Raw genomic sequence first — 115,343 nt, forward strand, 5'->3', positions numbered from 1 at the left:
TGTGTTCTGTATAAAAGGAAAAATAAGGCAAATAAAAACGTAAAACCTGTCAGCATCAAGATATAGCCAATCGACTTCAAGGCTCTTTCCAAAATTGCAGTTCCTGTGCTGATTGATTTTTTAGCCGTATCGTTCAGATATTCAAGCTGGTCTTTTCTTCTGACCCCAAACGTTTTGGAAATCCAGCTTTGCAAATCATCCGTCAAAGTAATAAACTGCTTCTGAAACTGAGGCCAGTCATTGGACAATTTCGCAACTTGCATCGAGATTCCATAAATCACACTTCCAATAATTGCCAACGCCAAAAGACTCGCCAAAATAGATGACAGACTTCTGGGGAATCTCAATCGTTTTTCCATAAAACGGGAAAGTGGTGTCAGCAAAATTGCCACGAGCAATCCCAAAATCATCGGAACAAAAATCTGCTCGCCAATAATGGCAAGAAAACCTAAAACCACAATACTGATAAGTATGCTAGACAGTTTGAGATAAAAGGGATAAGTTTGATTCATATTGTTAGAGGTTAGAAGTTAGGTTTTAGAAATTAGATTAAGTTCTAACTTCTTCATTGTTTATTTTCCGATTAGAAAAACAGCAGGAATCTTATGTAATTCCGGTTTTTCTTTTTTCCAATCGTTAATAGTTTTTGTTTTGATAAATTCAGTTTCCGGGTCATTGATATTAGCTGCGATACAGAGTTTTGTATTCGGATTGAGAAACCTGGTCAAATCTTCGAATAATGGATTATTCCTGTAAGGTGTTTCCATAAAAATTTGCGTAAATCCAGTTTTCTCAACCAAATTTTCCAGATGTTGAATTTCCTTTTTCTTCTTGTCTTTTTCGATGGCCAAATAACCATTGAACGAAAACTGCTGTCCATTAAATCCACTTGCAATCAAAGCTAAAACGAAAGAACTAGGTCCATTTACAGGAATCACTTTGATGTTATTTTTGTGAGACCATCCTACGATGATATTTCCAGGGTCGCCAATACAAGGCAAACCTGCCTCTGACAACAATCCGAAATCTACACCTTCTTTCATCAGTTTTTGAGCTTCTTTCAAATCTGCCGTTTCAGAATATTTGTCTAGAAGATATAGTTTGAGTTCCGGTTGTTTTTTTTCGGGAGCAAAAAATTTGATGACTTTTCGGGCTGTCTTTTCGTTCTCCACAAAATAATAATCGACATTCATAATAATGTCTTTGATTGTAGGAGCAAAATAATCTTTTGGAGAATTTTCGGAAAGATAAGCTGGTAGAAGGTATAGCATTTTAAGTTTATTAATTATATTATGTTCTTTTGTGACTTCGTCGAACCACCTCGTTAGGTTTCTTGAAACAAAAGAACCAAAAATTCAAGACTGTGGAAACTCAGCTAAAATATTGAATAAATTACTAAAAAATCTAAACTTGCCGCCAATACTTTTTCAGCAACAGCTTCAAACAGTAGATTTTTCTTAACGCAATTTTTTCAATATTTCTTAACGCTTCCGTTTCCAATGTCATTTTTTGAGCGATGAATTGCACGCAGCCCGACTTGAGCGGAAATCCTTTTTTGCTTGCACTTCAAGTTCTAATCAATCTGAAATCTTCTGCAAAAAAGATTGGGAGCGGAAGGCGGAAATAGCTGCCCAAATCGACAAATTACAAATTTAGTTCAAAACTTCTCTTAATCGGTCTTTGTCCAGTCGATTTTCCCAATTGGAAACGACAACTGTGGCAACGGCATTTCCGATGACATTGGTCAAAGCACGGCATTCTGACATAAATTTATCAATCCCGAGAATCAAAGTCATTCCGGCAATCGGAACTTCGGGAACGACCGCCAAAGTCGCTGCCAACGTTATAAATCCTGCGCCTGTAACGCCAGCCGCACCTTTGGAACTCAGCATCGCCACCAAAAGCAATCCAATCTGATGCTCCAAAGTCAAATCGATATTACAAGCCTGCGCAATGAACAACGCCGCCAAAGTCATGTAAATGTTCGTTCCATCAAGATTGAAGGAATAACCTGTCGGAACCACCAAACCGACAACACCTTTATCGCAGCCGGCGTTCTCCATTTTTTTCATCAATCCAGGAAGTGCCGGTTCTGAAGAACTTGTTCCCAAAACCAGAAAAATTTCTTCTTTGATATACTTCAGAAATTTGAAAATATTGAATCCGTTATACCACGCTACACTTCCCAAAATCAAAATGACAAACAACGCCGAAGTCACATAAAATGTTCCGACGAGCATCGCCAGATTTTTGAGCGATTCCACACCGTATTTGCCAATCGTGAAAGCCATTGCCCCGAATGCTCCGATTGGCGCTAATTTCATCAAAATTTCTACAATTTTGAAAATCGGAATTGTTAAGGTTTGAAGAAAATCTTGAATTGGTTGACTTTTTTCTGACGTAACTGCCAAAGCAACTCCAAATAAAATTGCGACCAGCAAAACCTGCAGAATGTTATCGCCAGTTAGCGGACTGAATAAGGTTTCCGGAATAATATTGAAAATAAAACTGACCAAAGAATTATCGTGTGCCGCTTTTACATATTTTTCAACTTCTGCGCCGTTCAGTGTATTGGGGTCAATATTAAGACCTTTTCCCGGCTGAACAATATGACTGACAATCATCCCGATTATCAAGGCTAAAGTCGAAAACGTAAAAAAGTAAATGAAAGCTTTCCCAGCAACTCTTCCGACTTTTTTAAGGTCGCTCATTCCAGCGATTCCCGTGGAAACGGTAAGAAAAATGACTGGCGCAATAATCATTTTGACCAGCTTGATAAAACCTTCGCCAAGAGGTTTCATTTTTTCGCCCAAGTCGGGGTAAAAATAACCAAGGGAAACGCCGAAAATAATCGCTATCAAAACCTGAATGTAGAGATGCTGATAGAATTTTTTGGGCTTTATTGGTTTTTGTTCAATGTCGAAATTCATAAGAATGGCTTGTCTTACAAATTTAGAATTGTTTATGAATTATATTGTGTTGTTCCTGATTTTTTCTGCAATTATTTCGCAGGAATCATCGAGCATTTTGTAAACTTTATCAAAACCGTCAATTCCGCCAAAATACGGGTCCGGAACTTCGAGTTCATTCTCGAGAATCAATCTGACTTTATGTTTTTGGGAATCGTCTGCCAATTTCAGAACGTCTTTGTAATTGTTTTTGTCCATACAGAAAATCAAATCGAATTGGTCAAAATCCTTCTTCGTGATGGGTCTTGATTTTTGAGTGGAAATATCAATTCCGTATTTCTTGGCAGTTTTGATGGAACGTTCGTCGGGCTGACTTCCTTCGTGGTAATTGATGGTTCCGGCGCTGTCTATGAAATAACTGTCATCGAGTTTTGATTTTAAAATCCCCTCTGCTAAAGGACTTCTGCAAATATTTCCGAGACAAACCATTAGTATTTTCATTGTACAAAATTGTATTAAGTAAGATGTAAAAAGTATTATGATTTTAAAATTAGAAAAATAAAAATCATAAAAAAAAGGATTTAAAAACTTAAATCCTTGTATTGTTACTGAGCTATTTTCTCTTTCAGATCCTTGATGTATTTCTTCAATTCCTTATCGATTTTTGAAACATCTCGAATGGTGTCGCAGGCGTACATCACAGTTGAATGGTCTTTCCCGCCCATTTCTTCTCCGATTTTTGTAAAAGTTGCATTGGTATATTCCTTTGCGAAATACATTGCCAATTGTCTAGGCAAAGCAATTTCTCTTTTTCTGGTTTTAGACAACAATTGCTCTCTCTGAATCCCGAAATAATCGCAAACAATCTCTTGGATATAAGGAATATTGATGGTTTTCTTCTGAGTTGTCGCTAACTTGTTGATGGTGTCTTTTAATAAATCAAGGCTGAAATCAGACTTGTAAACTGTTGAGTAAGCGATTACTGCATTTACAACACCTATTAGTTCTCTTACTCCGTTGGTTTTAACTTCTGAAGCTAAATAATCTAGCATATCGTCCGTTAATTCAATTCCATCTCGGCTTAATTTATCAACGATGATTTTTCTTCTTGTATCGAAGTTTGGAGATTTGATTTCTGCAGAAAGTCCCCATTTGAAACGGGAAATAATTCTTTCCTGCGTATCCAAAATATCAGCAGGTGCTTTATCAGAAGTTAAGATAATCTGTTTCCCATTCTGATGCAAATAATCAAAAATATGAAAGAAACTATCCTGTGTCGCTGCTTTACCTGACAAGAATTGAATATCATCGATAATCAAAACATCAATCATCTGATAATAATGCTGGAAATCTGTTTTATTTTGAGACTTCGCTGCCTTCACAAAATCCTGAATGAATTTTTCTGAAGATTGATAAAGAACTACTTTCTCTGGAAAAGAAGCTTTTACCTCAAGTCCAATAGCCTGCGCCAAGTGCGTTTTTCCAACGCCATATCCACCATAAACAAACAATGGATTGAAAGCTGTAGAACCTGGTCTTTTTGCAATAGACCTTGCTACTGTAGAAGCAAACTTATTACTTTCTCCTTCTATAAAATTATCAAAAGATTGATCAGCTTTCAAGTTAGAATCAATATTGATTTTTTTGATTCCCGGAACCGCAAAAGCATTCACATTGTTATCTTTAAGGACCGGTCTGGCCTCCTGAATTTTTGGAGCCTGAGTGGAAATTCCTTTTACGTTCATCGTAATTGGCTTTTCTTTTCCTGCAGGTTTGTTCTCCATTACAGAATACCACAATTTCACACCTTTACCAATATTTTTCTTAAGTGCAGCAGACAGTAAAGACAAGTAATTGTCCTCGATGTATTCTTTGTAAAAATCACTAGGAACCAGCAACGTCAGATTATTGTTCACCAAAGAAATTGGCTGAACTTTATCAAACAATAAGTCGAAAGAATTTTCTAACTTTTTGAGGTCTGTATTATCCTCCGCTGCGTTTAGATTATCCCGCATAAACTGGATGCATCTATCCCAGATTAACTCTAAATTTTCATTCATTTTTCTGCTGCTATTTCCGGTGGGATTTTAGTTTTTTAAGAAGACAACAAATATCTAATTATTAATTTTCATAAAAAAATTTTTTCACTATTGATTATTTAAAAATATATTTGTATGAATTATTAACGACTTAAAATGATACACACAACCAACTCAATACGAGTGCGTTACGGAGAAACAGACCCAATGAAATATGTCTATTATGGCAACTATGCAGAATATTTTGAAGTAGCCAGAGTTGAGCTTTTTCGTACGCTCGGGATATCCTATGATGAGATTGAAAAACGAGGAATTTTCTTACCTGTTTCCGAATATAAAATTAAGTATTTGAAACCAGGACTTTATGACCAACTTTTGGAAATCCATACTTACGTTAAAAAAATTCCGGGCGTTAAAATTGAATTCGATTATGAAATTTATAATGAAGATAAAGTAAAAATTACCGAGGCTTCTACTACTCTATTTTTTCTGGATGCTGAAACTAATAAAATTGTAAGATGTCCGGATTTTCTATTGGACTTGATTAAAGAAAATTGGAAGGAATAAATTGTCTTTCCTTAAATTTTCAATATATTCGGAATTAAAATAAATCGTAAAATGAAAAAATTACTGTCAATAGTTTCGTTATCTATTGTATCATTATTTTCAGCTCAGCAAAAAACGTACTGTAATCCTATTAATATAGATTATGGTTATACGCCGTTCGAAGTTTTCTCCAAACAAGGAAAACACCGCGCAACTGCTGACCCGGTGATTGTAAACTTTCAGAAAAAGCTTTTCCTATTTTCTACCAATCAGGAAGGCTATTGGTATTCTGACAATATGTTAGATTGGAAATTCGTTCACAGAAAATTTCTTCTTGATAACAAATACACGCACGATCTAAATGCACCAGCAGTTTGGGCAATGAAAGATACATTATATGTTTTCGGCTCAACCTGGGAACAGGATTTCCCGATTTGGAAAAGCACCAATCCTACAAAAGACGATTGGAAAATCGCTGTCGATACTTTGAAAGTTGGCGCTTGGGACCCCGCTTTTCATTATGATGAGGACAAAAATAAACTTTATCTTTATTGGGGTTCCAGCAACGAATGGCCACTTCTTGGAACCGAAGTCAAAACCAAAACTCTGCAGTCTGAAGGTTTTGTAAAGCCCGTCATCAGACTAAAACCAGAAGACCACGGCTGGGAAAGGTTTGGGGAATATAATGACAATGTTTTTCTTCAACCTTTCGTGGAAGGCGCTTGGATGACCAAATATAAAGACAAATATTATCTTCAATATGGTGCGCCTGCAACGGAATTCAGTGGTTATTCAGATGGTGTTTATGTTTCTAAAAATCCTTTAGAAGGTTTTGAATATCAGCAACACAATCCTTTTTCTTATAAACCAGGTGGTTTTGCACGAGGCGCTGGTCACGGTGCAACTTTTCAGGATAATTACAATAACTGGTGGCACGTTTCAACGATTTTTATTTCAACCAAAAATAATTTTGAGAGAAGATTGGGAATCTGGCCAACTGGATTTGACAAAGACGATGTAATGTATACCAATACGGCTTACGGCGATTACCCAACTCTTTTGCCACAATATGCACAAGGAAAAGATTTTTCAAAAGGATTATTTCCTGGCTGGATGTTACTAAATTACAATAAACCCGTTCAGGTCTCCTCAACTTTAGGTGGTTATCAACCGAATCTTGCTGTTGATGAAGATATAAAAACCTATTGGAGTGCAAAAACCGGAAATTCTGGTGAATGGTTTCAGACAGATTTGGGAGAAGTTTCTACAATCAATGCAATTCAAATTAATTATGCCGACCAAGATGTTGAGTTTATGGGGAAAACGCTTGGCAAAATGCATCAGTATAAAATCTATGGTTCTAATGACGGCAAAAACTGGAAAGTTATTGTTGATAAATCTAAAAACCAGACCGATGTTCCTCACGATTATGTAGAATTGGAAACGCCTGCAAAAGCAAGATTTCTTAAAATGGAAAATCTGAAAATGCCAACAGGAAAATTTGCTTTGAGTGGATTCCGAGTGTTTGGGAAAGGTGCCGGAACAAAACCTGCGAAAGTTCAAAACTTCGTTCCACTACGAGCTGACCCGAAAAAGTATGGCGAAAGAAGAAGCATTTGGTTCAAGTGGCAACAGAATTCTGACGCAGACGGTTACGTCATCTATTGGGGAAAATCGCCTGATAAATTATATGGAAGCATTATGGTTTATGGCAAAAACGAATATTTCTTTACTGGTGCAGACAGAACAGACGCTTATTATTTTCAAATTGAAGCATTTAACGCGAATGGAATTTCTGAAAGAACAGAGGTTGTAAAATCAGAATAAATTTTAAGTTTTTAATTATAAAAATTCAAGCTTTCGGAGTGATTCTTCGAAAGCTTTTTTATTATTTCTGATTATTATTTCGAAATATTAAATTTTCATTAATTCAATGATTTCAAAAATTAGATTAATATTCATTAATAAACTTAAATTTTAAAAGAAAAATACTCAACATTTTTTCATCAATTGAAATAATTTTATAAATTTATAAGAAATAAGAGAATTAAAAATAGAATGGAGTTTTTTCTGACATCAGAAGATAATGATGACCGACCAATTTTTATTACCGGAAATTTTAATAAGTGGAACCCCAGAGATTCAAAATTTGAGTTAGAAAAGTTGGATGATAACAATTATTACATCCAAATTTCTGATGAAAAACTGGCGGATATTATCGAATATAAATTCACGAAAGGTGGTTGGGAAAATGTTGAGATTGATAAATACGACAACATCACACCAAACAGAAAAACAAAAAAAGAGAAAAATAAAACGCAGGATTCTGTAGATAAATGGAGACTGAATTGGGGACCTTTTAAAAAAGAATTTTTCCCGATTACGGAGTTAGTTGATGACGAATTTTATATTCCTCAGCTCGATAAAACCAGAAAAGTCTGGGCGCTCTTGCCTTATGATTATTACAATTCGGAGAAAAGTTATCCTGTTTTGTATTTGCAGGATGCACAAAATTTATTTAATGATGGTTCAGAATTTGGAAATTGGGAAATCGATAAAAAACTGGCTCTTCTTGCAGAGTATGGACGAGGCGATTTGATTGTCATTGCAGTAGAACACGGCAATGATGACCGAATCAAAGAATATATCTTCGACAATGAGGATGTAACGAAAAATGCAGAAGGCAAAAAATATTTGAGGTTCATTACCGATACTTTGAAACCTTGGATTGATAAACATTACAGAACGAAGAAAGACAGAGAAAACACCGGGATAGGTGGAAGCTCTTTGGGCGGATTAATTAGTATTTATGGTGGATTTCTTTATCCGGAAGTTTATTCCAAACTGTTGATTTTTTCGCCATCGCTTTGGGTAGAGCCCGAAAATAATTTCCCGATGATAAGGTTTGATAATCCTTACAAACTAAAGGTTTATCTCTATGGCGGCAAGAAAGAAGGCTCCCGAATGGTTGGGAGAATCCGGTTATTTGAAAAAGCTTTGAAAAAATTGACGGTTCAGAAATCATTTGACTTTGAAGTCAGAACAAACATTAATGACCAGGGAACACATCAGGAATTTTTCTGGTCTCAGGAGTTTCCCCGAGCCGTAGAATGGCTTTTCATAGACAGTCTGGAAAGTCCAGTGAAAGCCAAAAATGAATTAGAAAAGAACGAAGCAAATGATTAAAATTAATAATAAAAAAGAAACAACAACTCAAAACATATATCTGTTCAGCGAAGACGATTGGGAACAGGAAAAATCGAACCATCCGAATGTTGAATTGTTTTTCAACGGCAAAAAGAATGAAGTTTTTATTAAAACAAATTCAGATGAAATTAGCTTTTTCATTGGAATTGGAAAAGACGCAATTGGTTTTGAAATTCAATCTATTGCTAATAAATTTTCGAATGATTATAAGAAAAATCTGCAAGCTGTTTCAACTTCTGTTATTTCAAAATTAGGATTAGATTCAATCGAAGAATTTGTAAAAGGTTTATTTTTAGGAACTTACCTCTACCCTTTCGAGAAATCGCATCCGTTTTGGCAGGAGAATTTTGAACTTTATTTTGAAAATATTTCTGATGACGAAGGAAAAAACTTGGCCTTAAAAACCGAAGCGCTTTGCAACGGTCAATTTGCCGGAATGGAGTGGCTGAACAAACCCGCCAATTACAAAAAAGTGAATCAGATTTCGGATTTTCTGAAATCAACAGCGGAAAAATATGGATTAAAATATAAAGTCTTCAACAAAGAAGAATCAATTAAGGAAGGTTTGGGTGCATTTGTGGCTGTGAATCAAGGAAGTTCGCAAGAAGCCGCTTTCACAATTTTAGAATACAATTGCGGAAAAGCTGATGCAAAAACTTTCGGATTAGTTGGAAAATGCGTGTTGTTCGACACTGGTGGAATTTCCATCAAACCGTCGGACAATATGCATTATATGAAAAGTGATATGGGCGGAGCAAGTGCAGTTATCGGAGCTTTGATTACTGCTTCAGAACTGAAATTACCTATTAATATCATTGCTATTCTTCCGATTACGGATAATGCAGTTTCGGAAAATGCGTATTTACCAAGCGATGTTGTGACAGCCTACAATGGAAAAACAATTGAAGTTCTGAACACTGATGCAGAAGGAAGAATGACTTTAGCAGACGGACTTTCTTACTTGTCAAAAAATTATAAAACTGATGTTCTGATAGATTTGGCAACGCTCACGGGAAGTTCGGTTAGGATGTTTGGCTACACTTGTGGTGCTTACTTTTCTAACAATGATGAGTTGAAAAAGAAATTAGAAAAAGCAGCAAATAAAACCAATCAACGTCTTTGGAATTTGCCACTTTGGGACATCTGGAAAGATGATTTCACTTCGGATGTTGCTGATTTTAAAAATATCTCGATGAAACCTTTTGGAGACTGCATCATCGCTGGGAAATTTTTGGAACAATTCATTGAAGGACACGAAAATTGGGCGCATCTGGACATTGCTGGCGTCGCATTTGGGAATGTTGGTTACGCTAAAGATAAAGCAGCGACAGGTTACGGTGTTCAGCTATTATTAGATTTAATTGAAAATTATTAGACTAAATTAAAGAAGTAAATCTTTGTACATTTTACTTTTTACATAATACAAATTTGAAAATGAATATGGAAAAAACGATTGTCTGCATATCTTGCTATTACAAAGGTTATGATTTTATGGATGAGTGTAAAAAACTCGGAAACAAAGTCATTTTGATTACTTCAGAAAACCTGAAAGAAAAAAATTGGCCTTGGCACGCCATAGACGAGATTTATTATATGCCGGAGCTCGAACCTTCGGTCTGGAATCTTGATCATTTGGTTCAGGGATTTGCTTATTTGATGAAAAATCATCAAATCGATGCTGTAATTGCTTTGGACGATTATGATGTAGAAAAAGCCGCAATGATTCGCGAAACTTATCGCATTCCTGGAATGGGTCAAACGACGCATCGTTATTTCCGAGACAAATTGGCAATGCGCCAACAAGCCAAAGACAACGGGATTTCTGTCCCAGAATTTTCTTCCATATTCAATGATGCAAAACTTCATCAATTTACACAAGATGTTCCTGGACCTTGGGTATTAAAACCTCGTTCAGAAGCTTCAGCAAGTGGAATTAAGAAAATCAATTCTGCGGATGAACTTTGGCCAGCTGTCGAAAATCTCGGTGATGAACGTTACAAATTCCTTCTAGAAGCCTTCAAACCAGGCGATGTTTATCACGTGGATTGTCTGGTTTATAATAAAGAAATTGTGTTTTCTTGCTTTTCAAAATACCTATCTCCTCCAATGAAGGTTTCCCACGAAGGTGGTGTTTTCAGAACCAAAACATTAGATAAAAATTCGGAAGAAGCAAAAGGCTTGGAACAAATCAACAGAGAAGTTCTGACAAAATTTGGAATTCAAAACGGAGCAACCCACAGTGAGTTTATCAGAGGAATTGACGGACAATATTACTTTTTAGAAACTTCATCAAGAGTTGGCGGCGCTCATATTCCTGACATGGTTGAAGCGGCAACAGGCGTAAATATTTGGAGAGAATGGGCAAGACTAGAAAATGCGTTGTTGGAGGGAACTAAATATTCGGTTGAGGAAACTCAGAAATTATTTTCAGGACTGATTGTGGCATTAGCAAAAGACAAACATCCAAATACTCAGAATTTACAAAGTGAAGAAGTGGAAAAATTCTTACCCATCGATTATCATATCGGGATTGTTTACAAGGCGACAACTGCGGATATCATCGAAGAAAGATTAGATCAGGCAGCAACTGTTGTCACAGAACAGATTCTAAATATTCTTCCTCCGAAAGATAAACCGACAAGTTAGATATGTCTTCGAGAACCTCAGACTGACATTTTTTAATTAATCATTATCAATTATCATTCATCAATTATAAAAAAGATGCCTCAAATAACACATACAGATTATTATTCACACATCCTTGGAATGAGCCTTCAGGTCGAAGTTACAGGACATTTCGGTTATCCGATTATTATGTTTCCGACTTCTCAGGGTTCATATACTCAGAATGCCGATTTTCACCTGAACGGAAGCATTTCACATTTCACCAATAACGGAATTTTGAAATTATTCAATGTTCAGACGATTGATAAATTCAGTTTTTATGACAAAGGAATTTCGCCTTACGAAAGAATCAGAAACTACGAAATGTTTGTCCAGTTTTTGGTTCAGGAGTTTATTCCTTATATACAAAGGACACATAATACGCATCGTGTAGGCGTTGCAGGCGCAAGTTTCGGCGGTTATCACGCAGCCAATTTTGCTTTTAGATTTCCGGATTTGGTTTCGCATCTTTTCTGCCTGTCAGGTGCTTTCAACATCAGAAGTTTTATGGATGGATATGATGACCAACTGATTTATTTCAATTGTCCTGACGAATTTGTAAAAAACGATGAAGCTTGGAAATACAAACATATGCACATTGTTCTCAGCACATCAGACCGTGATATTTGTCTGGAACCAACTAGAAAAATGGCAGGCATTTTAACATCAAAAGGAATCAATCATTGGTATGATGAGCAAAAATGGATAGACCACGACTGGGTGCTTTGGCGAATGGTTTTCCCAACTTTCATCGGAAGGTTTTTCGGGTAATCAATTATATATAAATTAATAAAATAAACTTATAAACTTCAGACATCCGACATCGGACTCCTGATAATAAAAACAAAACATTATGGCAAAAAAAATTGGAATTTTATTCGGAATGGAAGATACTTTTCCGTGGGCATTCATCGATAAAGTTAACGAACTCGGAAAAGGCGAATATATTGCAGAACCCGTTCAAATTGACAAACTGGAACAAGGCGCAGATTATGGCTATGCTGTGATTATCGACAGAATTTCTCAGGATGTCCCTTTTTACAGAGCTTATCTTAAAAACGCAGCGGTTAACGGAACTTATGTAATCAACAATCCTTTTTGGTGGAGTGCAGATGAGAAATTTTTCAACAATGCATTGATGTCAAAAATCGGTATTCCATTGCCGAAAACCGTTTTGTTGCCTTCTCACGAAAGACCAACCAACACATCAGAAACGTCTTTTAGAAATCTGAAATTTCCTCACGATTGGGAATATATTTTCAACTATATCGGATTCCCGGCTTATATGAAACCTCACGATGGTGGTGGCTGGAGAAATGTTTACCGTGTAGAAAGCCCGGAAGATATGTGGGCAAAACACTCTGAAACAGAGCAGTTGGTAATGATGGTCCAAGAAGAAATTGTCTTCGAAGATTATTACAGAGTTTACTGTTTGGGTAGAAAGTACGTTCACATTATGCCTTACGAACCAAGAAATCCACACCATTTGAGATATGCAACGACGCATCAAACGGAAGGAAAAGAACTCGAAAAGTTGTTAAAAACCATTACGGATTACACTATTAAAATGAATGAAGCTTTAGGCTACGATTTCAACACGGTGGAATTTGCCGTGAGAGACGGAATCCCCTACGCCATCGATTTCTGCAATCCAGCACCTGATGCGGACAGAAACTCTGTTGGTGAAGAAAACTTCCAATGGATTGTGGAACACGCGGCAAAATTAGCCATTGAAAAAGCTAAGGACTACAAGCGTGGAAAAATCAATATCGATTGGGGGAAATTTGTAACCAATCAGCTTTAAAAAAAATTCAAAACACTTCGACGGAGTTTATATTGAGCGAAGTCGAAATACTCACTATGACAATGTTAATTATTTTGAAATATCAATCTGAGGTTCTCGAAGACACTTTATATAGACTAACTTTAACACTTATAAACACAAAGAAAAAATATGCACAGATTCACAATTGGCGTTGAGGAAGAATATCAGATCATAGATGCAGAAAGCCGCGATTTGGTTTCTCACGTTTCCAAAATAATAGAAGGAGGAAAAGCAGTTCTCAGCGAAAATCTAAAACACGAGATGCACGAGTCGGTTGTTGAAATGGAAACAGGCATCTGTGAAAACATTCAGCAGGCTCGTCAGGAATTGACTGACCTCAGAAGACATCTTGTAAAAACCGCTCACGAACAGGGCTTAAGAGTTTCCGGAGGTGGAACACATCCATTCTCTCATTGGAAAGATAACATCATCACAAAAGATGCGCGTTATGACAAAATCGTTAGCGATATGGGCGATGTCGCAAGGTCGAATCTGATTTTCGGTCTGCATGTTCACATCGGGATTCCTGACCGTGAAGAGGGAATCAGAATCCAGAATGTGATGCGTTATTTTTTACCTCATGTTTATGCGCTCTCCACCAATTCGCCGTTTTGGGTTGGAAGATTAACTGGTTTTAAATCTTACAGACAGGAAGTTTTTGCTAAATTTCCAAGAACAGGATTACCAAGCTACTTCGGAAGCGTGGCAGAATTTGATGCCTATGTCAATCTTATGGTAAAAACCGGAACCATTGATAATGCTAAGAAAATATGGTGGGATTTGAGAGTTCATCCGTTCTACCCTACAATTGAGTTCAGGATTTGTGATATGCCTTTGACAATTGATGAAACTGTTTGTCTTGCAGCGATTATGCAGGCTTTGGTTGCAAAAGTTTATAAAATGCACCAACAAAATACCAGTTACAGAAGCTACAGAAGATTATTATTAACCGAAAATAAATGGCGTGCTTCCAAAGACGGAATCGACGCCCATTTGATAGATTTTGGGAAAGAAGCAAGTGTTCCTTACAAAGACCTTTTAGAAGAATTGCTATTATTTATAGATGATGTTGTGGACGATTTAGGTTGCAGAAAAGAAGTGGAGTATGCAAGAGAAATTGTTAAAAATGGAACCGGTGCGGATAGACAACTGAAAGTTTTCCACGAAAGTGGTGGCGATATGAAAAAAGTTGTGGATTATATGATTTATGAGACAGAGAAAGGACTTTTGTAATTATTAATTTTATTCTGTAATTTAATAAATCAGAGAATATTTTTCAATTTTGTAAATTTGCAAAAAGAATTGGTTATGAACATTGAAACAACCAAATTGGAACTAATGAGACTTCTTTTGAATACTCAGAAAGAAAGTGTCCTTGAAAAGATTAAAGATATTTTCCTGAAAGAATCCTCTCAAGATTGGTGGGAAGAAATGAATGAAGAAGTGCATCAAGACATCGAATTGGGACTAAAAGAAGCTGAAAATGGACAAGTTAAAAAACAATTGGATATCTAAATCAAATTGGACAAAAAAGGAAATCCTGCGATTGGAAGACAATATCCATCAATTAATTCATTGACCGAATCAAATTACAGCCAAATCTGTATCCTAAGACTGCTAGATTCAAACATCTGCATAAGGGAATGGTTGATGAAAATAACTATATCGTCTACAAAATAAATCCGATGAAGAAACAAATTGTAATAATTAATTTCAGAGACGGTAAACAAAAATCAATTTATTAAAGACAATTATGAATATGAGTAAAAATGATGTAAGAATTGCACTTCTTGATATGAATAATAATCATCCGAATCAAGGGATGAGAAACATAAAAGAACTTTCGAAAGCGTTTCAGGAGCAGTCGGAATACGAGGTTTCTATGGATATTTTTGATGTTCGTTATAAAAATGAAATGCCAAATGTCGAAGATTTTGACATCTTTATTTCTTCCGGAGGTCCAGGAAATCCTCATCGTGAAGGTTACGAATGGGAGCAAAAATTTGCTGATTTTTTGACGCAGATCTGGGAACACAACAAAAACAATGAGCAGAAAAAGTATTTGTTTTTGGTTTGCCATTCTTTCCAATTAGCGGTTATCCACTTCGGAATCGCGAATGTCTGCAAGAGAAAATCATATTCTTTTGGCGTGATGCCTATCCATAAATCGGAAGACGGCGAGAAAGAATTTCTGTTCGAAAATCTGCCAGACCCTTTCTACGGTGTAGATTCCAGAGCTTATCAATGTATTGAACCGAATCAGGAAAAACTGGACGAGCTGGGAATGAAAATCGTGGCTTTGGAGAAAATTCGTCCAACGGTACATCTGGAAAGAGCAATGATGGCAGTTCGTTTTTCTGACGAAATTTTCGGAACGCAGTTTCATCCGGAAGCTGACCCGCTTGGCTTCATCAAAAATCTGGAAGACGAGAAGAATAAAGCAGCGATGATCGAAACGTTCGGGATGGAAAAATACCTCGAAACGATTGACAGAATGGACGATGATGATAAAATAGTTTTGACGAGAGCCCAAATTATTCCAAGATTTTTGCAACTGGCTTCTGAACAAATTACCAAAAACTTGGCATTTGGTTAATTATAATTTATAACTAAAACCAAATACCTACAACCAAACACAAACTATGATTCCAAAATACAGAACTCAATTCAATGGAGAATTTTCTCAGGAAAAATATCAAAAAGTCAATGAATTAATAAAAGAGAAATGCGGTCGCGAAGCCGCGTTTCGACTTTCTGAAAGTCCGATTTTCCTTACCAAATATTTTTGGCAAAAACTGGATGATGCATCTCAGTCGATCATTTCTCAAATCAAGGAAATGTCTGATGAAGAACTAAGAAAAGCGATTCCCTCCAACTGTAATGTTCCGAGTGACGCTCAAAAACCACATTTTGTAGCGATAGATTTTGGTATTTGCCAGGATGAGAATGGAAATGTAATTCCGCAATTGATAGAATTACAGGCTTTTCCGAGCTTATTCGGATTTCAGAAGTTGTTTGAAGAAGTGATTACCGAAGTTTATCCTTTTCTGAATGAATTGAAAAACTCACTTCCGAAAGATAAATACATCAAAAAACTAAAACAGGTTATCGTCGGAAACGAAAATCCCGAAAATGTCATTCTTCTGGAAATCTATCCTGAAAAACAAAAAACTGAGATTGATTTCGTTCTTACTGAGCAATACCTCGGCATCAAGACGGTTTGCCTGACTAAAGTTAGGAAGCAAGGTAAAAAGTTATTTTACGAAAATAACGGAAAATTAGTTCCTATTAATCGAATTTACAATCGTGTGATTTTTGATGAACTGGATAAAATTGAAGGTCTGGAAACAGAATTTGATTTCCGAGAAGAAATTGATGTAGAATGGATTACGCATCCGAATTGGTTTTTCAAAATCTCAAAATACATCCTTCCAAAACTGAAACACGAATTTGTTCCGAAAAGTTATTTTCTATCCGACTTCCCTGAAACTGAGCAATTGGAAAATTTCGTTTTAAAGCCGCTTTTCTCATTCGCAGGAAGCGGCGTAAACCTAAATCCAACTCAGGAAATCATCAACTCAATTGAAGACAAAGCGAATTATATCCTTCAAAGAAAAGTGACTTACGCACCACTTTTTGAAGACATCAACGGGGAATTTTCGAAAGCTGAAATACGTTTGCTTTTTGCGTGGAATCCAGAAGATGAAAATCCTGAACTTCTCGTGAATCTTGTGAGAATGACCAAAGCGGCGATGGTGAATGTTGATTTTAATAAGAAAGATGCAATTTGGATTGGAAGTTCTATGGCGTTTTTTGAGAAGTAACAGAAATTTATTTTCTTAATTCTGGCGTATTTTTTGAACAAAGTCGTAAAAAACTATGTTCGATTTCAAGCAAATTCTATTAGGCTCCGAAGATTGGAATTTTCTTTTGGAAACGATTCTGCGAACAGGAATAATGTTCTTCGTTATTATTTTTGGACTTCGTCTTTTAGGTAAACGAGGTGTGAAGCAACTTTCTGTTTTTGAATTGGTTGTTATCATTGGACTTGGTTCCGCTGCCGGTGATCCGATGTTTTATAAAGATGTTGGGATAATGCCGGCCATTGTTGTTTTCACAATGATCATCAGCCTGTACACCGTTATCACCTACTTTATTGGGAAAAGTAAAAATTTTGAGAAACTAGTTGAAGGCAAACCTATTTGCTTAATTCAAGATGGTGTTTTTTGTATTGATGATTTCAGAAAAGAATCGCTAGGAGAAGATGAATTCTTTGCTGAGTTAAGACTGAAAGGTGTTTCGCAACTCGGTCAAGTTGAAAAGGCTATTGAGGAAATCTCTGGCGAAATCAGTGTTTTTTATTACGAGGATAAAGACATTAAATATGGTTTACCGATATTGCCCAATTCATTAGAAAACCCGTTGAAGACATTTAGTAAAGACACTCATTATTCCTGTACTTTTTGTGGCTACACACAGGAATTCAAATCCGGTGAACAAAGCAATTGTAAAATCTGCAAAAATGATGAATGGGTAGAATCTTCCAATAAAAAAAGAATCTCTTAGATCAATTCCAATTCTTCTACTTTCAGTTCATCAAAATGATGAATGACCAGATCTGCAGTTTCATAATTCTGATTTTTACTATTTACACTTTTATAACCGACACAAAAAATTTCGGCAGCATTTGCAGCCTGGATTCCGTTGGTGCTGTCTTCTATAATAATGCATTCAGATTTGGCCTTACCAGAAAGTCTTTGGGCTTCATTAAAAATCGCCGGATTGGGTTTTGATTCGGGGAAATCTTCGCCACTTACAAGATGTGAGAAGTAGGGAAATAAATTGAATCTTTTGAAAACCCTGTCAATTGTAGATTTGGCTGCTGAAGATGCTAATATCAATTGAAAATTGGCGGAATGGAGATTCTTGATCAATATTTCTACTCCATCTAATAATTTCAAAGCTGGGTCAGAATCGAACAGGTTATAAAATAAGGTTCTTTTTCTTTGGATTAATTCCTCAACATTAGTATCGATTCCGAAAATCTCTTTTATCATTTGATAGACATTTCGGGTCGATTTGCCTGTAAATCTTGAGAATAATTCTGCATCTATGCCGATATTTAGTTCTTTAAAATGCTGATAGTAAGCTTTTTTATGAAGTGGTTCTGTGTCTACGATCACGCCGTCCATATCAAAAATAACCGTATTTTTCATTTGCAAATTTTGCCTATTCCATTAATTCGGTGCAAAAATAGGGATAATGTTTGGAATGCAGAATTGAACGCAAAGTCAGCTAAGATTTATGAACTTATTGAAAATATTTTAAGATTCGCAAAGGCGCTTCGCTCATCAAAGCAATACATTAAAATGTCTAGAAATTTAATTTGACAATTTTATCTTTTCCAGCAAGAATCAGAGTATTTTCATCTACCCATTCGCAGGCGTAGAGATTTTTTTCTTCGGAGATTTTTGTCCAGGTTTTTCCGTAATCTGAGGAGAAGCTTATGTGCTGGTCACCAACCGCAACGATTTCTTTCCCTTTGGTTTTAGGACGAAATTTAACGCATGTCATATAGCCGGCATTTTGTCCGCTGGCTTGGATTTGCCAAGTTTGTCCGCCGTCTTTGGTGGTGGCGATATTATTGATATTATCGGGTTGCTTTGTGTAATCTCCGCCAACTGCAATTCCATTAGTTTCACTATAAAAGTCAATAGAATAGATTCCTTTGGAAGAAGTTCCTTGTGTAAAAGGAGTTTCGAAAACTTTCCAATCGGAATCTTTATATCTCATACGATATATTCTGGATTTCATTCCGCCTGTTGCAATCCAAATAACGTTTCCAAAACTTGCAATATTGGTATTACTAGCAGCAAAAGCAGCTTCGCCTTTTTCTAAATAAGGAAAATCTTTACAATCATTACAATGAATCCACTTTGAACCACCATTTCGTGTTTGAGAGATATTTAATCTCTGATTGACCGATGGGTCACTAAATGCTAATCCAAAATTATTGTCTGTGAATTTCAAAGCATCATAAAAAGCTGTCGAATCATTATCATTGAACACAACTTTGAAGTCTAAAGTTTTTTTGTTAATCTTAAAAAAATAAGCCGGACTTTCTATATTAATTGCGTAAAAGCTATTTTTATTTTGAGCAAGAGTCCGAAACTGTAGCTTTTTATCCGAAAGTTTAATCTGCTTTTTTTTTGATTTATCTTTAAGATTGACGTAACCAAACTTAGAATCTGTCCCTGCATACCAGACTTTTCCGTCCCAGAGTTGAATGGCTCGAATGCTGATTTTATCCGTCAATAAAGTATCGATAGTGAATTTCTGAGATAGTAGAAATGATGAAATAATCGTGAGTGAAAATAGTATTAGTTTTTTCATTTTATAAAATTAATGAAAGTTCGGGAATGTTGATGATTGTTGACTAAATTTGGTTTTACAGACAAAATCCCTAGCCCCGATAGAAACTTTTTGACATTGCGGGAAAAAGTTCTAAAAATAGCTTCACTTCGTTCGCAATAACAAAAAAGATATAGTGGATAGCGGGATCAAGCTCCAAAAAAAAATTCCGCAAAAAGATGCGGAATTTATATTTAATGTTTATTGTCGATGTCGATATCCACATCTTGTAACGGCTCTTGCTCCGCCCTGAACGTTTCTCCAAATCCTCCATTCTGAAGTTTTGAATTTCTCTTACTGTACAAGAAATAGATGAAGAAACCGATGACCAACCAACCCAAAGAATACATTTGCGCTTCTTTGCTCAGGTTGATAATCAAATAGATGTTGATGGCGATTCCTAAAACTGCAATAACCGGTAATGCTGGCACTCTGAAGTTTCTTTGTAGATTAGGTTCTTTAACTCTCAAAACCCAAACTGCAACACATACCATTGTGAACGCGAACAAGGTTCCGAAACTAGTCATATGCGCCAAATCGTTGATTGGTGTAAATGACGCAATTACTGAGATAACACCTCCTAAAATCACAAGATTTTTTGAAGGCACGCCAGTAACCGGGTTAACTTTTGCAAAAGTCTTCGGAATCAAACCATCTTTTGACATTCCTAAGAAGATTCTGGATTGCCCCATGATCATTACCATTAACACGGAGATCAAACCCACTGTAGCAGCAATTGTAATGATATAACCAGCCCAAGCCTGTCCTGCAATATCGAAGGCATAAGCAACCGGTGCTTTAATTGCATCTGGATATTTACCCAATGGATTGAAGTCTGTATAATGCATCATCCCGGTCAAAACCAATGAAACTAAAATGTATAATAATGTACAGATTACCAACGATGCAATGATTGCAAACGGTACGTCTTTTTTAGGGTCGATTGCTTCTCCAGCCTGTGTGGAAACGGCATCAAATCCTACATAGGCAAAGAAAATTGCTGAAGCTCCGGCAACAACACCCGCATAACCATAAGCCGAATGTGAAACTCCGTTTTCTGTAATTGTAGTTGCAGCAGGAATAAATGGTGACCAGTTTTCCGGATTGATAAAAAATACTCCGGCAACAATTACGAAAATAATTGCTGAAACCTTCATCACAACGATGAAGTTATTGGCCTTTGCAGCCCCTTTGGTTCCTCTCAAAAGAATCCCAATCACTACCCATACAATTAAAAATGCAGGTAGGTTCATAGAAAATCCAGAATTACCTGCAGCAAGATATGTTTGTGGGTCTGTCGTTAACCAAGCCGGTAAATGCAGCCCAAACATCTTCAGTAATTTTCCAAAATATCCGGACCACGAAACAGCTACTGTCATAGAACCCATCGCATATTCCAGAATCAGTCCCCAACCGATAATCCAGGCGAAAATTTCTCCCACTGTACCATAAGCATAAGCGTAAGCTGAACCTTCTACCGGAAGTATGGACGCGAATTCTGCATAACACAATGCTGCAAAAACACAGGCAATCCCAGCGATGACAAAAGAAAGAGCTAAAGCAGGACCAGCGTTATAGTAAGCACCTGTACCTGTTAAAACAAAAATACCACCTCCAATGATGGCACCAATCCCAATAGCTGTTAAACTCCATTTTCCCAATACTCGCTTTAGCTGACTTTTTTTAATGTCCGCTTCATAAGCTTCCATTGGTTTCTTGATCCAAATATTTGCCATAATTTAAATTTTTTTTATCCCCAAAATTTATAGGGGGCTTTTCTTCTATATTTATTTTTTGAATTACGAAAATATTAAAAAAATATCATCCTTAACACTTTTTAACTAATTTATTTTAAACATTACTATTAATTCAAGACATTGTAGAAGATTTTGAGTCTTAATAATTATCTTTGACCATGGATTTTTTACAAGAACTGACCGCACAATACAACTCTTACGAGACTTACCTGATTTATCTAGAAGCTTTTGCAGTTTTATTTGGATTATTGAGCGTTTTCTTTTCAATCAAAAAGAATATTTGGGTCTATCCAACAGGAATTATCTCCACAATACTTTTCATCTACATTATGTTCGTTTTCGGACTTTTGGGAGATATGCTCATCAATGTTTATTACACCGTGATGAGTCTCTATGGCTGGATTCTCTGGTCAAAAAGCTCCGATGACCACATCCACGTCGACGTCAAAAAAGCAAGTGCAAAAGATTGGAAAGTTGGAAGCATTTTGTTTGTGGCCAGTTTATTTTTCGTGGGAACTGTTTATTACTACAAACCATTCATAGACAACCAGTTTTCTATGGAGAATGTCAAACTTGGACTTTATCATCTCGATTGGGCGAACTATACGGACATTGTTACCACTTCTCTATTTCTTGTAGGAATGTATTTTATGGCAAAACGAAATATTGAGAATTGGATATTCTGGATTGTTGCCGACTTCATTTGCATTCCTATGATGTTTGAAAAAGGACTCGCATTGACAGGTTTACAATATTTTGTATTCACAGCAATGGCGATTATCGGCTACATCGAGTGGAAGAAAAGTTTGGTTAAGGATTAAATTCCTCGCTTAAGGAATATCAATTTAGTCCTGATAATTTTTCCGCATATTCTTTCGCAAAAAGTGCTTTATCTTCTTGTAATTTTTCAAGAGTTTTCGGCAAAATGTAGTGAAAGATATATTGGTCATGTTCATCTGTAAAACCAATTTCTTTCTCCTCACCATCGATCATCTGTGCGAAAATATCCCACATCGATTGGTCTTTCAATTTCAATAATTCGAAAAAATCGTGTGCTTTTATGGTAATATTTTTCATTTTTTGATTGTAAAAAGTATAATGTATTAAGTAAAAGTATGTTCTAGAATACTAACTAAACATCTTTTATAAAATCCTCATATTCATAAAACAAACGTTCAAAAGCATCCATTTTCTCGACAAAGAACTCGAAAATATCCGGCCAGGTTTGTTTATTATAAATGCTTACTCCTATTTTCTCTACCCAAATTCTGCTGATGACTTTTCCGTTGTCCAACACATAGAACTCATCTTTTGTAAATCCTCCAATTTCATCTTCTAATATCGATTCCAAAGACCAGATTTTCTCGTAATAAGCATTTCTGAATAATTCATCTTTCATTTCTATATCCAGAGAAACCTCAGCTTTTTTATTATCAGCATAAAATTTGAAAGAAAAATCTTTGATTTTTGTATCATACAACAACCATTTTCTCGGGAAAGCTTTTCCGAAAGCCGTCCAGAATTCTGTTTTCAATTTTTGAGCTTCTTGTTTTGAGAACACGTTGTTAATTATAAATGGTTAATGATGAATTATAAATGATGAGCAATTCGTTGCTTTTCTTTTTTGGTCTAAAAATCTTGTCAGGCTGAGGCTCACGAAGCCTTTCATATATTTCTTTTGCCTTTAATTTGTTTCTTAAAAATTCAAATCTATTTTCGATTCATTGAATTCTTTGATCAAGTTTTCAAAAACTTTTTCGACCGGTAGGATTTCATCTATCAAAGCAGAAACTTGTCCGATTTCCAATTCGCCTTCCACCAGATCACCTTCGAACATTCCACGTTTTGCACGTGCTCTTCCTAGTGTTTCTTTCAAGGCTTCAACATTTCTGCCTGTATCATATAGACCTTCCAGATCGTGAAAAAATTTGTTCTTAACCAAACGGACAGGCGCCAATTCTTTTAAAGTTAATTGCGTGTCACCTTCCTTCAACTCAACAATTTTATTTTTGAAATTCTCATGAGAGCTTGCTTCCTCTGTCGCAGCAAATCGAGAACCGATTTGAATACCATCTGCGCCAAGAATCATCGCCGCTCTCATCTGACTTCCCAGTCCAATTCCGCCCGCTGCAATCAAAGGAATATCAATATGTTTTCTAACGTTGGGAATCAAACACAATGTAGTAGTTTCATCTCTTCCGTTATGACCACCTGCTTCAAAACCTTCTGCAACAACAGCATCTACTCCGGCCTCCTGACATTTCACAGCAAATTTCACACTTGAAACGACGTGAGCGACTTTGACGCCTTCTTTCTTCAGAGTTTCCGTGTAAGTTTTTGGATTTCCGGCTGATGTAAAAACGATTTTCACACCTTCTTCCAAAATGATATTGATGATCTCCTCAAGATTTGGGTAAAGCAAAGCCACATTCACCCCAAAAGGTTTGTCAGTTGCTGCTTTACACTTCTGAATATTTTCTCTAAGAATATCCGGATACATACTTGCCGAACCTATAAGACCCAATCCACCGTTATTGGAAACCGCTGAAGCCAATCGCCATCCGGAATGCCAGATCATTCCACCTTGCACGATTGGATATTTTGTTCCGAAGAGTTGTGTGATTCTGTTCATTCTGTTATATTGTTTTTGGGCAATTCCGAAATCGATGAAGCTGGACATTGTTTATTTTTCCCAAAAATAGGAATTCATTTTTTAAAAATAAAAAAACCTGCAAAATAGCAGGTTCCCTTTGAAATTAAATGGTGATCAATCTTTAATGAACCTAATCGTCCTTATTTCTTTTTCTGTAAAAATATTGATGAGATATAAACCTCTTTGAAGAGTCTGAACATTCAATTTTTTCTCATCATTCATATTTTTTTCGATTATTTTTCTTCCATCTATAGATATGATCTCTATTTTAAGAATCTTCTCGTCGGAATGAAAATTCAAAATATCTTTTACCGGATTTGGAAAAATAATAATATACTCAGCTTTATTGATATCCGAGGCCAACAAAGTCGGTTGATTCTCGAACGCACCAATATCAATCGTTGTTTGTTCAATCCTGCTTTTATCAGCTACGTCATAATTTCCATATTTTGAAACATCATAAAAAGAATTATTCCCTCTATTGATTCCATTACTGGAAGATTTCAATGTAAAATCATTAGCCGAAATATTATTAAACAATGGATCCGTTGTATAATTATTAGAACCATTAAGCATTACATTATGCTTTGGAAGGATAATTGAATTGTTAGCCGTAACAGAGGTCCCAGAACCATCAATTGCATTAACAGAATCTCCGCCCATCCAGAAAATTGAGTTTTGAATGGAATTAAGAATCGGAGAAACAGTCGATAAAATAGTACCTCCATCCGGATTATAAACCGTAGAATTAATGATATTGAAAGTAGAACTACTATTAAATAATGGAATATAAATCTGATCAGAATAAATCAAGCTGTTGACCAAAGTAACCTTGGAAGCACTTCCAGCAGCAATTGCTGTTCCTTTGTAAGTTCCTAAATATTGAGTATAAGTTCCGATGATGTTATTAATAAATTTACTCCTGTTTATCAAGACCTCACCTCCTCCATAAACAAATACAGCACCGCCTACTCCACCAGTCGTACCTCCCTGAGAAGCATTATCAACGCTGTTACTTTCAAAAATGCAGCCTATGACTTGTACATTCTGAGGGCTTCCTGTATTATAATTGAAAACACTTATCCCTCCACCAGCATATTTTGCATAATTATTAATAAATGAGCAGTTTTCAATTTTGGTAAAATTACTTCCCGTATTATTGGAATCCACTTCAATAGCGCCGGTCTGGAACTGAGAATTATTTCTAAAAATATTATTAGAAATGGTCGGAGAATTATTGAATTCCGAAGGATAAATCAAAATCGCACTTCCGCTGTATCTTGGCGCATAATTGTTATAAACGCTCCCTAGACTTGCATTAGCATCTTGAAAAGTAAAACCGTCAATCTGCGTAGAGTTATCAATATCGGCAGTTTCTGCATCAATAATCATAATGTGATAACTATTATCAGTAGCAGAATCCTGAGTTCCTATATCTCCGCTCAGAATAGTTTCATTTTCCTCGATATTTCTTTGAGATAATGCTGTTTCTGTTCCTGCAAAACCACCATAAACTTTGAAATTATTACGGGTTATTTGTAAAAAATCATCTCTATTGGATGTCAAAGATGGATAATATGTTCCTTTTGCCACCCAGATTTCTTTAATATCATTATTAGTTTTGACTGCAGAGAAAACATCTACCAGATTTTTCACAGCGTTTGTCCAGGAATTTCCGCTCTCTGTTCCACCATCGACGTTGGCATTCACATATACCCGTCCATTTGAATCTGGAGCAATCTCAGATTTTTGGTAAGCCGAAAATGCAAAAACATGAGCCACTGAACTTCCTGTAGGCGTTCTGCTTATAGTAACACTTTTTATGTTTTTCCATTGATTAGATGCATCTATGGAATTATTACCAGAATAAGAAGCTAATTGATAATTGAGCCCAGGAGAAGCTACAGAATGAATTAGTCCTGTTTCTGGCAGACCATATACAGCTGGCGTACTTGCTGATGTCTGTTGATAATCTTTTGAAACAAGAGCATACCCTCCACCGTCCATATCATTGGTGATTACAGTATTTGCATTTCCAACTCCATTAGCAATAACATCTGCATTGAAACCACTTTGGATAGCAATCGTCCGATACTGCTGTGCATTGACTAGACATGAAATAAACAAAAAATTGAAAAATAATCGAAGTGCTTTCATAATTTCATTTTAATAGATTGATATTGAATGACAAACGATTTGCCTTTCATCCATTAAAATTAGAAATGACTATTTTTCTGTCAGAAAAAATGTTCTGAAACCTCGGTTTTTTGTTCTTAAAAAAAATTAGAAATGTTTGGAAATCTTGAAAATCTTATCTTCGATATACAATTTGTCATTGATGATCTTTGAAACGTGATAAGGATTAACTGCCACACTTCGGTTAATCCGTTTGAAATATTTCGACGGAAAAACCTCTTCCAGATGAGACATTGTAGTTCTGAGGATTTGATTTTTACCATATTTCAAAACTATTTCGACATAGATATGGTCAGCTTCTGCAAAAAGAAAATCTTTGGACTGGAAATAATAAATCTGCTTTCCAATCTCAATCTTGAAAATATTATCCTGATTCGCCAACGCCAGAGTGATTGCTGTTATCAGATTGACATTATCAACAGGCTTTGAAAGGTAAGCAGACGGTTTCAGACTGGTCACTTTTTCAAGTGTGCTCGGGTCTGTCAAAGCTGTTGTAAAAATGAAAGGAATAGAAATATTATCATTAATGAATTTCGCCAGATCCAAACCCGTCTTTTCTCCGGAAAGTGAAATATCAATCAGAACCAGATCAAATAATTTGTGCGACAAAAGCAGTTTTGCTTCATCAAAATCATTAGCGATTTCGGGCAAAAAAAACGGTTCCAAAATCCTTTTAACAGCAAACGAAATCAAAATCTCATCTTCCACAATCAGTATTCTGCTTTTATGTTCAGTCATTGGGAAACGTGATTTTGTAGTTTGCGTTTTTTCTTGTAAAACTGCCTTTCAGCTGTTTTACCATTCCTTCGATAATCAAAATCCCGAGTGAATCTTTCTTATTTTTAAACTCGAAATCGGTTCCGTTATCAGAATATGACAACCCGATTTTATCATCGATCAAATTTAATTTTAAATCTAATAATAACAATTCGGTTTTGGCGTGTTTGATAGAATTGGTAATCAATTCATTCAAAATCAATCCAAGCGGTAACGCTTTATCCACTTTAAGAAAAATATCATCCACATCGTTTTGATACTCAATTTCTCTTCCCGAGCTGTTTTGATGCGTTTCAAAAATCTTATCTGTGTAACCTTTGGCTTCAATCAGCGCATTATCATTGTGATTGACACTGTAAGAATAAAGCTCGTGCGCAATCATGATCGTTTTTATTCTCTGGTGAAGGTCTTCGAAACGGTTTTGATAGTTCAGATTCCCAGCCTGACTTTTCTGAAAATCAATCAAACTGAGAATCACAGCCAGATTATTTTTGACACGATGATTGAGCTCCTGAACCAAAAATTGTTTTTCCTTAAGACTGGATTTAAGCGCTTGATTATTCTCCGATATCTTTTGTTTTTGGATTTCGATTTTTCTTTTGTTTTTAAGGATCAACCAAAGAAAAAATGCTAAAATCACAATTGATATAATGAGAGTAATATTAAGTTTTCTCGTTCCTTCGATATTTTTTTCGAGCAGTTCTTTTTCAGATTTTTCTTTTTCGAAATTATACTGTATCGCTAGTTCTTTGACCTTCATATCACGTTGATCTGCATTATACTCATTATATAATTCCGAAGCCAGTCTATAATAATACAGAGCAGAATCCGGCTTTTTTTCCTTTTCCAGAATCTCACTTTTCAACTGGAAAATATCTGCCTTGTAGTTGAGAACATTGGATCTGGAAGAATTAGCAATAGCTGAGTCAGAATAAATATTTGCCATTTTATAATTGTGTTTCGAGAAATAGAAAAACGAAATATTATTGTAAAGTGCGTTAATAGCTTCGTTATGACGAAGTCTTTTATTCAAGTACAAAGCGCGTTGAAAATGACTTAGTTTCTTTTCCGGATTTTCACGATTTCCGAATCCAAGAATTAATTCAACCTCCGGAAGTCGTGTTTCATCATTAACGGCAACTGCATATTTTTTAGCTTCATTGGCAATTTTAAAGGCAATTTCCCGATGATTATTCACCCTGTAATAAGAAGACTTTCTGATGAGAAAATGGGTGTAATTTTTAGGCTTGAGTTCCGGATGCTTGATCAGTAATTTCTCAGCTTCATCAATTTCTTTTTTGCTGGATTTTTCATCACCATTGATTTCAAAAATCAATTCTCTTTCGATGCGGATTTTTAATTGTTGTTCTGGTGTTAGTTTAAAATCAATGAGGTTTTGGGATAGTTTGAAACTTTCATCATACAAGCCTAATTCTATGAGGATTTTAACTTTCAGAACATCTAAATTGACTTTATCAGAGTCTTTATATTTTTCTCTGTTTTGATTGATCAATTCCAGAGCAGACTTATATTCTGAATTCCGAATCTTATGATCAAGATTTCTTTCCAATGACTGAAAAGTATCTTGTCCAAAACAAAAAACTTGAATAAAAAACAGAAAAAAACTTAAATAATTTTTCACCACTTAACAAAGATAGAATAAAATATGATGTTTGATAAGCCTGAACCTCAACCTATTTCCTTCCAAAATCAAATGTAGACACGTCTTTTTATTCAAAAATAAAATTGTTCTGAAACCACTGTTTTCTGTTCTGAAATAGAAATCATTCACTTAATTCTATGGCAAATCCCTATTTTTACAAAAAATTACAAATTGGACTTATCTCTAAGAACAGTTACGGTCACTCGGTACATCCTTCCTCTGAGGGAAGGTGGATCTTTACCAGCTTTGGCAGAGGCGGATGACGACTTCAAATATGTACTGAAATTCCGTGGTGCGGGACATGGTGTGAAAGCATTGATATCCGAATTGATTGGAGGAAAAATATCTCAGGTGCTGGGTTTTAGAATTCCTGAACTGGTATTTGCCAACCTTTCAGAAGATTTTGGGCGTGCTGAAGCAGATGAAGAGATCCAAGACCTATTAAAGAACAGCTGCGGACTAAATCTTGCTTTGCATTATCTCTCCGGCGCGATCACTTATGACCCGGGAGCAGTGAAGGTAGATTCTAAGACCGCATCAGAAATAGTTTGGCTGGACGCCTTTCTTACCAATATCGACCGAACGTTCCGCAACACCAATATGCTGATGTGGCATCAGGAACTTTGGCTGATAGACAATGGTGCTTCTTTATATTTCCATCATTCCTGGGACAACTGGGAAAAGAATGCGGTGAGTCCTTTCGTGATGATAAAAGATCACGTTCTATTGCCACAGGCATCTAAGCTGGACGAGGCAAATGCAAAATTCAAAGCTATATTGACTGATGCTGTTCTAAAAGAAATCGTAGAACTGATACCTACCGATTGGCTCCTTCGGGACGACACAGACCTCTCTCCGGAAGAGATCAAAGACGTCTATTTCCAGTTTCTCACCAGACGATTAGCTAATTCTGATAACTTTTTAAACGAGGCCAAAAATGCAAGAGCAAAAGTTATATGAATATGCCGTGATACGCCTGGTGCCAAAACCGGAGCGTGAAGAGTTCTTCAATGTCGGGTTGATATTATTCTCTAAGAAAGCCAAATATATTGCCGTGAGAATCCATCTTTGCGAAGATAAGTTTCGCACTATCCATTCCAAACTGGACTATGATGATGTGAAGAAACATCTGGAATCCTTCGTGAGCATTGCCAAAGGCGAAAGATCGGCCGGGTCTATCGCGCAGCTCGATATTCCGGAGCGTTTCCGATGGCTGACCGCAGTGAAGAGTTCCATCATTCAGACTTCAAGGCCTCATCCTGGCGCTAGTTTGGATTTGGATACAACTTTTGACAGGCTATTTGAAGAATTGGTCCTGTAACCTGCCAAAATGTAGATTATAAATTTTCTTGTTTCAGCTTCTCAATAAAATAAGAAGGCGTTACACCATGTTCATTTTTAAAGGCTATTACAAAAACCTTATAAGTCACAAATCCGCTTTCTTCAACAAGATGGCTTATTTTATAGTCCCGGTATTTGGGTTCGTTGTATAGCTTGTGGACAATGTAGTTGATGCGTAATCCGTTGATGTAGTTTGAGAAGTTTTTACCCCTGTAGATCCTGATAATTTCAGAGAGGTATTTAGTATTGGTACTGAGGTTGTGGGCAAGCCATGTAAGATTAGCTTCTTTTTTCAGGTATTTTTCCGATGCTTCAAATTTCTCCAGTTTCTGAAGAAGGGCTTTTGCCGTTTCGTCCGGTACAATAGTAGGTCTTGTATTATTATTTTCAACTTTATCAGGTGTCATACTGGGAGGAACTGTATCTTTTTTACTGTTTATTTTAGCAATCAGCTCATCATATTTTTTGCGATGGCGTTTATTTTTCTTATTGATCAATATCCAGAACCCAATGATAATGACAAGAATTACACTTGCACTTCCAACTATAATTTTTTCAAGAAAAAGACTGTTTCTATTATCGGATTTCTTTATCTGGTCTCTCGAAAGGGATATAATAGCTTTCTTCTCTGCAAAATTAAGGCTGTCATTCAGAGCAGTAGATAATCGCATGTATTTGATTTCCTCATTATTATTCTTCAAAAATTTATAATCATCTTTCATTTTATTATAAACCCATAACCTGGCTACAGGGTCTTTTTGCTTTTTCTCAGCTTCAAGAAATTTGAAGGAATAATCCAGTGACTTTTGATAATCTCCTTTTTCAAAATACAAACCGCATAGTGATCTATAGACACTCGTTTCTTGCCCCTCAAAATATTTCGGGGCAGTGTTCTGAAAATCCAAAACTTTTTTTAAATAAAATTCAGCATGATCAAGGTCTTGTGGTTTCCGAACGATATAATAACCTCCCATGCTCTGTAACCCGTTAATATATAGATAATAATAAGTATCCCTTTGATATTCTGTTAAATTATTTACCGGTACCGTTTCTATATATTGCAGGCTTTTTTTCAGGCTTTCCAATGCCTTTTCAGGCTTTTCTAGTCCTTCATACATTCCTGCAAGATTCATATAGATGCCACAAAGAGCCATATGTCTATCCGCTTTATTTTCAATTTTTTCCGCATAGCCTATTGACGTTTTGAGGTGAATCTCAGCCTCAGGATATTTATCCAGTATCATATCAACATAGCCTCTAAGCTTACTGATCTTACTTAGTGCTTTATAATTCTGCACTTGCTCGGCAATAATCTCCGCTTCGTTTCCATATTTTGCGGAAAGGGTATAATTTTTTTGCGTTGCTGCGACTTGTTGCTGTATCATTAGTCCCCTGAGAATTCCTTCAGAGAAGTTCAGTTTTTTGGATTGTTCGCATAGTTTTTTTATTTCATCAATATTAGCCTCTTCCTCATCATCCATCTCGATTTTATCATAGCGGTCGGTGATTTGCTTTTCAGTTTGGTGAAAAGAATCAGATTGTTTTAGATTTTGTGCATACGTGATATAAAAAGAAAAAAGGATAAGAAAAGAGTAAAATAATTTTTTCATGAATAAAAATTTTATTAAGTATCTAATTAAATTATTTTGATAGCAATAATATCTGAAGGTACACTTGCAAATTTAATGTATAAATTCAGAAAAAGACTAATCTCTATATACACAGACTAAAAGTACATTTCATAATGATGAAAATAAAATATTATATAAAAAACTGATAATCAATGCTTTTTATTTGTAAAATTAATATAAGATATGAAAAACATATGAGACAATTCGGAAATCACCAAGCCTAACCTTTGCCGGAAAGAATCGTTCGGCTTAATATTGCCATCGGTATTTATTAGTCTTGAACTAGCTCACCTCATTTCACAATACCAAAAAGTAAAAAACACAAAGACATATATATTAGGTAAAAACACAAATGATGAAAACAAAGAAAGTTTTTATTCTTATAGAGAAGAATTTCTTCTTTTCATATTAGAATGTTTCATCATTTAAGTATTTCAAGACTAATTTTAATTGATACACAAATGAAAAAAAACATTATTCTTTTAGGAATGCTATTGCTTTCTGGATTAGCATTCTCCCAAGTAGGAATCAATACAGATACGCCAAAGTCCACTTTGGATGTCGTAGGGAAAGCTGCTGACACCAACTCGTTAGACGGTATCACCGCTCCAAGACTTACAGGCGATCAGCTAAGAGCCAAAACCTATACTACGGAGCAGACCGGAACATTAGTATATGTAACTGTAGCAGACTCAGCGCCGGCAGGACAAACGATTGATGTGACCGCAACAGGTTACTATTATTTTAATGGTACTAAATGGGTCAGCACCGGATCAGGTTTAGCAAATGACACTAATATATACAATTCCGACGGTTCACTTATCGGTCCCGGAAACTCCCGCACACTAACACTGAACGGAAAAACACTGAATTTTGTAGGAGCAGCACGGAAAACCTATTGGGATATAGATGGGAGAATCCATCAGCAGGCTGCTGATACTTCCATTGATGCAGCTATGGGATTTCATAACGGAAGTGCTAACCTGTGGATACAACAATGGAATTCCGGCTCCGAAATCACAGCTTCCAACAGCTCTACCGGACTCGGTTTATCTACTCATTATACTAATGATTCTGCTCCGATAACATTAAGCACAAGCCCTGGCGGCAATACCACCGGTGTAGAGAGAATGCGGATCACAGGAGAAGGAAATGTTGGAGTAGATACTCCCGATCCAACAGAGCGATTTGACAACGCCGGCATTACAAGACTGAGAAACCTTCCTACAAACGGTGCAACCAATGCCATCAATACTACATCTACAGGCGATATGTCTGCTGCACAAGATCAGACTTTTACAGCAACCAGGACTGTTGTTGCCGATGACAATGGTGTTTTGGGAACTGTGGCAGGTTTGCCGGCAACTCCCGTTAATATATACAATGCTAATGGCACTCTCACTAGTAATCGTACACTGACCCAGGCTGGTAGAACACTTACTTTCTTAGGTACTAATCAGTCTACTACGTTTTACCCTAACAATGGGCTTAGCCAAACAGGTATAGCCGGCAATAAAAGAGCCAGTATAGTATTAACGGCAAATGACAATAATAGCGACGGAGTAAGTTCTAATATGCAGTTATTTCAAGATCCGGAGGGTATTGCCCAAATTACAACAGGAGGTGATTCCCGAGGAATTAACATAGGTCCTACACAAACTACATTGCCTGCATATCTAGCGTTTACTACAAGCGCAGGAGGAAGTTCAGTGCTCGGGACTGAAAAAATGCGTATTACTCCCACAGGAAATGTTGGTATAAATACGATAAGCCCAACCGAAAAACTCGATAACAATGGCATCACAAGATTGAGAAACCTTCCTGCGAACGGGACAGCCAATGCCATCAATACAACATCGGGAGGCACAGCATCTGGTAGTCAAGACCAAACCTTTACTGCAACTAGAACCGTAGTGGCAGATGCCAACGGTGTTTTAGGATATGTAAATGGACTTCCAACGGGAACCTCAAAAATAATATTAAGTGCGGCTGCGGTTGGTAACCAGAATATTGGAAATGCTAACATGCTCCTCGCCAATTATCCAACTGAGTATATAGATGTATATAGCGCCTATGCAAGCAACGTATTCACGGTACCTCCCGGTATGGGAGGAATCTATTCCTTTAGCATGCAAAGTGCTCATTCCCATGACGTAAATGCACAAACAAGCTGGTTTGTATCTGCATTGCTTCAGAAAAGCACCAATGGTGGAAGCACCTACTCCCTTCTGATGAAAGATACCAATGCTAATATGAATGGTTCTACAGTGGACAATGGCAACTCTATCAATTGGACAGGCACTCTAAATGCGGGAGACAAAATAAGGTTACTTTATCATTCCGACTCTTCTGCCAGCAATTATGTAAATCTGGGCTCGATTACCATTACACAAATTGCCCAATAAGTATTATAAAAAACTGATAAATAATTAACAAATAAAAAAAACTATGCCAAATTTTACACAAGATTAAAGCCTACTCTGCGATAACCTTTTGACAAAAGACTTGGCCTAACAAAATGAGAGATGCTTCGAGAGCCTCAGCATGGCAGAAACAATAACGCAGACACTTTGATATTTGCCCGGCCTATATAATTAATGCCGTTTTACAGCACTAAAACCTAATATTAAAACGACATTGCCTTACAATTAAAAAGTATCAAGACTATGAAAATCACAAAACAAGTAATGAAAGCACATATATTGATAGGCAAGAACAAGGAAGAGCTATACTCTCTTTTTGGAGCTCCTGATTATTCTGAATTCGGAGGAATACAGCTTATCTATATTACACGAATCTGGTTCATAGAACGAACCCTAATGGTAGATCTGGATATTGATGGAATCGTGGAAAGTGTATATACCATCCATAAATTCAAAATATTCCAGGGAATAATGTCATAAAAAATTATGAATTTAAATAGCGCTTATAAAATGGGTAAACCAATAAACTACCTCGAAAAAATAATGACCATAGCAGAACCTTATCTCCGAATTAGAAAATGAATTTTGTCCAGCATATCAATCCCCTAGGTCAATAGGAGTGAAAAACTCTCAAGGATTCTTAATCAGCTTTCCTTATAAATTAGTTTTATTAGGTCTAATGGTTTAATCTATTCAGCTTCCCTATTCACAAGCTCCATAGAAAAAGCAGGAAGGCAAATAGCAATATACTCGCAAGGTTCATAAAACGGGTTGGAATAACGGACTCTTGCACCTTTTTCAATCAGAATACTTTGCCCTTTCTCAAGAATAATAGAATCACCATCTATCTCAAAATGTTTCTTTCCCGAAAGAATAATGGTAAACTCATCAAATTCCGGAGTTTGATGTGGTTCACTCCAATCAGGCGGTGCAATCATATGTGCTATGGAGATATCTGATGTTTGGGTGGAGTTTCCCCAATGTTCCTCGATCAACTTACCATCAGTTGTCGGAACTACAAATGGTCTTGTTTGAACTCTGTACTTTTTCATTTTTATAGTTTATTAGATTTATGGATTTTATGAAGAGGGTTTCATGATTTCAAAAACGACATTCAGTTTCTCTGGTTCGCCGAAGTAAGCCACATTAACCTCATCCATCTTATTTGCACCAAGCTTTTCCATCGCCTTCTGAGAACGGATATTATCTTTACCAACGTGAAAATTAACTTTATCCACAAACTGGAAAATATAATCCAACATCAGTTTTTTGACTTGTGGATTCAGTTTTGAACCCCAGAATTTTGTAGCGTAAAATGTATAACCAATGAATATCGAATTATCTTTCGGATTATAATCATAGAACCTTGTACTTCCGGCAATCTCTCCTGTATTTTTCTCTACGATTTTGAAAGCACCTTGACTTTCTATCGCACCCTGAAAGAAGTTTTCGAAAACCTCTTTTTTATATCGATCCTTATTAGGATGTTGTTCCCAGATTTTGGGGTCGGAAGCGACTGAAAACAATTGCTCAAAGTCATCGTTTTCTAATGGAACCAATCTTATAAAGTCGTTCTCTAAAGTCGGTTGGATGTTCATTGTTGTGAGGTTTTAGGTGGTAGTTTTAGGTTGTAGTCTTGATTCTTGTCTCTTGTTTCCTGATTCTTTTTAACTGTGATAAACTCTGGAGAAAACAATCTTCCCATCTTTGATTTCCAGAACCTCTCCTACTTTCATATCTTTTTCGCCTTCCACTTTTCTGGTGTATTCCATAAAAACCTGTTCGGAGTCTGCGGTTAGTCTATCAACTTGATAGCGCAAAGTTGGCAGTCTTTCAAAACAATCTTTCCACCAATTTCTCAACGCTTCTTTTCCTTTTATCAAACCATTGGTTTTTGGCTCTCTGATTTTAAGTTTTGGGCTGTAATGCTGTGCAGATTCATCATAAAGAAAAAGTAAATCTCCCAAATTTTGCTCGTTGAACGCCTTGAACCAAAGGCTGGCTATATATTTCAATTCTTCTGATTTCATAGTTTTCATTTTAAAGTCTCACTGATCTGGCAAATTAAGCAGATTTTAATCAATCTGGAAAATCAGCTTAATCCGCGAAATATTGAGACTCTGGAAACCTCTTATTTTTAACTACCCCGTCTTTCGAACGAGTTCGAAATCCACTCCTTCAAGGAAGGGGAATTTAGAATAGGATGGCTTTCTCCAGTTCCAACAGCTTCTGTTTTCGCCAGATTCCGCCACCGTAACCAGTCAAAGTTCCATTAGTTCCAATCACTCTGTGACAAGGAATAATGATGGAGATTTTGTTAAGTCCATTCGCATTGGCAACAGCTCTCACGGCTTTTGGATTACCGAGAATATCGGCTTGTTGCTGGTAACTTCTCGTGGTTCCGTAAGGAATCATTCTCAGGATTTCCCAAACATTTTTCTGAAAATCTGTCCCAACAGGCGCCAATGGAACTGTAAAATCTAATCTTTTTCCATCGAAATATTCTGCCAATTCTGTTTCTAAAGTTTTGAAATGAGGATTCTCGCCTTGTACAATAGTGGCTTTGAAATATTTTGAAATATCTTCCAGCTCTTTCGAAAGTGATTTCCTGTCGGAGAATTCCAACATACAGATTCCGTTTTCGGTGGCACAGGCAATCATTGTTCCGAGAGGCGTTTCGATTCTTTTAAGGTCAACAATCTTTTCCATTTTCGAGTTTTTAGGAGAAGTTCCGATGATTGATTTGAAACTTTCATTGAAACCGCTCAAGCTTTCATAACCGTTATCTAAAGCCACATCCAAAACATTCTCGCCCTGCTGAAGTTTCTTAAAAGCCGAGTTGATTTTGAACATTCTTTGAAAAGCGTGGAACGTCATTCCGTGGTGTTTCAGAAACCATCGTTTCACTGTCACAGGTTGTAATCCTCTTTCAACTAAATCAATGTCTTTGAATTTAATCTCAGGATTAACTGATAATTCATCCATTATTTTTTGAATTTCGATTGGTGTTTCATCTGGATTTTCCAATGGTTTGCAAACTTTGCATGGACGATAACCTTTCAGAATCGCATCTTTAGTATTATCAAAGAACTCAACGTTTTCAGGTTTGGGTTTTCTTGCAGTACAAGTTGGACGACAAAAGATTCCTGTTGTTTTTACACCCATCCAGAAAACCCCTTCGAATTCGGGATTTTTTTCAAATGAAGCCTGGTACATTATTTCGCTACTCAATTCCATAACTGATTGTCTTGAATGATACAAATTTAGATGTTTTCAGAATCAGTTAACAACCGAAAAATGAACAAGTATTTTTTACTCCGGCATCGCTTTCCATTTTTTGACAAATCCAGTATAGAAATATAGAAAAACAAAAGTCGCAATCAGCATAATATAACTGGTTGTCAGTCCCAAATCATCTAAAACGCCTTTACAACTCAGATAATTATCCCCAGTATAAACTTTAGTTCTGCAATCGATAACTTGATGTTCATTAATAATTCCAAAAATTAACCAAATAAACAGTGGAAAACCGGCCATCGAAATAATCATAAAAATTGACGTTACAATTTTCCGAGCTTTTCCAATGGTGATAAATGGTATCAAAAGAATTATGACACCAACAGTAAGAATAGTATAGAGAATAAAAAACATATTCTTAAAACCTCCCACAAAGGCAAAGAACACGCAGAAAAGTGTCACCAGCAAAATGATAACCCCAGCAGAAATAATACTAAACAGCAGTGAGCGCAAATCTGTAATTCTGAAACTGAAAATCAAAATAGCCAGCGCAAAAGAAATCCAGATAAAAAGATGAACCGAATCCGAAAAGAAATCATCGGTCTTGATAGTGTCCACATTTTCCAACAAATTATTTAAATCCGCTGTGTAATAGTAAAAATCGGTCATATTTCTCTTGAAATAATCCTTCGGCGAAATCTCCCGGTCCACATTAGGATTAAAATCCCTGATGCTGATGGTATCTTTCCGGATTTTACCATTGGCATCCAGATAATTATCATCATAAGCAACAGAATCAACGGCGACTGCTTCTTCATAACCGTTATAACGCCCTGCCGGTGCTTTATTAGGGTCGTAATCAGTTCCGGCATCGGGTTTATATAACATTATAAAGCGCTTGACCTCAAATTTCTCCGGATGGTAAACCATGGCTGACCAATCTTTCACATTGAGATTATTGACAATATCGAACTCTTTTGAAATACGTAGAAAATCCTGCAGTAACTTTTCTAATGCTTTGGAATCCTTCGAAGTAATAAGTCTTATTGTATTGTCGTTGACTTCAATTTGCTTTTGTTTCAGAAGTTCTTTCGTTGGAAGATTATCTGCTTCAGTATCATATCTGCGATTGACAGCTGAATTGACATTATCATAAAAAACCGAAGAATAATTATAATAGCTTGGTGCAACCGTTTTGATGTAAGCCGACAAATCCTCCACTTGTTTTTTGAAAAAATAAGTTCTGGACTTGTTATCGGCGCTGTTTTCAAAGTAAGCCAACGGAACACTGTTCTTTTTTTCCTCTTCGGGATATATGAACTGTCCACGTTCATCGGTTTGATTAACCGTTTTTTTATAAAGACTGAAATACTGATAAACCCTGTCGTGATACACAAAATATGACCGAGTCTTGTCAATCTCATTGATGTCTGTCTCACAATAAAAAACTGCAAAAGGTTTGGGCGACAATCGGTTTTCTAACGTGTAATCTTCAATATTCTGCGACAGGAAAGGAACAGAATGATTAATAATTTCGATCTTTTTCGCCATTTTCTCGTCATCATATTTATAATTGATGAAGAGCCGAAAACCGGTCATATAAGAAAAATAAAATGTGACCGAAACAAAGATGATGATGAAATACTGGACAAATTCAAAGAACAGTTTTTTGCCAGAATTTGGATAAAAATTCTTGAAAGCGTTGTTCTTCAGCATATAGATCAGCCAGCCAACAATGAGAAGCACCGAAATAATGACGTGAACAAAGACAAGTCCTGTGGAGAAGTAATCATCGATGGCTCTCGTATGTTGCAATGTGCCAGGACTCGCGTGCGAAACGAAGCCGATAAAGAAGAAAATAAGATGAACCGCGATTCCCAAAAGCAACATCCAGACGATTCTCGTGTTCCAGATATTGGGAAATCTCTCCAGTAAATATTGATTAATTGTATTTATTTTTTGCATTGGTCAGAAGTTTTTATTCTACGAAGAAACGACGTGTGGAAGATGAAATATTACGAATGTAAGTCACTTGGATTTTCGAATTTCCTAAAGCAGATAAAACAGCAGAAAACTTGGTTTCAGGACTGAAATAAGCCACGAAAATCCCACCGTTGAAATTCAGTTTTTCTAGCGCAAATGGCTGGAAGATCTGCAACAAATCTTCTCTGGAATTGTCTGTATCGATTTCCACAATCAGGTTTGCATTTTCGGTTTCAGACTTGGTTTCGTTGTCCTGATATTTTCCATTTTTGAGGAAAATGACTTTATCCGAAATTTTCTCGACTTCATACAATTGCTGAGAGCTCAGAATCAACGCAATCGGATTATTGACCGAATTAGCAATCGCTTTCAAGTCTTCCAAAATCACTTGCTGAGCGAGCACATCAAGATTCGCCAAAGGTTCATCCAGCAAAAGGATTTCAGGCTGACGAAGAAGTGTTCTCGCCAATTCGAAACGCATTTTGTAACCTGACGATAACTCGTTCCATTTCAGATGTTTGTAATTCCAAAGTCCGAGACGCGCAATCATCATCAGCGTTCTGGTCTCGTTCTCTTCGGGTTTTACACCATAACTTGACAAGACGAATTTCAAATTATCTTTCAGACTTCCGTACCATTTTTCGGTTCTTTGAGGAATATAAACCAATTTTGTTCTTAGCTCAAATTCATCTTTAGGCGTTTCATCAAATTTGTAATTCAACTCGCCTTGATTATGCGAAATTTCTTTAGCCAAAATCCTGAGCAACGTCGTTTTCCCGTTTCCGTTCTCTCCTACCAAACCGTAAACCTGACCTTTCTTGATTTCCAAAGAAACCGGACCGAGCGAAAAATGATTGCTTCCATAAGATTTTTGGATATTTTTAGCTGTTAGAACTGAGATTTCCGTTGGATATTCCTTGACTTCGATTTTCTCGATTTCAACAAGGAAAACTTTACATTTTTCAATGAGCTCATCGGATTTTTCAGGGTTCTTTTCTTTCCAGTCTGTAAGTTCGATGGCGGTTTTGTAGATGGCCATATTCTGAGTATCCATCGCACAATCCAGCAACTTCCTAAAACCAAGAACAATATCTTTATTATCAAAAAAGTGAAAAACAGCCTTCACTCTTTGTTGATGTTTTGTCATAGTTATTTTGTTTTGAACGTTTTAAAGATAACTAAAATAAGTTTGGGTTTATTATTTTCAATTTAACTTTTAATTAGTTTTTTTCAGTTCGCAGATTTCACAAATTAAGCAGATTTTAAAAAGAAATGAATCTGTGAAATCTGCCGAATCTGCGAGCTGAATTTATTTTCAAATGATATTAAGAAAAATATTTATCTTCCAAAACACAAAATCAACTATTTTATGGACAAGAGAAAACTTCGTGAATCAATTTTCAGACATTTGGATGGCATCGTGACCGCGCCTGTGATTTCGGCTTTGTCAAAGAAAAATATCTTGGATTTTATTTTGGCTAATGACCATCTGGAACTTTCTGAGATCAATGAAAAATTTGATGCCAATGAAGGTTATCTGAATGTTGCATTACGGGTTTTGGCGTCACAAGGTTTCCTGAATTATGATTTGAATAATGAATCAGACATTGTCACAATTTCAAAAAATAACAACACCGATGAAGTCTTTTCTCATCAAAACATTTATGTTGATTTAGCTGAGTTTTTGGCAGATTTTGATATCATCAATTCCAAAGAACTCACGGAAAGTCTCTGCAAAAAATGGATTCAGATTTTTGAGAAATACAAATCATTTTTGAGCGAAAATGTCAACGAACCTTCTTTGAATTATCAAATCCAAAAACACATCGAAGGTGCTTTGGTCGGTCCCATCATTATCAAACTCGGAATGAGCGGAATGTTTCACAAATATTTTATGGAAGCGAGTTTCAGCGCGGAAGAATTCCATAAAAATCCGGAATATTTTGAAAAAATATTGGATTATCTTTCAGAACTTGGTTGGTTTTCAAAAAAAGGTGATAATTTTCAATTTACCGAAACGGGATTGTTTTTTGCGAGACGTGCGACCGCTTATGGCGTAACGGTTTCTTATCTTCCGATGTTTTCAAAATTGAATCAACTGATTTTTGGAAAAGCCGCAGAAATCCGAGAAATTGAAGACGGCGAAGACGAAATCCACGTTAACCGCGAAATGAATGTCTGGGGAAGTGGTGGCGCACATTTGACTTATTTCAAAGTGATTGATGAGTTTATCATCGATATTTTCAATCGTCCTTTGAACGAACAACCAAAAGGAATTTTGGATATGGGTTGTGGGAACGGCGCGTTGTTGCAACATCTTTATGACGTGATAGAAAGGCAGACTTTGCGTGGAAAACATTTGGAGGAAAATCCGTTGTTTTTGGTTGGTGCAGATTACAATCAGGCGGCACTGAAAGTGACGAGAGCTAATCTCATCAAAAATGATATTTGGGCAAAAGTGATTTGGGGCGACATTGGAAATCCGAAACAACTGGCGGAAGATTTACAGTCCGATTACAATATTGGTTTGGGCGATTTGCTCAACATCCGAACTTTCCTTGACCACAACAGGATTTGGGAAGATGTTTTGGAAATTAATTCTGCCAGAATCAGCACTTCAACTGGCGCTTTTGCCTTCCGGGGAAAACGATTATCCAACAAAGATGTGGAAGAAAATCTTCTGAATCACCTCAAAAAATGGACACCTTATGTGGAGAAATTCGGATTGTTGTTGATTGAACTGCATACACTTTCACCGGGAATTACTTCGAAAAATTTAGGACTAACCGCGGCGACAGCTTATGATGCAACGCACGGATTTTCCGACCAATACATTGTGGAAGTCGATGTCTTTCACAGGATTTGTAAAGAATCCGGATTAGAACCTGATACTAATCTTTTCAAGAAGTTTCCGGATTCTGAGTTGGCGACGGTGAGTATTAATCTTTTGAAGAAGTAATGAATCTCTCGCAGAATGAACAGATAAGACAGATAATTAAAATGAAAACCAGCACAATCTGTAAAATCCGCGAGAGTATCAAATCATCTGATTAAAATGTTTTCAGCTTGTTTAATGTGTCTCAGATTATGATAAATCACAAACCGGAAAGTATCACCCAATTTCAACTTAATTAATCTTGAAATACTTATTGAAGTTTTTGTCTTTTCCAAATCCACAGTCTTTGCTTTCTCCAGAAGTTCAAACATTTTATGTTGTTGATTGATGAATTTCTCAACGACTGATCTGTCTAAAATTTTGTGAATAGGATTAGCGGTTTTCATCGTTTTCATTTTGTTGAATTTCGCTTTCGGAAGCATCATATTCGCAAAATAATTTCCCAAAAGTCCAGTTTTAAACTCTGTTTTTTTTGATGAAAATCTACTTTTAGTGATTCGATCTTCAATTTCAGGAAGATAAAATTTACCATAAAAATTGAGATGTTCCAAACATTCCAAAACGCTCCAGCTGTTTTCGGATGTTCGAAAATTCAGAGTTTCATTATTTTGATCAAGTAGTGATTCAGCAAATTCAATATTATTTTCTGTGATGATTTTAAGGTCGGCAAGTAATTGATTAATTGAAATTTTCATTGTCAAAATTTTTCACAAAAGTCTAAAACTTCATTCATTAAAACATTGATTGAAGTCAAGATTTTTTCAGCCTAGACAAGGTTTCCGGCGACATCCTGAGATAATTAGCAATGTATTTATTAGGAATTTCCTGAAATAATTTCGGACTTCGTTTAAGAACTCCTTCGTATCGGATTTTCGGAGAGCTGTACAGCAAATCTTTCTCACGTTCAATCTGTTGCAAAACCAAATCTTCCAGAATAGAATTCCATAATTTCAGATTCTCATTATTGGAATTGATAAATTCATAAAAATCCTTTTTGGAAGACACTTTTACCGTTGAAGCTTTGATGGCCTGAATACAGAATTCCGAAGGCTTGCCCGACAAAAAAGAATCCAGAGAAACGATGATATTTCCCTGATACCCAAAACGGATAATCCGCTCCTCATCTTCATCCTCGATAAAAATCCGGACACTTCCCTCTTCCACAAAATAAACATTCGTATCGATAGTTCCTGAGGTTTTGAGAAATTCATTTCGTTTAAAAATTTTGGTCTCCCAAAACAATTCGTTTTGTAAAAATTCCAACATCGGCAGAAATTATTTATTCAAAGTAAAGCTATTTTATTAAATTTGAGAAACAAACTATGAAAGCAAAAACTATGGTCATCAAAAACACACTAGCAATCATCTGCGCTGTCTTCACTATTTCTATAAATGCTCAGGAAATTATTCCTTTCAGAATTACGAAGTATAATAACATCATTATAAAAACTGTGGTTAATGACAAAGATTCTCTTGACCTGATGTTTCAAATCGCAATGACAGACGCTTCCATTTCTCCCGAAAGGTCTAAGCCTGCAAAAAGTATTGTTTTCCAGAATGAAATCAGTGAAAATAATTCGGTAAAGATCGGACAACTGGAATTTAAAGATATAAAATTTTATGACAACGAACTGACCGGCCGAGAAGCAGATGGAAAAATCGGAACAGGAATTTTTAAAGGGAAAACGTACAAGATCGATTATGATAACAATCAATTGGTGATATATGGAAAGTTGCCTGATATCACGGGATACAGGGAAGTTTCTTATATAACCAACAAAGAAGGTCAGATTTTTTTAGCTTGTGAGAATGTAATTGATAACGAAAGCTATGAATCGAATTTCCTTCTGCAATCGGGATATTCCGGAGGTTTGCTTTACAGCAACCAAATTGCGGACTCACATGATCTGAATAATAAACTGAAAATAACAGGCGAAAAAACATTGAAAAATTCTGCAGGAAAAAGCATTATAACCAAACAAGGCATTTTGCCTGCTTTAAAAATCATTGACGATATTACTTTGAAAAATGTGTCGGCCGGATTCTTTAGCGGTGAAATTAAAAACCAATCCACAAGCTACTTTGGAGCGGATCTGATCAGAAGATTCAATTGGATCTTTGATGCGGAAACGGAACGTATTTACATCAAGCCAAGCCAATATTTTAATGAACCATATTTCAAGATCCAATAAATCAGTTGAAGGCCGCCCGAAATTCTATAGGACTTTGGTTAGTTTTACTTTTAAATAATTTGCTGAAACTTTGCGAATGCTCAAACCCGAGTTCATAGGCAATCTCACTTACCGATAATTCTGTAGTGGAAAGTTTTTCTTTGGCTTTTTCTATTAATTTTTCGTGGATATGTTGTTGCGTCGTTTGACCAGTCAACTGTTTCAGAAGGCTTCCCAGATATTTTACAGAAATATGAAGCGAATCTGCCACAAACTGTACGCTTGGTAAACCTTTCGTTACCAAATCTTCATCATTAAAATAATTTTGCAGCAGTTCTTCCATTTGCTCCAGGATTTTGTGACTGCTTTTTTTCCTTGTCAGAAACTGTCGTTGATAAAATCTTTCAGAATAATTAAGCAAAGTTTCAAGATGCGAAATCATAATATCCTGACTGAATTTATCAATATTCGACTGATATTCACTTTGGATGATTGCTACGATTCCGTTAAGAATATTTTTTTCTTTATCTGAAAGAAACAGTGCTTCATTCACAGAATAACCAAAAAACTCATATTTCTTGATTGTTTTTGCCAAAGAAGTTCCCCAGAGAAAATCGGGGTGAATGAGCAAAACCCAGCCGGAAAGGTCGTCATCGGGTTCCGGTCCGGCTCCTCTCAAAACCTGGTTCGGACCAACAAAATACAACATTCCCTCATCAAAATCATAAGTCTGCTGACCGTAAAAAAGCTTGTTGGTAAATCCTTTTTTCAGCGAGATATAATAGAAATCGAATGTTGCAGTGATTTCCTCATTGCTTGTCGGAACATTTAAGTCGGCATAATTCAAAACACTTATCAGCGGATGTTCCGGACTTGGTAAACCAAATGTACGATGCGCTTCTGTAATGGTTTTAAAACGGATGGGTTTGGAATTCATAAAATCAGTTTTTAAAAGGATATTTCAGCCAAATCATTACCAAAGGAATCATCAGGAAAGGGATTTCCATTAAAACCATTTTAAAATTCCCGACTCTCATTGCCAAAGCCATAATTAAAACGATTGACATTGCATTGAGAACATTTCCGAAGAAAAAAGTTTTAGGAATGAGCAACAAAATTGCTATCAAAATAATGGAAACTCCCAGAACCGGAATATATGTTTCGCTGATTCCCAACTCGTTCATCATCTTGAGAGACTCTGGATTATTTTTATAGTTGAAACTTTCCCAGCCGTGTTTCACATTCAGAAATGCCGAAGTAATCAGTAATATCAAAGAAATTATACTTTTTATCATTGTATTTTTATTTTAGGATAAATTTAAAAAATAAATAATTGACTGCCAATCCGACAGGAATTCCTATCAAAGCAGATTTCAAGGCTCGATTTGCTTTTAGCGGAAAAGAATTTCTGTGTCTGAAATACAAAAATATTCCCAATGGAGGCAGCATCTGCGATAATAAAGACCATGCGTCGCCAGTTTTTCGTTATTGCTCATTTTTTAGATTTTAAATATTACTGAATTCTTCTGAATTTCATCGTTTTTCCAAGAAGAGAAACGCCCATATATCCTCTGAACTGAAGATGATTGATGTCGGTAAGTTTTGCCTTCAGGCTGTAAGAATTTCCGTCTGTCGGATTGTAGAGCTTTCCACCGGAATATTCACCATCTTCAAATGCAAGATTGGTAATATTCACCATATTTTGACGGGAACGGTTTCTTAATTTCGCATCGAGATTTTTAGGATCTTTTTTGGGAGTTTTTCCGTCAGCTTCAAACATATTGGATGCCCAGAGAAGTTTTCCGAAATATTTTCCGTTCTGTGGGAAGATTTCAAATTTCAATTTCACATCGCCATCAATGCTTTCCCAGTTTCCAATGATCTTATCTGCCGAAAGTTTTTGAGCAAATGATAAGGATGATATCAGAATCATCATCGATAAAATAAGTAATTTTTTCATATTAATTAATTTTGAAGATTTTTGATTCTTTTGAATTCCCGATGCCCGAATTTCAACAATATATTTGGAAAAAGCCTGCTTGCAAGTTTGATAACACCAACAATCGGAGGTTTCAGTTCTTTTTTGTCTTTCAGTAATCCTTGAATTGCGAAATTCACCATTTTATCAACTTCCATCATCATTTTTGGATTGACTTTTACAGCCCAATCCTTTTGCAGATTGGTATTGACTCCGGGAGGAATCATCTCAAAAACTTTGACATTGGTGTTTTCTAATTGTAATTGCAAAGCCTGTGTGTAAGCATGGACTCCAGCTTTTGTAGCACTGTAAATCGGGGCAGAAGAATAGGACATAAAAGCAATAGCCGAAGAAACATTGACAATCGCTGCCGATTTCTTTTTGAGCAAATGTGGAAGGAACTGATGAACCATTTGAATAGTTCCGGAAAGATTGGTAGTAATCTCAAGGTTGATATTTTCCAGGTCGATACTTTTGTCCTGTAAATCAATCAACCTCATCAAACCGGCGTTGTTGATGATTATGTTTAAATCCGGGAAAAGCGTAGTAACCGTATCATACAAATCTTTGATATCTTTCGGATTACTAACATCACTTTGGAAGGTATGAATATTTGGAAATATTGATTTAGCATTGTATAATGCTTCGATATTTCGTCCGGTGACGATGATGTTTGCGCCCTGCTCTGTTAATTGTCTTACAAGTTCTAGTCCGATTCCGCTGGTTCCGCCTGTAATGAGAACGGTGCTATTTTTTAGTTGCATTTGTTTTTCTTTTTGTTATTGCAAATTTCTGCAAGGGCAAGAAAAACGATGTAGCCAAAAGTCGGGTTGTTGTAGCTGAAAATCTGTGACTAATTTATTTTCCAATAAAAAACCTCATCAGATTGATGAGGTTTTTATTTGTTTAAAAGCTTATTTGACGCTTTTAACTCTTATCATTCCTTTGTTCTCGTGGTACATCATGCACATAATTTTCCCGTCTCTCTCCGGACACTTGTCTGTGTTGTCATAAACCAGCGACACTTGTTCACCAGCTTTTTTAGATTCCAGAATATCGGAATTACAGACCAAATAATCTTCATTTTCTCCGACTCTGAGGTAAGTTCCTGTGCAATCTCTAACGATGGTTCCGGTTTGCAATCTGTCGTGAACTGTGGCGCAGGAAAATAGGAATGTTGAGAATATTCCTAGAGATAAAATGTGTGATACTTTCATTTTCATAAATTTTATTTGAAGTTAAAAGTACAATTTTAATCTAACACTTCTTATTGATTTTTATTAACTTTGATAAAAATATGAATGATGGACATTTCTAATCAAACTCTATATCAGGAAATTACAGACAAATTAAAAACGGTTCCAAAAGAAGTTCTTGAAAGGATTTCTGCTTATTTATCTGAATTCGACGAGAATAAAAAGCATCTTAATTTTGAACTTTCCGAGGAACAAAAAGAAAGTCTTTCCAAAATAAAAGAACGACCTTATTCCGAACATACGGAAGTCAATATTTTCCTCAATGAAATGAGTGAAAAATATGGTATTTGAAGTCATTATTTCAGACGAAGCAAAATCAGACTTATAAAATTCATATTTATATTATCGGGAAAAAGCAAGTAAAAAAGTTGCAGATAATTTTATTAAGGATTTTAGAAAATCGATAAAAATAATTTCTGACAATCCTTATTTTAAAATTTGGTTTGATGAGTTCAGAGCCAAACCACTATCAAAATATCCATTCTTATTATTTTTCTCCGTTGATAAAAAAGAAAATATTATTTTGATAGCAAGAGTCTTCCACACTTCTCAAAATCCTGAAAAATACCCATAAAAAAAGCGAAAGAATAAATCTTTCGCTTTTCTATTCTATTAAGTTCAAAAACTACATCGCCTCCATTTTAAACGTCATACTCTCAATCACTTTCAGAATTGCTTCTACTGTATCCATCGAGGTCAGACAAGGAACGCCGTTTTCTACGGACATTCTGCGGATTTGGAAACCATCTCTTTCGGATTGTTTTCCTTTAGTCATCGTATTCACCACATACTGCACTTTTCCTTTCTGAATCAAATCAATCAGGTTCACATCTTCTTCTCCGATTTTGTACCCGATTTTCGTTTGGATTCCTTTCTCTTCGAAGTATTTAGCCGTTCCTTCTGTTGCCCAGATTCGAAAACCTGCGTTATTGAAACGTTTTGCCAATTCAGAAGCTTCTTCTTTGTCCGCATCAGCAACTGTGAAAAGAATTGCTCCGAAAGTCGGAACTTTTCTTCCAGCGCCAATCAAACCTTTGTACAAAGCCTTTTCGAAGGTCGAATCTTTCCCCATTACTTCGCCGGTGGATTTCATTTCCGGTCCAAGTGAGATATCAACTTTCGTCAATTTACTGAAAGAGAAAACCGGAACTTTTACGAAGATGCCTTCTTTATTCGGAACCAAACCTGACTTGTAACCTAAATCTTTCAATTGTGTTCCAAGAATTGCTTTTGTTGCCAGATTTGCCATTGGAATATCTGTGATTTTCGATAAGAAAGGAACAGTTCTGGACGAACGTGGATTCACTTCGATGACGAAAACATCTCCGTTGGAAATCACGTACTGGATATTCATTAATCCAATTACATTCAGCCCTTTTGCTAATCTTATAGTGTAATCTTCAAGCGTTTTGATTTGAGTGTCCGTCAAAGTCTGAGGTGGATAAACCGCAATCGAGTCTCCGGAGTGAACACCCGCTCTTTCGATATGTTCCATAATTCCCGGAATCACCACCGTTTCGCCATCAGAAATTGCGTCTACTTCCACTTCTTTTCCTGTCAGATAACGGTCAATCAGAACTGGATGTTCCGGACTTGCATCCACCGCATTTTCCATATAATGTGCGAGTTCTTTCTCATTATAAACGATTTCCATCGCACGTCCTCCTAAAACATAACTTGGTCGAACCAAAACAGGATAACCAATCTCATTCGCAATCACAATCGCTTCTTCTTTTGAAGTCGAAGTTTTACCAAGCGGTTGCGGAATTCCCAAATCCTGAAGTGCCTTCTCGAATTTATCTCTGTTTTCAGCTCTGTCCAAATCTTCAAGAGAAGTTCCCAAAATCTGAACACCGTGAGCAGCCAATTTATCAGCCAGATTAATCGCTGTCTGTCCTCCGAACTGAACCACGACGCCTTTTGGTTTTTCAAGTTCGATGATGTTCATCACATCTTCTTCTGCCAAAGGTTCGAAGTATAATTTATCCGAAATCGAGAAGTCTGTTGAAACCGTTTCTGGATTGGAATTGATGATAATCGCCTCATAACCCATCTGCTGAATCGCCCAAACCGAATGTACCGTTGCATAATCAAACTCAACACCTTGCCCGATTCTGATTGGTCCTGAACCCAAAACGATGATTTTTTCTTTGTCAGAAACGATGCTTTCATTCTCTTCTTCGTAAGTTCCGTAGAAATAAGGCGTTTCCGATTCAAATTCAGCGGCACAAGTGTCCACCATTTTGTAAACCGGCATTATGCCGTTGTCTTTTCTGAACTGGAAAACTTCTTTTTGAGTAGTCTCCCAAAGATGTGCGATATTCAAATCTGCAAAACCTAATTTCTTAGCTTCGATAAGAATGTCTTTATTGAATTTATTCTCTTTAATTGTCGTTTCGAAATCAATCAGTTTTTTGATTTTCCAAATGAAGAATTTGTCAATTTTACTCCATTCCACAATCTGTTCCCAATCATAACCTCTTCTTAAAGCATCACCGATGATGAACAATCTTTCGTCATCACAAACCCGGATTCTTCTTTCGATTTCTTCTGCTGTTAAAGCTTCCGCTTGCTTTTTCTTTAATCCTAAATGACGGATTCCTGTTTCCAAAGAACGGATGGCTTTTTGCAAAGACTCTTCGAAATTTCTTCCGATGGCCATCACTTCGCCCGTGGCTTTCATTTGTGTTGATAATCTTCTGTCAGCCGTTTCAAATTTATCAAATGGGAATCTCGGAAACTTAGTCACTACATAATCCAAAGCTGGCTCGAAACAAGCGTAAGAAGTTCCTGTAACCGGATTTTTGATTTCGTCCAATGTCAAACCAACTGCGATTTTTGCCGCGATTTTTGCAATCGGATAACCTGTTGCTTTACTCGCTAAAGCCGATGAACGCGACACTCTAGGATTAACCTCGATGATATAATAATTGAATGAATGCGGGTCTAATGCCAGCTGAACATTACATCCACCTTCGATTCCTAAAGCTCTGATGATTTTTAGAGAAGCATTTCTCAACAACTGATATTCTCTGTCTGAAAGTGTCTGAGAAGGCGCTACTACAATCGAATCTCCAGTGTGAACACCAACTGGGTCGATGTTTTCCATATTACAAACCACGATAGCGTTGTCGTTGGAATCTCGCATTACTTCATATTCGATTTCCTTGAAACCAGCGATTGACCTTTCAATCAAACATTGAGTTACTGGTGAATGTTTAAGGCCAAGTTCTGCAATTTCACGAAGTTCAGTTTCGTTGGAAGCAATTCCGCCTCCTGTTCCTCCCATTGTAAAAGCAGGACGAACAATTACAGGATAACCCAAATTATTAGCAAAGTCCAAAGCTCCCTCAACAGTCGTTACGATGTCAGATTCTGGAACTGGTTCGTTCAATTCTCGCATCAATTCACGGAAAAGATCCCTGTCTTCTGCCTGATTAATGGCTGAAAGTTTCGTTCCTAAAACTTCCACTTTGCATTCTTCTAAGATTCCGGATTTTTGTAATTCAACCGCCATATTCAGTCCGGTTTGTCCTCCCAAAGTCGGAAGAAGCGCATCTGGACGTTCTTTGCGGATGATTCTGGAAACGAATTCCAAAGAAATCGGTTCAATATAAACTTTGTCGGCAATCTCCACATCTGTCATTATCGTCGCAGGATTGGAATTAATCAAAATCACTTTGTAACCTTCTTCTTTCAAAGAAAGGCAAGCCTGTGTTCCCGAGTAATCAAATTCCGCAGCCTGACCAATAATGATTGGACCTGAGCCGATTACTAAAATTGTTTGTATATCTGTTCTTTTCATTTTTTTATTAGATGTCGGAAAACCGATTTTATTTAATTTTCATTTCATAGGATTTCACCTACGATTATTCAAAATTCCATAGGTTTCACCTACGGCTACTGATATTGAATCCTTCGGATTCTGTAATATTTTACTTTTTGAAATCTTCCATCAAAGTGATGAAATTATCAAAAAGATAATTTGCATCTTCCGGACCTGGACTTGCTTCTGGGTGATATTGAACTGAGAAACAAGGATGAATTTTATGCTTCACACCTTCATTCGTTCTGTCATTCAGAGCAATATGAGTTTCGACCAAATCTGTATTTTTCAAAGATTCCTGGTCAATCGCATAACCGTGATTTTGAGAAGTGATTGCCACTTTGTTTTTTTCTAAATCCAAAACGGGATGATTTCCTCCTCTGTGTCCGAATTTCAGTTTATAAGTTTTTGCACCACAAGCCAAACCAATCAATTGATGACCTAAACAAATCCCAAAAATTGGAACTTTTCCTAGCAACTTCTGAATCATTACTAAAGCTTCCGCATTATCTTCCGGGTCGCCAGGACCGTTGGAAAGCATAATTCCGTCCGGGTCCATTAATAGAATTTCTTCTGCAGTTGTGTCGTGAGAAACTACAATGATATCACAGTTTCTTTGAGATAATTCACGAATGATTCCCAACTTGGAACCGAAATCCACCAAAACTACTTTGAAACCTCTTCCCGGACTTGCATAAGATGTTTTTGTGGAAACCTGTTCTACTTGGTTTGTTGGAAATTGAGTCGCTTTTAGTTCTTCGATTACTGCTTTTTCATCTGCATCTGCGTTGACGATTTTTCCTTTTTCAACCCCTTTGTTTCTAAGAATTCTTGTCAATCTTCTGGTGTCGATTCCTGAGATTCCTGAAAGATTTTTCTTTTGGAACAATTCGTCCAAAGTGATTTGATTCCTGAAATTGGAAGGCAAATCGCATAATTCTTTCACAATCAAACCTTTGATTGCAGGCTCGATGCTTTCGTAATCGTCACGATTAATTCCGTAATTTCCAATCAAAGGATAAGTCATACAAACGATTTGTCCGCAATAACTTGGGTCAGAAATCAGTTCCTGATAACCCGTCATTCCCGTGTTAAAAACCACTTCTCCAGCAGTGTCCTGCTCTGCTCCGAATCCCGTTCCGTGAAAAACTTCGCCGGATTCTAATATTAATTTCTTTTTCATTTTTACTTTTTTAGATTCAAGAACCGAGATTTCAGATTTTAGACGTACTCTTGGCTCTTGTTTCTTTTATCTTGTTTCTTTATTTCAATTTTTACTCAAAAAAAACACGCCCGAAAGCGTGAATAAATATTTTAATTTTTGGAGTCGATGAATTTGAATCCTCTGTTTTCTAAATCATATTTAAGGATTGCCATTCTTGCAAAAACGCCGTTTTGCATTTGTTTGAAAATTCTCGACCTTTCGCACTCAACCAATTCCGAATCAATTTCCACGCCTCTGTTGATTGGCGCCGGATGCATAATGATGGATGTCGGTTTCATCTTTGCTTCTCTTTCTTTTGTCAACCCGAATTTCTTCAAATAATCTTCAGATTTGAAATTGAAGTTTCTCTCGTGACGTTCGTGCTGAATTCTCAACAAAATCAAAACATCCACTTCTTTTACCAAATCATCGAACTGTAGATAAGTTCCGTTCACCAACATTCCTTCATCAAACCAAAATTCTGGTCCTGAGAAATAAACTTTCGCTCCTAATCTTCTGAATAATCCCGCATCTGAATTCGCAACACGGCTGTGTTTCACATCGCCTACAATTCCGATTTTAAGACCTTCAATTTTTCCAAATTCCTGAATGATTGTCAGCGCATCCAAAATCGCTTGTGAAGGATGACTCCCTACGCCGTCGCCAGCATTCACAATACTCAATTTTGCATCTTGCAAAGCATCATAATAACGCTTCTCCGAATGTCTGATAACTGCGACTTCCACACCAATTGCTTCCAGAGTTTTAATCGTATCCAACATTGTTTCGCCTTTAGCAATCGAGCTTTTATCAACTTCGAAATCAATCACCTGAAGTCCCAGTTTTTTCTGAGCGACCTCAAAACTCGTTTTGGTTCTTGTGCTATTCTCAAAAAAGAGGTTCGCTGCGAAAACATCGCCATCAATTTTGCTGATTTTTCCATCTGCAAATTGTTGCGCTTCTTGTAAAATTTTCTCTATACTCTCTGTAGATGTGCGGGAAAGCTTAATCATATCTCAAATTTTTAAATAAAAAAAACGAAGCCTAAAAGACTTCGTTAAATATAAAAAATATTGTTGTTGTCGGCAAACTTGCCAATTGTTGTTGTCGCTAAATTCTGTACCAGATTCATTGGGTGCAAAGATACCAATATTTTCTATATTATGAAATCTTATTCATAATTTTTTATGTTAAATGAATGAACTTCTGCTCTAAAATTTTTACAATCAAAAATTTTCTTTACATTTGAAAGAATGATTTGCCATTATGGGATTGGATAAAAAAGACAAATTAATACTTTCGCTTCTACAAGAGGATTCTACGTTATCTGTAAAAGAAATTTCCGAAAAAATCGGACTCACTTTCACACCCACGTACGAACGCATCAAAAACCTTGAAAAGCAAGGTGTTGTAGAAAAATATGTTGCGATTTTGAACCGAGAAAAACTCGGCATCAACATCGTTGTTTATTGTAATATCCGCCTGAAAGAACAATCTCAAAAAACCTTGAAAGAATTCGAAGATTATATTTCTAAATACGATGAAGTACAGGAAATCATCAGTCTTTCCGGCGAATATGATTATATGTTGAAGATTCTTGCAAACGACATCAATTCTTATAATACTTTCACGGTCAATGTGATTTCAAACGGACCGCACATAGGGCAATATCATAGTTCTATTGTTCTAGCCGAAGTTAAAAAGACGACTAAGTTTAAGTTAGATTAATTTTTTTTAAACGCAAAGACGCAAAAGGTTTTATCCATAATCTTCAAAGTCGCAAAGAATAAATCTTCGATTTATTTGATTTGACGACGTTAAATTTGCGCCTTTAAAACAGTTTAATTGTTTAATCGCTTTGTGCCTTTGCGATAAATCTAACCCAACAATTTATCTCTCACTTTATTAAACTGATATTCGATTTCATCAAGGCAAAGATTTCCTAAACTGCCTTGATGAGAATGATTTAGTTCTTTGTAATCGTATTCGAAAAGGTCATTTTCAATCTCTTGTCCGATTTGAATATAAGCATCTCTGAATGATTTTCCATTCTTAACTTCTTCGTTGATTTTTTCTACGCTGAAGATGTATTTGTATTTTTCGTCATCTAAGATATTATCTTTCACTTCGATGTTCGGAAGCGTATAAATCAGGATTTCCAGACATTCTTTCAAAGAATCAATTGCAGGAAATAAGATTTCTTTTGTCAATTGCAAATCTCTGTGATAGCCCGACGGCAGGTTATTCGTCAACAAAACCAATTCATTTGGCAAAGCCTGAATTCTGTTGCATCTTGCTCTAACCAATTCGAAAATATCCGGATTTTTCTTGTGAGGCATAATGCTACTTCCCGTTGTAAATTCTTTTGGAAAGGTTATAAAATCAAAATTTTGACTTAAATAAAGACAAACATCATAAGAAAATTTGCTCAAAGTTCCAGCCAAAACCGACAAAGAATTCGCCAACAATTTCTCCGATTTCCCACGCGTCATTTGCGCATAAACCACATTATAATTCAACGTTCTGAAACCGAGTTTGTAAGTCGTACTTTCTCTGTCAATTGGGAAAGCTGAACCATACCCCGCGCCCGAACCTAAAGGATTTTTACTGATTATATTCTTGGTCGCAAAAAGTAACTCCAAATCATCCACCAGAGATTCTGCGTAAGCACCAAACCACAATCCGAAAGATGAAGGCATTGCTACCTGCAAATGTGTGTAACCAGGCAACAAAACGTTTTTATGTTGATTGGCTTTGTCTTTCAAAATTTGGAAAAACGAATCTGTCAGTTCTGTAATTTCTCGAATTTCGTCTAAAAGATATAATTTGATATCAGTTAAAACCTGGTCATTTCTCGACCTTGCTGTATGGATTTTTTTTCCTGTTTCTCCAAGTTTCTCGATAAGAATCGTTTCGATTTGTGAATGAATGTCTTCTGTATTTTTATCAATTTCGAAGCTTCCTTTTTCGATATCGATAAGAACTTCTTCCAGAACCGCAACGATATCTTGTTCTTCATCCAATCGAATCAAACCAACTTCTGCCAGCATTTTCGCGTGAGCGATTGAGCCCAACACATCGTATTTTGCTAATCTGTCATCAAAATCCAAGTCCTTTCCGACCGTGAATTTATTAACCAAATCATTGGTTTTCGTATTATCTTTTTGCCAAATTTTTTTCATTTTTTTAATATTTTGAACGCAAAGAGCGCAAAGATTTTTTTTTAGTTTTATTGAAAATATTTTAAGGTTCGCAAAGGCGCTTACGCTCATCAAAGGTTTAATTTTAAATTTCTTCTGTCATTACAGTTTTGTTTAGATTCCTACGGAATGACAAACTTCGTGATTATAACCCTCTTTTGTTTTTATGCTGAATCCGCAGCCCGACTTGAGCGGAAATCCTTTTTTGCCAACCTTTAAGTTCTATTTAAACTGAAATCGTGAGCAAAAAAGATTGGGAGCGGAAGGCGGATTAAGCTGCCCAAACCTTTAAAATTGTTTATAATATTTTTTCTAATATTTTAATGTAAATATCGATTCCTTCTCGGATTTCGTCAATATAAACAAACTCGTCCGCCGTGTGGGAACGCAGACTGTCACCAACGCCCAACTTTACCGATGTGCAAGGAATAATCGCCTGGTCCGAAGATGTTGGCGAACCGTAAGTTGTCCTTCCCAATGCCAATCCTGCCTGAACAAACGGATGATTGACATCTATTTTTGAAGAATTGAGACGGAATGACCTCGGCGTCAATTTCGATTCCATCTGTGATTGGATGATTTCGAAAACTTCTCGATTCGAATATTCGTCTGTGACACGCACATCTAGAGTGAAGTTGCATTTTTCAGGAACCACATTGTGCTGAGTTCCCGCATTGATAACCGACAAAGTCACTTTTACTTCGCCAAGATAATCGGAAACTTTTGGAAATTTGAAATCCAGAATATTCTGCAAATCTTTCATACACTTCACAATCGCATTGTCATTGTTAGGATGCGCGGCGTGAGAAGGTGTTCCCGTCATTTCTCCGTCAATGACCAGCAGACCTTTTTCTGCAATCGCGAGATTCATTTTGGTTGGCTCGCCTACGATTGCTAATTCTACATTTGGAAGTTGTGGAAATAAAGCTTCAATTCCGTCCAATCCGGAAATTTCTTCCTCAGCCGTCAAAGCAATTACCAAATTATGAGTCAAATCTTCGGCTTCATAAAAATAAAGAAACGTCTGCGCCATTGCTACCAAAGAAGCACCTGCATCATTGCTTCCCAAGCCAAACAGTTTCCCGTCTTTTTCCACAGGAATAAACGGGTCCAAAGTATAAGCTTTGTTCGGCTTTACCGTGTCGTGGTGCGTATTGAGAAGAATCGAAGGCTTGCCTGCGTCAAAAAATTTGTTGGTTGCCCAAATATTATTTTTGAAGCGGTTAACTGCAATTTGATGCTCATTGAAAAATCCTTCTATGATAAGCGAAACGTTATATTCGTCTCGGCTCATAGATGGCGTTGCGATGAGTTTTTTCAGCAGTTTGACTGCGTTTTCGGTTAATTCTTCTCTGCTAAAGACAGATTTCAGTTCCTTCATTTCCTAGTTTTATTTGGTCTGATAATTTTTCTTCTTTGATTAAAGCCACTTTCTGAACGCCATTTTCTTTGGCCCGGAAAGCATTTTCTAGTTTTGGTAAAATCCCCTTATGAAGTTTTCCTTCGGATTTTAATTCAGAAAATTCTTGTTTGTTAATTGTTTTCAAATTTGAATTTTCGTCTTCAATATTTTCTAAAACCCCGTTTTTATCGAAACAGAATAACAATTCTGTCTCGAAATGTTTTGATAAAGCCTGAGCGATAGTTCCGGCAATCGTGTCTGCATTGGTGTTGAACAGATTTCCTTTTTTATCGTGAGTGATTGCAGAAAACACCGGAACCAAACCCAGATTTATCATATTTATAATCAATTCGTGATTGATACTTTTCTCATTGATGTCGCCAACAAATCCAAAATCGATTTCCGGATGTTGTCTTTTTTCGGCTTTAATAACGTTTCCGTCCGCTCCGGAAAATCCAATTGCATTGCAGTCGAAACTTTGGAGCTTTGCCACCAAATTTTTATTGATTCTACCAGCATAAACCATTGTTACAATTTTCAACGTTTTCTTATTGGTGATTCTTCGTCCGTCAATCATTGTCTGCGTGATTTTCAACTTTTCAGCAAGAGTTTCTGCTAATTTTCCTCCGCCGTGAATTAGGATTTTGGCACCTTCAATTTCTGAAAATTGTTCAAGAAAAGCTTTCAACGATTTTTTATCATCGATAAGAGTTCCGCCGATTTTTATGATAAAAAGCTTTTGCATCTATTGACTGATTTCATCCAAAATTTCACTAAAAACCGCTTGAGCAGAAAAGATTCTGTTTTTTGCCTGTTGATAAATAATTGAGTTTTCTCCATCCATTACTTCATCACTCAATTCCAGATTTCTACGAACAGGTAGACAATGCATCACTTTCGCTTGATTGGTTAAAGCTAATTTTTCATTCGTCAACATCCAATTTCCTTCTACTTTCAGCACTTTTGCATAATCATCAAACGAAGACCAATTTTTCACATACACAAAATCCGCATCTTTCAAAGCTTCGTCCTGATTATGAATCACAGGTGTATCTTTTGTGAAATTTTTGTCTAAATCATAACCTTTCGGATTTGTGATTACAAAATCAACATCCATTTTCTGCATCCATTCTGTGAAAGAATTTCCGACAGCCTGCGCAATCGGTTTGATGTGAGGCGCCCAAGTCAAAACGACTTTTGGTTTTCGGTTTTCTTTCCAATTTTCTGTAATCGTAATGCAGTCTGCCAAACTCTGCAGCGGATGTCGCGTCGCAGATTCCAGAGAAACAATAGGAACTTTAGCACGTTTCAGAAATTGACTTAAAATACTTTCGTTCACATCATCTTCCTTGTTTTTCATTCCTGCAAAACATCTAACAGCAATGATGTCGCAATATTGATTCAGAACTTCTATTGCATCTTTTATATGTTCGACTGTGTCGCCGTTCATCACAGTTCCATTAGAGAATTCGAGATTCCAGGCTTCTTGTGCAGCGTTGAGAACTAAGACATTTAGTCCTAAATTCTGAGCTGCGATTTGTGAACTTAATCTTGTTCTGAGACTGGAATTGAGGAAAACCAAACCAATTGTTTTCCCTTTGCCTTTGGTTGGATTTTCTAATGGATTTTCTTTTATTTTTAAAGCTTTTGCAATGATATCTTGCAAATTATCTATATCGTAAACTGAAGTGAAATTTTTCATTTTATCTAATTTTTATCGCAAAGGCGCTAATTATTTTGTGTAATTCAACTTTTATAAGTCGCAAATTCAACATACAGTTTTTGCGACTTTACAACATTATAATTATTGACTTTTTGTGCCTTTGCGTTATTTTAATTCTACTATTTCTGCATCAATTGCTTTCAACGTTTTTTCTAAAGCGTTAATGAACAAATCGGACTCTTTTTCCGAAATGTTGAGCGCCGGCAAAATCCGCAAAACGTTTTTGTCGTTGGCATTGCCCGTGAAAATAAAATGCTCAAACAGCAATTTTTTCCTGACATCTGCACAAGCTTGGTCGAGCTCAATCCCAATCATCAAACCGCGCCTTTTGATAGTTTTAATATGAGGAAAACTTTTGATTTTTCCTTCGATATACTTTCCGATTTTTTCAGAATTCTGAATTAAATTTTCTTTTTCGATGACTTCCAAAACCGCTAATCCAGCAACGCAAGCAAGATGATTTCCACCAAAAGTAGTTCCCAATAATCCGTAACTCGCTTCGAATTTTGAACTAATCAAAACGCCACCAATCGGAAAACCATTTCCCATTCCTTTTGCAACCGTGATTAAATCTGGTTTGATGTCAAATTCTTGATGTGCAAAGAATTTTCCGGAACGTCCGTAACCTGACTGAACTTCGTCTAAAATCAAAACAACATCGTTTTCTTTGCACAATTTTCCAATCGTTAAAATGAAATCTTCCGCCAACAAATTGATTCCGCCAACACCTTGAATTCCTTCTACGATAACCGCAGAAATTTCGTTCTGATTTTCAGCAAAAATCTTTTTCAGTTCTTCCGAATTATTGAATTCACATTTGATGAAATTCTCAGATTCATTGACTGGTGCAACAATTTTTGGATTGTCTGTTACGGCAACTGCAGCCGAAGTTCTTCCGTGAAAGGATTCGGAAAAATAAACGACTTTCTTTTTATTATTGTGAAATGAAGCCAACTTCAAAGCGTTTTCATTCGCTTCCGCTCCAGAATTGCACAAGAACAACGAATAATCTTCGTAACTCGATAATTCTCCTAATTTCTTAGCTAATTCTTCCTGAATTTTGTTCTCCACAGAATTGGAATAAAAACTGATTTTCTTCAATTGATTTTTCAATTTCTCAACATAAAGCGGATGATTGTGACCAATGGAAATCACAGCGTGACCGCCGTAAAAATCGAGGTATTGCTGTCCGTTTTCGTCCCAAAGGAAAGAACCTTGAGCTTTTACAGGATTAATGTTGAAGAGTGGATATACGTTGAATAAATTCATTTTACTTTTTTATTTTTAACGCAAAGCGCGCAAATATTTTTTTTAATTTTCAAACTGCTTTTAAGTCGCGAAGTTTAGAATGCTAAAGGTTTTAAATTCAAGCCTAAATTTTGTTCCCAGCCATTCGCGATATTCATATTTTGAACAGCTTGTCCTGATGCACCTTTCAGAAGGTTGTCAATCGCGGAATGAACTGCTATTTTATTTCCTTGTTTTTCGATTTGGATGACACAAAAATTGGTATTAACAACTTGTTTCATATCAATCGGTTTTTCCGAAACTTTCACAAAAGACGAATCCTTGTAAAAGTCTTTATATAAAGAGTAAATCTTTTCTAATTCCAAATCACATCCAATAATAGAACTTGTAAAAATTCCTCTCGCAAAATCGCCTCGCCACGGAACAAAATTGAGCTCTACTTCTTGATTATTAAGTGAATTGATTTGTTTTAAAATCTCATCAACGTGCTGATGATTTAAAGTTTTGTAAGCAGAAATATTATCATTTCGCCAAGTGAAATGAGTAGTTGGCTGCAAAGATTGTCCTGCTCCGGTTGAACCTGTAATTCCTGTTGTGTAAACATCTTTCAGCAGATTTTCTTTTGCTAAAGGCAATAACGCCAACTGAATCGCTGTCGCAAAACATCCTGGATTGGCAATACTTTTCGAGTTCTGAATTTCATTAAAATAAATTTCCGGCAAACCGTAGATGAAATTTCTATTTTTGAATTCTCCTTCTAATCGGAAATCATTTCCTAAATCAATAATCAAAGTTTCATCTGACACTGGGTTTTCATTCAGCCAATTCTGACTTTCTTTGTGTGGAAGGCAAAGAAAAAGAATGTCGACTTGTGAAATTTCATTCGTCAAAACCAAATCACAAACCGATCCCAAATCCGGATACAAATCCGAAATCTTAACCCCGGAATTGGAACGACTGAACAAAAACTTTAATTCTATATTCGGATGAAAAGCCAGCAATCTAACAAGTTCGCTTCCTGTGTAACCGTTGGCTCCGATGATTCCAATTGATTTTTTCATTTCATTTTTTTGAACGCAAAGAGCGCAAAGATTTTTTAACTACTAACTGTTTTAAGGTTCGCAAAGGCGCTTACGCTCAGCAAAAGTTTTTAATTTAATTTGTTAACTTGATGATATATATTGAGCGAGTTGCTAAGGATTTTTGTAAAACCTTTCACATCTTCGCCACTCCAAGCGAGGTTTTCTTCGCCGTAACTTCCAAATTTTGAAGACATTAAATCATTTTCAGATTCGATTCCGTTCAAAATGAAACGATACGGATGAAGCGTGATGAAAACCTTTCCATTCACAGTTTTCTGAGAATCCTGCAAAAATGATTCAATGTTTCTCATCACAGGGTCAAGGAAAAGCGCTTCGTGAAGCCAGTTTCCGTACCAATCTGACAATTGCGATTTTATCGTCTGCTGGTATTTTGACAAGGTATGTTTTTCCAGCAAATGATGCGCTTTGATGATAATTGACGCCGCGGCAGCTTCGAAACCAACACGACCTTTGATACCAACAATCGTGTCTCCAACGTGGATATCACGACCAATTCCGTAAGGTGAAGCCAGTTCCTCAATCTTTTGAATCGCCAAAACCGGATGTGAAAACGTTTCGCTATTCACAGAAAACAATTCTCCATTCTTAAATTCGATTTCCAATTGAGAAGGTTCTGTTTTCTCGATTTGTGAAGGAAAAGCTTCTTCAGGAAGGTAATTTTGCGAAGTCAAAGTTTCTTTTCCACCAACTGAAGTTCCCCAAAGTCCTTTGTTAATAGAATATTTTGCTTTATCAAAATCCATTTCGTAATTGTGATTTTTCAAGAATTGAATCTCGTCTTCACGTGACAAGTTCAAATCACGAATCGGTGTGATGATTTCGATTTTCGGACACATCACTTGGAAAATCAAATCAAAACGAACTTGGTCATTTCCCGCACCTGTACTTCCGTGCGCAATCGCATCTGCTCCGATTTCCAAAGCAACTTCCGCAATCGTCTGAGCCTGAATCGTTCTTTCCGCACTCACAGACAACGGATAAGTATTGTTTTTCAGAACATTACCGAAAATCAAAAACTTAACACAATCATTATAATATTTCTCCGAAGCATCAACAAACCTGTAAGAAGCCACGCCTAATTTTTCCGCTTTTTTCTTAAGCGAAACTTCATCATTTTTATCAAAACCTCCTGTATTAATCGTGACTGCGTGAACTTCGTAACCCAAAGTTTCACTCAGATATTTGGCGCAATAGGAAGTATCCAAACCTCCGCTGAATGCCAAAACTACTTTCTTACTCATTGTTGTTATTTATTGATTCAAAATTTTTCTTTTTCTCTTTATTCAGATTTTCCGGAGCGAAAAGCATCGCTGTACAAAGGCAGTTTTTACGTTCTTTCATCATCAGAATTTCATAATTCACGCAGTTTTTACAACCGTTCCAGAATTGTTCGTCTTGCGTCAGTTCAGAATAAATGACTGGTTTGTAACCGAGATTACTATTGATTTTCATCACTGCTAATCCAGTCGTCAGACCGAAAATCTTGGCATTCGGATATTTTTCTCGGGACAATTCGAAGATTCTTTCTTTGATTTGAGTAGCCAAACCGGCATTTCGGAATTGAGGCGAAACAATCAATCCGGAATTGGCGACATATTCTCCATTCGTCCAGGTTTCTATATAACAGAAGCCCGCCCAGGTTCCATTTTCGTCAATTGCTATAATAGAATTGCCTTCCGAGATTTTTTTCCCCAGATATTCGGAAGAACGTTTTGCGATGCCTGTTCCACGTTTTTTCGCAGAATCCTCCATTTCGTTTCTGATTTCTTCTACATAAACCAAATGTTTCTCTGAAGAAACTTCTAATTTCATTGATATTATCTAATTAAGTTGCAAAAATAGAAATAATTATCTTTATTACACAAATTAAAAAGATAATTTTATCTGTTAAATTTACATTAACAATAATATTATCTTTAATTAAAAATATAATATTGCTAAATTATTATACATTTGCTAAAAAGGTATAGTTATGGAAAATCAATGTCCTAAATGCAATAATCAAAACATTTCAAAAAGCGGAATCATCAAAGGAAAACAGAGATTCTATTGTAAGAATTGCAACTATAACTTTACCGTTAAAAAATTAGGAAAACAAATCGATGACTATTATGTAACCAAAGCTTTACAACTTTATCTGGAAGGCTTAAGTTATCGAGAAATCGAAAGAATCATCGGTGTTTCTCACGTGAGTATCAGTTCCTGGATTAAAAAATATAATATCACCAGACCGCCACATTCGGAGTTTCATCCGGTTTATAAAGTATTGAAACAAAATGAATTGATAGAATATATTTCGCAAGAAAATAATCTTGAAAATTCCGGATTGATCATTACTCAATTCGCTGATAAATATATGCTTATTAAGTGGGAAAGATTTAAAAAAGACTCAAGATAAAAGTAAAAAGAAACAATTAACTATACTATTAGCAATAATATATATTAAATTTTTGTAAATAAAATATTAATAACAATTTGGCAATCACAAAATAAACACCAAATTATTATTAATCTATGAAGAAAATACTCACATTTATAGGATTGGCCTTAATCAGCTCTTCTCTATATTCGCAGGGTTCGCCTGATTATGGAAGTGGATTAAAATTAAATATCAACCCGGAAGGCGACAAGTATGTAAGATTTATTCTTTGGAACCAAATCTGGTTGAGAAATACGGAAATGAATCCTGGAACGATGGTTTCTGACGAAGCTACAAAAAACTCCTGGAACATTGGGAATCGACGATTAAGAGTGCTCGCTTATGCACAAATCACCAAACGATATATGGTTTTGATGCATTTCGGGATTAATAATCAGACTTTTATCAACGGTGGCGCGCCTGGAACAACCGGAACCGGCGGAAATGGAAATGGCAAAAAACCACAGATGTTTTTTCACGATGCCTGGAATGAATATGCGGTAGTTTTGCCTGGAGAAGTGGGAAAATTCAGTTTATCGATTGGAGCGGGACTTCATTATTATATGGGACTTTCTCGAATGACTATGGCTTCGACCTTAAATTTCCTAACTGTTGACTCTCCTATTTTCACCTGGCCTTTGATTGACAATTCTGACCAATTTGCCAGACAAATGGGAATGTTTGCGAAAGGGAAATATGGAAAATTCGAATATCGATTTAGTTTGAACAAACCATTTGCGACCAATATTGCGCCAGTAGATGTGATGAATCCAGCGGCGAGAGTTGCGGTTGACAACAATGGAAATCCAGAATTTTCAAAAGCCGGTTACGTTGAATATCAATTCCTTGATTCGGAATCTAATCTTTTGCCTTTCAAAGTTGGTTCTTATTTGGGAACTAAAAAAGTTTTCAATCTGGGCGCTGGTTTTTATCATCAGAAAGATGGAACACGAACTTCCGTCAATTCACAAATCGAAAAACACGACATTGCGCTTTATGCGATTGATGCTTTTGCAGATTTGCCATTAGGAAATGCGAAAAACAAAATGGCCCTTTCCGCTTACGCAGGATTTTATAACTATAATTTCGGACCGAATTACCTGAGAAATCTTGGAATAATGAACGTTGGCTCCAACGATCCGAATTTCATCGGCGATAAAGCCATTACGGGCGCAGGAAATCTTCAGCCAATGATTGGAACCGGAAATATCTACTATTTGCAAGCAGGTTTACTTCTACCAAGTAACGCTGATAAACCGAAAATCAGAATTCAGCCTTTCGCAGCTTACACGAATAAAAACTTCAAAGCTTTGGAGAATTCTTCTTCACAATTTGATGTTGGAGCGAACTGGTTTATTGATGGTCATCACGCAAAACTGACGACACAATATTCAACCAGACCGACTTACACAAGTGCTTCGGCTGAACCGAAATCCAAGGGCGAATTCATCCTTCAATTCCAGATTTATTTATAAAAATTTTTCAACCTCAAATCATAATATAAAATGAGCGATTCACATCACGAACAGTACGAAAACCTGAGCGACAAGCAGAAAAACCGCACCATCTGGAGCGTGATCATGGCATCATCTCTCGGAACCCTTATCGAATGGTATGATTTCTATATCTTCGGAAGTTTGGCAGTTGTTTTAGCGACGAAATTCTTCCCAGCCGATAATCCAACTGCGGCGTTTTTATCAACCTTAGCAACATTTGCTGCAGGTTTTGTGGTCAGACCTTTTGGCGCATTATTCTTTGGAAGATTGGGTGACATCATCGGAAGAAAATATACGTTTCTCGTAACACTTTTGATAATGGGATTCTCGACATTCCTCATCGGATGTATCCCGAGTTACGAAACCATTGGTTTTATGGCGCCAGTTTTAGTTTTAATCCTTAGACTTTTGCAAGGTTTAGCTCTCGGTGGTGAATATGGTGGCGCAGCGACTTACGTTGCAGAATACGCACAACCTCACAGACGTGGTTACTGGACTTCTTGGATTCAGACCACTGCGACGGCAGGTTTATTCATTTCATTGATTGTTATTCTGATTACCAAAACATCACTTTCTACAGAAGAATTTGACAGTTGGGGATGGAGAGTTCCTTTTTGGATTTCTATTTTGATGGTTGTTGTTTCCTATTTCATCAGAAAAAACATGAAAGAATCTCCACTCTTTGCAAAAGCTAAGAGCGAAGGAAAAACATCAACCAATCCATTGAAAGAAAGTTTTGGAAACAGATTCAATTTCAAATTTGTGTTATTGGCACTTTTCGGAGCTGCAATGGGACAAGGTGTAATTTGGTACACGGGACAATTTTACGCAATGAGTTTTATGCAGAAAGTGATGAGCATAGATACGACACAAGTAGACTCCTTGATGGCTATCGGATTATTCTTGGGCACACCTTTCTTTGTTTTCTTCGGCTGGCTATCAGATAAAGTCGGAAGAAAAGCCGTAATGATGACGGGAATGCTGATTGCCATTTTAGCTTACAGACCGATTTACAGCGCGATGTTCAATTCTGTTGACGTTACCAAAAAAGAAGTTGCCGCCGGTGGAATCACAGAAAAAAGAACCGTTAAAGTTCACGATAAAGTAGCGACAGACAGCTTGATTACTTTTCATAAAGAAATTGCTTACACGGATGGAACTTTAATAAAAAAAGACAGTGTTGTCCATTGGTCAGCTGCCGGACCAATAATGAAAGACGGAAAAGCTGAGGAACCGAAAGTTTCAAAATCAATTAAAATCAATGATGATACGAAATGGTATTTGGTTTTCCTTGTATTCATTCAGGTAATTTTTGTGACGATGGTTTATGGTCCGATTGCAGCGTTTTTGGTTGAGATGTTCCCTGTGAGAATCCGCTATACATCCATGTCTTTACCTTATCATATCGGAAATGGCGTTTTCGGAGGATTATTACCAGCTGTTGCCACTTACCTTGTAACGACAGGAAAAGATGCCGGGCACGAAGGCTGGTATCTGGAAGGACTCTGGTATCCGATCGGTGTAGCCGCAGTCTGTCTCGTGATTGGTCTGGTTTACATCAAAAACAAAAATCAAAATATCCACGATTAAGGATAATTGATGATTGATAAAAGATAAATGATTCTAATTCATCAATAAAAACAAAAATTACATCATAAATTAATTCACTTTTATTAATTTTAAAACAAAGAAAAATGGACGGACTAAAAAAAATATTAGGTATAGTTTGGATATTACTGGCATTGGTAGTACTCTACTTCGGGCTGACAGTGATGGGAATACCTAAACTAACATCAGGAAAACAGGAAGATCTGGTATTCGGGATCATCATTGTATTCATCCTATTGCCAATTGTTTCCGGAGGATTGGGCGTATTCGGATATTATGCGCTGAGCGGCGATTATTCCGAAGAAAAGTTGTAGAACAAATCACTAAATTATAATTACAAAAACCACACAATTTCAATTTTGTTTTGTGTGGTTTTAAAATTAACAATGAAAAAACGACACGAACAAAAACTGATTATTCTGAGTTTTGGATTGATGATTCTTTTCAGTGCTCCGTTGATTCTTTTGTTCAATAGTGAGAAAGCCTTGTTCGGATTTCCGATGATTTACATTTACATCTTCGGAGTTTGGATTTTCTCGATTATCGTTTCGTTTGTCATTTTCAAAAAATACGATGAATAGCTACGCCTTATTTGCAGTTGTAATTCTCTATCTCGCCCTTCTTTTCCTGGTCGCCCATCGCGCAGAAAAAAAGAAGAGCAAGATCTGGGTAAACAATCCTTACATCTATGCGTTATCATTGGCTGTTTATTGCACGGCATGGACGTACTATGGAAGTATTGGTGTTGCTGTGAATGACGGACTCGATTATCTCCCGATCTACATTGGTCCGATTATCATTATTCCTGCATGGATCTATATCAACCGAAAAATTATCAGAATTGCCAGAATCAACAAAGTCAGCAGTATTGCGGATTTTATTTCTCTGCGTTACGGGAACAGCCGTTCGTTTGGAGCAATTATCACTTTGGTCTGTATTTTTGGGATTATTCCTTACATCGGACTTCAAATCAAAGCAATTTCCGAGACATTTCATTTGGTTACAAAAACGCCGATTTCAAAAGATTTATTTACGGACAATGCGACTTATGTTGTAATTTTATTAGCACTTTTTTCGTCGTATTATGGAACCCGTTATGTGGATGCATCAGAAAAGAGATTAGGAATCATTTCCGCTGTTGCGCTGGAAAGCTTCCTGAAATTAATTTTTCTAATTGTGCTAGGAATCTTCGTTACATTTTTTGTATTTGACGGATTTTCCGACATTTATCAAAAAGCAAGTCAGTTCTCTGATTTCAAAGCTAAAAATACCTTTTCAGGATTGGAAGGAAGCATCAATTGGATTATTTTAAGTTTAATTTCTGCTTCAGCGATTTTTCTTTTACCAAGACAATTTCACACAACAATCGTTGAAAACAGACAGGAAAAGCACTTGAAAACAGCGATTTGGTTTTTCCCGCTTTATCTATTGATTTTTAATGTTTTTGTATTTCCAATTGCTTGGGGCGGTCGAATTATTTTCGATGGACATTCAGTCAATCCTGAGTTTTATTCGATATTGATTCCTCAACATTTCAATAATCAATTGATTACAGTATTGGTGTTTTTAGGTGGGTTAAGTTCATCAATTTCGATGGTTATTATTTCGAGTATCACTTTGTCGATTATGCTTTCCAATAATCTTATTATTCCTTATGGCTGGCTGGATAAATTCAAGTCTGAGAATGATATAAAAAATACCAGAAACATTACTAATATTAGAAAAATCAGTATTTTTATTCTGATAGTAACCGCTTTTGTTTTTTATAAATTCTTCATTCTACAGAACAGTTTATATTCTGTCGGATTAATTTCCTTTGTTGTAATTTCTCAATTGGGACCATCATTTTTCGGAGCGATATTTTGGAGAAGAGGAAGCTACAAAGGCGCAGTTATCGGATTGATTGGCGGATTGATTATCTGTTATTTTGGATTAATTATTCCGCAGTATTATTTTTCTTTCAATCAGGAATTCAAAGGATTTTTGATTGAAATGTACGATTGGTTCAGCTTTTTCAACATTCCTTATCTGGATAGTATTTCTCAGATTTTCTTTTGGTCTATTTTGGTTAATATTTCGTTATTTACCATTATCTCAGTCAGTCAAAAAGGCGATTATCGAGAACGAAACTTTGCTGAAATTTATATTGATGTTGACAAATACATTCAAAATCACGAGAATGCATTTATCTGGCGAGGAAAAGCTTATGTTTCTGACATCCGAAATATCTTGGTCAAATTCCTCGGCGAAAAGAAAACCGAACAAGCGTTGAGAATCTTCAACCTAAAATACAATATCGACACAATAACAGAAACTGCCGATGCAAGATTCATCAAGTTTTCCGAAAACCTCTTGTCGGGAAGAATCGGAACGGCTTCTGCAAAAATCCTGATTGAAGGCGTAACGCACGAAGATAAAATTTCCCTCAAAGAAGTTCTGACCATTCTAGAAGAATCGAAGGAAAATATCACTCTTAATAAAAAACTAACCGAACAAAGTCGAGAATTGCGCCAACTTTCCAACGAATTAAGTTCTGCTAATGAAAACCTCATCTTCAAAGACAAACAAAAAGATGATTTTTTGGATTCCGTCGCACATGAATTAAGAACGCCACTTACCGCAATTCGCTCCGCTGGTGAAATCCTAGCTGACGACGATGATATTCCGTTAGAAATCAAGCGAGAATTCCTCAACAACATCATCACAGAATCCGACCGGCTGAATGAAATCATTAATGACATTCTCTACCTTGACAAGTTAGAACACGGCGAAATCGCCTTGAATATTAGCTTCAATGACATCATTGAAACTTACCAAAAAGCTTTGAACCCAATCATTCATCTTTTACATCAAAAGAACATTCATATAAGTGAAGTTAATCTTCTAGCCGAAACTCAATTTGAATATGATGAAGCACGACTGATTCAGGTTTTTCAGAATATCTTAGGCAATGCTTTGAAATTTACAGATGAGGAAGGAACGATCCAGTCCAAGTTCCAGGAAAAAGATGGACAATTGGTCATTTCGATTTTCAATACGGGAAAACAAATTCCGGAAGATGATTTGAATTTGATTTTCGATAAGTTTTATCAGTCCAGAAATCAGAATATCAGAAAACCTTTGGGAAGCGGTTTGGGATTGGCGATTTGCAGAAAAATAATGCAGGCTCATCAAGGTAATATTTCTGCAGAAAATAATGGATTAGGGGTGAGTTTTGTATTGAAACTTCCTTTAAATAGACAAGAACAACAATGAAAAAAATATTAATAGCAGACGACGAACACAAAATCCTGATGTCCCTGGAATACAGTTTCAGGAAGCAGGGTTACGAAGTCTTCATTGCAAGAGACGGAACAGAAGTTTTAGACTTACTGAAAAACATAACGCCAGATGTCATTCTACTCGATATTATGATGCCAAATCTGGATGGTTACAGCACACTGAACGAAATCAAAACAATGGAAAACCTTAATAACACCAAAGTAATTTTCCTAAGCGCGAAAACCAACCCGAAAGATATCGAAAAAGGATTGGAATTAGGTGCGGATGCTTATGTTACAAAGCCTTATTCAATCAAGAAATTAATTCAGCAGATTGAGGAGATGTTTGAGTAGAACAAAGAGAGGAGAATAAAAATATAAGATTTTATAAGAATTAAAAATATTAATAATATGAGAAATTATCACATTCAGAATTTACAGGATTATTTCAAAGAGTATAAAAAATCAATCAAAAATCCTAAGAAGTTTTGGGATAAGATAGCAGATGAAAATTTTGTGTGGTACCAACGTTGGTCCAAGGTCGTGGACTATAATATGGATGAAGCCAATATCAAATGGTTCAAAAATGCAAAACTCAACATTACAAAAAACTGTCTGGACAGACATCTTTCCGTAAGAGGAGACAAAACTGCGATCATCTGGGAACCCAATGACCCGAAAGAAGTAGCACAGCACATCAGCTTCAATGACTTGTACGAAAGAGTCAATAAAACGGCAAATATTTTGAGGGAAATGGGCATTGAGAAAGGAGACAGAGTATGCATTTACCTTCCGATGATTCCTGAATTGGCAGTAACGATGTTGGCCTGTGCTAAATTAGGTGCTGTTCATTCCGTAATATTTGCCGGGTTCTCTGCTTCCGCTGTTGCATCCAGAGTGAATGACTGCGGTGCAAAAATGGTGATCACATCTGACGGAAGTTATAGAGGAAACAAAGTACTTGACCTGAAAAGCATCGTAGATGAAGCTTTGGAGAAAACACCAACTGTAGAAAACGTTTTGGTTGTCAAAAGAACTCACAACGATGTGAAAATGAAAAAAGGCAGAGACCACTGGATGTCGGAGTATTATGATAAAGCTTCTGCAGATTTCGTGACAGTGATCATGGATGCGGAAGACCCATTGTTCATTCTTTACACTTCCGGCTCTACGGGAAAACCAAAGGGAATGCTTCACACTTGTGCTGGATATATGGTTTACACTGCTTATACATTCAAGAATGTATTTAATTATAAAGAGAATGATATCTATTGGTGTACAGCGGATATCGGTTGGATCACAGGGCACTCATATATTCTTTATGGTCCGTTGTTGAATGGCGCAACAACAGTTATCTTCGAAGGTGTTCCGACGTATCCGGATGCGGGAAGATTCTGGGAAGTGATCGAGAAGCATAAAGTGACCCAGTTTTATACTGCACCGACAGCTATCCGCTCATTAGCAAAAGAAAGTGTGGAATGGGTAGAGAAGCACGACCTTAGTTCATTAAAGGTAATTGGTTCTGTTGGAGAGCCTATCAATGACGAGGCCTGGCATTGGTACAACGACCATGTTGGAAAGAAGAAATGCCCAATTGTCGATACCTGGTGGCAAACGGAAACCGGTGGAATCCTCATCTCGCCAATCCCTTTTGCAACGCCAACAAAACCAACATATGCTACACTTCCATTGCCAGGTGTTCAGCCTGTTCTGATGGATGACAAGCGTAATGAAATCACAGGAAATCAGGTAACCGGGAATCTTTGTATCCGTTTTCCTTGGCCAGGAATTGCCAGAACTATCTGGGGAGACCATCAGCGTTATAAAGAAACTTATTTTTCAGCTTTCCCTGGGAAATATTTCACGGGCGATGGTGCGTTGAGAGACGAGGTTGGCTATTACAGAATCACAGGCCGTGTGGATGATGTCATCATCGTTTCCGGGCACAACCTTGGAACCGCACCGATAGAAGATAGTATCAACGAACATCCTGCAGTGGCAGAATCTGCAATTGTTGGTTATCCACATGACATCAAAGGAAGTGCATTGTATGGTTTTGTTATACTGAAAGAATCTGGAGAGGAAAGAAACAAAGAAAACCTGACGAAAGAAATCAACCAATTGATCTCTGACCAGATCGGACCAATCGCAAAATTGGATAAAGTTCAGTTTGTATCGGGACTTCCGAAAACACGTTCCGGAAAGATCATGCGTAGGATATTGAGAAAGATCGCCGAAGGTGATTTCAGTAATTTTGGAGACACCTCTACGCTGTTGAATCCTGAGATCGTGGATGAGATCAAGAATGAGAGAGTTTAGGTTAATTATAAATTATGGATGATTGCGTTCGTCACTTCGAGTAGCGGAGCGTATCGAGAAGTTGGGTGTAGAAGCAGGAAGATTCTCGATACAATTTTTCTTCGCTTTGCTGCGAAAAATCACTCGAACAGACGTCGGGTTTCGAGAGCCTCAGCGTGATAATGATATAGACCTTCAATTTTCATAGCAAAAGCCATCCGATTTTGGATGGCTTTTCATTTTGTCAGTTGATTTTTAGAGACTATCTCTGTATAATTTCACACTTAAAATATATTTTTCCTTTTTGGATTCCTAACAAAAATCCGCGATATCGGATTTTGTTTACCATAGTAGCATCTATCCCTCACCACCCATTTCTTCGTTATAGGTCTTGAGTATTTCCAATGCTTTTTTGAAGTCATCGGTGGACTTTTTAGATAAGAACCCCAAGTCGTAATAGAAACTTCTGACATTATTTTTTGTATGGATATTGACCATCAAGAAAGTGGTCAGCAGGTCGCCTTTCAGATGACAGGAGAATATCTTGTATAATGGTACTTCCAGTTGTGGAAAGCTGATACCTCTTGAAAATGGATGTGTAATCTTTACCGAAACAATGTGCTCGGAGATATCAAGTGTCACAATCTTCAACCTGCTTAATCTCCATAGTATCAGTACGCAAAAGAGGATGCCTGTGCCTACTATCAGTTCGTCCATATGCCCAAGTACAATTTTCGAGGATATTACGAGTAAAATGTCCAAAAACAGTGCAAAAAAAAGGAAGTATGCCCTCATTTGTACGCTTTTATGGTTGTCGACCTTCATGGTATTTTTATTGTTTTTGGGCGTTAATATTCAAAACCACCAAAGCACTTTGTACTCGGGTTTCTGTTCTTCGTAATAGAATACATCCCATATTTCTTTACCAAGAAAATACCGTGTGATGTAGATATCCACTACTATGCCTTCTTCAAGGACGAAAGAGGTCACATCCCTGATAAACCCCAGATAAGCATATCGGTCATAAAACAAAATATAATTGTCCGATCTTTTGGATGGAGCACCAAAGACCCGAAGAATCTCTTGTTTTTTTCTATAGAGATTTTTATCCACCAGCTCTTTTAGCTTTTGTATTTTCTTATTCATGTATAAAGTGCCGTATTAGACTTTTATCATTCCTATGATGTTAAAAGCTCTTGGGTTGATATCTACTTGCATTTCCTTGAGATGTCATAGAAAATTACAGATGTGGGATATTTTCATCCCGCTTTCCATAACTTTTTGACTAATTAAATTTCCTATCCGAATATCCCTGAAATTCATTAATGTTTTGTTTTTAATGCACTACCTTCAATATATCACCTGTTCTGTACAATGCTCCTGTGGGTAATCCTGCTGCTACTGCCGCTGCATTATCAGCATATTCATTACAGCCTTCCATAACAGCAGGTGTAAGGTCGGAAGATTGTTTTACTATGTGCAGTTGGGCCGACGGCGTAGTGATGCCTATTCCCACTTTTCCCTGGAAATAGTTTTTGGTATTTGTTCCTTCAGAATAAAAGTTATACGCATTCGTGGCTGTATCTCCTGTGAAGCGATACGGTTGTATATAAATACCATATGAGGCAGATATCGCTCTTGTTCCCCCACTCTCTGTTTTTTCTACAAGCAGACCATACAATCGATTTACAGACTTTGTGCTCGTATCTGAAAAACTGGTAAGCGAGCGTAAAGCAGCGGCATAACCTGTAATGTTAATAGTACCTGTGCCTCTTGGCTCAAATTGAGAACTGACCCCTACAGTTCTGGCAATATTTACCACCCCACCTGATGGCGTTGGGCGTGATGTGAAATGTCCCCCCATCACATCATCCCCATTTGCTGTAAAAGTATAGCCAGCTGCTGCACTTGGAATTGCATAACCACTATAGGCGCGAAGAGCACCGCTCACATTTAAGTTACCGCTTGTAGCATAGCCATACGCGTTAGCCATATTTGCATAAGAATATCCTGTTGTCAAATCCCCTCCAACAGCCTGCAGTGTGATATTATTACTCAAGCCGTGTACGTGTGTGGATGCCCCATTGCTCTTGGCACCTGCAAGGTTATAATTAAACAATCCACCATATCCAGCTCTGGATACTGTAGAGGCATCTTGAACTACGGAGTATAGTCCTGTCAAGCTTCCCGAGCCTGCCGTGGATGTATCATAAACAAAATTATTGATACCATATTTGACACCTTGCTTATTAGTGTACATCGTGTTGTTTATCCCATAAGATATGCCCGTATCTCCAGAAGAATTATTTTCAAAAATCTGAAGATTAGCAGTTGGTAAAGTGCCAGGGTTAACTCCTATTCCAACTTTTCCCATCTGGTAGATGTTTTGAGTATTAGATGTAGCGTCAGCAGTACTTCCAGATACCTTCCAAGGTTCAGTTCCCTTAAGTGTTTGCCAAACAATTCCGTCAAAATAATAGTAACCCTCTACCGTGATATTGACAGTTTTGGTGGAGCTTGTAGTTACCGCAGAGGTGGCATAAACAATAGCGCCTTTCTGGTCCGTGGTGTAAAGATCGTCTTTACCCTTAATATCCTCCCCGCTCATTCGCGGAGCTATAATACCCTCAGGAAGCGGAGTTGTACTTGTGGTATTGGTTGTAACGTCTAGTGTGGCTTTAGGTGTTTCTGTATTGATGCCTACCTGACTGTATGCTGTGGCGCTTATTACCAATGCCCCTAAAAGTGTAATCTTTTTTTTCATTTTCTTTTGTTTGTGTAATTGTTAAATCGTTATTTTGTCAAATCTCCAGCTGGAGATTCCTGTATCGGAGCTCTTTGATTTGACGATTCGTTGAATTGTGAAATTGTCAAACCTTTAAACGCACAAAGGAGGTGGCCTCACGAAAAATGCAGCATCCCAATTATTGGAAGAATAGCTTTCGTATATATAAATCTGCGTTCTTCTATAATAATAAGAAATGACTTTCCGTAATTGTTCTTCTACAACAATAGCTTTGAGAAGTGTCCGCTGAGGACCATTTGCTACAATCGTCCTATCTTGAATTGAAGTTAACGAATCCTTTATTGGCAAAGCTTTGATAGCAATCAGAACCAATTTTTCGGTTTTGGTAGTTTTAGTTTTTTGTTCTTTGATTTTAGCTAACTGTTTTGCTCTCGGGGATTCTTCGACAAGTTCAGAATGACGAGTTTCGGAATTTCGTGGGTTTTGAAAATCCAGATAAGCAATATTTTTGAGATTGGTCTGCTCTGTAAGATTTTTTACGAGAGTACCTTTTGTAATGTAAATCCTCGCCTGCATATCTGCAGGATATGGTAAAGTATCTTTTACAGCCGAAAGAATAGTACCTCCGCTGTCTATGAAAAGCCTCGTACCTGATGAGACAAAGACCTGAGACGAAACAAGAAGACAACCAGCCACAAATAAAGAAGAAAGGAACACAATCCTGCACAAAAGCCGTGTTACCATATCTTTCTTAAAAATCGCCTGTATATCTTTTCTCATCATGTATTTGGAAAGTAGTCCTGCTTAGACTATTTTTCAATCTACTGATTTACAGTCCAATATTTTAAAAATCATAATTTATCATTCATAGGTATTTATTTTTATATAGTCTTCAAGAACAAAATTGAAATCGGTATCATATTTTCATTACAACACTTTAATACGTAGCATTTTATAATATTTGTTTATTAATAATATTTGTTTACATTTGCACTCGAATAGTAGTCTAAGCAGGACTACTTTTTTTATTCTAAATTCGTTGAGAATTAACACTTTAAACGCTCAACAAATGACATTCGATTTTTTCCTGCCTCAAAATGGCGTTCTAAAAAACATCCACCTCAGTCTTACCGATAAACAACAGAAAAAAACACATATCTTCAGAACTTCTCTAAAAATATGTGAAGAAGACTGGGACAAGAAGAGACAAAGACCAAACAACATCTACCTTAAGAAATATAAAAAACTCAATAACAAACTTAACAAGGTAAAACTAGGGCTCTCAGAAAGCATAGAGGAAAAAAGGAGCTGTAAAAAACTATCTTTACAAAGAGCATTAGCCAAGGAAATAAAAAAAATATGCTCTGATAAAAACGACAAACCTGCGGAAAACTCCCTTCTTTACTTTATGAACTGGTATATCGACTCTCGTAAGGAGCTCATCTGCCATTCCACCTACAAACGTTATAAAGTGTTCTTTCATCTGCTGGAGCGTTTTGAAGGATCCATTTGCAAAAGGCTCTACATTGAGGACATCAATTCGGATTTCGTAAAAAATTTCATGATTTTCGGAAGAGAAGAAGAATACAGCGAAAATACAATCTACCGCACCATTCACTTTGTAAAGACCATCCTAAACTTTGTAGAGAGAAAAGGCATAAGAACTGCCGTGAGAGAACTTGAGATACGAAGGGAAAAACAGCAAAAAGAAATCGTAACCCTTACTGAAAAAGATATTATAAAAATAAAGTCTACCAATGTCCCAAAAGAATTGCAGGCCGCCAAAGACTGGCTGCTGATAAGCTGTTATACAGGACAACGTTTCTCAGACTTTATGCGGTTTAAAACCAATCAATTGAAGCAGGTGAACGGAAAAACGTGCATAGCCTTTACACAGAAAAAAACACAGAAAGATATTCTCCTGCCTCTGCACCCTACCGTTATCAATACTTTTCATAGAAACGGGGACGCATTTCCCAAGACCATAGACATCCATGAGTATAATGACGGGATAAAGAAAATAGCAAGACTCGCCTATCTCAACGAACCTGTAAAAGCCAGAAAAAGAATAGGCCACAGAGCAAAAGACATCCAAACAGAAAAATGGAAGCTGATAAGCAGCCATATCGGCAGGCGCAGTTTCGCTACCAACTTCTACGGAAAAATACCAACACCATTATTAATGGAAGCTACAGGGCACAGCACTGAACAAATGTTCCTAAAATACATCAATCCTATTGATGATGAGCGAATCTTGTCCTTAGGCAATTATTTTGAAAGGATGTATGAGGAAAGGCTTATGATATGCTAGAAGGACCATGATTTTAACCAAGAATATATTTGGAACTATTTACCGGATTATCAAATCAATTTCATAAACTGCATAAAAACAACTCTATTCTTTATTTATCCTTCAATTTTCTTTTTAGCTATTCTCAGGATTGGAAGTTTCAATGCCACCCTAAAATAATCGGGATAATGCAACTCTTTGGTTACTCCAAAAAGGTAAGTTGTTGAGGAAAAAAGAAAATAAAAATTGATTAAGACAGCTCCTGGTTTACAATCCATATTTCACTATCACTAGACACAACGAACCTTCCACACCTGAACGCTTTTATTATTTGTAAAAATTAACGGTATAATGTGATATCAGGCATTAACAAAACAGAGGAAATAACGTAACTTAGAAGAATAAATTGAGATTATGAAAAATGGTATCATAATTCGAGGTCTTGTTTTGGCTTCGGTTTCATTAGTCAGTTGTAGTAAAACTGATGCTACAGCATCGCCAGAACCTAAGAAACTCTCTCTGAATGACAGTGTAACAGCAAAGCCTAAAATCCAAACTGACAACCAGAAAGCCACTGCTGAGAAAATCGCCCATTACATCGCCAACGAGTATTTGACTCCAGCAGACCTGAAAGTCATTGGGATGAAAGAGCGGAAATTCCGATACCAACAAATCGATCTGAATGGTGATGGAAAGATGGAAGTTTTTGTAAGCTTTTTCACGCCTTATTTCTGTGGAACGGGCGGCTGTGCTATGGTTCTGCTGAATGACCATCTGCAGCCTATTACGAAATTCACTGTAACAAGACCGCCTTTCTATGTGGATGAAACCAAAGATAATGGATGGAAAATCCTATACCTGCAAGACGGCATCCAATGGAAAGCTCTGAAATACGAGAACGGGAAATACCCTTCCAATCCATCAGTTTTGCCGAAGACTTCTAAAAAACCGAGTGACAATGCAACTATCATCTTTCCAGATAACGAATCCAAAGATCATACATTTTAAACGACATTATTATGAAAAAACTATTCACAATCTCTTTTCTATCAGTTTTGACCTTCGCCAACCTGAATGCACAGAAAATAACCGACGGACAAACCGTAGAGGTAGATGGACTATCCGTAACCTTCAACATCCTGAACAAAGAAGCTGTGACGGCTGGCGGCAAAAACATGGACCGATACAAAGTATCCGCAACACTTGTAAACAAGTCAGGAAAAGACTTTAATCAACGGATGAGCAACGCCCCGCAAGTGGCAACCAACATAGAACTGATAGAACTGAACTGCATCAATGCAACAGGTGCTAAACTAACTTCCAAGAAACTGGCACTGAAGCTGAAACCTCAGAACCTCAACGTCACCTATTGGGCTTATACCAAAGAAGGCAAATACCAAAGTTTCGTGACTCCGGTAGTGGCAGGCTATTATCTGGACAATGGCGACTCTGTGAATGACACGGCGATTTTCATCGTGCCACAAGGGGAAACTCCTGAGGTGAATGTTCGAAAGACTTTTTAGTATTATCTAAAACTATATTACTCAATTATGAAATTAAAAATCATCTATCTGTCACTGTTATTCTTTACAGTATTAACAATCAATTCCTGCAGAAAAGTGGAAGAATCAATTGTGGATTGTTTGGGAGAATCCATTCTTACTTCATTGAGACATGAGGTTTCTACCAGCAATGTAAAACAAGTTGATTTCGAAATCAGCTACAGTGGCGAGAAAACAGTAACTTCTATTGCGTGGGATTTTGGAGACGGTATCAAAACGACGAGTACCAACAAAAAAATCTCTCATACCTATACTACCGGCGGAACCTATGAAGTGAAAACCGACGTGAGTCTGGAAAATGGGAAGTGTACAGTATCTCCTAAAAAGTCTGTGATTATAGATTGAGGATCAATCAACAGCTTTACTATGCTATTCTTTCGCTAAAAACAAAAAATCATTTTTCAGCCGAAACTGAAAAATGATTTGCAAAAAATAATTATTATGGAAAGCCTATGCAATAAATAATGATGCAATGGTCTGAGCATCGCTTCCACTCATTGGTTCATCGTAAGATGCGGAACCTGCCTCAGCACCAAAAGCGGATGCCGTATTGAAACCAGCCTGACTGGTATTTTGTTCTCCTGCGTATACAGCATTGGTTGCAGACGGCATATTACCGCCGTTGGCTAATTCTATCCAGCCTTTGTTGGCTCTCATTCTTCTTACCTGGGAAGCGTGTCTTGCCTCCACCGAATGGATCTGCAGAGCGGCAGTCAACACATCTTTGTTGGACATCACATTACCTGCCTGACCCTTGTAAGCCCTCACTCCCGTATCTTCGAAAGCCTGAGCCAGAACCAAAAACTGGCTATAATCCGTAAACGGCGAGAAATTGCCTTTTGCCGTAAAATCAAAGGTTGGTTTTGCGCCAGGTGTTTCTCCTAAAGATGTTAAAGCACTTTTTAAAAATGCAACGTGGGCGGTCTCGTGTTTCGAGATCTGCATAAAAACAGTTCTGTCAGCATTTGGAATGAGCCCCGAGGTTCCCAATCCTATTCTGTAGTATTCGTCCTCAAGGTATTCTAAAACCAAAGCCAGTTGCAGGGCATCGGTCAATGTACTTTTAAAGGCCATTGAATTTTCAGCATTTGTCGTTTTGCCCTTTACAGGTGTTGTCATCAAGGCCCCTAATCCTAAAGGAATTGCAGCTACTGCCGCTTTTTTGCCAAAGCTGGTGATATTGGTGATCGTATCTAATCGTGAAGCTTCTGCTGTAAAGAATTTGTCATCAGAAAGCTTATCTAGTATTTTAAGAATGTTCATAATAATTGAATTTAAAAGATGAATAAATTAACCGATGTTTCTCTCTTTCCAGGTAAATGGAGTTTTGATGAATCCGCCTGCTGCCATCACAATATCTTTGGGTTCTTTTGCCAGATCCAAACCATTAGCATTGATCACATCCTCTCCGGAGAAATCTGCCGACCCGGGATTGATCAAATTTCTGATGGCCGAAGCGTGTCTTGCTTCTACAGAGACGATCTTACCTGCGATCACAAGATAATCTGCATTGGTAATATATTTTCCTGCGCCATTATAGGCTGCTACCCCTGTATCTTCCAAAGCTTTCGCTGTCGCTAAAACTGAATTCCGGTCACTGAAGTTGACATTAGGATACTGGAACTCCAGAGTTGGCAGAACATTGGACGTTGCTCCACTGATGGCTGCTTTGAAGAAATCTCTGTGGATCACTTCATGATGATACAGATCTGTAAAAAGTTCTTTTTCCACACTGGATATCCCTGAGTAAAAATTATTCACCACTTTGGTATAAAAATCAGCTTCCAACTGTTCCAGCGCATAAGCATAATTAAGCACACCAACATCGCCTTTCCCTAAATCAAAAACATTGCTGTTGTTCCCATCAATGAACATATCATCATCGTTACATCCCACGAGTGCAAGTCCGGCAATAGCTAATCCTACACCACTCAATTTTAAAAAGTTTCTTCTTCCTGTATCCAGGGTTGCTCCCTGGTTGGATACATTGATCGTTTTTTTCATAATAATATTTTTTAGTATTTGGTATCTATTAAAAAGATCAGAAAAGGCAGCATAAAAATTTACACTGCCCTATCAACTACTTACGGCATCAATACCGTATCAATCACGTGGATAACACCATTGGACTGGTCAACATCTGCAAGAGTCACTTTCGCGTCCATTCCTTTAGCATCTCTCGCATAGAGATCTTTACCTTTTGTCCAAAAAGTAACATTCTCACCTTCCACTGTTTTCATCATTGCTTTTCCGTTACCAGCTTTCACAGCAGCCCAGATCTGTTTTGCATTGTATTTTCCTGATAATACGTGATAGGTCAGAATCTTTGTCAACATCATTTTATTTTCCGGCTTAACCAAATTTTCAACCGTTCCTTTTGGTAATTTTGCGAACGCCTCATCTGTTGGTGCCAAAACCGTAAATGGTCCTTTGCCTTCCAATGTTTCTACCAAACCTGCCGCTTTCACAGCAGCTACCAAAGTCTTGTGGTCTTTAGAATTCATTGCGTTTTGTATAATGTTTTTGGAAGGATACATTGCTGCTCCGCCAACCACTACTGTTTTTTCTTTCATTGTTTGCGCAGCAATATTTCCGCTAAAAGCGAATGATAAGGCTATCATTCCTAATACTGCGATTTTTGATCGTGTGTTCATTTTAGTTTATTTTTTGATTAATATTATTCACTGATAAAATGATTTACGACAGCGATGATCTTTTGGATTTAAAAATTTTCATATTTTATTTTAAATCATTGTTAATCAGATAATTATTTTTCAATTAATTCAAAATACATTTACATTTGCTTTAAAAAATTCTGAATAGATGTAGATTATAATTAATGATTTAAAAATATTTTCACATTTTACTTATGTTGGCTTTTATTTTGTTACATTTGGATCATTAAATCTTCATTTATCAAAACAAACTATTCGGAAGAGCAACTTCTCGTTTTACTTAGAGAGAAAAACGAAAATGGTTTTCATCATTTGTATGATCACTATTCTGGTGCTTTGTATGGTGTTATCCTCCGAATCGTCTGCTCCAAAGAATATACTGAAGATGTGATCCAGGAAGTTTTTGTGAAAATTTGGAATTCGATCCATCAATATGATGAGTCGAAAGGTCGTTTTTATACATGGATGATCAATATTGCCCGAAACACAGCCATCGATTACCTGAAGTCTAAAGGTTTCCAGAATGAGCTAAAAAACCAACCGCTGCCAGATTTCGTATATAACACTGCAGAACTTTCAACGACTAATGAAGAATCTGATTTTATCGGAATTAAAAATGTGCTGGAAACTCTTGAAACAGATAAGCAGGAATTGATTAATTTAGCGTACTATCAAGGATTTACGCAGAACGAAATATCCGAAAAGCTGAAAATACCTCTTGGCACTGTAAAAACCAAAATGAGAAACGCATTAATGAAGTTAAAGGATTTGCTAAAAGATCATCAATAAATTGAACACAAAAGAATACATATCATCCGGAATTATAGAATCTTATATTCTAGGTCTTGCTTCTCCCGAGGAAGCAGGCATTTTGGAGTGTGTGATGAAAAACAATGCTGAAGTAAAAGCGGCTTACGAAGAAGCACAAAGAACATTGGAAGATCTTGCAACCGCTCAGGCTATAACACCTCCGAATGACCTAAAATCCAAGATCTGGAACAAAATTCAACAGGAGCAAGATGTTGAATCTAATCTTTCCGGAATTGCAACAGATATCAATGAAGTCAAAAATGAACCAGCCCGTAAAATCAGAAAAATAAATAGCTGGAAGGTCATTACTGTTGCAGCATCACTCCTATTACTATTCAGTTTAGCGGCTAATGTTTTCTGGATAAATATTCAATCCAAAAATGAAAAACAGATCGCTGAATTACAAAAAGAGAAGGAATCACAAACTCTTGCGATGAAGGATCTGGAACAAAAATTAGATGTATCTTCCAATCCTAATATGCTCAAAATCGTATTGGCAGGTGTTGAAAAACATCCTGAATCCAAAGCTATTGTCTATTGGGATAAAACATCTAAAAATGTTTACCTAAGTGCAAACCAACTCCCAAAAGTACAAGACGGTATGCAGTATCAACTTTGGGCCATTGTAGATGGAAAACCTGTAAGTGCTGGTATGTATTCTGAAGATAGAGATAGCAAAACGGTCTTATCTAATATCCCGAATGCTCAGGCCTTTGCCATAACGCTTGAAAAAGAAGGCGGAAGTGCTGTTCCTACAATGGAAAATATGTTCGTTATTGGGAATATATAATTCTATTGTTTATCCATTTCTGGCAATTTGATTCCTATTACTTTTTACCAATTGGTAAATCATTCCTCAATTAACTTCTTTAATTTGGCAGAATGAAAGAGCTTATTAATTATCTTCTACAATTCGGGAACCTGAATCAGCAGCAGATCGACCTCATCACTCAAAAAACAGTTGAGAAGGAAATTCGGAAAGATGAGTATTTTGTAGAGGCCGGAAGGATGTTCAATGATGTAATCTTCATCCTGGAAGGCGTTTTGCGCATCTGCTATTACAATAACGAAGGAAACGAGATCACCAAGTATTTCGTAGATGAAAACCATCTCCTCGCCAATCCTTACCAAGGCGAACCAATGACAGAATATATCCAGGCCACTACAGATTGTAAATTTCTCATCTTTTCTCAGAAAGATTGGCAGGAACTTTCCAATACTATTATCGGCTGGGACACAATCGTCAACAAGATATTCCAAAAAGCGATGATGGAAAAACTGGACAGAAGAAGTTCTCTGGTTGCGGAAGATGCTACGACTCGCTATCTGAAATTTCTGGAAAAATTCCCTACCCTTGCCAACCGAGTTCCGCTATCTTATATCGCTTCATATCTGGGCATCACACAACAATCCCTTAGCAGGATCCGAAAAAACATTCGCTAATAAAAATGCTTTTTACCAAATGGTAAATGATGTGACCTTTGATTGAAGCAACTTTGCAATATCAATTTTAAATCATCAGAAAAAATGAAAAAAGCATTCATAACAGGAGCCAACAAAAGTATCGGCTTCGAAACCGCAAGACAACTATTGCAACAAGGATATTATGTTTATCTTGGAAGCAGAAATTTAGAAAATGGACAGCAAGCCGTTGAACAGCTAAAGTCAGAAGGTTTAGTTAATGTAGAAGTCATCCAAATCGATGTCACTGACGAAGAATCGGTAAAAAATGCCAGAAAAGAAATCGGAAGCAAAACAGATGTTCTGGATGTTCTTATCAATAATTCGGGAATATCGGGTGCACAGGTTGATGAAAACGGAGATTATATCCCGCAAACTGCCGAACATACAAGGGTCGAAGTCTTCAAAGAAGTGTATGATATCAATGTTTATGGTGTGATAAGGGTGACCCAGGCATTTTTGGAACTGTTGAAAAAATCAGACGAGCCAAGAATCGTGATGGTAAGCTCCAGCCAAGGATCTATTACTCTGCACAGCGATCCAACGTATAAATATTACAACTTCAAAGGTGCAGTTTATCTATCATCCAAAGCTGCCCTTAATATGTACACCGTGAATCTAGCTTATGAATTACGAGATACAAAATTTAAGATCAATGCGGTGAGTCCTGGATTTACGAAAACTGATTTCAATAATAATCGTGGAACCGGAACAGTAGAAGACGCAGGAAAACGTGTTGTGAGATATGCAGTGGTCGATCAAAATGGTCCGACAGGTAAATTCTTCTGTGAAGAGACCAATCCTGAAACAGGAGAAATCCCTTGGTAAAATTTACATCAAAATATAAAAAACCGCTCTACTAAAAGCGGTTTTTATTTTATTAGAATTATTTCATTTGATCTATCCTTCCACAATTTTTTTTCTGTGCTCAACTCCCCATTCGTGAAGGTTATTGATAATAGTTTTCAATGTATTACCGTGATCAGTAAGCGTATATTCTATACTAACAGGTTGTGTGTTCAGTACATTCCTGTGAATGAGCTTGTTAAACTCCAGTTCTTTTAGTTCTTTGCTGAGCATTCTATTTGATATTCCATCGATATCATTCAGAATGTCTGAAAATCTACGTTTGTTGTAATAGCATATCGAAGATAAAACTGCTATTTTCCATTTGCCGTGTAGAACATCCATAGAATCTTGTACTGCACGCATCTCTTTTTTATATTCCTGTTGAAAATCCTTTGTTTTGCACTCCATATTGTTACTTTGTTACACCGTTGTTACTGTTATTTTTCGGTACAAAGTTACTAAAAGTAACCAAAAGATTATACATTTGCCCTGTAAACAATAAAAAATAATTACACAATGAATTTTACAGACAAAAATGTAGTAATAACAGGAGGAAGCACAGGGATAGGATTTGCAACAGCAAAAGCTTTTATAGAAGCAGGAGCAAATGTTCTAATCACCAGCAGAAATGCGAACAATCTTAAAAGTGCGGAAGAAAGGATCGATAATCCAAAACTGAAAACCCTGGTTTCAGATACTTCAAATTTATCAGGAATCGCAGTGTTGGAAAAACACATTGCCGAAAGCGGGAATAAAGTAGATGTCCTGTTCCTGAATGCCGGGACAGCAGTTTTCACACCTATTGAGCAAACTACAGAAGAGGATTTCGATTATCAGTTCAATACTAATGTCAAAGGTTATTATTTCACGTTACAAAAGTTAATCCCATATTTTACGGAAGGCTCTTCTGTGGTATTTAATTCCTCAACTGTTGCTACAACTGCACAGATGTACGGAAGCGTTTATTCTGCAACGAAGGGAGCCGTCAATAAAATTGCTCAAATCGCAGCCAATGAACTGGCAGAAAGAAAAATCAGAGTGAATATTGTAAGTCCGGGACCTACAAAAACAGAAGGTTTTGACAAGGCGGTTCCAAGTCTTGAAATGCAGGATGAGTTTGCTAAATCTGTCGCATTGGGGAGAATGGGAAATCCTTCCGAGATTGCAAAAGCAGTTCTTTTCTTGGCATCTAATCAGGCAAGTTTCATTACTGGTACAGAGTTATTGGTAGATGGCGGAGCAATCGGATATCTGTTGAAATAAATTTTAGATAAAAATTTCCGGTTCAAACAACCGCAGACTGTTACACTCTGCGGTTGTTTGATTTTCTATGATAAAAAAATTGTGGTATATTCATTTTTTTAATTTTTGCTGTAAAAAAGATTGTAGTTTCGCAAAAATAAAACCTAACCTTTCATGAATTTAAAAAACAAGACAACCAAAGGTTTTGTAATCCTACTCTCAATCATCATTGTTTTAATTGGAACATTTGTTTTTTATCAAAAGAAAATCCGCTACAATCTGGTTACGATTTCTGAGAACAAGGTTTACAATTCTGGCACAGTTCCACCAAACAAATTACCCGAATTCTTAAAGGATCATAAAATAAAAACAGTAATCGATTTGCGCAATGGCGAAGAACAGACTGAATTAAATCCTGAAACTAAAAAACAAGTGGGCGCTGAAGAAAATGTGATAGATAGAATTTCAAACGTTAATTATTTCAATCTTCCAACGGACCAAATTCCACAAGACAGCACCGTTCAAAAATTCCTGAAAATTATGGACAATCCTAAAAATTATCCCGTATTGATCCATTGTCATCACGGTGTTGGGCGTTCACGACTATTCAGTTCTATTTACAGAATTGAGTATGAGAATTTTTCAAATGACGATGCGAGAGCTCATGCTCGTTACCTTTGGGAATTGAGTGGAAATTTTTCGGAGAACTCTTCAAAAGGGAAATATCTGATTAATTATAAAAAAAGGATTCAACATCATAATACTTTATGATTTGAAGAAATAAATCCTTACTTTAGTAACCATAACTAATTTGAAAACTAAATTCCATGGAAAAAGGGAAAGCACCTGTATTTACAATGTGGATTATTGTTCTGATCGTGGGAGCTGCATTGTACAAGCAAATCGATTTTAAAGGTATGACTGTCGAGAAACCAGCATTATCTGTGCTTTATGCCGTGACTTTTATATTTGCTGTCGGCGTTTTAATAAGACATTATACCACAAAAACCGAGAAATAGCAATCAATCTTTTATATAAAAACCGTCCTTTTGAAGAACGGTTTTATTTTTATTAATTATTCAGAATATAATTTCAGTAATTGTCTATAACCAATCAGGATGGCAGATTTTGATATAAAACCAATGAATTTGTTATTCTCATCCACAACCGGTAGATTCCAATATCCCGTATCATCAAAAATCTGAAGTATTTCCAAAGCTTTTTTGTCTGGATAAATCACTGCTGGTGGTACTTTCATAATTTTGACAATTGATAAAGAATCGGTTTCTTTTGAAAAAAGATAAGGGCGAATATCATCAAGGCCAAGAATCCCTTTGAGGTTACCCAAATCATCCACAACGGCAAAAGTATTTTTGTTTCCGTTTTTTATCATCTCGAAAAGCTCTGTGATAGATGCATTTAAATTAATCGTTTGAGATTGCAAATCGATATAATCTTTGGTATGCAGAGAAAAGAGAAGATTCTTGTCGTGTTTGTTGGTGAAGATCTTCCCCTGATCTGCGAGAGATTTCAGTTCCGGAGAAATCGGAGAGAAGCGTTTTGCCATCAGATAAGAAATCACGGAAACAATCATCAAAGGAATGAACAAATCATAGCCGAAACTGGATTCGGCGATCAGGAATATCGCCGTCAAAGGCGCATAGAGAATTCCGCTCATTGCACCAGCCATTCCCACCAAAACGAGATTGGTAACAGGAACTTCTTTGAAACCCAATTGTTGGCAAACTACAGCAAAAAGAAATCCAGCAGTTCCGCCAGCAAAAAGAGACGGTGCAAAGTTACCACCATTCCCTCCACTGAAAATTGTAAAAGGTGTGGCAAAAGCTTTCAGAATCAATACAAGAATCAGAAAAATAATAATGGTAAAATTCTTGAACTCAAAATACCTGAACAAACTATTTTCTATTATTACAAGAGTATCACCATTGGTAAAAGCCTTGATGGTATCATAACCTTCTCCAAACAGCGGTGGAAATAATACGCAAAGCAAAGATAAAACAGCTCCTCCAAACATCGCCCTTCTAAGCGGCGGCATGTTAAACTTTTGAATAAAATGTTCTATTTTTTGAGAAATAGTCACAAAATAACGAGCATACAATCCCGTTACTATTCCCAAAATAAGATAATAAGGTATATTTTTATAATTAAAGGCTTCTCTTGTGTAAAATCTAAAAAGTACATCTTCCTGCAACAATATTCTCGACAGTAAACTTCCACAAACCGCAGCCACAACCAATGGAATAAAATCTGTAAAAACAACGCCTGTAAGCAAAATCTCGAAGGCAAACATAATACCTGCAATCGGTGCATTGAAAGCAGAGGCAATACCAGCACTAGCTCCAGCTGCCAACAACAAAGTACGTTCTTTATAACCCAATCTATAGGTCTGAGCATAATTGGAGCCAATAGCCGCACCAGTCACCGCAATAGGACTTTCCAGACCCGCCGAACCACCCAACCCAACAGTTATCGCACTCTGAACGATCTGAGAATACATCTTGACCGATGAAACGATACTCGAATTTTGTGCAATCTCATACAAGATAGCGCCTACTCCTTTCCTATCTTGCCCTTTGAATAATGTCTGAACTGTAATTGTAGTTAGCACAATTCCTAAAAAGGGAAACACAATATAGAATAGAATCTGATATTCAAAATGAACTTTGTGAGTTATAAAGTAATGGATATTGTGAACCAAAGTCTTTAAAATCACACCTGCCATTCCTGCTGTAAGCCCTACCAAAACTCCTGAAAGGAGGAGAAACTGATTTCTACTCAACCTGCTATTTAACCAATGGAGAATAAGCTCATAGCTCTTCACTTTCTCCAGTCCGAACTGCTGGAAATCTCTTTTGAATTTTAAAAAGCTGAGGTATTTTTTTCTATTACGAATCTTCAAAACCGTGAGTTTGAATACAAATATACCAAATGAAAAAGCGAATCACGAATCTCTTCCGTCGACATCAATTTGTTATTTGAAAATCTTTTGTGCAAATTCATAAAGACAACGTCTCCAAGTCAGCCATTCGTGGTAAGTTCCAGCAGATTGGTATTGTTCGAACGGATATTTGTTTTGATTTAAATATTCACTCAACATATTATTATAATTGATAAAACGCTGATTCTCTTTTTCGCCAATTCCCATAAAAAAGAAAGGCTTTGACTTTGACTTCAAAAGATTCTCAATCGGTAATTCTTTGAAAGGCTGACTTTCCGTTCCCTCATAAATTACCGGACTGAACGAACCAATCGCAGAAAACCAATCGGGATGATTAGCGCCAATCAACATCGCCTGATAACTTCCTCGCGAAAGTCCTGCAATGGCTTGTTTTTGATTGGTTTTATATTTTTTATCGATGTACGGAATCAATTCCTGAACCACAATTTTGTCTAAATTTTTGGCCGAAAGAACCGTTCTCGGATAATCGTCTGGTAATTTTTCCTGTTCGGGAGTCAAAGCAACACCGTAATCCATTACCACAATCATTTCTTTCGCTTTTCCTTCTGCAAAAAGATTATCCAAAATATTTTTGATAAAACCTTGCTTTTCCCAACCGGTAATATCTTCGCCAGTTCCGTGATAAAGGTATAAAACCGGAAATTTATTCGTTCCATAACTTGGTGGCAGATACACTTTGAAATTTCGTTTTCCTTTTGTGATTTCAGAATTCAGACTGTCATCAATTATTTTCCCGTGTTTTACATTTTTTTCAAAGAAAAAATCTTCGTTTGCAGGAATTTCGATGCCACTTGTTGGTTGTCCGTAACCGAAATACAGTTCTGTATTCGGGTCGTTGGTTCGTTTTCCATCAACATTGAACCAATAATAATGAAAACCGATTTCTAATGGCGAAGTTGAGACATTCCAAAAACCTTCTTTATCTTTAGTTGTATTAGATTTAATGTTTTGCATTCCATCGCCGCCTTCCAGAATTACAGATTTGGCTTCAGGAAAATAAACTTTGAACTGAGCTTTTCCGTCAGCATCAATTTTTGGAAACTCTTTACCAGCTTTCGCCGTTGAAGATGTTTTATAGTTTTGTGAAAAGACAAGTGATGAACTTAGAGCAAGAACAGCAGTTATTATTTTAATTGGTTGCATTGATGTCAATTTGAATGGTTGAATTTAAGGATTCATTATGCCTTAAACAAAAAAACCGCCATTAAAATGACGGTTTATATTTTATGATTTAGAAATCTAATAATTGCCTTCGTCCTGAAGTTCTCTTGTCTGATATTCCTGAACCAACTCTATTGCGTTATTAATCACATCACTCAATGCTGTAATAAAAGTGCCTTCTTCTGCCAGACTCATTGCATGTTTCAAAGCATCGATTTCTTTCGGGATACATTCGTAGCTGACGCTTTTGTCCACACTTTGGATGCCTTCTATAATCAATCCATTAATTTCATCTTCAAGCCTGCCTCTCAAGTGTTTTTCATTTCTGATAATGATATGGTCAAACATTCTTGCTGCAATCTTACCACATTCGCGGATATCATTATCTCTTCTATCTCCGACTCCGGAAATAATCCCGATTTTTTTATTGGATTCTACATTTCTCAGATAATCTTCAATTGCTTCATAACTCGCAGGATTATGCGCAAAATCAATCATCACTTTAAAGTTTTTGAATTTGAAGATATTCAGTCTTCCAGGTGTTAACTGAGCACTTGGAATAAATGTTGTCAAAGCCAAAGCAATATTCGGAATTTCAAAACCGTAAACGTAAGCAGCTAATGAAGCAGCTAAAACATTTGCAATCATAAACTTCGCTTTTCCTTCCATTGTAATTGGGATATTTTTAACCCTTTCGATTCGGATTTTCCATTCGCCTTTTTTGATGGTTACGAAACCTTCTTCGTAAACGCAGGTAATTTTTCCTTCTTTCGCAAATTTCTTGATATGAGGATTATTTTCATCCAAACTGAAAAGCGCTACTTTTGAATGTAAATCACCAGCCAATCGCATAGAATACTCATCATCTGCATTCAGAATACACCAGCCATCTTTTTTCACGCTATCCAGAACGACACGTTTTACCCTTGTCAAATCCTTCAGATTATGAATATCACTGATTCCCAAATGGTCTTCTTTAATATTCGTCAAAACACCAACATCGCAAGTTCCAAAACCTAGTCCGGAACGGAGAATTCCACCTCTGGCAGTTTCCAGAACAGCAAATTCTACAGTCGGGTCTTTCAGGATAAATTCCGCAGACATCGGTCCGGTTGTATCGCCTTTTTCAAGTAAAGTATTTTGAATGTAAATTCCATCTGAAGTAGTAAATCCTACTCTTTTTCCATTGTTTTTAACGATATGTGCCAACAATCTGGTAGTTGTAGTTTTCCCATTAGTCCCAGTCACAGCAATAATCGGAATTCTGAATTCTTTTCCTGGCGGATAAAGCATATCAACAACCGGAGCAGCCACGTTTCTCGGTAAACCTTCACTTGGAGCCAAATGCATTCTGAAACCAGGCGCAGCATTCACTTCCAAAATGGCTCCACCACTTTCTTTCAATGGCTGAGTTAAATTCTCTGCCATAATATCAATCCCACAAACATCCAATCCAATAATTCTGGAAACACGTTCCGCCATCTGAATATTCTCCGGATGAATCATATCGGTCACATCAATCGACGTCCCGCCTGTGGAAAGATTCGCTGTTGATTTCAGATAGACGATTTCCCCTTTTTGCGGAACAGTTTCTAATGTATAATTGAGTTTTTCAAGAAGCTCATTGGTATCTTTATCAACATCAATTTCTGTCAGGACATTTTCGTGTCCGTAACCTCTTCTTGGGTCCAAATTTTCTTTATCGATAAGTTGTTGAAGATTTAGTTCACCATCGCCTACAACGTGCGCAGGAACTCTTCTAGCCGCTGCAACCATTTTATGATTAATAACCAAAACCCGGAAATCAAAGCCCGTAATATATTTTTCAACAATGACTTTTCTGGAATATTTTTGAGCATGTTCCAAACCGACCAAAGCCGTTTCATAATCTTTGACATTGATGGAAGCTCCTTTTCCGTGATTGCCGTCCAAAGGTTTCAGAACCAACGGATAACCGATTTTTCTGATAACCGCTTGCAAATCCTCTTCATCTACAACCAAACCTCCGGAAGGAACAGGAATTGCGGCATCCTCGAGCATTTTTTTTGTCAATTCTTTGTTACAAGCAATATCTACCGCAATACTGCTTGTATTTCCGGTAATCGTTGCTTGGAAACGCTGTTGGTTGATACCGTAACCTAATTGAACCAAGGAATTTTTCCCCAATCTAATCCACGGAATTCTTCTGGAAGCCGCTTCCTCAACAATACTTCCTGTAGATGGACCTAATCGCTCCCTTTCACGAATTTCTTTCAGAGTCTGAATACAAGAATTGATATCATAATCAGTACCTGCGATAAGCGATTTTGCTATTTTCACGGATTCTTCTGCTGCAAAAACACCTGCTCTTTCTTCGATATAATTGAAAACGACATTGTAAGTTCCTGGCGTTTTAGTTTCTCTTGTTCTTCCGAAACCAACATCCATTCCTGCCAACGTTTGGATTTCCAACGCAATATGTTCTATCACATGTCCCATCCAAGTTCCCATCTCCACACGTTTGAAAAATCCACCCTCGGTTCCTTCGGAACACCTATGGGAATATAATGATGGTAACAATTTTTCAATTCTCTCTCGGAAACCTTCTATCTTATTGGTAGGCAGATGTTCTATCTCTTCCAAATCCAAACGCATCTGAATGAGTTTTTTTCTAGTAATACTCCAAATATTCGGACCTCTTAAAACTTGTATTTTTTCTATTTTCATATTGAGCTATCGCTATTTCTTAAACCAAATTACATTTCTACTTTATCAAAGATAATAGAAAAGCAGTAAAATCAAGAAAAATCAGAAATAAATATTTTATTATAAAACAAATCTGTTATCAATTATTCAAATAAATTAACGATTCGTTAATTCAATACTACTATTTTCATTAAATAAGTAGTTAATAATTAAAACTTTGAATAATTCTGGTCAATTTTTCAAGCTATAATATGAGGTCTATTCTATTATGATTTATTATTTTTGTTAACTATGAAATCAAAAGGAAAACTAGTCATCATTGGAGGTGCTGTGAACAAAGGTAGTTTTACAGAGACCAGTTTTGACCAAAATGTTGAAAAAAATCTGAACTTTTTTGAACGCGGAATCCTCAGAAAGATCATTGATGAATCGAAGCTGAAAGAAGACTCTGTCATTGAAGTGATCACGACCGCATCCCAAATCCCCGACATCGTAGGTCCAGAATATAAAAAAGCCTTCGAATATCTTGGAATTAAGAATTGTAATATTCTCGATATCCAAAACCGGGAACAAGCTAACAGTGATGCCATTGTTGCTAGAGCTAATGCAGCGGATGTTGTAATGTTTACGGGAGGTGACCAACTTCGTCTAACCTCTATTCTTGGTGGGACTAGATTTCACGATGCGATATTAACAAAATATCAAACCGAAGATTTTATCTATGCCGGAACTTCTGCCGGAGCTGCTGCGGCATCAGAAAATATGATCTATCAAGGTTCTAGCTCTGAAGCTCTTTTGAAGGGCGAGATCAAAACAACGCAAGGTCTTGGTTTTATAGAAAATGTGATTATTGATACACATTTTGTACAACGGGGAAGAATCGGCAGATTGTTTCAAGCCGTTGTGAATAATCCGAGAACACTAGGAATTGGTTTAGGAGAAGACACCGGATTATTTATTGAAAATGATACAATGACGGCAATTGGTTCTGGTTTGGTGATTATCGTGGATGGACTTCAAATCAAAGATACGAACCTCACGAACGTAGAATTGGGTCAGCCGATTTCTATTAAAAATCTGATCGTGGATGTGCTTTCTATGAATGATACTTTTGATTTGAAGTCCAGAGAAATGACGATTGTTAATTCCCAATACAATCCGATTCCGCAAGTTCTTCCGAATAGTTAATTGATAGATGTTAGAAATTAGATTTTAGAAGTTAGAGATCACACGTCGATTTCAATATCTACTATTTCTATTATTAATCATTATATATTCAACAATGTCAGTCTGAGGTTCTCGAAAACCTCTAAAAATAAAATCTTCTGTCAGTCTGAGGCTCTCGAAGACACATAGAAACAAATTTCCATATATGAAAATAATCATCCACGGTGGATTTTTCTCCGAAAGCAGCCAAAGCAATGAAGTGAAAGTTGCCAAACAAAACTCACTGAAAGACATTACGAAAAAGTCTTACGATTTCCTACAAAATAATTCTGCGTTCGATACTGTTGCTTATGCAGTTTCGCTTTTAGAAGATGATGAGTTGTACAATGCCGGAATTGGTTCGCAAATTCAAAGTGATGGTGTCATCCGAATGAGTGCGGCGATTATGGACGGTGAAACTCAGAAAATGAGTGGTGTGATCAATATCCAGTATGTGAAAAATCCTATTTTGGTTGCTAAAGAATTAATGAAAGAAGACGATCGCGTTCTTGGCGGGAACGGCGCCAAAAAATATGCTATAGAAAATGGTTTCGAAGATTTCTCTACAGAAATTCCTCAACGAAGAAAAGAATACGAAGAGAAATTGAAAACTGGCGGAAAAGGAACTGTTGGAGCAGTTGCGCTTGACAAACACGGCAAACTGGCTGTTGCAACTTCGACTGGTGGAAAAGGTTTTGAAATCCCTGGAAGAATCTCTGATTCTGCGACGGTGGCAGGAAATTTCGCTAATAAATTCTGTGCGGTGAGCTGTACCGGCGTTGGTGAAGATATTGTGAGTAATGCGACCGCAGCAAAAATCGTAACCCGAGTAACTGATGGATTAACCATCGAAAATGCTTTTGACAGAACCTTTGAAGAACTGAAAGAAATCGATGGTTTTGCAGGTGCGATTGGGATAGATTGTGAAGGTAATATTTTACATCAGGATTCTTATCCGACGATGGTTTTTGCTAGTTTTGACGGTGTGGATTTTGAGGTTTTTGAGTAAAATATTATGAGGAAACCCATCCTATTGCTCTATCTATTTATCTCTATTTTTTCTTTTGCACAGGAAAAAAGCATTGATATTCTTACGGATGAAATGTGTCTGAGTTTCAAAAATAACGAAAACCTGAGTGACTCTGTAAGAATTGCAGTTCTAAATGAAAAACTTATAATTCCTTACCTAAATCAATTTCCTGAAACAGAAAAGGCTTCTATCACAGATCAGCTATATTTTAGATTTCAAAAAAACTGCAAAGAATTTTTAGACTTTCTTTATAGAATTGATCCTCCAAAAAATGATGATTGGAAAAAACTTAACGCTCGGCCGGATATTACCATTACGAAAAAAGAGTTAGATGATTTGAAGAATCAGCACAATTTCTACTACTTCGAATGGGAAGGTGAAAAAACAACCGTAAAAACCTCAAATAAATATTGGATTGACACGTTTTCTGATGGAACTTATTCAAAATTGCATTTCAAATGGCTGACCAGCAATCAATTTGAATTAGAATTCATTGAGAGCAATAATAACGGAAGAAAGAATTTCAGCAAACTTGGCGACAAGTATTTTTACGAGATTGTCAGCAAAGAAAATGATTATTATTGGATTTTAGTCACGATTCCAGGACAGCAAGGATTAGTTATGTTTAAATTTTTTATTAGAAAATAAACGAAAACCACCATCTCTCGACAGCGGTTTTTATCATTTATCGTTTATGACCTATCATTCATAATCAATCCAGCCAACCCATGTCCTTCATCCACTCATCATTGTAGATTTTCCCTACATAACGGCTTCCGTGGTCGTGTAGCAAAACGACGATCACATCATCTTTTGTGAACTGGTCTTTCATCTGAACCAAAGCTGACATTGCGCTTCCTGCAGAATAACCACAGAAAATCCCTTCTTCTTTGGCCAGTTTTCTTGCGTAGATTGCACCGTCTTTATCAGTCACTTTTTCAAAATGGTCAATGACACTCATATCATAATTCTCAGGAAGAATATCTTCGCCAATACCTTCTGTAATGTAAGTATATGCGTGATTCAAATGAATCTCTCCCGTTTCGTGGATTTCTTTCAAGATTGAACCGTAAGTATCAACGCCTATAACTTTGATATTTGGATTTTTTTCTTTGAAGAATGTTCCGCAACCAGTCACTGTTCCGCCTGTTCCGGCTCCGGCTACGAAGTGCGTCAATTGTCCATCCGTCTGTTCCCAGATTTCTGGTGCTGTACTTTCGTAATGCGCCTGTCTATTGGACAAATTATCGTATTGATTCACATACCAGCCATTTTCCGTTTCGGTTGCCAATCTTTTAGAAACCGAATAATAGGAACGCGGGTCAGTAGGTTTTACATCCGTTGGACAAACAATCACCTCTGCACCAACGGCACGAAGAATATCACATTTCTCTTTGGATTGTTTGGAGTTAGTTACGAAAATACATTTGTAACCTTTCTGGATTGCCACCAAAGCTAATCCCATTCCTGTGTTTCCAGAAGTTCCTTCGATAATTGTTCCGCCAGGTTTCAGACGTCCGTCTTTTTCTGCATCTTCAATCATCTTCAGCGCCATTCTGTCTTTAACGGAATTTCCAGGATTAGTCGTTTCCACTTTTGCGAGAACCAAAGCAGGAAAATCTTCTCCAAGAACTTTATTGATTTTAACCAAAGGCGTGTTACCAATGGTTTCTACTATATTATTGTAATATTTCATAATTCTATATTTTAATTTAAGGAAATTATCCTCTTGCTCTTTCCAAAAGAACCATCATGAGAAAACTCAAAACAACCAAAGATTCGTCTTCATCATCAATATCAATCAATCTTTCTAATTGAAATCTTCTCCCAACTAATGAAGGCATTTTTTTCAGTCTGAAATACTCTTTGCCCGCATTATCTTTCACGGTGTAAGAAGGATTCAGAAAATAACCTGTGAACAATCCTAAAATAGGAATCTCGCCAATGAAACTGTCAACAACCTTAATCCAACCATTATCTTCATTGATCTGATATTTCGGCTGATCATTTTCATCAATGATATCGTAGCGCGATTTCCAGATGGAGCGCATTCCCTTTCTCGCCAATCTTCCGAACCTTTTACCATTAACCAAATCCGTCATCATATAAGATGCGTTGAAGTCAATCCATTGGTTAGCTTTGATGTTGAATAATTCCTTAGACTTACTTTCATCGTTAAAAACAATCACATCTTCCTTCAGCTTAAACATTTTTTGGCGAACATAAGCGACATAATTACCGTTTCTATCGGTGATGTTGAAATCGCTGGCCAGCGTCGTAATCTTGAATTTGAAATCAAGTGGATAATTGAGGTTTTTTAATATCATTTAATTGTTTTTTGAGGTTGTTAAAATATAAAAAATAATTAACTGTATTTAATGGCTTTCAATGGTGAGATTCTGCTGATCAGATAACTCGGCAAAATCATGGCAATCCCCGAAATGATGAAAATCCCAACGGAAACCGAGATAATATAAATAGGATTCAGATCTACCGGAACTGTACTGATGAAGTAATTTTCCGGATCAAGCTTTATAAATCCCGTATATTTTTGGATCAATAACAATCCAATTCCAATCACATTTCCTGCCAACAATCCCGGAACCATGATCAACAATGTGTAGTTGATAAAAATGGACCGTATCTGTCCGTTGGACGCACCCATCGTTTTCAAGATCCCTATGGAATTGGTTCTTTCGATAATTAGGATAAGCAAGACCATTATAATGTTGATGACCACAACAATTAACATGATCGCGATGATCAACGAAATATTTTGATTGAAGATATTGATCCAATCTAAAATTTGCGGATACTTTTCCGTTACTTTTTCAGCATAATTTTTATATCCGATATATTTTTCAACCTGAGGAAAGACCTGATCGATCTTATCCGTATCATCTAAAAAAATATCTAAACCTCCGATTTCTTTTTCGCTCATATTCATCACCTTTCGAACATGATTGATATCACCGATCATATAAAGGTCGTCCACTAATTTGATATCCGTTTTATAGATCCCTTTGATGAGGAATTTTCTGTAGATCGGTTTCTGGTCTTCTTTCGAGAAAATGGCGACAATACTATCACTGGTTTTCAGAGAAAGATCACTCGCTATTTTTTCTGATAAAATAACCTCATTGTTATAACCATCCTCTTTATAATCCGGAATCGAGCCGGAAATCATAAACGGCTGAAATCTTTCTTTATCGAAGTCTTTTCCAACACCTTTCAGAATGACACCTGCAAAATTATTTTCCGTTCTCAATATTCCGCTGACAGAGGCATAAGACTGTAAACCAGCAACTCCAGCAATAGAACTAATTGCTTTTGCATTCAAACCATTTGTTTCCAAAACAGAGGAATTATAAGAAGAATTGGAACGTGTCGATCTGACAGAAATATCTCCACTGAAATTGGAGATCCTATCTTCTATTGCCCTCTTGGACCCGAGCCCCGTAGAAATAGTAATCAAGGAAACAATGATGCCCAAAGCGACAGAAAGCCTACCAATATAGACGATCACTTTGGAGAGATTATTTTTGTTATCTTTGGAAAACGCTATCTTTTTCGAGAAATATAACGGAAAATTCAAATCAATGATTTTAGGCTTCAAAAATAAAACTTTAGTTTTTATCCTGCTAATTTATTTTGGTTCATTAACTTTTTTTAAGTCCCAGGACCAATCCAGAGACTGTTTTGCGACTGCTGCTGACAGACCGGAATTGTATCTTTCTTTATTGAAAAACAAAAATGTAATAGTTGCGGCTAACCAAACCAGTCTTCTGAAAAATAAAAAGCATTTAGTTGATTTCTTGGTCGAAAATAATATAAAAATCAAATCTATTTTTGCGCCTGAACACGGCTTCCGAGGTATGGCTGATGCTGGCGAACACGTTAAAAATGGAACTGACAGCAAAACCGGATTACCAATTGTTTCTCTTTATGGCGACAATAAGAAACCAAAAGCCGAATATCTAAAAGGTGCTGATGTTATTTTATTTGACATCCAGGATGTTGGCGTTAGATTTTACACTTACATTTCGACATTATCTTACATTATGGAAGCTGCTGCTGAAAACAATGTTGAAGTCATCGTTCTTGACCGACCAAATCCACATGATGGTTACATAGACGGACCAATAATGAAAAATCAATGGAAAAGTTTTATCGGCTTGCACAATGTTCCAGTCGTTTATGGCTTAACAATCGGAGAATACGGTAAAATGGTCAACGATGAAAAGTGGCTAAAAAATGGAATCCATGCAAAATACACCTTGATTCCAATGTTGAATTATCATAAGCAAAAAAGATATGGTGTTTCCGATAAACCGTCGCCAAACCTTCCGAATGACAAATCCATCAATCTCTATCCAAGTCTTTGTTTTTTTGAAGGAACTCAGGTTTCCGTAGGAAGAGGAACTGATTTGCCATTTCAGGTCTACGGTTCGCCCTGGACAAAAGATTTCTCTTATCAATTCACACCAAAACCAACAGAGGGCGCAAAAGACCCTTTCCAGAATGGAAAACTATGTTACGGAGAAAATCTCAGTCAATATTCTCACGATTTGAGACAAATAAATTTAGAATGGCTTTTGAAATCCTACAAAAATTATAAAAATCCAGAACAGGATTTCTTTTTGAAAAATCTATTCTTTGATAAATTGGCAGGAAGCGATGAACTTAGAAAACAGATCATCGCAGGAAAATCTGAAAAAGAAATCAAGGAAAGCTGGAAAAAAGACCTTGATAATTTTGAAAAAATAAGACAGAAATATATTGTTTATCCTAACTAAAAAAACCTCCCGAGTTGGAAGGTTTTTTGGGTTTATAATAATTTGAAATTACTTTGTTCCAAAGTTTTTAGAAATACCAACAGTGATTCCTTTACCAAAACCAAAACCAAACTGGTTGGTTTTAATTTCAGAATCTTTTACTTTCTCATGGGTATATCCTATTCCACCAATATTAAAGTTAAGACCGAAAGAATTTTTGAAATTGATGAACAAATTTGGTGTAAAAGCTAAACCAAATCCTGTTGTTTTAGTCTCAATATAATTGATGGTTGAACCCGAAGTAGTATCCGGTTCCTTGCTTTTTCCATTAGATGCAAATACATCAAGTTCTCCAAACACTGCAAAAGTTTCATTCAATGGGACTGTATACCTTCCGAAAACACCATACTGGAAATAATTATCCTTGATCTCCACATTGTACGTGCTTGCAGGAACTCCTGGAAAACCAGAAAAAGTAGATTCACCAGTTTGTTTTGATGAGCTAACGCCTAATTTAACCCCTACCGTAAATCTGTCCGTAACCTGATAACCTATTTGAGGATTGAAGGAAAACTCATCAGCCTTTCCTTCTGATTTAAACATTGCAGTATTGTTCGTAGTTTTAGAAGTGTTGTAAGAAATATTTCCTCCCACCAAAATTGTGTTTTTTTGAGCATTTACAGCTCCGAAAAGTGCCAATGCACCAACTAGTAATAGTTTTTTCATAATTTATTAAATTTGAGGGTGCAAAAATATTAAAATTTTATAAACCTCCAAATTATATATAAAAAAACAGTTGAAATTTTATTAATTTAGAAATATCAGTTTTCCTCAGCCAGCCATTCTCCATAAGAATTCTCGGTCTCGTGAAGCTTGAGATAAGCCAACTGAACATTGCCGGGAAGCTTTGACTTTATTTTAGTTGCAATGTCGTAAAGCATATTTTCGCAGGTCGGCTGGTACTTACAAAAAATCACTTTGTGTCCTTGGTTCTGGAGACCTTCACCAAGAGTTTTATGTGGCGAATCTCCGTTTACCAGAACCGCATGATCCCAAACATCTATGATCTCTTGATTCACGATTTTCTTTATATCACCAAAATCTACAACCATCCCGTTTTTATGATCATCCAGATCGTTGATAGGATTTCCTTTTACAGTTACGAATAGTTTATAGGAATGACCGTGCATATTTTTGCATTTGCCATCATAATTATAAAGCACATGCGCGGTTTCAAAAGTGAAGATCTTGGTAATTCTTATCATAATGCAAAGATAATTAAAAATCTGTTTTTATAATTTTAGTTAAAGATTTGCTCAGTAGTTGCACAAAAGCTTATTTTTGCATCAAACACATAATATAAATGAAAAAAGCAATCCTTTTATTTGGTCTTATATCATCAGTCTTCTTCTATTCTCAAAACTATTCTTCGTTGGATAAAATTCTGGAAAAATTGGAAAACAGAAGCAAAAAGACGAAAGACGCTTCTGACTTTGACATCAAGGACAAAAAATTCGTCCTGATAGAGGACTTTGACGATCATTCCGAACGTCATATTTTAGAATTCAAGAATGACAATAGTCTGACATTGATTGAAGTAATAGATGACAAATCCACGGATAAAACTTATTCTAATATTTTCTCTGGCGATTATATCCGTAAAAAGAATGCGGTCTCTGTAAGAGCTGACCTTTTGGAAGGAAAAAAAATATCCATTCCTATCTCCCATAATTTATATTTGATGAACGCCAATAACATTTGGTATTTGAAAGACATCAATACGAACAAACGTTGGATAGAAAATTCTAACCTTCTGAAAAAGAAAAAGTAATTTTAACTGTCTTTCAGAAAATCAATGCAAATTTCAACAGCTTCATCTAATTCTTTCGGAAGATAATCGTTTTCCCAAGGCTCTTTCGCTCCAAAAGTATGATTCGCATTTTCAATAATCTTTAATTGAGAATCTTTTGTCCAACGATGAAGATTTTCAGAATGGTTCAAAGGAACAGATTCGTCAGCAGAACCGTGAATGAATAAGCTTGGAATTGTCAGATTGTTACAAGCTATTTCTACATCAAATCTTTCTTTATTAATTTTATAATCTTGATAGAATTGAAAATAATGAGGCATCTTTTGCTTGGTTCTGGCATTTTCTACAAAATAAACACCTTCTTTTTTCCAATTTTCAAAAGCTTCATCTTTAGGAAATCTATCAAGCGTAGAAACGCTGGCTAACGTAATAAGTTTTGAAACCGAACTATTCTCGGAAGCTTTGATTACCGAAATCCCTCCGCCTCTGCTGTGTCCTAGTAGAATAATTTCATCAGTATCAACTTCTTTCTGACTTTTAAAATGATTAATTACAACTTCCAAATCTTGTAATTCTTTGGAATAATTATTTTCTCCAAAAGCTTCCAGATCTCCAAAATCATTTGGGTTTTCAATCGTAGTTCCGTTATGAGAAAAATTGAATTTAACAAAATAAAAACCTGCATTCGCAAACTCCTCTCCCATCAGTTCCCAAGCACCCCAATTTTTATAACCTTTATAACCGTGAACAAAAATAATTAATGGGAATCTCTCATTCGAGTCAGGAAAAATTGCATCAGCCAAAAATTCTTTTTGACCTATTAGGATTATATTTTTATGTTTGATTAAAGTCATAATTGAAGAATTACTAAGAACAAAATTTGTTATTGGCTTCGCCGAACTTACGTTTCTGAAAGAATCTCAACAATTTAGATTCCTAAGAATGACAAACATTATGTCATTATAAATTGTAAGCGAAGAATCGAAAGTCTTTTATCTTTGCTCTATTATCTAAAAGTCTAAAATAACTATATCGTCATCGAGAAAATCCGGGTTTCCGGTTTGTTTCTCATCATTCTGAGGTCGAAAACCATTGCAACATTTCGTGTGAAAGCTCTTCCTTTTTCAGTGATTTTAATTTGATTATCTAAAATTTCAACCAAACCGTCTGATTCCATTTCTCTCAATTTCTCAATCGCATTTTCAATTTCTGGAAACGTGTTTTGTAAATCCCAGCTTGTCTCCAATTGACACATCAGATTCAGGATATGTTTTCTGATAGTCAGATCTTCTTCGTCTAAAATATGACCACGGAAAACAGGAATCTCGCCTTCTTCCACGATTTTCTGATATTCTTCCACCGTTTTTGCATTCTGCGCAAAAGCGTACCAGGAATCGGAAATTGCAGACATTCCCAAACCAACCATTAATTGGGTTTTGCTAGAAGTATAACCCATAAAATTACGATGCAATTTTTTTTGAGTCAAAGATTGATAAAGATCATCATGCTCCAAAGAAAAATGGTCCATTCCAATCTCGATGTAACCGAGTTCTTCTAATAATTTTTTTCCATCTTCATAAAGTCGTCTTTTTTCATCGCCGTTGGGTAAGTCATTTTCATCAAAACCTCTTTGTCCAACGCCTTTTACCCACGGAACGTGTGCGTAGGAATAAAATGCCAAACGATCTGGTTTCAGTTCCATTGTTTTTCTGATGGTGTATTCTACTGCTTCCCAAGTCTGGTGTGGCAAACCGAAAATCAAATCATGGCTGATTCCTTTATATCCAATTTCCCGCGCCCATTCCGTCACATTTTTCACATTTTCAAAAGGCTGAATTCGGTTGATGGCTTTCTGAACTTTCAAATCATAATCCTGAACGCCGAAACTCACTCTTGTAAAACCTAAATCAAACAAAGTCTGAAGATGTTCTCTCGTTGTATTATTCGGATGGCCTTCAAAACTAAACTCTGGTTCTTCCGCTATTTCCACGGTTTCGAAAATGCCCGTTAACATTGTTTTCAAGTTTTCCGGAGAAAAGAAAGTTGGCGTTCCTCCACCAAGGTGAAGTTCCTTAAGTTTTGGTTTTTCGTTGAATAATTCCAAATATAATTTCCATTCTTTCAAAACGCTTTCCAAATATGGAACTTCTACAGAATGCTGTTTCGTAATCCGTTTGTGGCAGGCACAAAATGTACAAAGTGCTTCGCAAAATGGTAAGTGAATATAGATGGAGATCCCTTCTTCGGCATTGCTTTCTGAGAAGGATCTTATAACGGATTTTTTCCAAAGTTCGCGCGTAAAATCTGCTTCGTTCCAATACGGAACTGTGGGATAAGACGTGTATCTCGGACCTGGAATATTGTATTTGTCAACTAATGAAATCATTGGTGCAAAGTTACGAAAACTATGTTTGGAATGATTTTGAATTAGGGATGATTTTTGATTGTTAGTTTCTATAATAGATCTCAAAATTTCTATTGAAGACAAAACACATAGCCCCGATAGAAACGGCATCCTTTTTCTTTTTTAGCAAAAAAAGAAAAAGATATAGTGGATAGCGGGAAATAGCTCCTAAAATAAAATCTATTTTTTAATAATTTTTATAGACTGCCGTCCCAAATTGGATTGCACCGCCAAAAGATATTCGCCAGCGGGATATTTGAAGTCTAATGAGTACTTTTTCAATCCTTTTTGACCAACATCATCTTTAAGAATATTTCCTAAAAATTTTCCCGTCAAATCATACAATCCTACAATAATATGGTCGGAATGGATATAATGAATGTTCAGATTTAGTTTGTCTGTTATAGGATTTGGTACTATTTTAATTTTTAGGTTCTCAACTTTTTCATTGCCTGATTCATTTGTTGACAAACCCGTTGTTGTCATTTTATAAATCTGATTTCCAGATGCAAAAGCAGTCGTTCCATTAACGAAAAAAATTCGATTAAGAGAACCTCCAAGACTGTTATTAATCCAAGTATTTCCGCCATCGAAGGTTTCCATAAACCCAGAATTATGACCGCCCATCCATCCGTGAGTCTCGGAAACAAAACCAACAGCTTGAACGTAAGGGTCTGGGAAATTTTTGGTCTGCCAAGTTAATCCGCCATCAAAAGTTTTCAATAATTTTCCTTGAGTTTCAGATTCTATTGAACCAAATATTGTTTTGTTATCAGGAAAAATCTGCAGTTTCCAGACATAATCGCCATATTCGCCAGCACTGTATATTTTTGTCCAAGTATCGCCACCATTTGTTGTTTTCAAAATGACTGCGCCTTGTTCATCGCTTCCGGAAGCAAAGCCTGTATTTTCATCAATGAATAAAATCTCTACAAGCGCGGTTGCATAAGCAGACATATTAATATATTTCCAAGTGTTGCCTGAATCTGTTGATTTGATAACGTAAGCTGGAGAAAACCAAGCACCACAACCATAAACTGTAGAAGCTCCAACCGTATCTAGTCCACAAATAGCAGCTGGATAAGGGGAAATATTATTAACTTTTGCCCAAGTTGCCCCACCGTTAATTGTCTTATAAAAGTTATTATTGAGAGTTCCGAGAAAACCGATATTCTCATTGAGGAATTCTATATTTCTGAAATATTGTCCTGTTTGCGAACTTACAACCTGCTCAGTCCAAGTTGCTCCGCCATTGGTTGTTTTAAAAACCGCTCCATTACCTCCTCTTGCAGCCCAGCCGAGATTTTCGTTCAGAAAAAAGACATCATCATATCGACCTGTAGTAGATGGCGGATAATTTAGAGCTTGCCAATTATACGTTTGAGAGAATAAAAAATTTGCAATAAGCACAAATGAAATAAAGATTTTTTTCACAGTTTTTAAATTTTCCTATAAAAATAAAAAAATCGGGAGAATTTCCCGATTTTGATTTATATAATTTTGAATTGATTATCTCAATTCAGCTTTGAATTCTTTTTCAAAAGATTTGATGAGAGAATTCATTACTTCTGTGATGTCTTTGTCTTCCAGCGTTTTTTCTTCATTCAGAAGTTCAAAACTCAAAGCATAAGATTTTTTACCCTCCGGAAGATTTTTTCCTTCGTAAACATCAAAGAGATTAATATTCTTCAAGAAAGGAGATTTGTTAGATTTTGCCAACTCATACAATTCTGCGTAAGTAATAGTTTTATCAACCAACAAAGCCAAATCTCTTCTGATTTTGTTGAACTTCGGAATATCGATGAATTTCAGATTTTCTTTTGTTCTCAAAGCTTGGCAATTTTCCAACTCTATTTCCGCATAGAAAACTTCTTGGCTAATATCGAAATCTTTCAATAACTGTGGTGCAACTTTCCCTAATCTTGCCACAGTTTTATCACCGGATTTGATTTCCAAAGCATCAGAAAAACGCTCGTCATCCAATGCAGATTCGTGAAGTTCAAGGTTGAGTTTTTCTAGAAGAACTTTTACATAAGCTTTCAAATAGTAGAAATCTGTCGCGCTTTTTGGCTGAAGCCAGTTTTCTGCTACTTCTCTTCCAGAAGTCAGAATCGCTAATTGCTTTCTCTCTTCGTATTTTTCTTTCTTATGATAAATTTTCCCTAATTCGAAAAACTTAATATCAGATGATTTTCTGTTGATATTGTAAATTGCGTTTTCCAAAAGCCCTTCTAACAAAGACTTTCTCATAAATGCTAAATCATTGCTTAAAGGATTTAGTAACTTAACAGCGTCTGTTTCATCTTTTACGGAACGAAGCGAATTGTTCATCACCTCGTGAAAACCATTGGATTGCAATGTTCTTGCCCAAGAATTTTCCAGAGCGTCTTGGTCATCGAAACTCAATTTTACTGGTGTGAAAGATATTTTTTTCGGAGCATCAATTTTGTTATATCCATAAATTCTCAGCACTTCTTCAATGACATCAATTTCTCTTGTCACATCTGCTCTGTAAACAGGAACAGATAATTCAAGACCATTTTGAATTTCATTAAGAATTTGAATATCAAGGGATTTTAAAATTTCTTTTACTTTTTCTCTATGGATTTTAGTTCCTAAAATTTGGTCTAATTGAGAATATCTGAAAACCACATAATGGTCTTTGATTTTTTCAGGATAATGTTCCAAAATTTCTCCTACTAATTTTCCGCCAGCTAATTCCTGAATCAAATTGATTGCATGAGTCAAAGCTGTTCTAGCATTATTTGGGTCAACACCTCTTTCGAAACGGAAAGATGCGTCGGTATTTAGTCCGTGTAATTTAGAAGCTTTTCTAATCGCCACCGGATTGAAATAAGCACTTTCTAAGAAAATAGTTTTCGTTTCAGATGAAACGCCACTTTCGCTTCCACCGAAAACTCCGGCGATACACATTGGTTTATCTTTTCCGTCTTTGATAATAATTTCCGAACCATTCAAAGTTCTTTCAACATTATCCAAAGTTGTGAATTTGGTTCCAGCTTTTACAGTTCCAACTTTCACAGTTTTTCCAGTGATTTTATCTGCATCAAAAGCGTGAAGCGGTTGCCCAAGTCCGTGAAGAATATAATTGGTAATATCTACAACATTATTAATTGGCGAAAGTCCGATTGCTTTCAATCTGTTTTTCAACCAATCCGGAGAAGCTTTAACCTCAACATTTTCGATAACTGCACCTAAATATCTTGGTGTCAATTCAGAATCTTCAACTTCTAATTTGAAATCGTGAGAGCCTTCGATATTTAAAACTTTTGATTCTAATTTGGTAAATTCTGACTTCAAATTATTCGAAGAAACAAAAGCCTGCAAATCTCTTGCAACACCGTAATGTGACATTGCATCAGTTCTGTTCGGCGTCAAGCCGATTTCGTAAACCTCGTCGTTTGTTAATTCAAAATAATCTGCAAATGGTTTCCCAACTTCAAATTTCGCATCATCCAAAACCATAATTCCGCCGTGGTCATCACTCAAACCCAATTCATCTTCAGCGCAAATCATTCCTTCGGAAACTTCGCCTCGAATTTTAGCTTTCTTGATTTCGAAAGAACTACCGTTTTTTGCATAGATTTTTGTTCCTACAACAGCTACTGGAACAGTTTGTCCAACAGCTACATTTGGAGCACCACAAACGATTTCCAGAATTTTTCCGTTGCCAACATCCACTGTTGTTTTGTTCAATTTATCAGCATTAGGATGTTTTTCGCAAGTCAAAACTTTACCTACGACAATTCCTTCCAGACTTCCTTTTACGCTCTCGAATTTATCAACACCTTCTACTTCCAAACCGATATCGGTCAAATATGCGCTGATTTTCTCAGAGTTAAGGTCTGTTTTGATATAATCTTTAAGCCAATTATTAGAAATTTTCATTCTTTATTTTTTTTAGAATCAAGATTCAAGAACCGAGATTCAGGATTTTTAATGTTATTTTATCATTAATAGAAGTCTAAATATTTAGATTGACTTCGTCGAACCACTTCGTTAGGTTTCCTACTGAATGACAAATGTTATTTTTATTTACAAATCTTCCTTATTTGCGAAGCTGCAGCCCGACTTGAGTGGAAATCCTTTTTTTTGTTGCTGGAAAAGCTTTGGCAAAAAAAGATTGGGAACGGAAGGCGGAAAAAGCTGCCCAAAAAATTATGATTCTTAAACTAAAATTTGAGACTTGAATTTCAAATCTCAAATTTTAAATATGATTAATTTTAAAATTATAAACCTATCACAGGCATTGACAACATCAGGATACTTTCGTTGTCCTCCAATCCGTCAACTGGTTCTACAATTCCCGGTCTGTTTGGTTGAGACATTTTCATCGTGATATCGTCAGAAGCCAAAACGGATAACATCTCTGTCAGGAATTTTGAACTGAAACCGATATTGATATCATCACCGTTATAGTCACAAGGAATCTGCATATCTGCTTTGTTGGCGTACTCTGTATCTTCTGCGTGAAGATGAAGAACGTTGCCAGACAATTTGAATCTTACCTGATTCGTAGATTTGTTTGACATAATAGATGCTCTTCTGATAGAACCCAAAAGCAAACTTCTGTTGATGGTCAAAACGTTTGGATTTTCCTTAGGAATTACCGCATTGTAATTTGGATATTTTCCATCAATCAAACGACAAATCCAGATGTTATTTCCAAAAGTGAATTTTGCCATATTATCACTAAACTCAATCACAACATCTTCGTTGGAATTGTTCAGGATATTTTTGAAAATCGATAAAGGTTTCTTTGGCATAATGAATTCCAAAGTCTCCGGATGTACGATATCTGTTCTTTTGTAAACCACCAATCTGTGAGAATCTGTGGAAACAAAGTTGGTCTCATCTTCTTTGAATTGAAACAAAACACCAGTCATCACAGGACGTAGAGAATCGTTACTTGTAGCAAACAAAGTGTTCGCCAACGCTTCTGCTAATACGCCTCCTCCGATAGTTACTTTCTGAGATGCATCAAATTCCGGTAATTCCGGATAATCGTCTGCATTGTCCAATGCTACTGCAAAGTTGTCTTTCTCATCCAGGATTTCCAAAACGCTTCCGTTTCCGTCTTCGGAATCTTTAACCGCAAGAGTCAAAGGCTGCTCGCCATAAGTTTTCAGGAAATCCTGAAAAATCTTCCCTGGAACTGCTAATTTTCCTTTGTCATCCGACTTCACTTCAAGAGAAGTAATCAAAGTCGTTTCTCCGTCAGAAGCCGTAACTGTCAACAAGTTCTGGTCTAACTCGAAAAGAAAATTCTCCAAAATTGGTCTGGATTGTGAACCGGAAATCACGCCACTCACCGTCTGTAAAGCTTTTTGCAAATCGCCACTGGCAACAATAAATCTCATAAACTGTATTTATTTCAATTCCACAAATATAATGATTTCGGTTCGATTGTAAAAGTTGATTTTATTTAGTTATTAACAATTTTTGAATTGGAGTAAAATAAGTTTGAATAACTTTGTGAAAATTTGATTATTGCTGATTTTTTAAACGCAAAGTCCGCGAAGATTTTTCTAAACTTATTGAAAACATTTTTAAAGTTCGCAAAGGCACTTCGACGGGCTCAGTATAAACTTCAAACTCAGCAAAGACTTAAAAGAGATTGTTTAAATAGAATTTAAATTAATAATGAAAAAACCGCCATTTCATAAAAGTGTTCAGTTCACTTTGCGAGGAATTATTTGGATTTTGAGAAACGAAAGAAATTTCCAATTCCACATTTTAGGATTGATCATTAATCTTTTTCTGATTGTTTTTCTTGGACTTTCAAATATCGAAACAGCTTTGATTCTTCTTTGTTGCTTTTTTGTTTTGGTGACTGAAGCTTTGAATACTTGTGTTGAGAAAATCTGCGATTACATTCAGCCGGAGTTTGATTCTAGAATTGGGATTATTAAGGATTTGGCTGGTGGGGCTGTAATGTTGGCGACAATTTCTGCGATTTGTGTTGGTGCTTTGGTTTATTGGCCTTACCTGCAATTATTTCTATATTAATTGAGTTAAAAAATATTGTAAGATTTAATCTATATTTTTTCATAAAATCTTTACATTTGTTTTCAATAAAATTCTGAAATGAGCAAAAAAAATATAGCCGTTGTAATGGGCGGTTATTCTGATGAATACAAAGTTTCTTTGAAAAGTGGGCAACTGATTTTCGATTCACTTGACCGTGAAGTTTATGATGTTTACAAAGTCATTATTTTAAAAGATGAATGGTATTTCTTAGACGAAAAACAGAAGAAAAGATTCATCAATAAAGCAGATTTCTCTGTCAACCTCGGCGATGGAGACATCCTTAACTTTGATGTTTGTTTCAATATCATCCACGGCACGCCGGGCGAAAATGGAATTATGCAAGCTTATTGGGACGCCATTGGACAAAAATATACAGGTTGTGATTTCTATCAAAGTGCCTTGACCTTCAATAAAAAAGATACTTTAGCGGTTTTGTCAAAATACGGAATTCCTTCTGCAAAAAGTATTTATTTAAGAAATGGCGAGGAAATTTCCGATAACGAAATTGTAGAAAAATTAGGACTTCCTCTTTTCGTTAAGCCAAATCAAAGCGGTTCTTCTCTTGGAATTTCTAAAGTTAAAGACAAAAGCGAACTTAAAAATGCGATTGAATTTGCTTACAAAGAAGATGACGAAATCCTTATCGAAAGTGCTTTGAACGGAATGGAAGTTTCTGTCGGAGTTTTAGATTACAAAGGCGAAGTGATTGTTTTGGGAATTACGGAAATTGTTCCTGATAAAGAATTCTTTGATTATGAAGCCAAATACGAAGGCGCATCTCAGGAAATCACGCCTGCAAGAATTGATGAGGAAACGACTAAAAAAGTAGAAGAAATTTCCATCAAAGCTTACAAATCGCTTGGAATGAGTGGATTTTCCCGTTCGGAATTCATTATTGTTGACGGAATTCCGCACTTGCTGGAAATGAATACCAATCCTGGATTTTCGCCGGCAAGTATCCTCCCCCAACAAACAAAAATCTACGGAATCTCTATCAAAGACCTTTGCGGAAACGAAGTAGAAAAAGCACTTAACAAATAATTATAAATTATAAATTTTAGATTTTAAATTATTTGAGAAATCTAAAATTTCAGAATCTAAAATTTCAGAATCTAAAATTTAAAATTTCTATGAAAATTGCTGTTTTTCCCGGGTCATTTGACCCGATTACACTTGGACATTATGATATTGTAGAACGTGCAGTTCCGTTGTTTGACAAAATCATCATCGCCATCGGAAAGAATTCTCAGAAAAAATATATGTTCTCTCTGGAACAACGGAAAGAATTCATCAGAAAAACTTTTGAAAAATTCCCAAACGTTGAAGTTGATGATTTCGAAGGTCTAACAATTGATTACTGTAAAAGTAAAGATGTGAATTTCATTTTGAGAGGACTTAGAAACCCAGCCGATTTCGAATTTGAAAAATCAATTGCACAAACCAACAGAGCTTTGACCAGAGATAATACAGTTGAAACCATTTTCCTTTTGACGTCGTCTGGGAAATCTTACATCAGCAGTAGCATTGTTAGAGAAATCATTTCTTATGGTGGGAATTATGAGATCATGGTTCCTGATGCTGTAAGAGTTAAGAAATAGAATATCATAACATAAAAAAGGAGTGAGATTAATTTCACTCCTTTTTTATTCAACTCAATTCAAAAACTGTGATTTCCGGCAACACGCCTACCCTACCAGGATATCCAATCACACCAAATCCGCGGTTGACATAAAGATAATTATCTCCGCTTTGGTATAAGTCTGCCCATTTAGGATATTTGTATTTCACAGGCGACCATTTGAAGTTTTTCAAGTCGATTCCGAACTGCATTCCATGGGTGTGACCAGAAAGCGTCAATTGCACATCTTTTGGATGATTTTTCACGACAGCATCAAAATGTGACGGGTCGTGAGACATCAGGATTTTACACGCTTCAGGTGGTACATTTTGAGTTGCTTTATCCAAATCCCCAAATTGTGGAAACGGTGGAATCCCCCAGTTTTCTACACCAAGAATGTATAATTTCTCGCCATTTCTCTCAATAACTCTATTTTCATTTCTGAGCATTTCGAAGCCTGCTTTTTTCTCGTTTTCGATGAGCTTCGGAATGTTATTCTTTTGTTCATCAATGTTTTTCCAGACGCCATATTCACCATAATCGTGGTTCCCTAAAACCGCAAATTTTCCGTCTTTTCCTTTAATCTGAGAGAACAAATCGATGAAAGGAACAAACTCATCTGCATAATTATTCACCATATCTCCGGTAAATAAAACCAAATCTGCATTTTGCTCATTAATCAAATCGATAGCGTGCTGCAGATGTTTCGGATTTTGGAAACTTCCGCTATGAACATCAGAAATCTGAACAATTTTATAACCTTTGAAACTTTCCGGCAGGTTTTTCAATTTTAACCTGACAACTCTCGCTCTATGACGGTATTTCCCGAAGATAATTCCGTCCAGAACAATTCCTGCCAAAATAGCTCCGGAACCAAGTCCAACCAAGCTTATAAATTTCCTTCTCGAAGGATAATTATGATTTTCTGTCGCCACATAATTGTAACCGAAATTCAGAAGTCTGATTAAATCTTCAATCAAAAGGAAAATAGCAACTAAAAGTTTCGGCAGAACAAAAATCAAAATCACAGAAAACACAATCTGGAAATTAAGATATTTGTGAGAAGCTCTATTGAAAGTGATTACCGAATAAATCAGAAAGGCATAAATCAAAATCGTTGGAATCCAGTAGATAAACCTTCCGTTCTGATTGGTATAAACTGTTTTAAAAGCTTGATAAACGTAAGTTTCCAGCAGTAAAAAAACTCCCAGAAGAAATAAAATTGTCTTTTGCATATTGTGATAAAAAAACAAAAGGAATAAAAATTTATTCCTTTTGTATGATGACGTTTAAAATTTATTTTTACTTTAAATGATTTATATTTTTCCCACCGGAAACTTATAAACCACACAATTGATATTCATTCCAGCTCCTACCGATGTAAACAAGATATGAGAACCCGGCGTGAATTGCTGACCTTCCATTTTTCCTTTTCTGATCAGATTAAATAAAGTAGGAACTGTCGCAACCGAAGAATTCCCAAATTCCTGAATCGTCATTGGAGAAATCGCATGGTCATAATCTTTTTGTCCGTACAACTTGAACAATCGCCCAATCATTGCATAATCCATCTTCGCATTTGCCTGATGAATAAGAATTTTGCTAATATCAGAAATATCAAGACCTGCCTTATCAATTGTTGCTTTTATAGCATCAGGAACATTCTTAAGGGCATATTCGTAGATTTTACGACCTCTCATTCTGATGAATAACTGAGTTTGGTCGTGCTCAAGATTCAGCGAAGGACCATTTTCCAAATAACATAATTCCTCGCCATTATCGCAAAGTGTGTTATCCGCTAAAACTCCGACTGTAGTATCTTCAGTCGCCGTTACAACAACTGCTCCGGCGCCATCAGCAAAAATCATTTTATTCCTGTCGTAAGGGTCTGTAACTCTGCTTAGAGTTTCTCCACCAACTACCAAAGCTGTTTTTGCTTTTCCGGCTTTTATCATTGTATCAGCCAAAATCAGAGATTCAACCCAGCCCGGACATCCAAAGATCATATCGTAATTGACACAATCTCTTCTTTTGATTCCCAATTTTCCTTTTAGTCTTGCAGAAAGAGACGGCATAAAATTCGGAATTCCATTGACATCAACTTCACCAAAATTGGTTGCGAAAATGATATAATCAATCTCTTCTTTATCAATACCCGCATCTTCAATAGCCTCCAGGGAAGCTCTGTGAGCCAAATCTGAATTAAAATCTTCCGGATTGGCATATCTCCTTCTTTCTATCTCTGTAATCTCAACAAATTTTCCGATGATTTCTTCAGTTGGTTTTTCAATCAATTGATTATTATCATCGTAGAATATGGCATCCTTGAAATGAGAACCGTCTATTATGTTTTCCGGAACATAACTTCCAGAGCCAATGATTAATGTATTAGGCATTGATATTAAAAAATTTTAAATGCAAAATTACACAAAAATTAATTCCTAGAATTTTATTTCTTTAAGATTTATTTCAGATGATTCTATTTTAAATTTAATCTTATTTACTAAACGCTAATAAACACGCATTATTCTTATATTTTATATCAATAATGAATAGTAAGAATTTGAAATTTAAATAAGGAATTTTTATTTTTGACGAATGTTTGAATTCCAAACCATAAAAAGACCAATCGAAGATACTTTATTGAAAGAAAAAGGAAGTAAGTTCATTGGATTCGCCTATCCCGTCAATTCTGAAGCAGAAATTAGGGAGAGATTAAATCATCTTTACGAAATTCACCCAAAAGCAACGCATCATTGTTATGCTTACAGACTTGGAATCAATGGAGAAAATTACCGAGCCAATGATGATGGAGAACCTTCCGGAAGTGCTGGTTTACCTATTTACAATCAGCTTCTTGCTCATCAAATAACAAATGTTTTGGTTGTTATAATCAGATATTATGGAGGAACAAAACTAGGCGTTGGCGGACTGGTAAAAACTTATAAAGAATCTGCGAGATCAACTTTAGATGAAGCCGAAATCATCACCAAAGAATTAGAATCCGAAATTGAAATCAAGTTCAAGTTTTCTCATCAAAATCAGATTTTCACGCTCCTAAATAAATATGATGCAAAAATTCTTGATTTCGATGCACAGGAAATGTGCATAATAAAAGCCAACATCAAAACCGCTAAAAAAGAAAACATCTCAAACGAATTGTCTGAGATGCTTTTGGAATTTAATATTTCATAACTTTTTAATCCCTTCTATTTCCCATAAGCATAGATGCAAAATAAATCAGCTGCGCTAATGAACCCAACGCCGCAACAACGTAAGTTCTCGCCGCCCATTTAAGTGAATCTTCTGCTCCTTCGTATTCTTCCGAAGTTACAGTTCCAGTAGATTTCAACCATTGCAAAGCACGGTTACTCGCATCATATTCCACCGGCAACGTTACAAATGCAAACAAGGTTGTCACTGCGAAAAGTATTACACCAATTGCTAAAACTGTAGTGTTTCCATTCGGATTATCAATACTTCTTGTCGCTGCCATTATGGCAATACCTGCGAACAAAACAAATTGTAAAAGATTGGAACTGATATTAACAATCGGAACCATTTTCGACCTCAATTGCAACATAGAATAACCGACCGCATGTTGCACAGCGTGTCCGCATTCGTGAGCCGCAACTGCC

The 115,343-nt window shown here is 36.5% G+C and carries 112 protein-coding genes and 1 pseudogene (2 of these 113 cut by a window edge); 50 read left to right on the plus strand and 63 right to left on the minus strand.

What is annotated here, in order from left to right; translation table 11 throughout:
• The 5 genes from RTX21_RS00585 to dnaA all read right to left on the minus strand — a co-directional run.
• Positions 1–512, minus strand: partial view of an AI-2E family transporter gene (locus RTX21_RS00585; RefSeq protein ID WP_312764623.1) — the 5' end (the start) only. Its footprint begins 634 nt before the window's first position; only the first 512 of its 1,146 coding nucleotides appear in the window; the start codon lies at positions 510–512; its stop codon lies beyond the left edge, outside the window.
• 60 nt (positions 513–572) lie between these two features.
• Positions 573–1,271: an SAM-dependent methyltransferase gene (locus tag RTX21_RS00590; RefSeq protein WP_312764625.1), complete on the minus strand. Its 699-nt coding sequence runs from the start codon at positions 1,269–1,271 to the stop codon at positions 573–575.
• A 381-nt stretch (positions 1,272–1,652) separates the two neighbouring features.
• Positions 1,653–2,930, minus strand: a complete 1,278-nt coding sequence (locus tag RTX21_RS00595; RefSeq protein WP_312764627.1) for a dicarboxylate/amino acid:cation symporter — start codon at positions 2,928–2,930, stop codon at positions 1,653–1,655.
• Between the two features lie 39 nt (positions 2,931–2,969).
• Entirely contained in the window at positions 2,970–3,410 is a 441-nt protein-coding gene (locus tag RTX21_RS00600) for a low molecular weight protein-tyrosine-phosphatase (protein WP_312764629.1), read from the minus strand.
• Positions 3,411–3,514: 104 nt separating this feature from the next.
• Positions 3,515–4,969, minus strand: coding sequence for a chromosomal replication initiator protein DnaA (dnaA, locus tag RTX21_RS00605; protein WP_312764631.1), 1,455 nt, complete (start codon positions 4,967–4,969; stop codon positions 3,515–3,517).
• Positions 4,970–5,104: 135 nt separating this feature from the next.
• Here dnaA and RTX21_RS00610 point away from each other — a divergent pair, with 135 nt between their 5' ends.
• From RTX21_RS00610 to RTX21_RS00665, 12 genes are all read left to right on the plus strand, one after another.
• Positions 5,105–5,515: a thioesterase family protein gene (locus tag RTX21_RS00610; protein WP_312764633.1), complete on the plus strand. Its 411-nt coding sequence runs from the start codon at positions 5,105–5,107 to the stop codon at positions 5,513–5,515.
• A gap of 51 nt (positions 5,516–5,566) precedes the next feature.
• A complete protein-coding gene (locus RTX21_RS00615) occupies positions 5,567–7,321 on the plus strand; it encodes a discoidin domain-containing protein (RefSeq protein ID WP_312764635.1) in 1,755 nt (584 codons plus the stop codon).
• 231 nt (positions 7,322–7,552) lie between these two features.
• On the plus strand, positions 7,553–8,680 hold the full coding sequence (locus tag RTX21_RS00620; RefSeq protein ID WP_312764637.1) for an alpha/beta hydrolase-fold protein: 1,128 nt from the start codon (positions 7,553–7,555) through the stop codon (positions 8,678–8,680).
• The gene (locus tag RTX21_RS00625; RefSeq protein WP_312764638.1) at positions 8,673–10,076 is read left to right on the plus strand and encodes a leucyl aminopeptidase family protein; all 1,404 of its coding nucleotides are present in this window, start codon (positions 8,673–8,675) and stop codon (positions 10,074–10,076) included. The genes RTX21_RS00620 and RTX21_RS00625 overlap by 8 nt, the downstream gene beginning before the upstream one ends.
• 59 nt (positions 10,077–10,135) lie before the next feature.
• A complete protein-coding gene (locus RTX21_RS00630) occupies positions 10,136–11,347 on the plus strand; it encodes an ATP-grasp domain-containing protein (protein ID WP_312764640.1) in 1,212 nt (403 codons plus the stop codon).
• Between the two features lie 75 nt (positions 11,348–11,422).
• On the plus strand, positions 11,423–12,136 hold the full coding sequence (locus RTX21_RS00635; protein WP_312764642.1) for an alpha/beta hydrolase-fold protein: 714 nt from the start codon (positions 11,423–11,425) through the stop codon (positions 12,134–12,136).
• Between the two features lie 82 nt (positions 12,137–12,218).
• The gene (locus RTX21_RS00640; protein ID WP_312764644.1) at positions 12,219–13,169 is read left to right on the plus strand and encodes a hypothetical protein; all 951 of its coding nucleotides are present in this window, start codon (positions 12,219–12,221) and stop codon (positions 13,167–13,169) included.
• 150 nt (positions 13,170–13,319) lie between these two features.
• On the plus strand, positions 13,320–14,423 hold the full coding sequence (locus RTX21_RS00645) for a carboxylate-amine ligase (protein WP_312764646.1): 1,104 nt from the start codon (positions 13,320–13,322) through the stop codon (positions 14,421–14,423).
• 75 nt (positions 14,424–14,498) lie between these two features.
• A complete protein-coding gene (locus tag RTX21_RS00650; protein ID WP_312764648.1) occupies positions 14,499–14,705 on the plus strand; it encodes a hypothetical protein in 207 nt (68 codons plus the stop codon).
• A gap of 238 nt (positions 14,706–14,943) precedes the next feature.
• Positions 14,944–15,786, plus strand: coding sequence for a glutamine amidotransferase-related protein (locus RTX21_RS00655; protein WP_312764650.1), 843 nt, complete (start codon positions 14,944–14,946; stop codon positions 15,784–15,786).
• Between the two features lie 46 nt (positions 15,787–15,832).
• Complete coding sequence (locus tag RTX21_RS00660; protein ID WP_312764651.1) at positions 15,833–17,014, plus strand: hypothetical protein; 1,182 nt, start codon at positions 15,833–15,835, stop codon at positions 17,012–17,014.
• A 55-nt stretch (positions 17,015–17,069) separates the two neighbouring features.
• Positions 17,070–17,756 carry a YetF domain-containing protein gene (locus RTX21_RS00665; RefSeq protein WP_312764652.1) on the plus strand — a complete coding sequence of 229 codons (687 nt, stop codon included), beginning with the start codon at positions 17,070–17,072 and terminating at the stop codon, positions 17,754–17,756.
• On the opposite strand, the gene RTX21_RS00670 is transcribed toward RTX21_RS00665, so the two are convergent.
• The 3 genes from RTX21_RS00670 to RTX21_RS00680 all read right to left on the minus strand — a co-directional run bounded on the left by RTX21_RS00670 (position 17,753) and on the right by RTX21_RS00680 (position 21,337).
• On the minus strand, positions 17,753–18,406 hold the full coding sequence (locus RTX21_RS00670) for an HAD-IA family hydrolase (RefSeq protein ID WP_312764654.1): 654 nt from the start codon (positions 18,404–18,406) through the stop codon (positions 17,753–17,755). The genes RTX21_RS00665 and RTX21_RS00670 overlap by 4 nt on opposite strands.
• Before the next feature lie 157 nt (positions 18,407–18,563).
• Positions 18,564–19,583 (minus strand): glycosyl hydrolase, encoded by a 1,020-nt coding sequence (locus RTX21_RS00675; RefSeq protein WP_312764656.1) that lies wholly within the window; start codon positions 19,581–19,583, stop codon positions 18,564–18,566.
• Positions 19,584–19,795: 212 nt separating this feature from the next.
• Positions 19,796–21,337, minus strand: coding sequence for an amino acid permease (locus RTX21_RS00680; RefSeq protein WP_312764658.1), 1,542 nt, complete (start codon positions 21,335–21,337; stop codon positions 19,796–19,798).
• A gap of 179 nt (positions 21,338–21,516) precedes the next feature.
• Between RTX21_RS00680 and pnuC the strand changes: the two genes are divergently transcribed.
• Positions 21,517–22,179 (plus strand): nicotinamide riboside transporter PnuC, encoded by a 663-nt coding sequence (pnuC, locus tag RTX21_RS00685; RefSeq protein ID WP_312764660.1) that lies wholly within the window; start codon positions 21,517–21,519, stop codon positions 22,177–22,179.
• 19 nt (positions 22,180–22,198) lie between these two features.
• Here the strand turns inward: pnuC and RTX21_RS00690 are convergent, their stop codons facing one another.
• The 6 genes from RTX21_RS00690 to RTX21_RS00715 form a co-directional block, all read right to left on the minus strand.
• Positions 22,199–22,435 (minus strand): hypothetical protein, encoded by a 237-nt coding sequence (locus RTX21_RS00690; RefSeq protein WP_312764662.1) that lies wholly within the window; start codon positions 22,433–22,435, stop codon positions 22,199–22,201.
• A 55-nt stretch (positions 22,436–22,490) separates the two neighbouring features.
• Entirely contained in the window at positions 22,491–22,919 is a 429-nt protein-coding gene (locus RTX21_RS00695; RefSeq protein WP_312764663.1) for a DUF4268 domain-containing protein, read from the minus strand.
• Between the two features lie 135 nt (positions 22,920–23,054).
• Positions 23,055–23,990 (minus strand): nitronate monooxygenase, encoded by a 936-nt coding sequence (locus RTX21_RS00700; protein WP_312765439.1) that lies wholly within the window; start codon positions 23,988–23,990, stop codon positions 23,055–23,057.
• A 135-nt stretch (positions 23,991–24,125) separates the two neighbouring features.
• On the minus strand, positions 24,126–26,168 hold the full coding sequence (locus RTX21_RS00705; RefSeq protein WP_312764665.1) for a T9SS type A sorting domain-containing protein: 2,043 nt from the start codon (positions 26,166–26,168) through the stop codon (positions 24,126–24,128).
• Between the two features lie 126 nt (positions 26,169–26,294).
• Positions 26,295–26,945 (minus strand): response regulator transcription factor, encoded by a 651-nt coding sequence (locus RTX21_RS00710; RefSeq protein WP_312764667.1) that lies wholly within the window; start codon positions 26,943–26,945, stop codon positions 26,295–26,297.
• Positions 26,938–28,554 (minus strand): sensor histidine kinase, encoded by a 1,617-nt coding sequence (locus RTX21_RS00715; RefSeq protein WP_312764669.1) that lies wholly within the window; start codon positions 28,552–28,554, stop codon positions 26,938–26,940. The genes RTX21_RS00710 and RTX21_RS00715 overlap by 8 nt, the downstream gene beginning before the upstream one ends.
• Before the next feature lie 264 nt (positions 28,555–28,818).
• Between RTX21_RS00715 and RTX21_RS00720 the strand changes: the two genes are divergently transcribed.
• Both RTX21_RS00720 and RTX21_RS00725 read left to right on the plus strand, forming a co-directional pair.
• Positions 28,819–29,607, plus strand: a complete 789-nt coding sequence (locus RTX21_RS00720; protein ID WP_312764670.1) for a HipA family kinase — start codon at positions 28,819–28,821, stop codon at positions 29,605–29,607.
• Entirely contained in the window at positions 29,585–29,968 is a 384-nt protein-coding gene (locus RTX21_RS00725; protein WP_312764672.1) for a DUF3037 domain-containing protein, read from the plus strand. The genes RTX21_RS00720 and RTX21_RS00725 overlap by 23 nt, the downstream gene beginning before the upstream one ends.
• Positions 29,969–29,984: 16 nt before the next feature.
• Here RTX21_RS00725 and RTX21_RS00730 read toward each other — a convergent pair whose 3' ends face one another.
• Positions 29,985–31,598: an AraC family transcriptional regulator gene (locus RTX21_RS00730; RefSeq protein ID WP_312764674.1), complete on the minus strand. Its 1,614-nt coding sequence runs from the start codon at positions 31,596–31,598 to the stop codon at positions 29,985–29,987.
• 482 nt (positions 31,599–32,080) lie between these two features.
• Here RTX21_RS00730 and RTX21_RS00735 point away from each other — a divergent pair, with 482 nt between their 5' ends.
• Together RTX21_RS00735 and RTX21_RS00740 are read left to right on the plus strand one after the other, a co-directional pair.
• Positions 32,081–34,024, plus strand: a complete 1,944-nt coding sequence (locus tag RTX21_RS00735; protein ID WP_312764676.1) for a hypothetical protein — start codon at positions 32,081–32,083, stop codon at positions 34,022–34,024.
• Positions 34,025–34,306: 282 nt separating this feature from the next.
• On the plus strand, positions 34,307–34,522 hold the full coding sequence (locus RTX21_RS00740; protein WP_312764677.1) for a hypothetical protein: 216 nt from the start codon (positions 34,307–34,309) through the stop codon (positions 34,520–34,522).
• 209 nt (positions 34,523–34,731) lie between these two features.
• Here RTX21_RS00740 and RTX21_RS00745 read toward each other — a convergent pair whose 3' ends face one another.
• The 6 genes from RTX21_RS00745 to RTX21_RS00770 all read right to left on the minus strand — a co-directional run bounded on the left by RTX21_RS00745 (position 34,732) and on the right by RTX21_RS00770 (position 40,409).
• Entirely contained in the window at positions 34,732–35,094 is a 363-nt protein-coding gene (locus RTX21_RS00745; RefSeq protein WP_312764678.1) for a cupin domain-containing protein, read from the minus strand.
• Between the two features lie 27 nt (positions 35,095–35,121).
• Positions 35,122–35,640 (minus strand): GNAT family N-acetyltransferase, encoded by a 519-nt coding sequence (locus RTX21_RS00750; protein ID WP_312764680.1) that lies wholly within the window; start codon positions 35,638–35,640, stop codon positions 35,122–35,124.
• Positions 35,641–35,709: 69 nt separating this feature from the next.
• On the minus strand, positions 35,710–36,072 hold the full coding sequence (locus tag RTX21_RS00755; RefSeq protein ID WP_312764681.1) for a nuclear transport factor 2 family protein: 363 nt from the start codon (positions 36,070–36,072) through the stop codon (positions 35,710–35,712).
• A gap of 163 nt (positions 36,073–36,235) precedes the next feature.
• A complete protein-coding gene (locus tag RTX21_RS00760) occupies positions 36,236–37,279 on the minus strand; it encodes a methylated-DNA--[protein]-cysteine S-methyltransferase (RefSeq protein WP_312764683.1) in 1,044 nt (347 codons plus the stop codon).
• 75 nt (positions 37,280–37,354) lie between these two features.
• Positions 37,355–39,244 carry a hypothetical protein gene (locus RTX21_RS00765; RefSeq protein ID WP_312764685.1) on the minus strand — a complete coding sequence of 630 codons (1,890 nt, stop codon included), beginning with the start codon at positions 39,242–39,244 and terminating at the stop codon, positions 37,355–37,357.
• A gap of 13 nt (positions 39,245–39,257) precedes the next feature.
• On the minus strand, positions 39,258–40,409 hold the full coding sequence (locus tag RTX21_RS00770; protein WP_312764687.1) for an ABC transporter ATP-binding protein: 1,152 nt from the start codon (positions 40,407–40,409) through the stop codon (positions 39,258–39,260).
• A gap of 222 nt (positions 40,410–40,631) precedes the next feature.
• On the opposite strand from RTX21_RS00770, the gene RTX21_RS00775 reads away from it, so the two are divergent.
• A complete protein-coding gene (locus RTX21_RS00775) occupies positions 40,632–42,221 on the plus strand; it encodes a class I SAM-dependent methyltransferase (protein ID WP_312764689.1) in 1,590 nt (529 codons plus the stop codon).
• 83 nt (positions 42,222–42,304) lie between these two features.
• On the opposite strand, the gene RTX21_RS00780 is transcribed toward RTX21_RS00775, so the two are convergent.
• Both RTX21_RS00780 and RTX21_RS00785 read right to left on the minus strand, forming a co-directional pair.
• Complete coding sequence (locus RTX21_RS00780) at positions 42,305–42,853, minus strand: DinB family protein (RefSeq protein ID WP_312764691.1); 549 nt, start codon at positions 42,851–42,853, stop codon at positions 42,305–42,307.
• A gap of 55 nt (positions 42,854–42,908) precedes the next feature.
• Positions 42,909–43,424, minus strand: a complete 516-nt coding sequence (locus tag RTX21_RS00785; RefSeq protein ID WP_312764693.1) for a Crp/Fnr family transcriptional regulator — start codon at positions 43,422–43,424, stop codon at positions 42,909–42,911.
• Between the two features lie 56 nt (positions 43,425–43,480).
• On the opposite strand from RTX21_RS00785, the gene RTX21_RS00790 reads away from it, so the two are divergent.
• Complete coding sequence (locus RTX21_RS00790; protein ID WP_312764695.1) at positions 43,481–44,350, plus strand: hypothetical protein; 870 nt, start codon at positions 43,481–43,483, stop codon at positions 44,348–44,350.
• Position 44,351: 1 nt separating this feature from the next.
• Here the strand turns inward: RTX21_RS00790 and RTX21_RS00795 are convergent, their stop codons facing one another.
• The 5 genes from RTX21_RS00795 to RTX21_RS00815 form a co-directional block, all read right to left on the minus strand.
• Positions 44,352–45,266, minus strand: a complete 915-nt coding sequence (locus tag RTX21_RS00795; RefSeq protein ID WP_312764698.1) for a helix-turn-helix transcriptional regulator — start codon at positions 45,264–45,266, stop codon at positions 44,352–44,354.
• A 4-nt stretch (positions 45,267–45,270) separates the two neighbouring features.
• Positions 45,271–45,624, minus strand: a complete 354-nt coding sequence (locus RTX21_RS00800; RefSeq protein ID WP_312764700.1) for a hypothetical protein — start codon at positions 45,622–45,624, stop codon at positions 45,271–45,273.
• A 218-nt stretch (positions 45,625–45,842) separates the two neighbouring features.
• Entirely contained in the window at positions 45,843–46,289 is a 447-nt protein-coding gene (locus tag RTX21_RS00805; protein WP_312764702.1) for a DUF2147 domain-containing protein, read from the minus strand.
• A 5-nt stretch (positions 46,290–46,294) separates the two neighbouring features.
• Positions 46,295–47,071 (minus strand): SDR family NAD(P)-dependent oxidoreductase, encoded by a 777-nt coding sequence (locus tag RTX21_RS00810; protein ID WP_312764704.1) that lies wholly within the window; start codon positions 47,069–47,071, stop codon positions 46,295–46,297.
• 150 nt (positions 47,072–47,221) lie between these two features.
• A complete protein-coding gene (locus RTX21_RS00815) occupies positions 47,222–47,524 on the minus strand; it encodes a hypothetical protein (RefSeq protein ID WP_312764706.1) in 303 nt (100 codons plus the stop codon).
• A gap of 84 nt (positions 47,525–47,608) precedes the next feature.
• Between RTX21_RS00815 and RTX21_RS00820 the strand changes: the two genes are divergently transcribed.
• Together RTX21_RS00820 and RTX21_RS18000 are read left to right on the plus strand one after the other, a co-directional pair.
• The gene (locus tag RTX21_RS00820) at positions 47,609–47,854 is read left to right on the plus strand and encodes a hypothetical protein (RefSeq protein ID WP_312764708.1); all 246 of its coding nucleotides are present in this window, start codon (positions 47,609–47,611) and stop codon (positions 47,852–47,854) included.
• 58 nt (positions 47,855–47,912) lie between these two features.
• Positions 47,913–48,137, plus strand: a pseudogene (locus RTX21_RS18000) (type II toxin-antitoxin system RelE/ParE family toxin); the annotation flags it as partial.
• A 51-nt stretch (positions 48,138–48,188) separates the two neighbouring features.
• On the opposite strand, the gene carB reads toward RTX21_RS18000, so the two are convergent.
• From carB to RTX21_RS00835, 3 genes are all read right to left on the minus strand, one after another.
• Entirely contained in the window at positions 48,189–51,368 is a 3,180-nt protein-coding gene (gene carB, locus RTX21_RS00825; protein WP_312764709.1) for a carbamoyl-phosphate synthase large subunit, read from the minus strand.
• 130 nt (positions 51,369–51,498) lie between these two features.
• Positions 51,499–52,572 (minus strand): carbamoyl phosphate synthase small subunit, encoded by a 1,074-nt coding sequence (locus tag RTX21_RS00830; RefSeq protein ID WP_312764710.1) that lies wholly within the window; start codon positions 52,570–52,572, stop codon positions 51,499–51,501.
• A gap of 131 nt (positions 52,573–52,703) precedes the next feature.
• Positions 52,704–53,606: an aspartate carbamoyltransferase catalytic subunit gene (locus RTX21_RS00835; RefSeq protein ID WP_312764711.1), complete on the minus strand. Its 903-nt coding sequence runs from the start codon at positions 53,604–53,606 to the stop codon at positions 52,704–52,706.
• 253 nt (positions 53,607–53,859) lie between these two features.
• On the opposite strand from RTX21_RS00835, the gene RTX21_RS00840 reads away from it, so the two are divergent.
• Positions 53,860–54,321 carry an Lrp/AsnC family transcriptional regulator gene (locus tag RTX21_RS00840; protein WP_170144200.1) on the plus strand — a complete coding sequence of 154 codons (462 nt, stop codon included), beginning with the start codon at positions 53,860–53,862 and terminating at the stop codon, positions 54,319–54,321.
• Positions 54,322–54,470: 149 nt separating this feature from the next.
• Here the strand turns inward: RTX21_RS00840 and argH are convergent, their stop codons facing one another.
• The 8 genes from argH to RTX21_RS00880 form a co-directional block, all read right to left on the minus strand.
• Entirely contained in the window at positions 54,471–55,775 is a 1,305-nt protein-coding gene (gene argH, locus RTX21_RS00845; RefSeq protein ID WP_312764714.1) for an argininosuccinate lyase, read from the minus strand.
• 316 nt (positions 55,776–56,091) lie between these two features.
• Positions 56,092–57,174, minus strand: a complete 1,083-nt coding sequence (locus RTX21_RS00850; RefSeq protein WP_312764715.1) for a M20 family metallo-hydrolase — start codon at positions 57,172–57,174, stop codon at positions 56,092–56,094.
• Positions 57,149–57,940, minus strand: coding sequence for an acetylglutamate kinase (gene argB / locus RTX21_RS00855; protein WP_312764716.1), 792 nt, complete (start codon positions 57,938–57,940; stop codon positions 57,149–57,151). Before argB ends, RTX21_RS00850 begins: the two co-directional genes overlap by 26 nt.
• The gene (locus RTX21_RS00860; RefSeq protein WP_312764717.1) at positions 57,941–58,897 is read right to left on the minus strand and encodes an acetylornithine carbamoyltransferase; all 957 of its coding nucleotides are present in this window, start codon (positions 58,895–58,897) and stop codon (positions 57,941–57,943) included. It abuts the gene before it with no gap.
• A gap of 126 nt (positions 58,898–59,023) precedes the next feature.
• Entirely contained in the window at positions 59,024–60,187 is a 1,164-nt protein-coding gene (locus tag RTX21_RS00865) for an aminotransferase class III-fold pyridoxal phosphate-dependent enzyme (protein ID WP_312764719.1), read from the minus strand.
• A 74-nt stretch (positions 60,188–60,261) separates the two neighbouring features.
• Positions 60,262–61,227: an N-acetyl-gamma-glutamyl-phosphate reductase gene (gene argC, locus RTX21_RS00870; RefSeq protein ID WP_312764721.1), complete on the minus strand. Its 966-nt coding sequence runs from the start codon at positions 61,225–61,227 to the stop codon at positions 60,262–60,264.
• 89 nt (positions 61,228–61,316) lie between these two features.
• Positions 61,317–62,510: an argininosuccinate synthase domain-containing protein gene (locus RTX21_RS00875; RefSeq protein WP_312764723.1), complete on the minus strand. Its 1,194-nt coding sequence runs from the start codon at positions 62,508–62,510 to the stop codon at positions 61,317–61,319.
• Positions 62,503–63,081 (minus strand): GNAT family N-acetyltransferase, encoded by a 579-nt coding sequence (locus RTX21_RS00880; RefSeq protein ID WP_312764724.1) that lies wholly within the window; start codon positions 63,079–63,081, stop codon positions 62,503–62,505. Before RTX21_RS00880 ends, RTX21_RS00875 begins: the two co-directional genes overlap by 8 nt.
• Before the next feature lie 160 nt (positions 63,082–63,241).
• On the opposite strand from RTX21_RS00880, the gene RTX21_RS00885 reads away from it, so the two are divergent.
• The 8 genes from RTX21_RS00885 to acs all read left to right on the plus strand — a co-directional run bounded on the left by RTX21_RS00885 (position 63,242) and on the right by acs (position 72,371).
• The gene (locus RTX21_RS00885) at positions 63,242–63,667 is read left to right on the plus strand and encodes a terminase gpP N-terminus-related DNA-binding protein (protein WP_312764725.1); all 426 of its coding nucleotides are present in this window, start codon (positions 63,242–63,244) and stop codon (positions 63,665–63,667) included.
• A gap of 116 nt (positions 63,668–63,783) precedes the next feature.
• Positions 63,784–65,163, plus strand: coding sequence for a porin (locus tag RTX21_RS00890; protein WP_312764726.1), 1,380 nt, complete (start codon positions 63,784–63,786; stop codon positions 65,161–65,163).
• A 30-nt stretch (positions 65,164–65,193) separates the two neighbouring features.
• Positions 65,194–66,774, plus strand: coding sequence for an MFS transporter (locus RTX21_RS00895; protein WP_312764727.1), 1,581 nt, complete (start codon positions 65,194–65,196; stop codon positions 66,772–66,774).
• Positions 66,775–66,878: 104 nt separating this feature from the next.
• Positions 66,879–67,106 (plus strand): DUF6814 family protein, encoded by a 228-nt coding sequence (locus tag RTX21_RS00900; RefSeq protein ID WP_089871948.1) that lies wholly within the window; start codon positions 66,879–66,881, stop codon positions 67,104–67,106.
• A 72-nt stretch (positions 67,107–67,178) separates the two neighbouring features.
• Positions 67,179–67,373, plus strand: coding sequence for a hypothetical protein (locus tag RTX21_RS00905; RefSeq protein ID WP_312764729.1), 195 nt, complete (start codon positions 67,179–67,181; stop codon positions 67,371–67,373).
• Entirely contained in the window at positions 67,366–70,047 is a 2,682-nt protein-coding gene (locus tag RTX21_RS00910) for an ATP-binding protein (protein ID WP_312764731.1), read from the plus strand. The genes RTX21_RS00905 and RTX21_RS00910 overlap by 8 nt, the downstream gene beginning before the upstream one ends.
• Positions 70,044–70,406 (plus strand): response regulator, encoded by a 363-nt coding sequence (locus RTX21_RS00915; protein WP_312764733.1) that lies wholly within the window; start codon positions 70,044–70,046, stop codon positions 70,404–70,406. The genes RTX21_RS00910 and RTX21_RS00915 overlap by 4 nt, the downstream gene beginning before the upstream one ends.
• A gap of 57 nt (positions 70,407–70,463) precedes the next feature.
• Positions 70,464–72,371, plus strand: a complete 1,908-nt coding sequence (gene acs / locus RTX21_RS00920) for an acetate--CoA ligase (RefSeq protein ID WP_312764735.1) — start codon at positions 70,464–70,466, stop codon at positions 72,369–72,371.
• Between the two features lie 336 nt (positions 72,372–72,707).
• Here the strand turns inward: acs and RTX21_RS00925 are convergent, their stop codons facing one another.
• The 4 genes from RTX21_RS00925 to RTX21_RS00940 form a co-directional block, all read right to left on the minus strand.
• Positions 72,708–73,067 (minus strand): hypothetical protein, encoded by a 360-nt coding sequence (locus RTX21_RS00925; protein ID WP_312764736.1) that lies wholly within the window; start codon positions 73,065–73,067, stop codon positions 72,708–72,710.
• Between the two features lie 138 nt (positions 73,068–73,205).
• Positions 73,206–73,496: a hypothetical protein gene (locus tag RTX21_RS00930; protein ID WP_312764738.1), complete on the minus strand. Its 291-nt coding sequence runs from the start codon at positions 73,494–73,496 to the stop codon at positions 73,206–73,208.
• A gap of 190 nt (positions 73,497–73,686) precedes the next feature.
• Positions 73,687–75,084, minus strand: coding sequence for a hypothetical protein (locus tag RTX21_RS00935; protein WP_312764739.1), 1,398 nt, complete (start codon positions 75,082–75,084; stop codon positions 73,687–73,689).
• Between the two features lie 144 nt (positions 75,085–75,228).
• Positions 75,229–75,879: a hypothetical protein gene (locus RTX21_RS00940; RefSeq protein WP_312764741.1), complete on the minus strand. Its 651-nt coding sequence runs from the start codon at positions 75,877–75,879 to the stop codon at positions 75,229–75,231.
• A 286-nt stretch (positions 75,880–76,165) separates the two neighbouring features.
• On the opposite strand from RTX21_RS00940, the gene RTX21_RS00945 reads away from it, so the two are divergent.
• The 4 genes from RTX21_RS00945 to RTX21_RS00960 all read left to right on the plus strand — a co-directional run bounded on the left by RTX21_RS00945 (position 76,166) and on the right by RTX21_RS00960 (position 79,293).
• Entirely contained in the window at positions 76,166–77,407 is a 1,242-nt protein-coding gene (locus tag RTX21_RS00945; protein ID WP_312764742.1) for a phage integrase SAM-like domain-containing protein, read from the plus strand.
• 393 nt (positions 77,408–77,800) lie between these two features.
• Positions 77,801–78,394, plus strand: coding sequence for a hypothetical protein (locus tag RTX21_RS00950; RefSeq protein WP_312764744.1), 594 nt, complete (start codon positions 77,801–77,803; stop codon positions 78,392–78,394).
• 11 nt (positions 78,395–78,405) lie between these two features.
• Positions 78,406–78,909: a hypothetical protein gene (locus tag RTX21_RS00955; RefSeq protein ID WP_312764745.1), complete on the plus strand. Its 504-nt coding sequence runs from the start codon at positions 78,406–78,408 to the stop codon at positions 78,907–78,909.
• Positions 78,910–78,936: 27 nt separating this feature from the next.
• Entirely contained in the window at positions 78,937–79,293 is a 357-nt protein-coding gene (locus tag RTX21_RS00960; RefSeq protein ID WP_312764747.1) for a PKD domain-containing protein, read from the plus strand.
• Between the two features lie 105 nt (positions 79,294–79,398).
• On the opposite strand, the gene RTX21_RS00965 is transcribed toward RTX21_RS00960, so the two are convergent.
• From RTX21_RS00965 to RTX21_RS00975, 3 genes are all read right to left on the minus strand, one after another.
• Complete coding sequence (locus RTX21_RS00965; protein WP_312764749.1) at positions 79,399–80,211, minus strand: ferritin-like domain-containing protein; 813 nt, start codon at positions 80,209–80,211, stop codon at positions 79,399–79,401.
• Positions 80,212–80,238: 27 nt separating this feature from the next.
• Positions 80,239–80,952, minus strand: a complete 714-nt coding sequence (locus tag RTX21_RS00970) for a ferritin-like domain-containing protein (protein ID WP_312764751.1) — start codon at positions 80,950–80,952, stop codon at positions 80,239–80,241.
• A gap of 80 nt (positions 80,953–81,032) precedes the next feature.
• Complete coding sequence (locus RTX21_RS00975; RefSeq protein WP_312764752.1) at positions 81,033–81,602, minus strand: fasciclin domain-containing protein; 570 nt, start codon at positions 81,600–81,602, stop codon at positions 81,033–81,035.
• Positions 81,603–81,935: 333 nt separating this feature from the next.
• On the opposite strand from RTX21_RS00975, the gene RTX21_RS00980 reads away from it, so the two are divergent.
• The 4 genes from RTX21_RS00980 (at position 81,936) to RTX21_RS00995 (ending at position 84,722) form a co-directional block, all read left to right on the plus strand.
• Positions 81,936–82,412: a sigma-70 family RNA polymerase sigma factor gene (locus RTX21_RS00980; RefSeq protein ID WP_312764753.1), complete on the plus strand. Its 477-nt coding sequence runs from the start codon at positions 81,936–81,938 to the stop codon at positions 82,410–82,412.
• Between the two features lies 1 nt (position 82,413).
• Positions 82,414–83,223, plus strand: a complete 810-nt coding sequence (locus tag RTX21_RS00985) for an anti-sigma factor (RefSeq protein WP_312764755.1) — start codon at positions 82,414–82,416, stop codon at positions 83,221–83,223.
• A 92-nt stretch (positions 83,224–83,315) separates the two neighbouring features.
• Positions 83,316–83,876 carry a Crp/Fnr family transcriptional regulator gene (locus RTX21_RS00990; RefSeq protein ID WP_312764757.1) on the plus strand — a complete coding sequence of 187 codons (561 nt, stop codon included), beginning with the start codon at positions 83,316–83,318 and terminating at the stop codon, positions 83,874–83,876.
• 84 nt (positions 83,877–83,960) lie between these two features.
• Positions 83,961–84,722, plus strand: a complete 762-nt coding sequence (locus RTX21_RS00995; protein ID WP_312764759.1) for an SDR family oxidoreductase — start codon at positions 83,961–83,963, stop codon at positions 84,720–84,722.
• A gap of 72 nt (positions 84,723–84,794) precedes the next feature.
• Here RTX21_RS00995 and RTX21_RS01000 read toward each other — a convergent pair whose 3' ends face one another.
• Positions 84,795–85,151 carry a helix-turn-helix domain-containing protein gene (locus RTX21_RS01000; protein WP_312764761.1) on the minus strand — a complete coding sequence of 119 codons (357 nt, stop codon included), beginning with the start codon at positions 85,149–85,151 and terminating at the stop codon, positions 84,795–84,797.
• Between the two features lie 108 nt (positions 85,152–85,259).
• Here RTX21_RS01000 and RTX21_RS01005 point away from each other — a divergent pair, with 108 nt between their 5' ends.
• The 3 genes from RTX21_RS01005 (at position 85,260) to RTX21_RS01015 (ending at position 87,004) form a co-directional block, all read left to right on the plus strand.
• The gene (locus RTX21_RS01005; RefSeq protein ID WP_312764762.1) at positions 85,260–86,006 is read left to right on the plus strand and encodes an SDR family oxidoreductase; all 747 of its coding nucleotides are present in this window, start codon (positions 85,260–85,262) and stop codon (positions 86,004–86,006) included.
• Positions 86,007–86,159: 153 nt separating this feature from the next.
• Entirely contained in the window at positions 86,160–86,756 is a 597-nt protein-coding gene (locus tag RTX21_RS01010) for a dual specificity protein phosphatase family protein (RefSeq protein WP_312764763.1), read from the plus strand.
• Between the two features lie 56 nt (positions 86,757–86,812).
• The gene (locus RTX21_RS01015; RefSeq protein WP_312764766.1) at positions 86,813–87,004 is read left to right on the plus strand and encodes a hypothetical protein; all 192 of its coding nucleotides are present in this window, start codon (positions 86,813–86,815) and stop codon (positions 87,002–87,004) included.
• A 56-nt stretch (positions 87,005–87,060) separates the two neighbouring features.
• Here RTX21_RS01015 and RTX21_RS01020 read toward each other — a convergent pair whose 3' ends face one another.
• The 3 genes from RTX21_RS01020 to cphA all read right to left on the minus strand — a co-directional run bounded on the left by RTX21_RS01020 (position 87,061) and on the right by cphA (position 92,832).
• Positions 87,061–88,905 (minus strand): chloride channel protein, encoded by a 1,845-nt coding sequence (locus tag RTX21_RS01020; RefSeq protein ID WP_312764768.1) that lies wholly within the window; start codon positions 88,903–88,905, stop codon positions 87,061–87,063.
• A 72-nt stretch (positions 88,906–88,977) separates the two neighbouring features.
• On the minus strand, positions 88,978–90,108 hold the full coding sequence (locus tag RTX21_RS01025) for an alpha/beta hydrolase-fold protein (RefSeq protein ID WP_312764770.1): 1,131 nt from the start codon (positions 90,106–90,108) through the stop codon (positions 88,978–88,980).
• A gap of 96 nt (positions 90,109–90,204) precedes the next feature.
• Positions 90,205–92,832: a cyanophycin synthetase gene (gene cphA / locus RTX21_RS01030; RefSeq protein ID WP_312764772.1), complete on the minus strand. Its 2,628-nt coding sequence runs from the start codon at positions 92,830–92,832 to the stop codon at positions 90,205–90,207.
• Positions 92,833–93,102: 270 nt separating this feature from the next.
• Here cphA and RTX21_RS01035 point away from each other — a divergent pair, with 270 nt between their 5' ends.
• The 3 genes from RTX21_RS01035 (at position 93,103) to RTX21_RS01045 (ending at position 95,695) form a co-directional block, all read left to right on the plus strand.
• A complete protein-coding gene (locus tag RTX21_RS01035) occupies positions 93,103–93,999 on the plus strand; it encodes a cyanophycinase (RefSeq protein ID WP_312764773.1) in 897 nt (298 codons plus the stop codon).
• Between the two features lie 184 nt (positions 94,000–94,183).
• Entirely contained in the window at positions 94,184–95,026 is an 843-nt protein-coding gene (locus tag RTX21_RS01040; RefSeq protein ID WP_312764775.1) for an isoaspartyl peptidase/L-asparaginase, read from the plus strand.
• 6 nt (positions 95,027–95,032) lie between these two features.
• On the plus strand, positions 95,033–95,695 hold the full coding sequence (locus RTX21_RS01045) for a hypothetical protein (RefSeq protein WP_312764777.1): 663 nt from the start codon (positions 95,033–95,035) through the stop codon (positions 95,693–95,695).
• A 64-nt stretch (positions 95,696–95,759) separates the two neighbouring features.
• On the opposite strand, the gene RTX21_RS01050 is transcribed toward RTX21_RS01045, so the two are convergent.
• From RTX21_RS01050 to RTX21_RS01060, 3 genes are read right to left on the minus strand one after another with little or no spacing between them, the layout of a single operon-like run.
• On the minus strand, positions 95,760–96,743 hold the full coding sequence (locus RTX21_RS01050; protein ID WP_312764779.1) for a pyridoxal-phosphate dependent enzyme: 984 nt from the start codon (positions 96,741–96,743) through the stop codon (positions 95,760–95,762).
• 25 nt (positions 96,744–96,768) lie between these two features.
• The gene (locus tag RTX21_RS01055) at positions 96,769–97,374 is read right to left on the minus strand and encodes a hypothetical protein (protein ID WP_312764781.1); all 606 of its coding nucleotides are present in this window, start codon (positions 97,372–97,374) and stop codon (positions 96,769–96,771) included.
• 38 nt (positions 97,375–97,412) lie between these two features.
• Positions 97,413–98,642 (minus strand): FtsX-like permease family protein, encoded by a 1,230-nt coding sequence (locus RTX21_RS01060; protein ID WP_312764782.1) that lies wholly within the window; start codon positions 98,640–98,642, stop codon positions 97,413–97,415.
• Between the two features lie 4 nt (positions 98,643–98,646).
• On the opposite strand from RTX21_RS01060, the gene RTX21_RS01065 reads away from it, so the two are divergent.
• A complete protein-coding gene (locus RTX21_RS01065; protein WP_312764784.1) occupies positions 98,647–99,843 on the plus strand; it encodes a DUF1343 domain-containing protein in 1,197 nt (398 codons plus the stop codon).
• A 48-nt stretch (positions 99,844–99,891) separates the two neighbouring features.
• Here the strand turns inward: RTX21_RS01065 and RTX21_RS01070 are convergent, their stop codons facing one another.
• Positions 99,892–100,548 carry an outer membrane beta-barrel protein gene (locus RTX21_RS01070; RefSeq protein ID WP_312764786.1) on the minus strand — a complete coding sequence of 219 codons (657 nt, stop codon included), beginning with the start codon at positions 100,546–100,548 and terminating at the stop codon, positions 99,892–99,894.
• Between the two features lie 95 nt (positions 100,549–100,643).
• Complete coding sequence (locus RTX21_RS01075) at positions 100,644–101,087, minus strand: 6-carboxytetrahydropterin synthase (RefSeq protein ID WP_312764788.1); 444 nt, start codon at positions 101,085–101,087, stop codon at positions 100,644–100,646.
• Between the two features lie 98 nt (positions 101,088–101,185).
• Here RTX21_RS01075 and RTX21_RS01080 point away from each other — a divergent pair, with 98 nt between their 5' ends.
• The gene (locus RTX21_RS01080) at positions 101,186–101,653 is read left to right on the plus strand and encodes a hypothetical protein (RefSeq protein WP_312764790.1); all 468 of its coding nucleotides are present in this window, start codon (positions 101,186–101,188) and stop codon (positions 101,651–101,653) included.
• A gap of 2 nt (positions 101,654–101,655) precedes the next feature.
• Here RTX21_RS01080 and RTX21_RS01085 read toward each other — a convergent pair whose 3' ends face one another.
• The 5 genes from RTX21_RS01085 to dnaN form a co-directional block, all read right to left on the minus strand.
• The gene (locus RTX21_RS01085) at positions 101,656–102,486 is read right to left on the minus strand and encodes an alpha/beta fold hydrolase (protein ID WP_312764791.1); all 831 of its coding nucleotides are present in this window, start codon (positions 102,484–102,486) and stop codon (positions 101,656–101,658) included.
• A gap of 173 nt (positions 102,487–102,659) precedes the next feature.
• The gene (gene hemN / locus RTX21_RS01090; protein ID WP_312764792.1) at positions 102,660–104,018 is read right to left on the minus strand and encodes an oxygen-independent coproporphyrinogen III oxidase; all 1,359 of its coding nucleotides are present in this window, start codon (positions 104,016–104,018) and stop codon (positions 102,660–102,662) included.
• A gap of 198 nt (positions 104,019–104,216) precedes the next feature.
• Positions 104,217–105,470 (minus strand): T9SS type A sorting domain-containing protein, encoded by a 1,254-nt coding sequence (locus tag RTX21_RS01095; protein WP_312764794.1) that lies wholly within the window; start codon positions 105,468–105,470, stop codon positions 104,217–104,219.
• A gap of 75 nt (positions 105,471–105,545) precedes the next feature.
• Positions 105,546–107,945 (minus strand): phenylalanine--tRNA ligase subunit beta, encoded by a 2,400-nt coding sequence (pheT, locus tag RTX21_RS01100; protein ID WP_312764796.1) that lies wholly within the window; start codon positions 107,943–107,945, stop codon positions 105,546–105,548.
• A 341-nt stretch (positions 107,946–108,286) separates the two neighbouring features.
• Complete coding sequence (dnaN, locus tag RTX21_RS01105; protein ID WP_312764797.1) at positions 108,287–109,417, minus strand: DNA polymerase III subunit beta; 1,131 nt, start codon at positions 109,415–109,417, stop codon at positions 108,287–108,289.
• Between the two features lie 283 nt (positions 109,418–109,700).
• On the opposite strand from dnaN, the gene RTX21_RS01110 reads away from it, so the two are divergent.
• From RTX21_RS01110 to coaD, 3 genes are all read left to right on the plus strand, one after another.
• The gene (locus tag RTX21_RS01110; protein ID WP_312764798.1) at positions 109,701–110,066 is read left to right on the plus strand and encodes a diacylglycerol kinase family protein; all 366 of its coding nucleotides are present in this window, start codon (positions 109,701–109,703) and stop codon (positions 110,064–110,066) included.
• A gap of 78 nt (positions 110,067–110,144) precedes the next feature.
• The gene (locus tag RTX21_RS01115; protein ID WP_312764799.1) at positions 110,145–111,128 is read left to right on the plus strand and encodes a D-alanine--D-alanine ligase; all 984 of its coding nucleotides are present in this window, start codon (positions 110,145–110,147) and stop codon (positions 111,126–111,128) included.
• 89 nt (positions 111,129–111,217) lie between these two features.
• Positions 111,218–111,685 carry a pantetheine-phosphate adenylyltransferase gene (gene coaD, locus RTX21_RS01120; RefSeq protein WP_312764800.1) on the plus strand — a complete coding sequence of 156 codons (468 nt, stop codon included), beginning with the start codon at positions 111,218–111,220 and terminating at the stop codon, positions 111,683–111,685.
• A gap of 49 nt (positions 111,686–111,734) precedes the next feature.
• Here coaD and RTX21_RS01125 read toward each other — a convergent pair whose 3' ends face one another.
• Positions 111,735–112,940, minus strand: coding sequence for a metallophosphoesterase (locus RTX21_RS01125; protein ID WP_312764801.1), 1,206 nt, complete (start codon positions 112,938–112,940; stop codon positions 111,735–111,737).
• Between the two features lie 81 nt (positions 112,941–113,021).
• A complete protein-coding gene (locus RTX21_RS01130) occupies positions 113,022–114,101 on the minus strand; it encodes a 3-oxoacyl-ACP synthase III family protein (protein ID WP_312764803.1) in 1,080 nt (359 codons plus the stop codon).
• 202 nt (positions 114,102–114,303) lie between these two features.
• Here RTX21_RS01130 and RTX21_RS01135 point away from each other — a divergent pair, with 202 nt between their 5' ends.
• A complete protein-coding gene (locus RTX21_RS01135) occupies positions 114,304–114,900 on the plus strand; it encodes a YigZ family protein (RefSeq protein ID WP_312764805.1) in 597 nt (198 codons plus the stop codon).
• A gap of 4 nt (positions 114,901–114,904) precedes the next feature.
• Here the strand turns inward: RTX21_RS01135 and RTX21_RS01140 are convergent, their stop codons facing one another.
• Positions 114,905–115,343 carry the 3' portion of a zinc metallopeptidase gene (locus RTX21_RS01140; protein ID WP_312764806.1) on the minus strand. 272 nt of this gene lie beyond the right edge of the window, so 439 of the gene's 711 nt are visible here — the last part of the coding sequence; its start codon lies off the right edge, out of view; it ends in the stop codon at positions 114,905–114,907.

The sequence above is a fragment of the Epilithonimonas sp. genome, from assembly GCF_032054305.1.
Taxonomy (GTDB): domain Bacteria; phylum Bacteroidota; class Bacteroidia; order Flavobacteriales; family Weeksellaceae; genus Epilithonimonas.

Excerpts from the sequence above, each read along its gene's own strand:
- RTX21_RS00820 (WP_312764708.1), top strand. The coding sequence starts at position 47,609 with ATGATGGACATTTCTAATCAAACTCTATATCAGGAAATTACAGACAAA.
- RTX21_RS01070 (WP_312764786.1), bottom strand. The coding sequence starts at position 100,548 with ATGAAAAAACTATTACTAGTTGGTGCATTGGCACTTTTCGGAGCTGTA.
- coaD (WP_312764800.1), top strand. The coding sequence starts at position 111,218 with ATGAAAATTGCTGTTTTTCCCGGGTCATTTGACCCGATTACACTTGGA.
- RTX21_RS01035 (WP_312764773.1), top strand. The coding sequence starts at position 93,103 with ATGAAATCAAAAGGAAAACTAGTCATCATTGGAGGTGCTGTGAACAAA.
- RTX21_RS00960 (WP_312764747.1), top strand. The coding sequence starts at position 78,937 with ATGAAATTAAAAATCATCTATCTGTCACTGTTATTCTTTACAGTATTA.
- RTX21_RS00770 (WP_312764687.1), bottom strand. The coding sequence starts at position 40,409 with ATGACAAAACATCAACAAAGAGTGAAGGCTGTTTTTCACTTTTTTGAT.
- RTX21_RS00890 (WP_312764726.1), top strand. The coding sequence starts at position 63,784 with ATGAAGAAAATACTCACATTTATAGGATTGGCCTTAATCAGCTCTTCT.
- RTX21_RS00690 (WP_312764662.1), bottom strand. The coding sequence starts at position 22,435 with ATGAAAAATATTACCATAAAAGCACACGATTTTTTCGAATTATTGAAA.
- dnaN (WP_312764797.1), bottom strand. The coding sequence starts at position 109,417 with ATGAGATTTATTGTTGCCAGTGGCGATTTGCAAAAAGCTTTACAGACG.
- RTX21_RS01025 (WP_312764770.1), bottom strand. The coding sequence starts at position 90,108 with ATGCAACCAATTAAAATAATAACTGCTGTTCTTGCTCTAAGTTCATCA.
- RTX21_RS00965 (WP_312764749.1), bottom strand. The coding sequence starts at position 80,211 with ATGAACATTCTTAAAATACTAGATAAGCTTTCTGATGACAAATTCTTT.
- RTX21_RS00910 (WP_312764731.1), top strand. The coding sequence starts at position 67,366 with ATGAATAGCTACGCCTTATTTGCAGTTGTAATTCTCTATCTCGCCCTT.
- RTX21_RS00810 (WP_312764704.1), bottom strand. The coding sequence starts at position 47,071 with ATGCAACTAAAAAATAGCACCGTTCTCATTACAGGCGGAACCAGCGGA.
- RTX21_RS00835 (WP_312764711.1), bottom strand. The coding sequence starts at position 53,606 with ATGATTAAGCTTTCCCGCACATCTACAGAGAGTATAGAGAAAATTTTA.
- RTX21_RS00800 (WP_312764700.1), bottom strand. The coding sequence starts at position 45,624 with ATGATAAAAAGTATAATTTCTTTGATATTACTGATTACTTCGGCATTT.
- RTX21_RS00590 (WP_312764625.1), bottom strand. The coding sequence starts at position 1,271 with ATGCTATACCTTCTACCAGCTTATCTTTCCGAAAATTCTCCAAAAGAT.
- RTX21_RS01045 (WP_312764777.1), top strand. The coding sequence starts at position 95,033 with ATGAGGAAACCCATCCTATTGCTCTATCTATTTATCTCTATTTTTTCT.
- RTX21_RS00680 (WP_312764658.1), bottom strand. The coding sequence starts at position 21,337 with ATGGCAAATATTTGGATCAAGAAACCAATGGAAGCTTATGAAGCGGAC.
- RTX21_RS00730 (WP_312764674.1), bottom strand. The coding sequence starts at position 31,598 with ATGAAAAAATTATTTTACTCTTTTCTTATCCTTTTTTCTTTTTATATC.
- RTX21_RS00995 (WP_312764759.1), top strand. The coding sequence starts at position 83,961 with ATGAAAAAAGCATTCATAACAGGAGCCAACAAAAGTATCGGCTTCGAA.
- RTX21_RS00780 (WP_312764691.1), bottom strand. The coding sequence starts at position 42,853 with ATGAAAATTTCAATTAATCAATTACTTGCCGACCTTAAAATCATCACA.
- cphA (WP_312764772.1), bottom strand. The coding sequence starts at position 92,832 with ATGAAAATAGAAAAAATACAAGTTTTAAGAGGTCCGAATATTTGGAGT.
- RTX21_RS00830 (WP_312764710.1), bottom strand. The coding sequence starts at position 52,572 with ATGAAAAAGAAATTAATATTAGAATCCGGCGAAGTTTTTCACGGAACG.
- RTX21_RS00650 (WP_312764648.1), top strand. The coding sequence starts at position 14,499 with ATGAACATTGAAACAACCAAATTGGAACTAATGAGACTTCTTTTGAAT.
- RTX21_RS00600 (WP_312764629.1), bottom strand. The coding sequence starts at position 3,410 with ATGAAAATACTAATGGTTTGTCTCGGAAATATTTGCAGAAGTCCTTTA.
- RTX21_RS01010 (WP_312764763.1), top strand. The coding sequence starts at position 86,160 with ATGAATTTAAAAAACAAGACAACCAAAGGTTTTGTAATCCTACTCTCA.
- RTX21_RS01075 (WP_312764788.1), bottom strand. The coding sequence starts at position 101,087 with ATGATAAGAATTACCAAGATCTTCACTTTTGAAACCGCGCATGTGCTT.
- RTX21_RS01000 (WP_312764761.1), bottom strand. The coding sequence starts at position 85,151 with ATGGAGTGCAAAACAAAGGATTTTCAACAGGAATATAAAAAAGAGATG.
- RTX21_RS00630 (WP_312764640.1), top strand. The coding sequence starts at position 10,136 with ATGAATATGGAAAAAACGATTGTCTGCATATCTTGCTATTACAAAGGT.
- RTX21_RS00805 (WP_312764702.1), bottom strand. The coding sequence starts at position 46,289 with ATGAAAAAATTACTTATTTTATCGATGATGATTCTGATATCATCCTTA.
- RTX21_RS00760 (WP_312764683.1), bottom strand. The coding sequence starts at position 37,279 with ATGGAATTGAGTAGCGAAATAATGTACCAGGCTTCATTTGAAAAAAAT.
- RTX21_RS00750 (WP_312764680.1), bottom strand. The coding sequence starts at position 35,640 with ATGAACATCCAACCGACTTTAGAGAACGACTTTATAAGATTGGTTCCA.
- RTX21_RS00735 (WP_312764676.1), top strand. The coding sequence starts at position 32,081 with ATGAAAAAAAACATTATTCTTTTAGGAATGCTATTGCTTTCTGGATTA.
- RTX21_RS01080 (WP_312764790.1), top strand. The coding sequence starts at position 101,186 with ATGAAAAAAGCAATCCTTTTATTTGGTCTTATATCATCAGTCTTCTTC.
- RTX21_RS00975 (WP_312764752.1), bottom strand. The coding sequence starts at position 81,602 with ATGAACACACGATCAAAAATCGCAGTATTAGGAATGATAGCCTTATCA.
- RTX21_RS00905 (WP_312764729.1), top strand. The coding sequence starts at position 67,179 with ATGAAAAAACGACACGAACAAAAACTGATTATTCTGAGTTTTGGATTG.
- RTX21_RS00815 (WP_312764706.1), bottom strand. The coding sequence starts at position 47,524 with ATGAAAGTATCACACATTTTATCTCTAGGAATATTCTCAACATTCCTA.
- RTX21_RS01050 (WP_312764779.1), bottom strand. The coding sequence starts at position 96,743 with ATGAAATATTACAATAATATAGTAGAAACCATTGGTAACACGCCTTTG.
- argC (WP_312764721.1), bottom strand. The coding sequence starts at position 61,227 with ATGAAAAAATCAATTGGAATCATCGGAGCCAACGGTTACACAGGAAGC.
- RTX21_RS00660 (WP_312764651.1), top strand. The coding sequence starts at position 15,833 with ATGATTCCAAAATACAGAACTCAATTCAATGGAGAATTTTCTCAGGAA.
- carB (WP_312764709.1), bottom strand. The coding sequence starts at position 51,368 with ATGAAAAGAACAGATATACAAACAATTTTAGTAATCGGCTCAGGTCCA.
- RTX21_RS00790 (WP_312764695.1), top strand. The coding sequence starts at position 43,481 with ATGAAAGCAAAAACTATGGTCATCAAAAACACACTAGCAATCATCTGC.
- RTX21_RS01055 (WP_312764781.1), bottom strand. The coding sequence starts at position 97,374 with ATGATATTAAAAAACCTCAATTATCCACTTGATTTCAAATTCAAGATT.
- hemN (WP_312764792.1), bottom strand. The coding sequence starts at position 104,018 with ATGATTTCATTAGTTGACAAATACAATATTCCAGGTCCGAGATACACG.
- RTX21_RS01005 (WP_312764762.1), top strand. The coding sequence starts at position 85,260 with ATGAATTTTACAGACAAAAATGTAGTAATAACAGGAGGAAGCACAGGG.
- RTX21_RS00755 (WP_312764681.1), bottom strand. The coding sequence starts at position 36,072 with ATGAAATCAGAAGAATTGAAATATATAGCCAGCCTTTGGTTCAAGGCG.
- RTX21_RS00775 (WP_312764689.1), top strand. The coding sequence starts at position 40,632 with ATGGACAAGAGAAAACTTCGTGAATCAATTTTCAGACATTTGGATGGC.
- RTX21_RS01085 (WP_312764791.1), bottom strand. The coding sequence starts at position 102,486 with ATGACTTTAATCAAACATAAAAATATAATCCTAATAGGTCAAAAAGAA.
- RTX21_RS00865 (WP_312764719.1), bottom strand. The coding sequence starts at position 60,187 with ATGAATTTATTCAACGTATATCCACTCTTCAACATTAATCCTGTAAAA.
- pnuC (WP_312764660.1), top strand. The coding sequence starts at position 21,517 with ATGGATTTTTTACAAGAACTGACCGCACAATACAACTCTTACGAGACT.
- RTX21_RS00740 (WP_312764677.1), top strand. The coding sequence starts at position 34,307 with ATGAAAGCACATATATTGATAGGCAAGAACAAGGAAGAGCTATACTCT.
- RTX21_RS00950 (WP_312764744.1), top strand. The coding sequence starts at position 77,801 with ATGAAAAATGGTATCATAATTCGAGGTCTTGTTTTGGCTTCGGTTTCA.
- RTX21_RS00620 (WP_312764637.1), top strand. The coding sequence starts at position 7,553 with ATGGAGTTTTTTCTGACATCAGAAGATAATGATGACCGACCAATTTTT.
- RTX21_RS00670 (WP_312764654.1), bottom strand. The coding sequence starts at position 18,406 with ATGAAAAATACGGTTATTTTTGATATGGACGGCGTGATCGTAGACACA.
- RTX21_RS01115 (WP_312764799.1), top strand. The coding sequence starts at position 110,145 with ATGAGCAAAAAAAATATAGCCGTTGTAATGGGCGGTTATTCTGATGAA.
- RTX21_RS00765 (WP_312764685.1), bottom strand. The coding sequence starts at position 39,244 with ATGCAAAAAATAAATACAATTAATCAATATTTACTGGAGAGATTTCCC.
- RTX21_RS00700 (WP_312765439.1), bottom strand. The coding sequence starts at position 23,990 with ATGAACAGAATCACACAACTCTTCGGAACAAAATATCCAATCGTGCAA.
- RTX21_RS01110 (WP_312764798.1), top strand. The coding sequence starts at position 109,701 with ATGAAAAAACCGCCATTTCATAAAAGTGTTCAGTTCACTTTGCGAGGA.
- RTX21_RS00885 (WP_312764725.1), top strand. The coding sequence starts at position 63,242 with ATGGAAAATCAATGTCCTAAATGCAATAATCAAAACATTTCAAAAAGC.
- argH (WP_312764714.1), bottom strand. The coding sequence starts at position 55,775 with ATGAAAAAAATTTGGCAAAAAGATAATACGAAAACCAATGATTTGGTT.
- pheT (WP_312764796.1), bottom strand. The coding sequence starts at position 107,945 with ATGAAAATTTCTAATAATTGGCTTAAAGATTATATCAAAACAGACCTT.
- RTX21_RS00745 (WP_312764678.1), bottom strand. The coding sequence starts at position 35,094 with ATGAAAAAGTACAGAGTTCAAACAAGACCATTTGTAGTTCCGACAACT.
- RTX21_RS00925 (WP_312764736.1), bottom strand. The coding sequence starts at position 73,067 with ATGGACGAACTGATAGTAGGCACAGGCATCCTCTTTTGCGTACTGATA.
- RTX21_RS00665 (WP_312764652.1), top strand. The coding sequence starts at position 17,070 with ATGTTCGATTTCAAGCAAATTCTATTAGGCTCCGAAGATTGGAATTTT.
- RTX21_RS00655 (WP_312764650.1), top strand. The coding sequence starts at position 14,944 with ATGAATATGAGTAAAAATGATGTAAGAATTGCACTTCTTGATATGAAT.
- RTX21_RS01130 (WP_312764803.1), bottom strand. The coding sequence starts at position 114,101 with ATGCCTAATACATTAATCATTGGCTCTGGAAGTTATGTTCCGGAAAAC.
- RTX21_RS00940 (WP_312764741.1), bottom strand. The coding sequence starts at position 75,879 with ATGATGAGAAAAGATATACAGGCGATTTTTAAGAAAGATATGGTAACA.
- RTX21_RS00795 (WP_312764698.1), bottom strand. The coding sequence starts at position 45,266 with ATGAATTCCAAACCCATCCGTTTTAAAACCATTACAGAAGCGCATCGT.
- RTX21_RS00725 (WP_312764672.1), top strand. The coding sequence starts at position 29,585 with ATGCAAGAGCAAAAGTTATATGAATATGCCGTGATACGCCTGGTGCCA.
- RTX21_RS01125 (WP_312764801.1), bottom strand. The coding sequence starts at position 112,940 with ATGCAAAAGACAATTTTATTTCTTCTGGGAGTTTTTTTACTGCTGGAA.
- RTX21_RS00850 (WP_312764715.1), bottom strand. The coding sequence starts at position 57,174 with ATGAAGGAACTGAAATCTGTCTTTAGCAGAGAAGAATTAACCGAAAAC.
- dnaA (WP_312764631.1), bottom strand. The coding sequence starts at position 4,969 with ATGAATGAAAATTTAGAGTTAATCTGGGATAGATGCATCCAGTTTATG.
- RTX21_RS01135 (WP_312764805.1), top strand. The coding sequence starts at position 114,304 with ATGTTTGAATTCCAAACCATAAAAAGACCAATCGAAGATACTTTATTG.
- RTX21_RS00675 (WP_312764656.1), bottom strand. The coding sequence starts at position 19,583 with ATGAAAAAACTAATACTATTTTCACTCACGATTATTTCATCATTTCTA.
- RTX21_RS00610 (WP_312764633.1), top strand. The coding sequence starts at position 5,105 with ATGATACACACAACCAACTCAATACGAGTGCGTTACGGAGAAACAGAC.
- RTX21_RS00970 (WP_312764751.1), bottom strand. The coding sequence starts at position 80,952 with ATGAAAAAAACGATCAATGTATCCAACCAGGGAGCAACCCTGGATACA.
- RTX21_RS00625 (WP_312764638.1), top strand. The coding sequence starts at position 8,673 with ATGATTAAAATTAATAATAAAAAAGAAACAACAACTCAAAACATATAT.
- RTX21_RS00615 (WP_312764635.1), top strand. The coding sequence starts at position 5,567 with ATGAAAAAATTACTGTCAATAGTTTCGTTATCTATTGTATCATTATTT.
- RTX21_RS00785 (WP_312764693.1), bottom strand. The coding sequence starts at position 43,424 with ATGTTGGAATTTTTACAAAACGAATTGTTTTGGGAGACCAAAATTTTT.
- RTX21_RS00945 (WP_312764742.1), top strand. The coding sequence starts at position 76,166 with ATGACATTCGATTTTTTCCTGCCTCAAAATGGCGTTCTAAAAAACATC.
- argB (WP_312764716.1), bottom strand. The coding sequence starts at position 57,940 with ATGCAAAAGCTTTTTATCATAAAAATCGGCGGAACTCTTATCGATGAT.
- RTX21_RS01040 (WP_312764775.1), top strand. The coding sequence starts at position 94,184 with ATGAAAATAATCATCCACGGTGGATTTTTCTCCGAAAGCAGCCAAAGC.
- RTX21_RS00900 (WP_089871948.1), top strand. The coding sequence starts at position 66,879 with ATGGACGGACTAAAAAAAATATTAGGTATAGTTTGGATATTACTGGCA.
- RTX21_RS00930 (WP_312764738.1), bottom strand. The coding sequence starts at position 73,496 with ATGAATAAGAAAATACAAAAGCTAAAAGAGCTGGTGGATAAAAATCTC.
- RTX21_RS00645 (WP_312764646.1), top strand. The coding sequence starts at position 13,320 with ATGCACAGATTCACAATTGGCGTTGAGGAAGAATATCAGATCATAGAT.
- RTX21_RS00875 (WP_312764723.1), bottom strand. The coding sequence starts at position 62,510 with ATGAGTAAGAAAGTAGTTTTGGCATTCAGCGGAGGTTTGGATACTTCC.
- RTX21_RS00840 (WP_170144200.1), top strand. The coding sequence starts at position 53,860 with ATGGGATTGGATAAAAAAGACAAATTAATACTTTCGCTTCTACAAGAG.
- RTX21_RS00710 (WP_312764667.1), bottom strand. The coding sequence starts at position 26,945 with ATGACTGAACATAAAAGCAGAATACTGATTGTGGAAGATGAGATTTTG.
- RTX21_RS00640 (WP_312764644.1), top strand. The coding sequence starts at position 12,219 with ATGGCAAAAAAAATTGGAATTTTATTCGGAATGGAAGATACTTTTCCG.
- RTX21_RS00595 (WP_312764627.1), bottom strand. The coding sequence starts at position 2,930 with ATGAATTTCGACATTGAACAAAAACCAATAAAGCCCAAAAAATTCTAT.
- RTX21_RS00895 (WP_312764727.1), top strand. The coding sequence starts at position 65,194 with ATGAGCGATTCACATCACGAACAGTACGAAAACCTGAGCGACAAGCAG.
- RTX21_RS00705 (WP_312764665.1), bottom strand. The coding sequence starts at position 26,168 with ATGAAAGCACTTCGATTATTTTTCAATTTTTTGTTTATTTCATGTCTA.
- RTX21_RS00915 (WP_312764733.1), top strand. The coding sequence starts at position 70,044 with ATGAAAAAAATATTAATAGCAGACGACGAACACAAAATCCTGATGTCC.
- RTX21_RS00860 (WP_312764717.1), bottom strand. The coding sequence starts at position 58,897 with ATGAAAAATTTCACTTCAGTTTACGATATAGATAATTTGCAAGATATC.
- RTX21_RS00990 (WP_312764757.1), top strand. The coding sequence starts at position 83,316 with ATGAAAGAGCTTATTAATTATCTTCTACAATTCGGGAACCTGAATCAG.
- RTX21_RS01015 (WP_312764766.1), top strand. The coding sequence starts at position 86,813 with ATGGAAAAAGGGAAAGCACCTGTATTTACAATGTGGATTATTGTTCTG.
- RTX21_RS00880 (WP_312764724.1), bottom strand. The coding sequence starts at position 63,081 with ATGAAATTAGAAGTTTCTTCAGAGAAACATTTGGTTTATGTAGAAGAA.
- RTX21_RS00955 (WP_312764745.1), top strand. The coding sequence starts at position 78,406 with ATGAAAAAACTATTCACAATCTCTTTTCTATCAGTTTTGACCTTCGCC.
- RTX21_RS00635 (WP_312764642.1), top strand. The coding sequence starts at position 11,423 with ATGCCTCAAATAACACATACAGATTATTATTCACACATCCTTGGAATG.
- acs (WP_312764735.1), top strand. The coding sequence starts at position 70,464 with ATGAGAAATTATCACATTCAGAATTTACAGGATTATTTCAAAGAGTAT.
- RTX21_RS01065 (WP_312764784.1), top strand. The coding sequence starts at position 98,647 with ATGATTTTAGGCTTCAAAAATAAAACTTTAGTTTTTATCCTGCTAATT.